The sequence below is a fragment of the Paraburkholderia sediminicola genome (assembly GCF_046026895.1).
GTDB lineage: Bacteria > Pseudomonadota > Gammaproteobacteria > Burkholderiales > Burkholderiaceae > Paraburkholderia > Paraburkholderia sediminicola_C.
In genome coordinates, this window is record NZ_JAQQEU010000019.1 from 1 (window position 1) to 112546 (window position 112546).

Annotated in this window: 105 protein-coding genes and 11 pseudogenes (1 of these 116 cut by a window edge); 55 read left to right on the top strand and 61 right to left on the bottom strand. The window is 62.6% G+C overall.

Annotated features, from left to right (window positions below; genetic code table 11):
• Window positions 1-881 (top strand): Mu transposase domain-containing protein (locus PQR02_RS15575; protein WP_408232218.1); only part of this gene is annotated, 881 nt, incomplete at its 5' end.
• Between the two features lie 9 nt (window positions 882-890).
• The gene (gene istB, locus PQR02_RS15580; RefSeq protein WP_408232221.1) at window positions 891-1622 is read left to right on the top strand and encodes an IS21-like element helper ATPase IstB; all 732 of its coding nucleotides are present in this window, start codon (window positions 891-893) and stop codon (window positions 1620-1622) included.
• A 129-nt stretch (window positions 1623-1751) separates the two neighbouring features.
• Here istB and PQR02_RS15585 read toward each other — a convergent pair.
• The 3 genes and pseudogenes from PQR02_RS15585 to PQR02_RS15595 form a co-directional block, all read right to left on the bottom strand.
• Window positions 1752-2243: pseudogene (locus PQR02_RS15585) on the bottom strand (pyruvate kinase); the annotation flags it as partial.
• Window positions 2244-2573: 330 nt separating this feature from the next.
• Window positions 2574-3983: a four-carbon acid sugar kinase family protein gene (locus PQR02_RS15590; RefSeq protein WP_408232227.1), complete on the bottom strand. Its 1410-nt coding sequence runs from the start codon at window positions 3981-3983 to the stop codon at window positions 2574-2576.
• Window positions 3984-3989: 6 nt separating this feature from the next.
• On the bottom strand, window positions 3990-5267 hold the full coding sequence (locus PQR02_RS15595) for a ribulose-bisphosphate carboxylase large subunit family protein (RefSeq protein WP_408232230.1): 1278 nt from the start codon (window positions 5265-5267) through the stop codon (window positions 3990-3992).
• A gap of 202 nt (window positions 5268-5469) precedes the next feature.
• Between PQR02_RS15595 and PQR02_RS15600 the strand changes: the two genes are divergently transcribed.
• Both PQR02_RS15600 and PQR02_RS15605 read left to right on the top strand, forming a co-directional pair.
• Entirely contained in the window at window positions 5470-6348 is an 879-nt protein-coding gene (locus tag PQR02_RS15600) for a LysR substrate-binding domain-containing protein (protein WP_408232233.1), read from the top strand.
• A gap of 207 nt (window positions 6349-6555) precedes the next feature.
• Entirely contained in the window at window positions 6556-7326 is a 771-nt protein-coding gene (locus PQR02_RS15605) for an SDR family NAD(P)-dependent oxidoreductase (protein ID WP_408232236.1), read from the top strand.
• Between the two features lie 444 nt (window positions 7327-7770).
• On the opposite strand, the gene PQR02_RS15610 is transcribed toward PQR02_RS15605, so the two are convergent.
• The 8 genes from PQR02_RS15610 to PQR02_RS15645 form a co-directional block, all read right to left on the bottom strand.
• Entirely contained in the window at window positions 7771-9072 is a 1302-nt protein-coding gene (locus tag PQR02_RS15610; protein ID WP_408232239.1) for a CynX/NimT family MFS transporter, read from the bottom strand.
• Window positions 9069-9554, bottom strand: a complete 486-nt coding sequence (locus PQR02_RS15615; RefSeq protein ID WP_408232242.1) for an NADPH-dependent FMN reductase — start codon at window positions 9552-9554, stop codon at window positions 9069-9071. The genes PQR02_RS15610 and PQR02_RS15615 overlap by 4 nt, the downstream gene beginning before the upstream one ends.
• Before the next feature lie 190 nt (window positions 9555-9744).
• Window positions 9745-10191: a nuclear transport factor 2 family protein gene (locus PQR02_RS15620; protein ID WP_408232245.1), complete on the bottom strand. Its 447-nt coding sequence runs from the start codon at window positions 10189-10191 to the stop codon at window positions 9745-9747.
• A gap of 30 nt (window positions 10192-10221) precedes the next feature.
• Window positions 10222-10872: a polysaccharide deacetylase family protein gene (locus PQR02_RS15625; RefSeq protein ID WP_408232248.1), complete on the bottom strand. Its 651-nt coding sequence runs from the start codon at window positions 10870-10872 to the stop codon at window positions 10222-10224.
• Between the two features lie 30 nt (window positions 10873-10902).
• A complete protein-coding gene (locus PQR02_RS15630; RefSeq protein ID WP_408232251.1) occupies window positions 10903-11742 on the bottom strand; it encodes a fumarylacetoacetate hydrolase family protein in 840 nt (279 codons plus the stop codon).
• Between the two features lie 28 nt (window positions 11743-11770).
• Complete coding sequence (locus tag PQR02_RS15635) at window positions 11771-12310, bottom strand: carboxymuconolactone decarboxylase family protein (RefSeq protein ID WP_408232253.1); 540 nt, start codon at window positions 12308-12310, stop codon at window positions 11771-11773.
• An 81-nt stretch (window positions 12311-12391) separates the two neighbouring features.
• Complete coding sequence (locus tag PQR02_RS15640) at window positions 12392-13393, bottom strand: VOC family protein (RefSeq protein ID WP_408232256.1); 1002 nt, start codon at window positions 13391-13393, stop codon at window positions 12392-12394.
• Window positions 13394-13538: 145 nt separating this feature from the next.
• Window positions 13539-14852 carry an Nramp family divalent metal transporter gene (locus PQR02_RS15645; protein WP_408232259.1) on the bottom strand — a complete coding sequence of 438 codons (1314 nt, stop codon included), beginning with the start codon at window positions 14850-14852 and terminating at the stop codon, window positions 13539-13541.
• A gap of 456 nt (window positions 14853-15308) precedes the next feature.
• Here PQR02_RS15645 and PQR02_RS15650 point away from each other — a divergent pair.
• Both PQR02_RS15650 and PQR02_RS15655 read left to right on the top strand, forming a co-directional pair.
• Window positions 15309-16127: pseudogene (locus PQR02_RS15650) on the top strand (IS630 family transposase); the annotation flags it as partial.
• Between the two features lie 55 nt (window positions 16128-16182).
• Window positions 16183-16911, top strand: a complete 729-nt coding sequence (locus PQR02_RS15655; protein WP_408232262.1) for a TetR/AcrR family transcriptional regulator — start codon at window positions 16183-16185, stop codon at window positions 16909-16911.
• A 388-nt stretch (window positions 16912-17299) separates the two neighbouring features.
• On the opposite strand, the gene PQR02_RS15660 is transcribed toward PQR02_RS15655, so the two are convergent.
• Window positions 17300-17635 carry a hypothetical protein gene (locus PQR02_RS15660; RefSeq protein ID WP_408232265.1) on the bottom strand — a complete coding sequence of 112 codons (336 nt, stop codon included), beginning with the start codon at window positions 17633-17635 and terminating at the stop codon, window positions 17300-17302.
• A 1331-nt stretch (window positions 17636-18966) separates the two neighbouring features.
• Here PQR02_RS15660 and PQR02_RS15665 point away from each other — a divergent pair.
• The 3 genes from PQR02_RS15665 (at window position 18967) to PQR02_RS15675 (ending at window position 22456) form a co-directional block, all read left to right on the top strand.
• A complete protein-coding gene (locus PQR02_RS15665) occupies window positions 18967-20169 on the top strand; it encodes a cytochrome P450 (RefSeq protein ID WP_408232268.1) in 1203 nt (400 codons plus the stop codon).
• Window positions 20170-20846: 677 nt separating this feature from the next.
• Window positions 20847-21647 carry an NAD(P)/FAD-dependent oxidoreductase gene (locus tag PQR02_RS15670; RefSeq protein ID WP_408232271.1) on the top strand — a complete coding sequence of 267 codons (801 nt, stop codon included), beginning with the start codon at window positions 20847-20849 and terminating at the stop codon, window positions 21645-21647.
• Window positions 21648-22159: 512 nt separating this feature from the next.
• The gene (locus tag PQR02_RS15675; RefSeq protein WP_408232274.1) at window positions 22160-22456 is read left to right on the top strand and encodes a hypothetical protein; all 297 of its coding nucleotides are present in this window, start codon (window positions 22160-22162) and stop codon (window positions 22454-22456) included.
• A 318-nt stretch (window positions 22457-22774) separates the two neighbouring features.
• On the opposite strand, the gene PQR02_RS15680 is transcribed toward PQR02_RS15675, so the two are convergent.
• The gene (locus PQR02_RS15680; RefSeq protein WP_408232276.1) at window positions 22775-23146 is read right to left on the bottom strand and encodes a hypothetical protein; all 372 of its coding nucleotides are present in this window, start codon (window positions 23144-23146) and stop codon (window positions 22775-22777) included.
• A gap of 255 nt (window positions 23147-23401) precedes the next feature.
• Entirely contained in the window at window positions 23402-23785 is a 384-nt protein-coding gene (locus tag PQR02_RS15685) for a hypothetical protein (protein WP_408232279.1), read from the bottom strand.
• 1 nt (window position 23786) lies between these two features.
• Here PQR02_RS15685 and PQR02_RS15690 point away from each other — a divergent pair, with 1 nt between their 5' ends.
• The 4 genes from PQR02_RS15690 to PQR02_RS15705 all read left to right on the top strand — a co-directional run bounded on the left by PQR02_RS15690 (window position 23787) and on the right by PQR02_RS15705 (window position 25875).
• Window positions 23787-23990, top strand: a complete 204-nt coding sequence (locus PQR02_RS15690; RefSeq protein WP_408232282.1) for a hypothetical protein — start codon at window positions 23787-23789, stop codon at window positions 23988-23990.
• A 37-nt stretch (window positions 23991-24027) separates the two neighbouring features.
• Window positions 24028-24480: an Hsp20/alpha crystallin family protein gene (locus PQR02_RS15695; RefSeq protein ID WP_408232285.1), complete on the top strand. Its 453-nt coding sequence runs from the start codon at window positions 24028-24030 to the stop codon at window positions 24478-24480.
• A gap of 24 nt (window positions 24481-24504) precedes the next feature.
• A complete protein-coding gene (locus tag PQR02_RS15700) occupies window positions 24505-24912 on the top strand; it encodes an Hsp20/alpha crystallin family protein (RefSeq protein WP_408232288.1) in 408 nt (135 codons plus the stop codon).
• Window positions 24913-25311: 399 nt separating this feature from the next.
• Window positions 25312-25875, top strand: a complete 564-nt coding sequence (locus PQR02_RS15705) for an Hsp20/alpha crystallin family protein (RefSeq protein ID WP_408232291.1) — start codon at window positions 25312-25314, stop codon at window positions 25873-25875.
• A gap of 533 nt (window positions 25876-26408) precedes the next feature.
• On the opposite strand, the gene PQR02_RS15710 is transcribed toward PQR02_RS15705, so the two are convergent.
• Together PQR02_RS15710 and recD2 are read right to left on the bottom strand one after the other, a co-directional pair.
• Window positions 26409-26597 carry a hypothetical protein gene (locus PQR02_RS15710; RefSeq protein WP_408232542.1) on the bottom strand — a complete coding sequence of 63 codons (189 nt, stop codon included), beginning with the start codon at window positions 26595-26597 and terminating at the stop codon, window positions 26409-26411.
• Window positions 26598-26898: 301 nt separating this feature from the next.
• Window positions 26899-29088 carry an SF1B family DNA helicase RecD2 gene (gene recD2 / locus PQR02_RS15715; protein ID WP_408232294.1) on the bottom strand — a complete coding sequence of 730 codons (2190 nt, stop codon included), beginning with the start codon at window positions 29086-29088 and terminating at the stop codon, window positions 26899-26901.
• Window positions 29089-29223: 135 nt separating this feature from the next.
• Between recD2 and PQR02_RS15720 the strand changes: the two genes are divergently transcribed.
• The 4 genes and pseudogenes from PQR02_RS15720 (at window position 29224) to PQR02_RS15735 (ending at window position 32149) form a co-directional block, all read left to right on the top strand.
• Complete coding sequence (locus PQR02_RS15720) at window positions 29224-30999, top strand: hypothetical protein (protein WP_408232297.1); 1776 nt, start codon at window positions 29224-29226, stop codon at window positions 30997-30999.
• Window positions 31000-31282: 283 nt separating this feature from the next.
• Window positions 31283-31637, top strand: a pseudogene (locus PQR02_RS15725) (tyrosine-type recombinase/integrase); the annotation flags it as partial.
• A 54-nt stretch (window positions 31638-31691) separates the two neighbouring features.
• Window positions 31692-31775, top strand: coding sequence for an SEC-C metal-binding domain-containing protein (locus PQR02_RS15730; RefSeq protein ID WP_408232545.1), 84 nt, complete (start codon window positions 31692-31694; stop codon window positions 31773-31775).
• A gap of 32 nt (window positions 31776-31807) precedes the next feature.
• Window positions 31808-32149 (top strand): DUF3024 domain-containing protein, encoded by a 342-nt coding sequence (locus PQR02_RS15735; protein WP_408232300.1) that lies wholly within the window; start codon window positions 31808-31810, stop codon window positions 32147-32149.
• A 504-nt stretch (window positions 32150-32653) separates the two neighbouring features.
• Here PQR02_RS15735 and PQR02_RS15740 read toward each other — a convergent pair.
• Complete coding sequence (locus PQR02_RS15740) at window positions 32654-33424, bottom strand: DNA/RNA non-specific endonuclease (RefSeq protein WP_408232303.1); 771 nt, start codon at window positions 33422-33424, stop codon at window positions 32654-32656.
• Window positions 33425-33799: 375 nt separating this feature from the next.
• Window positions 33800-34159, bottom strand: a complete 360-nt coding sequence (locus tag PQR02_RS15745) for a DUF3564 domain-containing protein (RefSeq protein ID WP_408232306.1) — start codon at window positions 34157-34159, stop codon at window positions 33800-33802.
• A 163-nt stretch (window positions 34160-34322) separates the two neighbouring features.
• Here PQR02_RS15745 and PQR02_RS15750 point away from each other — a divergent pair, with 163 nt between their 5' ends.
• Complete coding sequence (locus PQR02_RS15750; protein WP_408232309.1) at window positions 34323-34997, top strand: DUF4410 domain-containing protein; 675 nt, start codon at window positions 34323-34325, stop codon at window positions 34995-34997.
• 98 nt (window positions 34998-35095) lie between these two features.
• Here the strand turns inward: PQR02_RS15750 and PQR02_RS15755 are convergent, their stop codons facing one another.
• Both PQR02_RS15755 and PQR02_RS15760 read right to left on the bottom strand, forming a co-directional pair.
• Window positions 35096-36784 (bottom strand): acid phosphatase, encoded by a 1689-nt coding sequence (locus PQR02_RS15755; protein WP_408232312.1) that lies wholly within the window; start codon window positions 36782-36784, stop codon window positions 35096-35098.
• An 88-nt stretch (window positions 36785-36872) separates the two neighbouring features.
• The gene (locus tag PQR02_RS15760) at window positions 36873-37160 is read right to left on the bottom strand and encodes a hypothetical protein (protein WP_408232315.1); all 288 of its coding nucleotides are present in this window, start codon (window positions 37158-37160) and stop codon (window positions 36873-36875) included.
• Between the two features lie 310 nt (window positions 37161-37470).
• Between PQR02_RS15760 and PQR02_RS15765 the strand changes: the two are divergent.
• Window positions 37471-38432 (top strand): annotated as a pseudogene (locus tag PQR02_RS15765) (IclR family transcriptional regulator); the annotation flags it as partial.
• Window positions 38429-39313 (top strand): annotated as a pseudogene (locus PQR02_RS15770) (MFS transporter); the annotation flags it as partial. The pseudogenes PQR02_RS15765 and PQR02_RS15770, both read left to right, overlap by 4 nt.
• A 111-nt stretch (window positions 39314-39424) precedes the next feature.
• On the opposite strand, the gene PQR02_RS15775 reads toward PQR02_RS15770, so the two are convergent.
• The 3 genes from PQR02_RS15775 to PQR02_RS15785 form a co-directional block, all read right to left on the bottom strand.
• Window positions 39425-39886, bottom strand: a complete 462-nt coding sequence (locus PQR02_RS15775) for a GNAT family N-acetyltransferase (RefSeq protein ID WP_408232318.1) — start codon at window positions 39884-39886, stop codon at window positions 39425-39427.
• Window positions 39887-40269: 383 nt separating this feature from the next.
• A complete protein-coding gene (locus tag PQR02_RS15780; RefSeq protein ID WP_408232321.1) occupies window positions 40270-40473 on the bottom strand; it encodes a DUF3562 domain-containing protein in 204 nt (67 codons plus the stop codon).
• A 173-nt stretch (window positions 40474-40646) separates the two neighbouring features.
• Window positions 40647-41711 carry a DMT family transporter gene (locus tag PQR02_RS15785; RefSeq protein ID WP_408232324.1) on the bottom strand — a complete coding sequence of 355 codons (1065 nt, stop codon included), beginning with the start codon at window positions 41709-41711 and terminating at the stop codon, window positions 40647-40649.
• Window positions 41712-41794: 83 nt separating this feature from the next.
• Here PQR02_RS15785 and PQR02_RS15790 point away from each other — a divergent pair.
• The 6 genes and pseudogenes from PQR02_RS15790 to PQR02_RS15815 all read left to right on the top strand — a co-directional run.
• Window positions 41795-42320, top strand: a pseudogene (locus tag PQR02_RS15790) (class I SAM-dependent methyltransferase); the annotation flags it as partial.
• Between the two features lie 249 nt (window positions 42321-42569).
• Window positions 42570-43376: a class I SAM-dependent methyltransferase gene (locus tag PQR02_RS15795; RefSeq protein WP_408232331.1), complete on the top strand. Its 807-nt coding sequence runs from the start codon at window positions 42570-42572 to the stop codon at window positions 43374-43376.
• Window positions 43377-43582: 206 nt separating this feature from the next.
• Window positions 43583-44182: a cytochrome b gene (locus tag PQR02_RS15800; protein WP_408232334.1), complete on the top strand. Its 600-nt coding sequence runs from the start codon at window positions 43583-43585 to the stop codon at window positions 44180-44182.
• Between the two features lie 58 nt (window positions 44183-44240).
• The gene (locus PQR02_RS15805) at window positions 44241-45692 is read left to right on the top strand and encodes a glycosyltransferase family 2 protein (RefSeq protein ID WP_408232336.1); all 1452 of its coding nucleotides are present in this window, start codon (window positions 44241-44243) and stop codon (window positions 45690-45692) included.
• 193 nt (window positions 45693-45885) lie between these two features.
• On the top strand, window positions 45886-47136 hold the full coding sequence (locus PQR02_RS15810) for a Rieske 2Fe-2S domain-containing protein (RefSeq protein ID WP_408232340.1): 1251 nt from the start codon (window positions 45886-45888) through the stop codon (window positions 47134-47136).
• A gap of 474 nt (window positions 47137-47610) precedes the next feature.
• A complete protein-coding gene (locus PQR02_RS15815) occupies window positions 47611-48021 on the top strand; it encodes a rubredoxin (protein WP_408232548.1) in 411 nt (136 codons plus the stop codon).
• A 65-nt stretch (window positions 48022-48086) separates the two neighbouring features.
• Here the strand turns inward: PQR02_RS15815 and PQR02_RS15820 are convergent, their stop codons facing one another.
• A complete protein-coding gene (locus tag PQR02_RS15820) occupies window positions 48087-48941 on the bottom strand; it encodes an oxidoreductase (RefSeq protein ID WP_408232343.1) in 855 nt (284 codons plus the stop codon).
• A 408-nt stretch (window positions 48942-49349) separates the two neighbouring features.
• Here PQR02_RS15820 and PQR02_RS15825 point away from each other — a divergent pair, with 408 nt between their 5' ends.
• The 3 genes and pseudogenes from PQR02_RS15825 to PQR02_RS15835 all read left to right on the top strand — a co-directional run bounded on the left by PQR02_RS15825 (window position 49350) and on the right by PQR02_RS15835 (window position 51236).
• Complete coding sequence (locus PQR02_RS15825) at window positions 49350-49805, top strand: putative periplasmic lipoprotein (protein WP_408232346.1); 456 nt, start codon at window positions 49350-49352, stop codon at window positions 49803-49805.
• Between the two features lie 84 nt (window positions 49806-49889).
• Window positions 49890-50081 (top strand): annotated as a pseudogene (locus tag PQR02_RS15830) (transporter substrate-binding domain-containing protein); the annotation flags it as partial.
• 39 nt (window positions 50082-50120) lie between these two features.
• Window positions 50121-51236: a succinylglutamate desuccinylase/aspartoacylase family protein gene (locus PQR02_RS15835; RefSeq protein WP_408232349.1), complete on the top strand. Its 1116-nt coding sequence runs from the start codon at window positions 50121-50123 to the stop codon at window positions 51234-51236.
• Window positions 51237-51261: 25 nt separating this feature from the next.
• Here the strand turns inward: PQR02_RS15835 and PQR02_RS15840 are convergent, their stop codons facing one another.
• The 3 genes and pseudogenes from PQR02_RS15840 to PQR02_RS15850 all read right to left on the bottom strand — a co-directional run bounded on the left by PQR02_RS15840 (window position 51262) and on the right by PQR02_RS15850 (window position 54354).
• Entirely contained in the window at window positions 51262-51528 is a 267-nt protein-coding gene (locus PQR02_RS15840) for a cupin domain-containing protein (RefSeq protein WP_149671361.1), read from the bottom strand.
• Window positions 51529-51704: 176 nt separating this feature from the next.
• Window positions 51705-53844 (bottom strand): annotated as a pseudogene (locus PQR02_RS15845) (phosphocholine-specific phospholipase C).
• A gap of 60 nt (window positions 53845-53904) precedes the next feature.
• The gene (locus PQR02_RS15850; RefSeq protein ID WP_408232352.1) at window positions 53905-54354 is read right to left on the bottom strand and encodes a hypothetical protein; all 450 of its coding nucleotides are present in this window, start codon (window positions 54352-54354) and stop codon (window positions 53905-53907) included.
• Between the two features lie 79 nt (window positions 54355-54433).
• Here PQR02_RS15850 and PQR02_RS15855 point away from each other — a divergent pair, with 79 nt between their 5' ends.
• From PQR02_RS15855 to PQR02_RS15875, 5 genes are all read left to right on the top strand, one after another.
• A complete protein-coding gene (locus PQR02_RS15855; RefSeq protein ID WP_408232355.1) occupies window positions 54434-56440 on the top strand; it encodes an amylo-alpha-1,6-glucosidase in 2007 nt (668 codons plus the stop codon).
• 51 nt (window positions 56441-56491) lie between these two features.
• Window positions 56492-59293 (top strand): MGH1-like glycoside hydrolase domain-containing protein, encoded by a 2802-nt coding sequence (locus PQR02_RS15860; protein ID WP_408232358.1) that lies wholly within the window; start codon window positions 56492-56494, stop codon window positions 59291-59293.
• Between the two features lie 153 nt (window positions 59294-59446).
• Complete coding sequence (gene zwf, locus PQR02_RS15865; protein ID WP_408232361.1) at window positions 59447-61060, top strand: glucose-6-phosphate dehydrogenase; 1614 nt, start codon at window positions 59447-59449, stop codon at window positions 61058-61060.
• A gap of 44 nt (window positions 61061-61104) precedes the next feature.
• Window positions 61105-61905 carry an ROK family protein gene (locus PQR02_RS15870; protein WP_408232364.1) on the top strand — a complete coding sequence of 267 codons (801 nt, stop codon included), beginning with the start codon at window positions 61105-61107 and terminating at the stop codon, window positions 61903-61905.
• Between the two features lie 37 nt (window positions 61906-61942).
• Entirely contained in the window at window positions 61943-62509 is a 567-nt protein-coding gene (locus tag PQR02_RS15875) for a YbhB/YbcL family Raf kinase inhibitor-like protein (RefSeq protein WP_408232367.1), read from the top strand.
• 10 nt (window positions 62510-62519) lie between these two features.
• Here the strand turns inward: PQR02_RS15875 and PQR02_RS15880 are convergent, their stop codons facing one another.
• Window positions 62520-63515: an aldo/keto reductase gene (locus PQR02_RS15880; protein WP_408232369.1), complete on the bottom strand. Its 996-nt coding sequence runs from the start codon at window positions 63513-63515 to the stop codon at window positions 62520-62522.
• 453 nt (window positions 63516-63968) lie between these two features.
• On the opposite strand from PQR02_RS15880, the gene PQR02_RS15885 reads away from it, so the two are divergent.
• The 5 genes from PQR02_RS15885 to PQR02_RS15905 all read left to right on the top strand — a co-directional run bounded on the left by PQR02_RS15885 (window position 63969) and on the right by PQR02_RS15905 (window position 68851).
• On the top strand, window positions 63969-66197 hold the full coding sequence (locus PQR02_RS15885; RefSeq protein ID WP_408232372.1) for a TonB-dependent receptor: 2229 nt from the start codon (window positions 63969-63971) through the stop codon (window positions 66195-66197).
• A 67-nt stretch (window positions 66198-66264) separates the two neighbouring features.
• Entirely contained in the window at window positions 66265-66948 is a 684-nt protein-coding gene (locus PQR02_RS15890) for a Fe2+-dependent dioxygenase (RefSeq protein WP_408232375.1), read from the top strand.
• Window positions 66945-67667 (top strand): PepSY-associated TM helix domain-containing protein, encoded by a 723-nt coding sequence (locus tag PQR02_RS15895; protein WP_408232378.1) that lies wholly within the window; start codon window positions 66945-66947, stop codon window positions 67665-67667. Before PQR02_RS15890 ends, PQR02_RS15895 begins: the two co-directional genes overlap by 4 nt.
• Before the next feature lie 146 nt (window positions 67668-67813).
• Window positions 67814-68503, top strand: a complete 690-nt coding sequence (locus tag PQR02_RS15900; protein ID WP_408232381.1) for a nitroreductase — start codon at window positions 67814-67816, stop codon at window positions 68501-68503.
• A 36-nt stretch (window positions 68504-68539) separates the two neighbouring features.
• Complete coding sequence (locus PQR02_RS15905; RefSeq protein WP_408232384.1) at window positions 68540-68851, top strand: high-potential iron-sulfur protein; 312 nt, start codon at window positions 68540-68542, stop codon at window positions 68849-68851.
• Between the two features lie 65 nt (window positions 68852-68916).
• On the opposite strand, the gene PQR02_RS15910 is transcribed toward PQR02_RS15905, so the two are convergent.
• Both PQR02_RS15910 and PQR02_RS15915 read right to left on the bottom strand, forming a co-directional pair.
• Window positions 68917-69267, bottom strand: coding sequence for a DOPA 4,5-dioxygenase family protein (locus tag PQR02_RS15910; RefSeq protein WP_408232387.1), 351 nt, complete (start codon window positions 69265-69267; stop codon window positions 68917-68919).
• Window positions 69268-69323: 56 nt separating this feature from the next.
• Window positions 69324-69797 (bottom strand): GNAT family N-acetyltransferase, encoded by a 474-nt coding sequence (locus tag PQR02_RS15915; RefSeq protein ID WP_408232390.1) that lies wholly within the window; start codon window positions 69795-69797, stop codon window positions 69324-69326.
• 922 nt (window positions 69798-70719) lie between these two features.
• Between PQR02_RS15915 and PQR02_RS15920 the strand changes: the two genes are divergently transcribed.
• Window positions 70720-70992: a DUF1488 family protein gene (locus PQR02_RS15920; RefSeq protein ID WP_408232393.1), complete on the top strand. Its 273-nt coding sequence runs from the start codon at window positions 70720-70722 to the stop codon at window positions 70990-70992.
• A 996-nt stretch (window positions 70993-71988) separates the two neighbouring features.
• A complete protein-coding gene (locus tag PQR02_RS15925; RefSeq protein WP_408232396.1) occupies window positions 71989-72462 on the top strand; it encodes a hypothetical protein in 474 nt (157 codons plus the stop codon).
• Window positions 72463-72577: 115 nt separating this feature from the next.
• On the opposite strand, the gene PQR02_RS15930 is transcribed toward PQR02_RS15925, so the two are convergent.
• Entirely contained in the window at window positions 72578-72826 is a 249-nt protein-coding gene (locus tag PQR02_RS15930) for a hypothetical protein (RefSeq protein ID WP_408232398.1), read from the bottom strand.
• Between the two features lie 409 nt (window positions 72827-73235).
• Here PQR02_RS15930 and PQR02_RS15935 point away from each other — a divergent pair, with 409 nt between their 5' ends.
• The 4 genes from PQR02_RS15935 (at window position 73236) to PQR02_RS15950 (ending at window position 75923) form a co-directional block, all read left to right on the top strand.
• A complete protein-coding gene (locus PQR02_RS15935; RefSeq protein WP_408232400.1) occupies window positions 73236-73589 on the top strand; it encodes a YciI family protein in 354 nt (117 codons plus the stop codon).
• A gap of 143 nt (window positions 73590-73732) precedes the next feature.
• Window positions 73733-74146, top strand: coding sequence for a YciI family protein (locus tag PQR02_RS15940; RefSeq protein ID WP_408232403.1), 414 nt, complete (start codon window positions 73733-73735; stop codon window positions 74144-74146).
• Between the two features lie 81 nt (window positions 74147-74227).
• Complete coding sequence (locus PQR02_RS15945; protein WP_408232406.1) at window positions 74228-74635, top strand: VOC family protein; 408 nt, start codon at window positions 74228-74230, stop codon at window positions 74633-74635.
• 4 nt (window positions 74636-74639) lie between these two features.
• Window positions 74640-75923, top strand: a complete 1284-nt coding sequence (locus tag PQR02_RS15950) for an RNA polymerase sigma factor (protein ID WP_408232409.1) — start codon at window positions 74640-74642, stop codon at window positions 75921-75923.
• A gap of 12 nt (window positions 75924-75935) precedes the next feature.
• Here PQR02_RS15950 and PQR02_RS15955 read toward each other — a convergent pair whose 3' ends face one another.
• From PQR02_RS15955 to PQR02_RS15980, 6 genes are all read right to left on the bottom strand, one after another.
• Window positions 75936-76454 (bottom strand): LysE family translocator, encoded by a 519-nt coding sequence (locus tag PQR02_RS15955; protein WP_408232412.1) that lies wholly within the window; start codon window positions 76452-76454, stop codon window positions 75936-75938.
• An 87-nt stretch (window positions 76455-76541) separates the two neighbouring features.
• Window positions 76542-77120, bottom strand: coding sequence for a DUF4337 domain-containing protein (locus PQR02_RS15960; RefSeq protein ID WP_408232415.1), 579 nt, complete (start codon window positions 77118-77120; stop codon window positions 76542-76544).
• 118 nt (window positions 77121-77238) lie between these two features.
• Window positions 77239-77415: a DUF1427 family protein gene (locus PQR02_RS15965; RefSeq protein WP_408232418.1), complete on the bottom strand. Its 177-nt coding sequence runs from the start codon at window positions 77413-77415 to the stop codon at window positions 77239-77241.
• 55 nt (window positions 77416-77470) lie between these two features.
• Window positions 77471-78436, bottom strand: a complete 966-nt coding sequence (locus PQR02_RS15970; RefSeq protein ID WP_408232421.1) for a quinone oxidoreductase family protein — start codon at window positions 78434-78436, stop codon at window positions 77471-77473.
• Between the two features lie 142 nt (window positions 78437-78578).
• Entirely contained in the window at window positions 78579-79409 is an 831-nt protein-coding gene (locus PQR02_RS15975; RefSeq protein ID WP_408232424.1) for an AraC family transcriptional regulator, read from the bottom strand.
• A 216-nt stretch (window positions 79410-79625) separates the two neighbouring features.
• Window positions 79626-80570 (bottom strand): AEC family transporter, encoded by a 945-nt coding sequence (locus PQR02_RS15980; RefSeq protein WP_408232427.1) that lies wholly within the window; start codon window positions 80568-80570, stop codon window positions 79626-79628.
• Between the two features lie 125 nt (window positions 80571-80695).
• Between PQR02_RS15980 and PQR02_RS15985 the strand changes: the two genes are divergently transcribed.
• Window positions 80696-81562, top strand: coding sequence for a LysR family transcriptional regulator (locus PQR02_RS15985; protein WP_408232430.1), 867 nt, complete (start codon window positions 80696-80698; stop codon window positions 81560-81562).
• Between the two features lie 9 nt (window positions 81563-81571).
• On the opposite strand, the pseudogene PQR02_RS15990 reads toward PQR02_RS15985, so the two are convergent.
• Window positions 81572-82233: pseudogene (locus tag PQR02_RS15990) on the bottom strand (VC0807 family protein).
• 205 nt (window positions 82234-82438) lie between these two features.
• A complete protein-coding gene (locus PQR02_RS15995; protein ID WP_408232433.1) occupies window positions 82439-83164 on the bottom strand; it encodes a GNAT family N-acetyltransferase in 726 nt (241 codons plus the stop codon).
• Between the two features lie 116 nt (window positions 83165-83280).
• On the opposite strand from PQR02_RS15995, the gene pdxR reads away from it, so the two are divergent.
• Window positions 83281-84819 carry a MocR-like pyridoxine biosynthesis transcription factor PdxR gene (gene pdxR / locus PQR02_RS16000; RefSeq protein WP_408232436.1) on the top strand — a complete coding sequence of 513 codons (1539 nt, stop codon included), beginning with the start codon at window positions 83281-83283 and terminating at the stop codon, window positions 84817-84819.
• Between the two features lie 214 nt (window positions 84820-85033).
• Window positions 85034-85366, top strand: a complete 333-nt coding sequence (locus PQR02_RS16005; protein WP_408232439.1) for a hypothetical protein — start codon at window positions 85034-85036, stop codon at window positions 85364-85366.
• Window positions 85367-85399: 33 nt separating this feature from the next.
• On the opposite strand, the gene PQR02_RS16010 is transcribed toward PQR02_RS16005, so the two are convergent.
• Entirely contained in the window at window positions 85400-85573 is a 174-nt protein-coding gene (locus tag PQR02_RS16010) for a hypothetical protein (RefSeq protein WP_408232554.1), read from the bottom strand.
• On the opposite strand from PQR02_RS16010, the gene PQR02_RS16015 reads away from it, so the two are divergent.
• Entirely contained in the window at window positions 85532-86101 is a 570-nt protein-coding gene (locus PQR02_RS16015; RefSeq protein ID WP_408232551.1) for a flavin reductase family protein, read from the top strand. The two genes, PQR02_RS16010 and PQR02_RS16015, sit on opposite strands and share 42 nt — an antisense overlap.
• Before the next feature lie 44 nt (window positions 86102-86145).
• On the opposite strand, the gene PQR02_RS16020 is transcribed toward PQR02_RS16015, so the two are convergent.
• A complete protein-coding gene (locus tag PQR02_RS16020; RefSeq protein ID WP_408232442.1) occupies window positions 86146-86631 on the bottom strand; it encodes a GNAT family N-acetyltransferase in 486 nt (161 codons plus the stop codon).
• A gap of 82 nt (window positions 86632-86713) precedes the next feature.
• Window positions 86714-86863, bottom strand: coding sequence for a hypothetical protein (locus tag PQR02_RS16025; protein WP_408232445.1), 150 nt, complete (start codon window positions 86861-86863; stop codon window positions 86714-86716).
• A gap of 182 nt (window positions 86864-87045) precedes the next feature.
• Here PQR02_RS16025 and PQR02_RS16030 point away from each other — a divergent pair, with 182 nt between their 5' ends.
• Both PQR02_RS16030 and PQR02_RS16035 read left to right on the top strand, forming a co-directional pair.
• The gene (locus tag PQR02_RS16030; protein WP_408232448.1) at window positions 87046-87444 is read left to right on the top strand and encodes a hypothetical protein; all 399 of its coding nucleotides are present in this window, start codon (window positions 87046-87048) and stop codon (window positions 87442-87444) included.
• Window positions 87345-87968: an aminoacyl--tRNA ligase-related protein gene (locus PQR02_RS16035; RefSeq protein ID WP_408232451.1), complete on the top strand. Its 624-nt coding sequence runs from the start codon at window positions 87345-87347 to the stop codon at window positions 87966-87968. Before PQR02_RS16030 ends, PQR02_RS16035 begins: the two co-directional genes overlap by 100 nt.
• 49 nt (window positions 87969-88017) lie before the next feature.
• Here the strand turns inward: PQR02_RS16035 and PQR02_RS16040 are convergent, their stop codons facing one another.
• The 13 genes and pseudogenes from PQR02_RS16040 to PQR02_RS16100 all read right to left on the bottom strand — a co-directional run bounded on the left by PQR02_RS16040 (window position 88018) and on the right by PQR02_RS16100 (window position 101812).
• A complete protein-coding gene (locus PQR02_RS16040; RefSeq protein WP_408232454.1) occupies window positions 88018-88851 on the bottom strand; it encodes an AraC family transcriptional regulator in 834 nt (277 codons plus the stop codon).
• Between the two features lie 102 nt (window positions 88852-88953).
• Window positions 88954-90449: pseudogene (locus PQR02_RS16045) on the bottom strand (DHA2 family efflux MFS transporter permease subunit).
• 178 nt (window positions 90450-90627) lie between these two features.
• Window positions 90628-90762 (bottom strand): annotated as a pseudogene (locus PQR02_RS16050) (glutathione S-transferase); the annotation flags it as partial.
• Window positions 90763-90863: 101 nt separating this feature from the next.
• Entirely contained in the window at window positions 90864-92087 is a 1224-nt protein-coding gene (locus PQR02_RS16055) for a dienelactone hydrolase family protein (RefSeq protein ID WP_408232457.1), read from the bottom strand.
• Between the two features lie 27 nt (window positions 92088-92114).
• Entirely contained in the window at window positions 92115-93755 is a 1641-nt protein-coding gene (locus PQR02_RS16060) for an AMP-binding protein (protein ID WP_408232460.1), read from the bottom strand.
• Between the two features lie 80 nt (window positions 93756-93835).
• Window positions 93836-94231 (bottom strand): RidA family protein, encoded by a 396-nt coding sequence (locus PQR02_RS16065; protein WP_408232463.1) that lies wholly within the window; start codon window positions 94229-94231, stop codon window positions 93836-93838.
• On the bottom strand, window positions 94228-94671 hold the full coding sequence (locus tag PQR02_RS16070) for an acyl-CoA thioesterase (RefSeq protein ID WP_149671319.1): 444 nt from the start codon (window positions 94669-94671) through the stop codon (window positions 94228-94230). The genes PQR02_RS16065 and PQR02_RS16070 overlap by 4 nt, the downstream gene beginning before the upstream one ends.
• The gene (locus PQR02_RS16075) at window positions 94671-95873 is read right to left on the bottom strand and encodes an acyl-CoA dehydrogenase family protein (RefSeq protein WP_408232467.1); all 1203 of its coding nucleotides are present in this window, start codon (window positions 95871-95873) and stop codon (window positions 94671-94673) included. Before PQR02_RS16075 ends, PQR02_RS16070 begins: the two co-directional genes overlap by 1 nt.
• Before the next feature lies 1 nt (window position 95874).
• The gene (locus tag PQR02_RS16080; RefSeq protein ID WP_408232470.1) at window positions 95875-96726 is read right to left on the bottom strand and encodes an enoyl-CoA hydratase family protein; all 852 of its coding nucleotides are present in this window, start codon (window positions 96724-96726) and stop codon (window positions 95875-95877) included.
• Window positions 96727-96765: 39 nt separating this feature from the next.
• Window positions 96766-97326, bottom strand: coding sequence for a MarR family winged helix-turn-helix transcriptional regulator (locus PQR02_RS16085; protein ID WP_408232473.1), 561 nt, complete (start codon window positions 97324-97326; stop codon window positions 96766-96768).
• Window positions 97323-98105 (bottom strand): SDR family NAD(P)-dependent oxidoreductase, encoded by a 783-nt coding sequence (locus PQR02_RS16090; RefSeq protein WP_408232476.1) that lies wholly within the window; start codon window positions 98103-98105, stop codon window positions 97323-97325. The genes PQR02_RS16085 and PQR02_RS16090 overlap by 4 nt, the downstream gene beginning before the upstream one ends.
• Complete coding sequence (locus tag PQR02_RS16095) at window positions 98102-100474, bottom strand: bifunctional salicylyl-CoA 5-hydroxylase/oxidoreductase (protein ID WP_408232479.1); 2373 nt, start codon at window positions 100472-100474, stop codon at window positions 98102-98104. Before PQR02_RS16095 ends, PQR02_RS16090 begins: the two co-directional genes overlap by 4 nt.
• A 342-nt stretch (window positions 100475-100816) precedes the next feature.
• The gene (locus tag PQR02_RS16100) at window positions 100817-101812 is read right to left on the bottom strand and encodes a ferritin-like domain-containing protein (protein WP_408232482.1); all 996 of its coding nucleotides are present in this window, start codon (window positions 101810-101812) and stop codon (window positions 100817-100819) included.
• 281 nt (window positions 101813-102093) lie between these two features.
• Here PQR02_RS16100 and PQR02_RS16105 point away from each other — a divergent pair, with 281 nt between their 5' ends.
• Window positions 102094-102738, top strand: a complete 645-nt coding sequence (locus PQR02_RS16105; protein ID WP_408232485.1) for a hypothetical protein — start codon at window positions 102094-102096, stop codon at window positions 102736-102738.
• 312 nt (window positions 102739-103050) lie between these two features.
• Here the strand turns inward: PQR02_RS16105 and PQR02_RS16110 are convergent, their stop codons facing one another.
• The 5 genes from PQR02_RS16110 to PQR02_RS16130 all read right to left on the bottom strand — a co-directional run bounded on the left by PQR02_RS16110 (window position 103051) and on the right by PQR02_RS16130 (window position 108173).
• A complete protein-coding gene (locus PQR02_RS16110) occupies window positions 103051-104052 on the bottom strand; it encodes a transketolase family protein (protein ID WP_408232488.1) in 1002 nt (333 codons plus the stop codon).
• On the bottom strand, window positions 104049-104891 hold the full coding sequence (locus PQR02_RS16115) for a transketolase (RefSeq protein WP_408232491.1): 843 nt from the start codon (window positions 104889-104891) through the stop codon (window positions 104049-104051). The genes PQR02_RS16110 and PQR02_RS16115 overlap by 4 nt, the downstream gene beginning before the upstream one ends.
• A gap of 44 nt (window positions 104892-104935) precedes the next feature.
• Window positions 104936-106264, bottom strand: a complete 1329-nt coding sequence (locus PQR02_RS16120; RefSeq protein WP_408232494.1) for an MFS transporter — start codon at window positions 106262-106264, stop codon at window positions 104936-104938.
• 78 nt (window positions 106265-106342) lie between these two features.
• Window positions 106343-107092: an SDR family NAD(P)-dependent oxidoreductase gene (locus PQR02_RS16125; protein WP_408232497.1), complete on the bottom strand. Its 750-nt coding sequence runs from the start codon at window positions 107090-107092 to the stop codon at window positions 106343-106345.
• 190 nt (window positions 107093-107282) lie between these two features.
• Window positions 107283-108173, bottom strand: coding sequence for a LysR substrate-binding domain-containing protein (locus PQR02_RS16130; protein ID WP_408232500.1), 891 nt, complete (start codon window positions 108171-108173; stop codon window positions 107283-107285).
• Between the two features lie 551 nt (window positions 108174-108724).
• Here PQR02_RS16130 and PQR02_RS16135 point away from each other — a divergent pair.
• The 3 genes from PQR02_RS16135 to PQR02_RS16145 all read left to right on the top strand — a co-directional run bounded on the left by PQR02_RS16135 (window position 108725) and on the right by PQR02_RS16145 (window position 112214).
• Window positions 108725-109639: a 3-hydroxyacyl-CoA dehydrogenase gene (locus tag PQR02_RS16135; protein ID WP_408232503.1), complete on the top strand. Its 915-nt coding sequence runs from the start codon at window positions 108725-108727 to the stop codon at window positions 109637-109639.
• Window positions 109626-110609 carry a 3-hydroxyacyl-CoA dehydrogenase NAD-binding domain-containing protein gene (locus PQR02_RS16140; RefSeq protein WP_408232506.1) on the top strand — a complete coding sequence of 328 codons (984 nt, stop codon included), beginning with the start codon at window positions 109626-109628 and terminating at the stop codon, window positions 110607-110609. The genes PQR02_RS16135 and PQR02_RS16140 overlap by 14 nt, the downstream gene beginning before the upstream one ends.
• 90 nt (window positions 110610-110699) lie before the next feature.
• Window positions 110700-112214, top strand: a complete 1515-nt coding sequence (locus PQR02_RS16145; RefSeq protein ID WP_408232509.1) for a CoA transferase — start codon at window positions 110700-110702, stop codon at window positions 112212-112214.
• A gap of 172 nt (window positions 112215-112386) precedes the next feature.
• Here PQR02_RS16145 and PQR02_RS16150 read toward each other — a convergent pair whose 3' ends face one another.
• A protein-coding gene (locus PQR02_RS16150) for a universal stress protein (RefSeq protein ID WP_408232512.1) crosses the window boundary here: on the bottom strand, window positions 112387-112546 show its final stretch. Its footprint extends 248 nt past the window's final position; the window shows 160 of its 408 coding nt (coding positions 249-408); its start codon lies beyond the right edge, outside the window; it ends in the stop codon at window positions 112387-112389.

Below are 112546 nucleotides of genomic sequence, written 5' to 3' on the forward strand. Positions count from 1 at the left end.
GGCCGAGCTTTTACGATCCCATTATCAATCGAACATACGGAGAAATGGCCTCGCATTATTCTCTGGCTGTCATCCCGGCCCGAAGTAAAAAGCCCCGTGATAAAGCCAAGGTCGAGCAAGGCGTGCTCCTTGTCCAACGCTACATTCTCGCCCGACTTCGCAAGCACCGTTTCTTTAGCCTGGCCGAGGCAAACTCTGCGATCGCGTCACTCCTGGTCGACTTGAACAACAAATCCTTCAAGAAGCTGCCGGGATCGCGCCGCAGCACCTTCGATGAATTCGAACGCTCATCGCTGAAGGCGCTTCCATTGCTGCGCTATCAATATGCTGACTGGAAGGTGGCGCGCGTGGGACCCGACTACCACGTCGACATTGACGTTCACTATTACTCTGTACCGCATCGCTTCGCGCGTCAACAGGTCGACGTTCGATATACGAACGGGACAGTCGAGATCTTCCACCGAGGCACGCGTATCGCCGCCCACGCGCGAAGCACTCGACGTGGTCACCACACTACGGTTAATGCGCACATGCCGCCTCACCATCAAGAGGTCAGCGGATGGGGAGCACAGCGCCTGTACGACTGGGCCATGCGTATCGGCCCGCATACCGCCGCCGTGATCCAGCACTTGCTCGGCGGTCGACAGCATCCTCAACAAGCCTATCGCGCCTGCCTTGGCGTGCTTCGCCTCGGCAAAGACCATGGCAATGCGCGGCTGGAAGCCGCGTGCTGCCGCGCCATCGATCTGAAGGCGCCAAGCTACCGTTTCATTAGCTCGACGCTTAAGAACGGTCTGGACCAGTCGCCTCAGACAGAAACGGATCAGGCCAGCTTACCGCTCACACATCCCAATGTGCGCGGCCCCGACTACTACCATTGAAGAGGACGCATGCTCAACCATCCAACGATCGACAAGCTTCACGCGCTGAGGCTGAACGGCATGGCAGCCGCCTTGGCGCAACAGCAGAATAACCCCGATATCGAAGCGCTGGGTTTCGAAGAGCGCTTGGGCTTGCTTGTGGAGCGCGAAGCAAGCGAACGCGAATCCAGGCAAACCTCATCGCGCCTTCGGCGTGCCAAGCTGAAGTTCTCCGATGCCGTGGCCGAAGACATCGACTACCGCACCCCGCGCGGGCTCGATCGCGCACTCATGGGCCGCTTGCTGACCGGCGAATGGATTCGGGAGAAGCACAACACGCTGATTATCGGCGCGACCGGCCTCGGTAAGACCTGGCTCGGATGCGCGCTTGCCAATCAGGCATGCCGCTTAGGCTACACGGTGGCCTATCTCAAGATGCCGCGACTCACAGAGGAACTCGCTATTGCGCACGGCAGCGGCCGATACGCGCGAGCGCTCGCGCAGTGGGCCAAAACGGACGTACTGTTGATGGATGACTTCGCGATGGCACCAATGCCTGACAGCGCCCGGCGCGACCTGCTCGAAATACTTGATGACCGCCACGGTCGCCGTTCAACCATCGCGACGAGTCAAATTCCTGTCGAAAACTGGCATGGCGCGCTTGGTGATCCGACACTTGCCGACGCCATTCTCGACCGGCTTGTTCACAACACGTATCGGATCACCATGAAGGGCGAATCGATGCGAAAAACAAAAAATTAGTTTGACCGAAAACCTGCAGGCAGAGTAAAAACAGAAAACCCCTGCGTCGCTGCGCTCCGACTGTCCAGCTTCGCGCGAAACACCTGTCCGCCTTCACGCGAAACGCGTGTCCAGCTTCCCCGAAATACGCACGCTCGGGACGTTGACGCCTTTTCGGTCCGAAAGGATGCCGCCGATGACAACTTCCGTGGTCATACGGGTAAGCGACGTATCGACAATCTTGAACCTCAGCAGGCCGTCGTTGGCAAGCAAAGTATCGCCGATCGCCGCGACTGCGAAGATTTCGGGGTGAGGGAGACAGACCCTCGACTCGTCACCGGACGCGCTATCAAGGTCAAAGCTGAAGGCCTGTCCTGGCCGCAGATCGACTTTCCCATCTTTGAACCGCGCCACACGCAGCTTCGGCCCTTGCAGATCAAGCAACACGCCGATCGGACGACCATGTCGGGCCTCGATACGGCGAATTGCTTGCAGTCGCTGAGCCTGTTCCGCATGGCTGCCATGGCTCATGTTCAACCTGAAAACATCGGCGCCGGACACATACAGGCTCTCAATCAGGCTTTCGGCGGAGCTTGAAGGTCCGAGCGTCGCAAGGATTTTCGTGGAACGGTTTCTATTCATCGATGAAGATTCTCAGGTTGCGAAAGACTTCGTGCGGAAGGGACGAGGAATCGAAGCGGGCCGGAGATGACGCCGCTCGGGTAAGCGAGCAACTACCGTCCTCCGAAGTGACGACATTGCAGTCGGTCTCGATCGGTACAGCGAACCTATGCGATCGAGGCTTCCTGCGCGTGACTCCGTGCCAAGGTCCTCCTGTTCGCAATCGCCGAAGCGTCGGACCGTTGTCCGACGTTCTTGATTGACCAGCGGGAACGCGCTTTAGGTCGCGGTCCCCGTTAGCATCTACTTTGCGGCGTGAAGAACGTGTGGCCGCGCCGCGGGGCGCGGCGATTATCTTGCGGTGCCATCCCGGGCGATGACGAAGAAGTTGTCGTCGCCCATCTGGCCGCCCTTGAGTGCAAGCTGAAGGTTTCGCAAATGAGACTTATCGGAAAGCACACGGCACAATGGCGCGCCTGCGGCGAGGCGCCCGTCAATCTCAAGTGCATCGGGCCCAAGAACCTGTATGACTTGACTCGACGTATCGCCGCCTGATAGAACCAGGCGGCGCAAATGAGTGGCCTCAAGGACAGCACTCGCGACCGCGCCAAGACGTTGGCCCAGCAATCGCCCCCCTTGATGCCGAGCGTCGTCCGGGGTCAGTCCGTCGGCAGTAAAGCACTCGAGCATTTCCGCGATGCGTGTATCGCGCGGGCCACGGGCAGTATGCATGATGACACTGCGCCCGTCGCTGAGCAGCGCAATCGTGCGGCCGACGATATCTTGAGCTGTTTGCTGCCACGAGTCTTCCCGGACGAGCGCTTTTGCGTCGATGGCAATCTCGGCGAAGCCTGCCGCGATCGCCGTGTCAATCTGTGCGGAAGACAGTGGTGACGCACTGCCGGAGATGGCAAGAATTTGACTCGTGGGCGCAATATGGTCGTAAGATCGCTGCGTATTGGGAAGCTTCCCGAGTTCACGCCACCATTGGGTCAGCGCATACTCGACCCCGGACGAGCCAATGGTAAATATGGGACCGACCGTTGAAGCGTAGCCGTCAAGGATGCGACCGACTTCGGTCAGATGACGTTCCGTGACTGAATCGAGCAAGATTCCCGCGTCGCCGGTTGAAGTTGCTTCCGACCACGCCCGGTCTATTTCTTCTCGAGCGCCTTCCAGACTGGGCAGGAAGATTCCGGAGAGAGGCAGGTCTGTCTGCAGCGCCAGATGGCGCAGAAGATCTCCTTCCATCATCGGTGTGACCGGGTGGACGCTCATGATCGGATGGCGATCGATTCGATAAGTCTTGTTGTCGGTACCGGACCGGGCAAACAGGTTGCCAAACGCGCAGTAGCGCTTCAATGCTGGAGTCCCGGCAACAATCGGAACTGGATACCGCGTGATTCCAGCGCGGGCTATCTCCAAAGCTTTTCCGATGCTTCCTATCGCCGGGCCACTATCGAAAGTTGAACAGACTTTGTAGTGAAGGATCGGAGCATTCAGGGCGCGCAGAGCCTCGAATACCGATGGAAGGGATGCTTCCATTTCGGACGGGCTCATGCCTCGACTGTCACCTGCCACACCGATAGCGTCAAATCCGCCTAGTTGCGATAACCTCTCGGAAGAAGGCGCTTTCAAGAAAAGGGCGCACCGCAGCCCCGCGAAGGCTAAGACTTCCAGAGCGTCAGTCGATCCGGTAAAGTCGTCGCCGTAGAAAGCCAGACGCAATGCCGCGTCCGATTGTTCGGATTTTGTGCTCATCTCGGATCACGCCGATTGGAAGTGAGACAGGGCAGCACGCAGTGCAGGCCGGGACTCCGCGAAGGTTTTCAGATCTACTCCTTCGACTGCCGCTTCCCACCCTTCTCGCATACTGGCAACACCCGCGGCGATTCCGTGCGGATGTCCGATGATTCCGCCACCGGCCAGATGCATCAGGTCCACGGAGCCCAGTTGAGCGTAAAGGTCAGGAGCTTGAGACGCCCACTGGCCCGACGAAAAAACCGGCATTAGCGGCTGCACACCCGCGAACGGTGCCAGGCAGGCACGGGCCGAATCGATGACGGATGTATCTGGCTCCCAGAATTTGCTTCGAATGCCGTTGACGTGCAGATGATCTACTCCGGCAAGTCGCCACAACTTCTGAAACGCCTGAAAGGAGAACCCGAGTTCCGGACAGCGTGTGAACGCCCCCCAGCCGTTGCGATGGCCGTGGATAGGTACTTGGGCATGCTTGCGAAGATGCTCGACGCCAGCAAAACCGACCCAATTAATGGAAACCATCACGCACGTACCGCCGGCCCGCAGAACCGCATCGTGTCGGTGGAGCATCTCGTCGATTGTGCCGGAGATGTTGATCGCGTACATCGGCATGCGACCCATGCGGTCGGCGTGTCGATGCAAGACCGGCATGACGGCTGCGAGCCGCTCATCAAAGCTCGCGTATGCGGGATCGGCGAGCAGCTCGTCATCCTTGATGAAGTCAATGTCGGCGGCGCAAAGGCTATCGACGATTTCCGCCGTTTGCTCCGGAAGCAAGCCGATGCTCGGCTTGATGATCGTTCCGATCATTGGTCTGTCGTAGACCATAGCGAAGTCACGGGTTCCACCGATACCGAATTGAGGGCCGGGGAATCGTGCCGCATACGTTGCTGGTAGATCGATGTCAAGCAGGCGCAGCCCTGTCACTTCCCCTAACTCAAACAGGTTGCCTGCAACAGTCGATAAAAGGGTGGGCAGATTCGCGCCAATGTTGTCCACCGGGAAGGCGATCTCGATCTCGCCTCGGTAATAGACGCTCGGCGGACCCTTGCGTTCGACGTGAGCGCTGCGCAGCGACGGCTCGAGAACGGGGGGGTGCGAATCGACCTTCACCACACGAGCCCGGGCACGATTTTTTAGCGCATCAGTTTCTCCCGGGAGCGCGAGAAACGTTCCGCTCGACTGTTCGCCGGCAATGACTTCGGCGGCTTTTGCAATCGGTACTGAGCTTTCAACAAAATAGCGCGCAGTGAATTCCGCTCTTTGACTGGAGGTTTCGACCATGTTCGACTCTGCGTCCTGGGATTTTAGACCTGAAACCGGGCGCATGGACGTATCGTGGGACGCATGCGCTTAAACCGGGAGATGTCCAGAATATAGGTTTGACGACTCGCGACATCAAACGATATGATTTCTCGACGCGGAGCGAAAAACTCACAATAGGCCACTTCCATCAGCACTGGGCCTCGGGCCCACAGGAGCCCACGTGCCTCGTCTCTCGTTGAATGCGCTGCGCGCCTTTGAAGCCACAGCTCGCCTTCGGAGCTTCGGTGCCGCTGCCGACGAGCTCAGCGTCACTCATGGTGCGGTCAGCAGACATATCCGCGCGCTTGAAGACCAGCTGGGCCTGCTACTGCTGTCACGCAATGCGCACGCGACTGAGCCGACGCCTGAAGGGGCGCAGTTGGCCGAAGGCCTGAGCGTGGCGTTCAACCTTATACAAAGGACCGTCGATCAGCTGAAGCCCGGGCCGTTGACGCTCTCATGCTCGGCCTCGATCATGATGTACTGGCTGCTGCCGCGCCTCTCAAAGCTGAAAAATGCGATCCCATCGCTTGAGCTGAGTTTCAACACAAGTCATGGCGAAATCGACTTTACCCGAGACAAGATAACGGTGGCGATACGGCTTTCGTCCATCCCGGTACCTAAAGGTGTCACCCCGATACCGTTGATTGAGGAATGGATCGGCGCAGTGTGCGCCCCAGAGTACATGCGAACAAACCGGATCGAAAAACCGAGCGACCTTGAGCGGGCGCGGCTTCTAGCAACCAATACGCGACCGTCCGCGTGGGTCGACTGGTTTAAGGCGACCTCGACGGTGCTTGAAAACCCACCCGAGATCGCTGAATCGTTCGATCATTTTTATCTTCAGATCCAAGCCGCTAAATGCGGATTGGGAGTCGCTGCAGTGCCGAGAATGCTTGTCCGAGACGAATTGGACTCAGCTGGTCTTGTCGCGCCGTTTGGCTTCGTCCCAGGACCTGTAAGTATTGTGCTGTGGGTTGCTCCTCACGCGGAGAGTCAGTCGAAAACCGTCGCCTTGGTGGAATGGCTAAGGAACGAGCTACAGCAAATGGAAGGATGAAGCCTCATCGGCCTGTTTTCTCGCCGCGATCTGCGTAACTTAGTGTGACTTTTTTTCACGATGTGCGGCCTTATTATCCTTTGACCGTGTCCGCTTAGGCTCCAATAATCTCCACACGGGATGGCGCGCAGCGCCGTCGTTCTACGCTTACGGGCATCCTGTCGATGCCGCTAGCGGACTGACATCAAAAGGGACAAGGTGGAGCAGATGGAGCAAAAAGACGCAAGCCGCGTTGCAGTAGTCACGGGCGGCGCAATGGGCATCGGTGTAGATTCAGCAGAACAGCTTGCAAAACGGGGTTATCACGTCGTTCTTGCCGATATCAACAAGAACGCCGCAGAGGAAGCGGCGTCAAACTTGCGGCGCGCGGGCCTGTCAGTTTCGGCTACGGAGATGGATGTCTCAAGCGCGGAATCGATTGCCGCTGCGTTCGATGCGATCGACAAGACGCACGGGCGTTGTGACGTGTTGGTGAACGGCGCCGGCATTGCCAAGCTGGTGCCATTCATAGACTATCCCCTCGACACGTTTCTCAAAACCATGCAGGTCAATGTAACTGGCGCGTTTCTATGCTCCCAACATGCCGCGCGTCTGATGGTTAGGAACCGCTGGGGCCGCATCATCAATATAGCGTCGGTGGCCGGCATACGAGCCGTCGGTAAGGGACGCACGGCCTACGGCACGTCGAAAGGCGCTGTCATCGCTTTAACGCGCCAGATGGCGGTGGAGCTCTGTGACTACGGCATCACCGCTAACGCAATCGCCCCGGGTCCAGTTGATACGCCGATGACTAAGGCGCTCCACAGCGAAGAGTTCCGTGCCGAATACTCAAATGCGATTCCGATGAAGCGATACGGCACGACGTCGGAAATCGCCACAGCCGTCTGCTACCTGGCGTCCGAGGAAGCTGGATATACGAACGGGATCGTGCTTCCGGTGGACGGAGGATTCCTCGCATGGGGGGCAGGCGCGGTTTGAACGGCATTCGAGGGCTCGGGACACCAACCGCTGGGAGCAAAGGACCGTGGCAGCCGATTGGCTTCTAAATCCGTGCGCGGTCAATGAGCGCCGGCTTGACCGACAGCAGCCTTTCAGCGCGTCCTGAGCATTAGTAGGTAGGGCGGCGTCCTTGAGAGCCCGTTTTACCGCTCGGGAGCGGCCATTCAGGTCACGGAAAGGCTGAACGGCAAGTCAGGGTCGGGAGTACGCACTGCCGACTGGCCGCTTTCCAGCGATGAGTTTGAAGAGCGGACGGGCGCAGCATGACCCGTACCGGTCCTTCAACGTGTCAGATCGACTATGGCGGGTTTAGATGTGGAACGGACGTCCGCGCATTCAGCGCTATCAGTCAGTTTTCCAGCGGACCGTATATGACCACCCATCGATCCATCAGAGGCGTGCGAGCGCATCGTTGTACCCGGGTCACGCTTCAGTGACTATCCGCTCGATCATGCGGATTTCGTACAACACACCCTTCACGTGACGTGCGCGCCCAGCAAGGAAGCCAAAAACGATAGCAGCCACACCAACCGCGGCGAACATCCATCCCACGCTAACGAAATTTCCCGTCCATCCATGCAGCACACCAACCAACAGCGGGCCCGCCGCTCCGACGCCATAGCCAATTCCCTGCACCATCCCGGAAAGTTCGGCGGCAATGTGCGCGTTCTTCGAGCGCAGCACAATCAGCGTCAACGCTACCGAGGTGAGCGCGCCCTGACCGATCCCTTGTACAACTGCCCAAAGCCACAGCGTTGAAAGTGGAGCAAACAAACAACCAAGGAAGCCACTGACAGCCAGCAAAACCACGACGGCATTGAGTACACGCTGGCTTGGAAGCTTCGCTGCCATACCAGGCGCTACCAGGCACGCCAATGTTTGCAGGATCACCGAGACCGACACCACCAGACCAGCGTGGCCGGCCGGGACACCGCGATCACGCAGGATTGGAGCCAGCCATCCAAATACCGTGAACGACAGCATCGACTGTAGCACCATGAAGATCGTAACCTGCCATGCAAGCGGGCACTGCCACAGGCCGCGCGACACGATCCGTCCTCGATGACCGACCACCTGCGGCGACTGCAAATGAGGACGCCAGCAGAGCGCTGCGACGAGAGCCGGTAATGCCCAGAAAGCCAGCGCGGGCGCCCATGCACCGTGGAACCGCCGCTCGAGTGGCACGGTCAATCCGGCCGCCATGGCGGCACCCGCGCACAACGCCATTGTATACAGTCCCGCCATCAGACCAGTACGCTCAGCAAAGTCCCGTTTGATCAGGCCGGGCAGGAGCACGTTAATGACCGCGATCGAGGCGCCAGCGAGGATCGTGCCCGCGAACAGCGCGACGACCGGACCGGCCACCCTCAACACGGTACCAGCCGCAAGCAGCAGCATCAGCCAGAAAATGATCCGTTCGGCGCCAAACCGGCGTGCGAGCGCAGGACTGGCCGGCGCAAAGATGCCAAGGCACAGGACGGGCAAGGTCGTGAGCGCGCTCGCCATCGTGGGCGCAAGGCCATTTGCACGGACTACTTCAGGCAGCAACGAGCCGAGGCTCGAAAACAGCGGACGGAGATTGAGCGCGACCAGGACAAGGCTGGCTCCAAGCAATACCTTCCCGCGAACTCTGGTGAGTGCTTCAACCTTGGGCGGCGGCACGGAATCAACCTGTGCATCGATCAGCTGCTCGTCTGCAAGAGAATCGGAAATTTCCGGGCTCATGAGCGGGACACCTCTGGCAGCGCGACAAGGTCCGGCTTGAACGAGATATAGGCCTCGCCACCCAGCACGGCTGAACCCAGGATCCCCAGGATCTGTCGCAGGTGCTGCTGGCCAACAGCCGTACCGATGGCTCCCGGCGACGTGCCGGACATTGCGACGGGCCTATCGCGCCAGACGCACTTGTCCATAGGCTTCGAGCCCCAGTCGATCGCATTCTTGAGAACCGCGGGTAACGAACGGTTGAATTCCGGCATGACCATTAGGAAAGCGTCGGCGCGCTCGCACTCCTCAACAAATTGCTTCACCGACTCCGGCCGGTCGACCTCCAGATCACCGTTATACATGGGAAGCGCGCCTAGGCCGACCGTGTGGAAGCGCAGTGAGGGGGGCGCGAGCCGTGTCATTGCCGTGGCAAGCTTGCGGTTGATCGAATCGGTTCTAAGACTGCCGACGAGGACAGCAACAGCAACCTGGTATTGCATCATACATTCCCTTTTCCAAATAAACTCTCCGCGCGGGACTCTTGCGGTCCAGCCCGGGCCTTACAGACTGCCTGGCAACCGTGTAGTCGTGTCACGTCGGCAACATGCCCGATCTCGGCCAGCTGTGCGGTGTCTCGCCGCGACCGAGATCCAGCGCTGGTTCACGGTTGTTGAAAAGTGAGCGTCACCTTCATGCATGATCCTCCGGTTCTCTTATATCCAGCAGCAGACGGGACTCCCGCCGCAACAGCCTCCACTGCCCGTCTCCGCTGCGGCGCAGGGTGTCGTCGTAAGCAACCATCAGTACGGACGGACGTACCCGTAGTGGCGCATCGGCAGGCGGCTTCGCCTTCAAAACGACGGTAACCGAACGAGCCCGTGCATTTTCGGAATCATTCAGGTCCACCACGATGTTCGACACGAGGTGGCGCGAGAAGCCCCCTGGGGGCCTCGCAGCGTAGACCGCTCTAATCTCCCCATGGCCCCGGTACGTCTTGCCGTCGGGACGCTGCCAGATAGCGTCCGGCTCGAACAGGTCCGCAAACGCCTCGACATCGTCTCCGTCCGCGGCGACAGCGTACTTCCGGATGGTTTTGGCGCAGCTCCATTCCGCCAGCATTGCCTGCATCTCGTCCATTGTCCCTCTCCCGATCGTCATGCCGTGTGCTCAACTGCGGCCAGCCACATGGCTGGGCTTTAACGACACCGGCTCCCCGTCCCGGATCAGCACGACCTCTTCGGGAAAGGACTGGACGATTTCGATGCCCTGCTTTGCAAGACCATCAAGCAGTTCGGGAAGCCTTTCGAGCGAGGCGTCCTCGATATCGTGCAAAACGACGACCGTCCAGTCCTGCTTTGCAACGTCTGACAGGCAGCGTTCTACCCAATGTGCCTGATCATCCCAGTCGTGCGGCACACTGTTCCACGCAATGCATGTGAAACGGTGCTCCATCAGATGGGCGAGCGCTTCTTCGCTGAGCAAATGCGGTCCGAGAAGACCAAAATTGCCAAAAGGGCGGAACAGGCGCTCCGATATGCCACGCTCGGCAATCAGCGCCTGCGTGTCGCCGACCTCGCGTAGCGCATAGCCTGGCTCAGTGCTATCTCCGAATGCGACGGAATGGGTGAATGAGTGATTGCCCACCCAATGGCCGTGCTCGACTATCTTGTCGAGCAAAGCCGCACCCACGGGATCGCCTATGCGATTCCCCACGACGAAGAAGGTTGTCTTGATACCGCGCTCGGCCAGGATGGCCAGAATCGACTCGGTGACCCCGGGCGTCGGGCCATTATCGAATGTGAGCGTAATTTTCTTCATGGTTCATGTTCCGCGCAAAGCAGTGGCAAATTAAGCGGCACGCACCAGGTGACGTTGTGTACCGAGGCCGGTGATCGACATATCGACGACATCGCCGTGCGCCAGATACGTTCGCGGCGTCATACCGAAGCCCACGCCCGCCGGTGTTCCCGTGATGATGAGATGACCGGGGCGTAGTGTCATGAACTGGCTGCAATAGCTGACGATCGTATCGACATCGAAAATCAGATCGGCCGTACTACCGCGCTGGCGCGCAGCGCCGTTCACATCGAGCTTCAGTTCGAGCGACCCGGACTCCAACTCGCTCGCCCTCACGAGCCATGGGCCGACCGGCGTGAATGTGTCGAAGCACTTGCCTTTGCTCCACTGACCGCCCCGTTCGACTTGCCAGTGCCGCTCTGACACGTCGTTGACCATGACATAACCGGCAATGCACTTGCGTGCCTCGCTCTTGTCGATGCGCGAGGCGGTGCTGCCAATGACAATCCCGAGCTCGATCTCCCAGTCCGTACTCGTCGAGCCGGGCGGCAAGAGTATGTCGTCGCCGGGTCCGCAAAGGGATGAAGTCGACTTAAAGAAGACGACCGGCTCGGAAGGGATGGGCAAGTTGGATTCCATCGCATGTTGGCGGTAGTTCAGCCCCACCGCGATGATTTCCTTGACGTCGCCAAGTGGCGAGCCGATGCGCCCAGGGGCGTCCACCCTTGGTAGCTTCAGTGGATCGAGCGCCTCGAGAAAGCGCATGCCCTCAGGCGAGAGCACGGACTCGTCAATATCTTTGATAATCGGGCTCAAGGCACGCACGGAGCCATCAGCGGCGAGAATGGCCGGAAGTTCCTGGCCCTGGGGCCCATAGCGGAGTAGTTTCATCGGATTCTTTCTGAGTCAAGCGGAAAAACTATTGGCGCACGAACCACGATTCTCTTTCGATCTGCAATGGCAGAAGAATACGAACGACGCAGTTGTACCAGGCGATTGTCACAAGTAGCTCGAGACGTTGTTGCTGACCGAGGAAGGCGGTAGCGTCCCATGTACTGTCGCTGACGCGCCCTTCTAGGGTTGCTTCTTTCGCTAGGCGAACCACGGCGCGCTCTTCGGCGGTGAAGTGTTCCGATTCCTCAAAGTCCTGCAGGTTCTCGAGCTGTTCGCGTCGTACGCCCGCGCCCAGAGCCGCATTCCAATGGTGGTCCACCTCGTAGGTCGCATTTGCAAGGACCCCTACCATTACCACTGCAAGTTCGCGGAAGACTCTGGGAAACGAGGTCTGCTTGCGCAGTGCGCCTGCCATTCCGAGAACCGCCTCCGTGAGTGCCGGGGCGTTCGCAAGCGCCAGGAAAATATGCTCGGGATTTGGACCGCGTTCTGCGATCAGCCGGTCGTAGAGATCTGTTCTGCCGTCCGGGATGGTCTCTCTGCTCACATAGGGGATACGTGCCATATCTAAAAACCTTAACCGTGATCAAATGAGATGGATCGTTGCTCTCGTGAGCAACGATCAGATATTCACCTACGCGTGGCCTCAGCTCATTCCCAGATAGGCTTCCAGGGACGGCTCGGGTCCTCCGGGCGGCGGATTTCTCCGTTCCACGCCATGGAAGCAAGAAGCATTCTTCAGCCAGGTCAACCGCGGCGGGAGTCCCCACGACTCGGTTACCCGGGAGATGTTGGTCAAGTCATGAACAATCGGCTCGTCTTGCGCATCGCCGGTGTAGATCGGGGGCGGCAGCAATTCGACGCGGTGGCCGTCCGGATCAACCAGGTAGACATAGTACGAATGTCCCAGACTGTGCCTACCGGGCCCGAACTCGACGTTGTCGCCAAACCCCAGGCTACCGGCGACATCGCAAGCCCTCATGATTTCAGTGATACCGTGGACGACGTATGCGAAATGATGCAACGCGGGTCCTGGGCGCTTGATAAGAACGACATCGTACTGAGAGTCCTTGGCGTGCAAAAAGACGCCGACCGGCTGATCTCCCACGATCATGTAGTCCAGAATTCGAAACCCAAAATCGGCGTAGAAGCTTGCTGCCAGCTGGACGTCGGGGGCGGTGACCTGGTAATGATCGAAGCGAAGTGCACCCCCGCCTCGAATACTTTCGAACTTCTGATCGACCCGTCCAAGGCGCGGCATGGTGGAGCAAAACTCTAGCGGGGTTCCGCTGATGTCCGATGCATGCAGGGTGCGTGATTGGAACGGTGCATCGACGAATTCGGCTTTGATTCCGCGCTTATCGAAGAAGAACTTGGCTTTTTCCAGGTCTTCGTCATCATAGGTCCGCAGCCCGGTCCTGATACACGAGGGCGCGCCATCCGTGCGCTTCAGGATCAAGCTATGGTGTGAGCGTTCTTCTACGCCTCGTAGATAGATCGTGTCACGGTCCTCGTCACTCACGGTCAAGCCCACGACTTCCGTATAGAAATCGCGGCTACGCGCCAGGTCACGGACGGTAAAGGTCAGGTGGCTTGCCCGAGTCACGCGGAAGGGTGCCGGCTGGGCTGTCTTAGGAATCTGGGTCATCGCATCTCCTTGTCCTGGTGAATATTTTTGGGTAAAGCCTTACTAGTTTGAAAAACCATTCTCACGAGAACGGGCATGAAATCGACTCACTGAATGCGACTGAGGTGGTGAATTCCGCGCACTGGGCGTCAAGATTGCTCATCCATCATCCGGTACTCGGCAACCTCGGAATGCTCACGCCAAAGGTCTGAAGCAAGAGAATGGCGTTGAGAACCAGAATCGCCCCGGTCCCCAGAGTCGCTGCGACGGACACAAGCCAACTGTTCACGAAGGGTCCCATGATGTCTCGCCGGCAAGTGAAGATAAGCAATGCAATCATGGGAACCGGTAAGGCGAAGCTCAAAACCACCTGGCTATAGACCAGCGCATCGGTTGCGTTGGCACCGAGCGCGACGACGACGAACGCCGGCACCATCGTTACAGTCCGGCGAAGCCAGACGGGGATACGAAACCCTGCGAAACCTTGCATGATCATTTGACCCGCCATCGTTCCGACGACCGAACTCGAAATCCCGGAAGCAAGGAGCCCAACAAGAAAGACACCGGCCGCGCCAGCGCCGAGCAAGGGCGTCAAGGTGTGGTACGCGATTTCGATCTCACCCACCTCGGGATGACCCGTATGAAACGCACCGGCGGCCATGATGACCATGGCCATGTTGACCAGCCCCGCGAGTACCAGCGCGACGATCACCTCGAGATTGGAGAAGCGCACCAGTCTTTTGCGAGCGGCGTCAGTGCGCGCTGGTACACGGTCCTGCACCAGTCCCGAGTGCAAATAGATGGCATGGGGCATCACCGTGGCACCGAACATGCCGACCGCGACTGTGAGGGCATCACGGGTAGGTAGCTGTGGCACGAACATGCCGTGTACGGCGGCGCTCCACGCTACATGAACAATGGACAGTTCGACCAGATAAGACAGCGCAATGGCAGCGACGAGACCGCCGATGATGAGCTCGACCGGACGAAATCCCCGCCTTTCGGCCATCAGGATCGAATACGTGACGAGTCCTGTAATCACCATGCCGACGATCAGCGGCAGTTGGAAAAGCAGAGACAAGCCTATCGCGCCGCCCAGAAATTCCGCGAGATCCGTCGCCATCGCTGCGATCTCGCTGATGCCCCACATCGCGTAGACCAAGGGCAATGGAAACTGCTCGCGGCACATTTCGGCGAGATTGCGGTTCGTAACGATACCCAGTTTGGCCGATAGCGCCTGAAACAGCATCGCGACGATGTTTGCGCCGAGCACCACCCAAAGCAGTGCGTAGCCGTATCGGGCACCCGCCTGAAGGTTCGTGGCGAAATTGCCGGGGTCCATGTAGGCAATGGAAGCGATGACCGCTGGCCCAACAAACAGAAGGCTCGCGCGACCAGAGGTCCTGTGTCCTGCAAGGACCTCGCCGATGGCCAGCGCGGTCCGTACGGTCAGCCCCTGTTCTAAGTTGGCATTATCCACTACGTCGAATCTCCGAAAGTGCACTCGCTGTAAACCGCTTGGTACCAAAGCGATGCGTCATGTCCGTGCTGATGGAGCGGACCTCCGCAACCCGGGGTACAGATCGATGAAGCCAATGTAGTACTGGGCAGTACTATTTTTCAAGCATGGTAGATGTCGACGCGAGGAGGAGGATATTGGGGTAAACACCATTTTGTGACCACCTTTCTTGATCGAATGGGCGGACGGGAGTCTGTAAGCTTGAGTACCAATCGGTACGATTGCGAGTGTGCCGGCGGGAGCAAGCGGCAAGGGCTAGGGAAGTGTTCTTCTCTTGATGGAACTTATCTGGATTGAGCAGTTTCACTGCGTGATCGCCTCGAGAGGTCGTGCAATTTGCCCCCCGAGTTGTGCGAGTTGCCCCAGAGATCGTGTTGACCGATGAGGAGCGAGACGAGCTGACGAGGCTGGTTCGCTCGAAGCTCTGTCTCACGTTGGAGTGAGCGGTATGTGCAATCGCGGCTGGCCGGTGTCGAGCGCGACCTGCCCCGCGGTGCGCCGCCGGTCAAGGTCGAACTGGCACGTCTGGTGGAGCTGACCACGGCATTGGCGCGCGCACGGTTTCAAACCGCACCTCATCGGCGGCTTCAAGGTTTCGCGCGACCCGCAGTTCGTCGAGAAGCTCGAAGATATCGCGGGTCTTTACATGTCGCCGCCCGAGCATGGGCTGGTGCTTTGGTGCAACGAGAAGAGCCAAGTGCAGGCGCTGGACCGCACGCAGCCCGGGTTGCCGCTAAAGAAGGGGCGTGCGGCCACCATGACGCACGACTACAAGCGCTATGGCACGACCACGCTGTTTGCGACGCTCAACGTGCTGGACGGGCAAGTCATCGGTTAGCGCCAGCAGCGCCACACCTACATCGAGTGGCTGAAGTTCCTGCGCCAGATCGATCGCGAAACGCCGGGGGACTGACGCTGCACCTGATCGCTGACCACTACGCCACGCACAAGCATCTGGCTGTGCAGGCCTGGCTGGCGAAGCCTCCGCGCTTGAACATGCACTTTACGCCCCCTCCGCGTCGTGGCTGAACATGATTGAGCGCTCTTTCCGCGATATCATTACTGAGCGGCGCCGCCGCGGCGTGCCCGAACTGGTCGCGCCATCGATGAGTTTGTCGCCCATCACAACACCAACCCCAACCGTTCATCTGGACCAGGAGCCCACGCGACATCCTACAGAAGGTCATTCGCCCGAATAGCCGCCGAAGTTCCAAACAGAATGGAACGCTACACTAGGGTAGGCTGGGTCGAGAGCGATCGGAAGTTCGGTTGAAAACGCAAAGAGGTTTACATGCCCACTAGCAAGACGCCTGCCTCAAAAAAACTGCCATCGCGTCTACCGGTGAGCAAATCGACGCAAAGACGCCGCGAACTGCTGAGCACTGCGGCGGACATGTTCTTGGCGCGCGGCTACGATGGCGTGACCCTGGATGAAATCATCGCTGAGGTAGGCGGCTCCAAGTCCAATGTGTATAAGCATTTCAAGGGCAAAGAGAGTCTCTTCATTGCCGCGGTCGAATATCTCAGCGACGAGATTTCCAGCGTATTTGCAGACTCCGATGCATTCTCGCTGCCGCTGCGGCTGGCGTTGACCAGCATTGGGCAAACGTTCTACAAGGCCGTGCTGCATCCTCGAGCCATCGCGCTGCAGCGCTTGGCCATTGCCGAATCGAGTCGCTTTCCACAAGTGGGACAGACGTGGTTCGATCGGGGACCGCGTATCTTTTACGAGGCAATGACAAAGTTCTGCGAGGAGCGCCAGGCACGCGGGGAACTGCGTACTTGCGACGCGCAGGAGGCTGCCATCCTCTTTCACGACATGATGGCGTTCAATTTATCGCACCAGCTCCTGCTCGGAATCATACGTCCACCCAAGGCGTCGATCGTGGAGGCAAAGGTTCGTTTCGTCGTCGATGCTTTTTTGAACGGGTTCGCTCACGAGCAGGAACAAAAGCTTTCAAGCGGCGGCCAGCACACGGCAGCGGTCGCCGCAGTTCCGGATCGTTTGAAGTTAACGTAGGCGCGCGCGCGGCGATGACGCACGTGGCTTACGTAAAGGACGCAGCCCCGGGTCGATCATGATGTAGTACAACATGAACCTAACGTTCCCAATCGCCGACGAAGTAGGCATGGCGAAGGTCCGGTGTCTGGGTGGAACTGCCGTTCGAATGTCCGCCCAGGCGTGAGAGCGAACGCCCGTAGATGGCCGAACCCGGTCCGATGACGGCGGACGCTCGCTGGACAACATGGCGAGCGCGTAGTAACGCGGCACGGTCGCAAGTAGCTCGGTCTCACTCACGATCTGAGCAACGGCCAGAAAGCCAGGCACGCGCAAGGCGATGATCCGCGTAATGCCACAGACGTCGCTGCGTAATCCGGGGGCCTTTGAAATGCAAAGAGCTTCCGCATCATCTGTTCAGGTATATGTTGTGAACAAACAGCGTCGATTCAGGCTTACGATCATGATCGATGTCGATCATGTCCACGCCGCCGCCCGACAGGTTATCCAGGAATTGCAGATTTGCGAGGGCGATGTCATTGTGCATCGCAGCCTGCAGGGCCTTGCGTGCGCCCTTGCCGCTCACAGACGATCCCTTCGGCATTTGCAGAGGCGGTGCGTTCAGCGCCGGCGGGTTAGCAATCTGCGGTTGCAGCATCAACACGTTCTGGGCGTAACACACGATAGGAGCGCCGCACAACAATGTCAGCAGGGTTGGCAGTAAAAGACGCTTCACGATGGCCATCCTTTCTGATTGGAACCATCCGATTATGGCTGCCGCGCCTGATTCGACAGTGACGCGTCCATTAAGAATTTGTTATCCGAAGGGCAGACTCGTACTCGTGGCTGAGAAAAGCGACTTTGGTTTGACGAGGACGCAGTGGTTCGCGCTGTCCGGTTCGCAAGCGGGAGAACGTGCTAGTGGGAGGGGGCGTGAGGCCACTTGTCGCATCGAAAGGTGGACAGTTAATTCGTCGAGAATTTATTTGCTCAGCAGTGCGTGGACGTCGACCTGCTCGCGTGGCCGCATGAGACGCGGGCGCGTAGAACGCGGTTCTCGAGCATTGGCACCGCAGGTAAGCTGCGTGCGGCTCAGCGCGTGGCCACCGCCAGATTTCGCACGATTCGGACAATTACCCCAGCGCGCGTTCGCGCCAACGGATGAGCGCTTCCAAGCGACGCGATAGGCGCTTGATGACCCGTTGCAGCCAATCGAAGAAAAACAGCGAACGTCAACATCTGTGCGACAACGGACGGTCGTTGCGAAGATTCATGGTCAGCTTGGAATGTGTTGGCGGCCCCGATTGGCGCCCTTTACGACGGGCTCTCCAGGCAGGCAACATGCAACAAAAGACGACGCCGTGGCGCGCTCGCGTTCACTCCGAAACCGGCCGCCGTGTGCTTCAATATCGAACGGCAGAACGACAGCCCCATCCCCATAAAATGGGGCGAAGACAAGCTCCACACTGTCCACGGTTAGGCCGGGCCCGGAATCGCACCGAACGAGGACGCAGTCGGACTCCGCTGTCCCGGTGCCGAGCCACAGTTCTCGCACCCCTACTGCAGACCTCGTACGAAAGAGGCAACTGTTAGATTCTACGCATTGGTTGGCAAACGGCCCCGCTGCTCGCCCCGGCAGAACAATTGGAAACGCCCGAATCACTTGAATCACTGACCGAGATTAATAATTGACCATGCACGATCCTCTTGGAGGCGACGATCAGCTCATCACCGGTGAGCATGAGATTCATCAAGACCTGCCGCAGCTGTACGCGATGTGCTGTCGTTCTCGGAAGCCCCGCGTCGAGGTCGGTTCGGATCGTGCCTCTGTGATATCGGGTGCATCACGACGTAGCCATTGCATGCACGCACTCGCGTTCGTGACGGCGGCGGCGAGCGGCTGCGAACGTAAGCAGCAATCGCTTGCGATGGGAAACTTAATTTCGAGTGGTGTGTCCGATTGATTGTCAAGCGCCATTCGGCGCCCGGTAGCTACGCTGCAGCACCTCGGACCTATCGAAGCGCACACGCCCGTTGCGGCATCGAATGAACCCGTCATCCGTCCAGCCTTATCGCATGAAATTCACTGATCTGTCATCCGCCGAATTCTATCAAGACCCGTATCCCCTGTATCAGCGCATCAGGGACGATGGCCGCCTCGTTCCGATTGCGGCAAATACGTTCATCACGGGGCACCACGACATCATCGAAGCATTGCTGCTCGACCGCAAAATGGGCAGGAGGTATTTGGACAGCATCCGCGTCCGGTATGGGGAAGAAGGCATCCATGAGCCGGTATTTCAGACGATGTCGCGGATGTTCCTGATGATGAATCCCCCCGAGCATACGCGGTTGCGTGCCCTGCTGATGAAGGCGTTCAATGCGAGGCAGATCGACTTGCTGCGCGAGGTTACGCAGGCCGTCGCCGACGAACTGATCGACGCCTTGCCGGCGGACCGGCCGTTCGATCTCGTGTCGAGCTTCACGGTGCCGATGCCGGTCAGGATCATCTGCCGGCTGATGGATGTGCGCATCGATGATGCGTCGATGCTCGGTGCCGACGTCGGTGAACTGATGCAGTCGCTCGAGGCCGCGCCGCTAAGTGCGGACCGGCTCGCCAGCGCTAACGCGGCGGCCCGCAAGCTCGAAGCCTATTTCAAGGACGTCGTCGCGGCGCGTCGGAGAAAGCCCGGAACCGATCTCATTTCGACGTTGCTGTCGGTGAACGACGACGGCGATACCTTTAGTGAGGACGAAATCATTTCGAACGTGATCCTGCTGTTCTTTGCCGGTCACGAGACGACGTCGAACATGATCGGCAATGCGCTGATCAGCCTGCATCGGCACCCCGACCAGCTCGACAAGCTCAGAGCACATCCGGAACTACTGCCGCGCGCCGTCAGCGAATGCATGCGCCATGACAGCTCAGTGCAATTCGTGGCGCGGACGGCGCTCGAAGAGACGGAAGTCGACGGCGTCACGTTGCCGAAGGGCACGACCGTCTTTATGCTGCTCGGCGCCGCGAATCGCGACCCGGCGCGCTTTGAGAATCCAGACAAGCTGGACATCGAGCGGTCGGAAAGCACGAACCGGTCGATCATGTTCGGCGGTGGCATTCACTATTGCCTCGGCGCGCGTCTTGCAACGCTCGAGCTGGAAACCGCATTGGGAACGCTGCTGACGCGGCTTCCGAACCTGCGCCTGACGAACATCGATGATCTGCAATGGCATCCTCGCAATACGCTGCGGGGCGTGACGTCGCTGATCGCGACGCGTTGACCTAGACGGGCAGCGCTGCGTACACTTGATATGCGGTCCAGCCTTCAACACGCTGGCGCCAGCGGCGGGGTGTATCTCGAAACCCGGAAATCTGGCAGTGACGGATACATTGCTCGGGCTCGACAACGGGTAGGGAGTGCAAGCAACTGACGCACTGTTCTGCGACAGCTGGCCATCGAAGCACAAGGTGCGTCTTAAACGCGCACATACTCGCAAAACGCGCCTTCAAATGGCTGTCGGGGCCCGGTATTGAGCATCGGCCACTGCCCGCCACCCGATCGTCGCATCGATTCGCACGTCACCCGTGTATGCGAGGCCTTGTTCAGCGCGTCCTTAGTGCGCCGAAGGGCGGCTCGCCCCTCGTCAGCGGACGTTTCCGAACCGATTGTGAAGGACCGCTCCTAGCCGCTCTGCGTCATTCGGAGGACGCAGAGCGGCCTGCGCAACGGCGTTGATATCTGGACACGCTATGGCTGGACCGGAGACGTCGCCCCGCTCGACGAGAACGGCGAGCCAGTCTTCGGGTACAACATTCAGCGCCGAACGCTTGATCCGATCCTGCGCCGACTGACGACGAACACCCCGGGCGTCACCTCCCTGTTCGGGTGCGGCGTGCGTGCGCTGGTGAAACAGGACGGAGTCGTCAGTGGTGTCGATCTCGGCGGTGGGCGCACGGCGTGGTCTCGGCCCCGCTGATCGTTGGTGCGGACGGTCGAAGCTCTCCGCTGGCGACGCTCGCCGGGATCAAGGCCGCCTCGTCGGAGAACTGTCGTTTCGGCGCGATTCGCGCTTACCGCGGCGTGGCACCGCGGCGGGGAACTTGCTCGCAAATGTGGTTGCGCGGCCCGGAGGTCGGCTACGTATTTCCAAACGACAACGGCGTTACCGTGATTGCCTACATGGCGACCAAGGACAAGCTCGATGGCTTTCGCGCCAATCCGGGTGAAGCACTCGAGCGAAGCATGGCTGGGTTTCCAGATGTCCCCGATCTGGCCTCCGCCGAGCCGCTCGGTAGCGCGCTGCTCGTCAAGGACTATCCGAATTTGTGGCGGCAGCCAGCTGTCGGCAACATCGCGTTCGTGGGCGATGCGCTGATGAGTATCGACCCCCCGTGGGGCGTTGGTTGCGGGTTCGCGTTCCAGACGGCGGAGTGGCTCGTTGACTCGCTTACCCCAACTCTACGACAGGGTCGCCCGATTGCGCCGGCCCTGCACAGCTACGCGAAGCGTGTTTCTCGGGAACTCAATGGACATCGCTTTCTTATAGTCGACTTTGCACGCCGACGCCGGACTCAACGCGACTCGAACGGCTTAACTTCTCGGCGGCGGCGAAAGACGGAAAGACGCGGCAGCAGCGAGACATCTGCACGCCTTGGCGCGCGTCTGATCGGGCCGGCAAGGTTCTTGTCGCCCGGCGCTCTGCTGAGGGCCGCTTGGGTCGATCTACGTCGGGCCGCCGCGCCGCTCCGCGCAACCTGACGCGGCGGTCTGAATGACGCGTCCGCCGTCGCTCCCCTGGACAGCCATGAAAGAGACTCCGTCCGCGTCGATGGAATCCGCTCCCCCTGTTGGAGGCGGGACCGCCCGCCGCCGTCGAGGCAGTCGTTTTCGTGCGGTCGCGCGGATCTCGCGTGCGCCGCTCCCGCATCAATCGCCCCATGCTCCATGTCAATGAGAATGCAGTCGAGCCCGCATCGCGCCATGATCTGAACGGTCTGAACTGAAGGAGCGGCCGCCATGGCGCCAAATGTGGCGCGCCCGGAGTTTCAGCTTATCCACGACGAGGTTTTCAATAAGCGCATTGATGTTTAACAGTTGGTTTACATCGACATCATGGTTACTACACTTGATGACTGCGGCGACGACGCGTTTGGTGCGCTCCCGATTTCTTCTGGGCAGTTATGGGAAGGCAAGCACAGTTATTAGTCGTCGCGCGCTTTGTTCATACAGCATTCTCATCTCGCGGTATCACCGGATTGGAGGACACAATCATGCAAACCGTTCTAAGAAGATATTCCGGAAAAGGCGCCAAAGAGCTGTTCGATTTGCTCGAGACGCGTCGGGCAGACGTCGAAGAACTGCTGGGTGGTGTCAAAGGCTTGATAGCGTACACGCTCGTGCACAGCGGCGACGGCGGATTCTCAGTGACCATTTGTCAAGACAAGGCGGGGGTCGACGAGAGCGTGCAGAAAGCGAAGGACTGGATCGCGAAAAATGCAGGAAACATTGGTGCGGCCGCGCCGGAGGTAACGGAGGGATCGGTCATTGCTCACGTGAACAAGTCATAGTTCTGGGGGTTGCGGCGCACGCGACGAGATGGCGCGGTGTAGGCGTGCGTCGCTCAAGACGAAGTTGAGGGATCCGCCTGCGCGGCAGACAACGGTCGTCTCCAGCCGTTAGCTTGCGCACATGAGCGGACAAGGCCAGCCTCCATGATCCGACCCGCGGAAATCACTGAAGCCGCTGGCCCAGCCATTCGGAATCAAGAGGGGCTCGCCCGGACAGCAAGACCGCCGGCATTACGTCAGGTCGCCGCCGGCTGAACGGAGGAAAACGAGTGTCGCGTCCCGGACCTTGTGATGGTCCGGGAGGTCCCGCGACTGCCGTCAGTAGATCGGAAACACGAAGTCCGGCGTCGGCGTAAACCGGATACCGGAATCCGGACAGATGACGCGTCCCCTGACCGCGACCCGCTGTCCCAGATAGGGCAGCAGAAGCAAAGGATCCGGTACGCCGGCCTTCCCGAGCACGATATCGGTCACGACCTTGTCGTTGCAGGGCGAGGTTGACGGACGGTCCAGCCGGAGCGACGTATAGTCGCCCGGCGCGTACTGTCCGCTGCCCCGCTGGATCGTGCCAGTGATCCAGATGTCCTGTTGCGACGGGAGTGTTTTCAGGGGCGGCTCGGCGGCCACCGCAGCAGCTGAGCCGGCGGCCAGGACGGCCGACGCCAGCAGTGCCTGTGAGCGTTCTTTCATGATGCTGCTCCCATCCGGCTTGCGAACCGCCTGGTTTACCGGAGGTTGGCTGGTTTGGGTCAGAGGCGGTTCACAGCACACCCGTCAGCCAGCCTTCCCGCTCTTATGCATCGCTCTACGGGCTTTGGCGTGATAAGCGCTACGCTCGTCATGAACAGGATCTTCATTTTGGTCTCCTGTGCTGATGATCCAGAGTGTAGTCTCTGCCCTGTTTCGGGGAGGCTGCCCCTGTGGCTCCGCGCAGTCGCCCAACGATCACTGGATCGGCGGCACCACGCCCAGTTTCTCGGCCAGCATGCGCTCATACACGCCGAAGTGCAGGTCGACTTCCTCCTGACTTACTGTCGTCACGGCGATGTTCACCTGATCCGGCAGCAGGCCGAGCACCACCGCAAGCGCCGCTTCCAGTTGCGGCGCACAAACGCGGTCTTCGCTAAGTGTCGTGCCGACAGCGATATCGTAGGTCTGTTCGTGCTGGAAGACGATCTCGACCAGCCGCGCGCGGGCGCTCATGTTGTTGTCGATCGCGAGTTGCACGACCTCCGCCACGCTACGCATCAACTCCGTCGGAAAGCCTTTGGTCGAGCGCAGCCGGACGCGGTGTCTGCCAAGCGTGAGCCAGTCCGAATCGAATTCCATGGTGTCCTCCGGTTCCGTTGCAATGCACCGCGATAATAGGATTTGGCAGGCGATTTTCAAGACCGGAATTTCACCACCGCCCCTTGAAATTTTCACCGTAGGTTCTATCTTTGATTTCGCTCAGGCAGATGCGCCGGTCACATCCGGTGCGCTGCGTGTTTCGATTTGTTTGCCAGCGGCCTGGCAGGCGAACTGGAGCGCGTAGGCCCGTTCGCCTCCTCGCTGCATCGAAGGAGGATACGATGAGTGATCTCTTTTCCGGAACCGACCTGTTCAGTGAGTTTGACCGTCTGCAGCGGCAGATGGACAGCCTGTTCTACGGATTTCCGTCCAGCATCCGCTCGGGCCGCTTCGGGGCCTTTCCGCAGGTGAACATCGGTACGACCGACGACTCGATCGAAATCGTCGCGTTCGCGCCCGGCCTGAAGCTGGCCGAGCTCGACGTGTCGATCGACAAGGGCCTGCTGAGCATCAGCGGCGAGCGCAAGCCCGCCCAGGCCGGGAACGATGACCAAACCGGCGACGACACCCGCACCTATGCACAGGAACGCTTCACCGGCAGTTTCCGGCGCGTGATCGAGCTGCCGCAGAATGCTGACCCCGACAGGGTGCAGGCGCGCTACACCAACGGCTGTCTGTCGATCACCGTCGGCAAGCGCGAAGCGTCGAAGCCACGGGCCATTACTGTCCAGTAGCGCCAGTTATTCGAGGAGCCAGCCATGAACGACAGGACACAGGTTGCTGAACGCGACCAGCAAGCAGTAGCGCGACGTGAGGGCGACCAGCCGGCACGGCGGATGACGCTCACACCGGCTGTCGACGTGTTCGAGGACAGCCAGGGCCTCACGCTGTGGGCGGACCTGCCAGGCGTCACAAAAGACAAACTCGACGTGAAGGTGCACGACGGCAATCTTTATATCGAGGCCGAAGCAGTTGTGCCGACGCCCGCCGGTCTGCGGCTGCAGCACGCCGAGATCCGGGAACCGCATTTCGCGCGCGCGTTCTCACTGAGCCCGGACTTCGACACATCGAAGATCGAAGCAAACCTGGAGGACGGCGTGCTGAAACTGACGATTCCGCGTCGCGACGAAGCACGCCCGCGCCGGATCGAAGTGCAGACGAACTAAGCCCGGCAGAGCCGCAACGACGACAGGAGAAAAAAAGACCGGTGGCGGCCGCGAGGTCGCCATCGCCCGTTCGTGGAGGTGTGGATCCAGAACGTCATGGAGGAAGGGTGATGCGGATAAACGATCAGCATATGGGCCGTGCCGGTGCGTCAGGTCGCAAGCGGCCCGGCCCTCGCTGATGACGGGTATATCGGCTTGGTCACGAGCGGGCGCGATGCCCGTCTGCTTGTCGACCGGCATCCGCCGCGTCACACCCGGGCGGTAGACGCAGCGCGACGTCCCGCCGCACGCCGTCGGTCTGACTGCAGACGGGGTGTCCAGGGACGTCGGCAGAAACGTGGCAGTGTGAACGCAATGATGCACATCCGGTTCTCTTGTCAGACCATCGAGGAGCATACGATGAACACCGACCTGAAAAAGTGGAACCCTTTCAACTTTCTCCGCGGTTCAGGACGCAAGCCCGAGGCGGACAGTGCGCAAAGCCCGCCCGACAGCGAACCGTCACGTGTTCCGTGGCCTGACATTTCGCGACTTTTTCCCCGTGATTCGTGGCGTGCGATGGAGGATTTCTTTCATGATCCGTTCGCGGCGCGCGGCGCGCTCGAACGATGGTTTGGCGACTTCAGTTCATCGCGTTTCCAGCCGCGCATCGACGTGGTTGACGAGGGAAAGATACTGCGCGTGACCGTCGAACTGCCAGGCATGGAGCGGGAGGACTTGACCGTTAGCGTCGAGGACGGAGCGTTGGTATTGCGTGGCGAAAAGAAGCAGGATGTGCACAGTGAGGAGGACGGCTGCTATCGGCTTGAGCGCGCATATGGAGCCTTCACGCGCACGATCCCGATGCCGGAAAATGCCGATCCCAACCACGCTCTCGCAAAGTTTGACAAGGGCGTCCTGACGTTGACGGTGCCGAAACAGGAGCAGCAGCGATCCACGAGCCGCACGATCGATATTGGCTAACGTTGGCAGGCGACTTGGCGATTGCGAGTTGAATCAGTGGGAGTAGCCCGGGTGATTAGCTCAGCTGGAAACTACGGTCTAAAAATGCGCGCCGGCCGCCGGTTCGCCAGGCGTGCCATCCGACCGGAAGATCGGCCAAGTCGCGAATCGTATCGTCCAACTCAACGATGTTCTGCAAACTTACCACGAGGGCATCGCCTTCTTGCCGGCTAGATTGAGAGCCGTGAAATTGCCACGCGCCATTGTCATCGTCAATCCAATCGCGTCCGCAAAGGACACCCTTGCTTGCGATAGCTGCAACGTTTGGCGGGCCACAGTTCGCTTCTCATGTGCTCGTCGCCGGAATGTTTCGCGCGGTGGATTGTCGACGATTTAGGCACGGATGTCGAACGTCCGAAACTGGCCGGCTGCTGCCCCACGCGGACGACATATGCCGATGCACGGGGACGGTCAGCCTTTCAAACAACGACGTCCCTGGGATAGATGCAGGCTGGGCGTCTTCAGAGAATCCGGAGATGCCGGATCTTCCCGATTTAAGCCGAGCGCTTCAGGATCAGCTCGGTGATGTATTCGGGCAGGAGTGCGCGCGGCACATTAGCCGGTACGTTTTCTACGAGCTGCGATGGGACGTGAACGATGAATTCGTCCGGTTGATTTTTCAGGCTGTGTTCGTAGCTGACGCGGTAATCCTTGGAGGGCGATCCTTCTGTGCGGGATTTTATCAGCGCGTGACGCAGGGAACCCGCGTCGCGGTCTGGTGTACTCGGAATGGTCGGAACAAGCAAAAAACGGGGTGTTCGTACTTCGCGGTTGATTTCGTCTTGTGCTGCGCGATGGATACCGTCAGACGTCGATGGCTGCGGGGGGCGTCGCAGAACATGAGAGGCCGTTCTCTAAATGGGTCTGCGAATGGCGTGACAGTGCAGGCGACGCGGGTCACCGGTCGCCTAGAGAAGGAAGCGGATGTGTGCCGCCAGAACTGGAAGACGGCCCGGAGGCAGCGTTTGCATTGACCCTCGAAGATCAGGGAGATAACCATTCTGCGAGCTTCGACCAGCGACGTTTCGTTCGCTTGCCCTTGACCGCAATCGCCAGTGCACGCTTTTGCCCGACCAGTACAACGAGGCGCTTGCCGCGCGTGATGCCGGTGTAGATCAGGTTCCGCTTGAGCATCATGTAGTGCTGCGTCGAGACGGGAATCACCACAACCGGATATTCCGATCCCTGGGATTTGTGGATGGTTGTCGCGTAACACAGCACCAGCTCATCCAGTTCGCCAAATGCAAAGGTTACGATGTGCTCATCAAAGGTCGCTGTGAGTTCCTGCTCTTCTGCGTCGATGTGGGTCACAAATCCGATGTCGCCGTTATAGACGTCCTTGTCGTAGTTGTTCTCAATCTGCATGACCTTGTCGGCGACACTGAAGCGATAGCCAAACTTCTCGATGCTGTGTTCGCCCGGCGGGTTCAGTGCCTCCTGCAACATCTGGTTGACGCCGCGAGCGCCGGTGAGACTGCGGTTCATCGGGCACAGCACCTGAATATCGCGCACGGGGTCCAGCTGGAATTTTCTGGGTAGCCGGGTCTTGACCAGGTCTACGACGGTCTGGGCAATCGCTTCGGGTTCGTCGGCCGGCACGAAATAGAAATCCGACTCTTCGCCTTTTTCCGGCAGGGATGGAAACAGCCCCTGATTGATCTGGTGGGCGCTCCGGACGATGCGCGAAGTGGCGGCCTGCCTGAAGACCTCGGTGAGGCGTACGACAGGCACCGCGCCCGACTCGATCAGATCCGCGAGAACCTGTCCCGGGCCAACGGACGGCAGCTGATCCACGTCCCCGACGAAGATCACCGCGGTGGCGCTCGCCACAGCCTTCAGCAACTGGTTCGCCAGCGGCACGTCGACCATCGAGCACTCGTCGGCCACCAGCAGATCACATTCGAGCGGCGACTCCTCGTTGCGCTTGAATTGCCCATTGGCTGGATTGACTTCAAGCAGCCGGTGGATCGTCTTCGCTTCGAGCCCGGTCGATTCGGACAGTCGCTTGGCCGCCCGTCCGGTTGGCGCGCACAACAACGCCTTCACCTGTTTTGCACGCAGGATCGTCAGTATCGAATTGTCCAGTGTCGTCTTCCCGACACCAGGCCCGCCGGTGACGACCAGCAGCTTTGATGAGAGAGCCAGACGGATCGCCTGCTTCTGGCTATCGGCAAGTTGGATCGCAAGTTTTTGCTCAACCCACGGAATTGCCTTGTCGGTGTCAAATGCGGTCCATGGCGGCGATCCGGACTTCAGGCGCTGCACCTGGGAGACGATGGAACGCTCGGCGTTGTACAGCTGCGCGAGGAAAACGCTCGAAACGCCGTCAACGGTATCGGCGATCACCACTTCCTCTGCCAGTTCCTGGTCGATCGCATCCTCGATGATGGGTTGCGAGATTTCGAGCAGCTTCACGGCAAGCGACACGAGCTGGCTCCGCGGCAAGCCGCAGTGACCTTCTCCGGCCGCTTCGGACAACGCGTAGGCGACGCCGGCCCGCGCACGCAGCGGGGAGTCATGTGCGATACCGATCTTCTGCGCGATGGTGTCGGCCGACAGGAACCCGATGCCGCGAATGTCCCGGGCCAACCGATATGGATTTTCCGTGACAATAGCGATGGCGTCCTGACCATAGGTCTTGAAAATCCGCACGGCGCGGGACGTCGAAACGCCATTGCCATGCAGGAAGACCATGATCTCGCGAATGATCTTCTGATCGGCCCAGCCCGAGGTGATCTTTCTGGCGCGAACTTCCCCGATCCCATCGACCTCTCGCAGCCGCGCGGGCGTTTGCTCAATGACATCGAACACGGCGGCACCGAAGGCCTTGACCAGTCGACCGGCGTATACAGGACCAATACCCTTGACCATCCCGGAGCCGAGGTAGCGCTCGATGCCGGTCAGCGTGTTCGGCGGCGAAATCCTGACGAAGACCGCCTTGAACTGTCTGCCGTGCTCGCGATCCGTGACCCATGTACCCGATGCCGAGGCGTACTCTCCTGGCGCTACGGTCGGAGTGTGCCCGAGCAGGGTGATGAGTTCACGCTCGCCCTTGACCTTCAGCCGCAGGACGCAGAAGCCGCTATCGGCGTTGTGGAACGTGACGCGCTCGACGAGTCCAGCGAGGCGATCCGGTTCCGGCCTGGGTGCGGTGTTAGGTGGACTTGCTGACATGAATGAGGCGTGGCTTGTCGTATCGCTACTGAAATGCTGACAGGATTGGCATCCTACCGTGTAACAAGGCGAGCGAGCCGTAGATGTCGAAGATAATGCGGGTCATCTTCCCTGACAGACACACCCATTTTTCCCATGAACACTTTGAACGAAGTGCTCCCCCGCCTCACCGTTGACCAGCTGAAATCACTGCTGCACTGGCTTCCTGATGCCTCCCCCACCGGCAGGAAAGACCTGCTGGTCGCGGCGATCCTGCGAAGTCTCGCCGGGGACGGGCTGCGCGCACTCTGGGATCGTCTGGACGACATCCAGCGTATGGCGGTGGCGGAGACCGCGTACGCCCTGGACGGTCTCTTTGATGGAAACCGGTTCCGGGCGAAATACGGACAGTTGCCCGATTTCACCATCAAAGAGAACGGTCGCGGCTATTCGTATTATGGACCGCCGACGGCGTTGGGCCTTTTTTTGTACCACCAGGATGGGTGTTACAGCCTGCCCGATGATCTGCGCGAGCGACTAATAGGCTTCGTGCCCGAACCCGAGCCCGTCAGGCTAAGCACAATCGAAACGCTTCCGGAGGAGATCGCCGAAGACCGGCTGACGGTGCGACACACCGAGCGCGATGCCATGGTGGATCTGTCGGTTCTGCTGCGTCTGACGGATCAGGGCAAGATCCAGGTCAGCGACAAGACATCGCTGCCCGGCTCAGCCACGCTGCGCCTGTTGAACGAGAACCTCGCCGGCGGCGATTTCTATGCCCTTAAACCTAAGCAGAGTCAATGGGATCAGGAAATCGGCCCGATCAAGGCGTTCTCGTGGCCGCTCATGCTTCAGGCTGCCGGACTGGCGCAACGGAACGGCAGCAAACTGGCGTTGAGCGCAGCGGGGCGGAAGGCTTCAGCTTCCTGCCAAGCCAGCGTATTGCGCGCGATCTGGAACAAATGGCTTAAATCCAGCCTCTTTGACGAGTTCAGCCGTGTTGACGTCGTCAAGGGGCAGAAATCGAAAGGTCGCGTCATGACTGCCCTGGCGCCGCGTCGCGCCGCTATCAATGAAATACTGCGGCTCTGTCCGGCTGGAGCGTGGATCGACGTCGATGACTTTTCCCGGTTCATGCAGGCGACTGGTCACACGTTTGACGTATCGCACAACCCGTGGAAGCTTTACATCAGCGACCCGCAATATGGCAGCCTGGGTCACGATGGCTACCATAGCTGGGAGATTCTGCAGTTACGCTATCTGCTCTGCTTCCTGTTCGAATACGCCGCCGCCCTTGGCATCATTGACGTCGCCTACATCGAACCGACTGAAGCGCGTAACGACTTTGGCGACCTGTGGGGGACGGACGATCTGGAATTCCTTAGCCGCTACGATGGCCTGAGCTACTTCCGCGTGACGCCGCTGGGTGCCTGGTGCCTCGGGTCGGTTGAGGATTACACACCCGCTACGATCCAGCCGAGCGTCAAGCTTGCTGTCTTGCCCAGCCTGCAGGTAAATGTCGTCGGCGGAAACCTGTCGACGGAAGAATCGCTGACGCTGGATACCTGGACCGTAGAGTCAACGGATAAAAGTTGGCGGCTGGACCGTCAAAAGGCCGTTGGAGCGATTGAAAAAGGGCGCGACATTGCCGAACTTCGGGCGTTTCTTCAGGCACGCGAAGACCAGCCCCTGCCAGAAACAGTGGAGTCCTTCATCCAGACCACCGGGAAGCAGGGCAAGGCGCTGAAAGTCTCGGGCACCGCATTGCTGATCGATTGTGAGAATGCGGAAATCGCCGCCATGATCGCCACGCATAAGGAAACAGCCAGTTTGTGTCTACGCGCCGGCGATCGACAACTGGTGGTCCGGCTTGAAAACGAAGAGAAATTCCGGAACCTGATTCGCATTCTGGGCTTCGGCATGACTGCCTGAGGCGCTGGCTCGCGGAGCATCTGGCAACTGATGTTTGCTCATGCCGGGAAGCCATGAACTTCTACTGGTTGCGGGTTTTGTGATTGGGAACGTAGGAACGCGACTGACGGGAGTTGCAAAGCCGGGCGGATGGGGAACGACGACACGAGCGATGAGATGATTTGCGTCATCGCCGGTGTGTTTCGGCATGGTGTGGACGAGCGAGGTCGCGGCGCGCTGCGCCGGACGTGAAACACGAACATCGACGACGCAATCAGCTGCGGCAGTAGTGCCGCAGATTGATCATCACACGCTCGAGGCGTACCTGCATGCATACCTCGAGGGCACCGGTATCGGTGACGAACCGAAGGGGCCGCTGTTCCGCACGGTCCGGCGCGGCACCAGGCAGCTCAGCGCCACGCCGCTGCCGCAGGCGAACGCGTATGCGATGGTGCGACGTCGGGCACTGGCGGCCGGGATCGGCACGGCCATCGGCAACCATACGTTCCGTGCGACGGGCATCACCACGTATCTGAAGAACGGTGGCACGCTCAAGAACGCCGCTGCGATGGAACCACGCATCGACCCGTACCACCCAGCTGTACGACCGGCGACACGACGAGATCAGCCTGGACGAGGTGGAGCGGATCCGTCTGTAAGACGCCCATTGCAAAATAGCGGTTATCGAACTGCTCACGCTCAACGCTGTATGGATGGGTCGCAATGACGCTTGCCCCTTTGGCAGCGGGAAGAAATACAAGAAGTGCTGTGGCGCGAGCGTGTTACCGCACGCGTGACTGGTCAAGATCGGCAGGCAGGAATCAGGGATATGGCTCGACAGAAACAGTGGCTACCGACAAGTCGCGCGCCCCGGCCGGCGCCGGCGGATGAGGTGGAGAAGCGGGCGATTATCGCGGCTTGCGAGAGCTTCATTCGCGACGTCCTGAAGCCGCGCTTCCTGCCGGAGATCAGACCGACCGAATGGAATTACGTGGTCGACATCCATGGCATCTGGGCGGCGGGGCGATACCGTTTCATGCAGCGATGCAGGTCGGGCATGGAGCACAATCGCGGCGAGGAGTTCGATGTGCCCTTCGCCCGTATCGACCGGATGGGAAATCCCGAATTAGCCGAGCTATATGCTCCGAAAGTCAGTAGGTGGTTGTCATAAAGTGGCAAAAAGGTCCCGTGCTCAATAGGAGAATGGAAACCTTCATCTCGTCGGAACGCGTCGTCAATCGGCCCATTGTCCACGCATAATAAATTTGCACCGATGCCAGATGTGTCATAGTAAGACCGATAACGTTGACGGGGGCAGGACGGTGCGGGCGTGCGATGATCGTTGCCCTTCTCGGAAGCTGCCGTTCACTTCGCGCTATGTGCAAACAGCAGCACAGAATCGCGGGTACGCATTCGCTTGCCTCGAGAACCGAAATGTGCCATTCCGACGTGCGAATGTCGGGAATGCAACCTGTAGCTGCCTCAAGAACGGCAAGATCCCGATGGCTGCCAAGGCCGAAACGCAGGCTTCGCTAGTATTCGGGGCCACGGTCAGCTTGCTTCCAATCGCTCTACACCTAGTGATTCAGGCAGGCATCATTTGCTCGTTTTGGGCTATGTGCTTCCCGGCAGGTGTCCATTTCATTTTGAAGATAATGGACTTGGCGGAAAAAAGTTATGTCTTTGATTTTATGATGTAAAAATCGTGTCCATTCCATCCTACTTGTGGGTAGTTTTTTTCCGGAATGCCCGGAAAACGGATGCCCGATGCTGCTTCGAGTTCGTGAATCGTCCTGATGTCGTAGCGATTGGTCGAGACATTGTCCACCACCACCGCAAACGCCAACTGCCGCGACGGCACATAGACGGCCTTGAACAACTGCGTCGGCACGAACACCCGCGTCGGCCCGATGGTCTGCAACTGCTGGCCGTTGAAGATCGGCCCGGTGACCACGTAGGTATCATCGTAGGACAGCGCGATCTTGCGCACCGACGTTTCGATGCGCGACCACAGCCGTTGATTGTTCTCGCGATTCTGCGGCACGATGTTGGCTAGCGAGAAGGATTGTGCCATCGCCTGCTGATTCCAGCGGTTGCCCGCCGGGCTCATATGGCCGCGATCGAAGCCGCTGCGCTTGTAGTCCGCGAGCGTTGCGCCTTCGCCTTCGGGCAGGCGCGCGTCTTCGAAAAACTTGTTGGTGCGCACCATGTCTTTCGCGGCTTCGATATGGTCGCGAGTCAGGTGTTCGGCGGACCATAGCGGACCGTGCGTAATGCCCGAATGCAGAACCGCGAAATCGCTATAGCAAAGCATGCGCGTTTTCGGCGCCATCTTCTGATTGCTCAGAACGGGCCATTGCGCATCGGGGGTGAACTGGGTGCACGAGGCCGCCGCGCTCGCATGAGCGGCAACGGCGAATAGCAGGCAGGCAAGCCACTTCTTCATGTGTCGGTCGTTCGAAGGATGGGGGCGCAAGTATAGCGTCGCGAGCCTGTATCGAGCGACCTGAAAACGCAGGGCGGATAGGAAGAAGAAAGCCAAGCAGGCGAATGACGCGTCGCAATGAAAATGACACGGGCGTGCGGCGAAGGGGAGCACGCAAAAACGCGCAGGCAAAAAAACGGGCCGCTTTGCAGCGACCCTTAATGCGTGGACTTTTGACTTTACTCACGCATGCTTAAGATTGGCTTAAATCCGTGCAATGCAAAATCAAAATATGCGGCGTAGCGTACACACGAATTTGCTCGCACGAGCAAACACGTTCCCGAGTATGGAATTATCGACCGATTAAAAGTCGGTTTGCGGAAATAAAGCAGAAACCTAATTACCGAATACGCTGTTTTCGGCGCGTACAGTTTGACGGTCGACGGCTTGGAGGCGCCAGAAGCCGCTCGTCGGCGCGCGTGTCGGCAGGGCGGTCCACGCGGCGGCGCCTTGTGCCGCGCTCACGCGTTGTTTGCGGTCCACGTGCAAGCCGCGCAGCGTGCACAGCGGCGCATCCGCACTGGGGGCGCAGAGCGTGGTCACGCCGCCCTCGTCATGCAACTCGCCCCACGGGGGCAGATCGATCCCTTGATGTGCCTCTCTCGACCACCGGTGTTGCTCGGTGTCGAGCCACAGCACAGCGTAATCGTGGCTAACGGTGGGATCGGAGCCGTTGATCAGGATGGTCAGTCGCATAGCAGTCCCGTACAAATTGCGAAGTCGATGCTTTATCAGTCTATGCCGCGGCGCGCGTTATGCAAGACAAAAGCTGACGGCTATCGTGCGTGAAAAAGACGCACTTGCGAAGCGCACGCCTGTACGATAGCCGTCGTCACTTCGACGTTCGCGGAGGCGTGCGATGCTGCGTCGGTTTCTGCCCTTCACGGTATTGGTAACGTGGCTTGGTGCGATGGTGTCGCCAGGTATCGCGGCGGATAGCGCGCCGTTCGCCGCAGCCGCGCCGGTCGTCTATATAGCCGATTTCGATCTGGACGTGGCGAACGTGACGCCGGACAGCGGCCCTGGCCAACGCGTGCGTCGGCTGCGCGGTTTGCTGCCGAGCGGACCCGGACCGATGGGGCAGAACAAGAATCCGCAGGAGCATGCGCAGCACATCGTGAATGAGATGGCGGACGCGCTGACGGACGACTTGAGGAAAGGCGGCGTCGATGCGCGCCGCGTCACGCCGGGGCAGCCATTGCCGAGCGTCGGTTGGCAAGTGCGCGGCGTGTTTCTGAGCGTCGATGACGGCAATCGCCTGCGGCGCGCGATGGTCGGCCTGGGCGCCGGTCAGAACGACATTCAGGTGGCGGTGTCGTGCGACAGGCTGAGCGCCGCCGATTTGCCGCCGCTCTACCAGACGATCGAAGAAGCCGGCGGCAAGAACCTGCCGGGCGCCGCGATCAAGCTAAATCCTTATGTGATCGCGGCGAAGTTCGTGATGGCGGGGGGCGACGAAAAGAAGACGATCAGCAAGACCGCACAGGACATCTCGGATGCGGTGATCGCCAAGCTGCATGCCGCGGCGCAGTAGGCCGCGGTGCTGCGAACGGCGCTTGCGGAGGTGTCGCGGCCGGCGGGCCGATCCGCCGATACACCGACCGCCAGCGCACAACAACCCAGCCGATCAGATCAGGCGAGATCCAGCGGCGCTGTCAAATCCCCTAGCGGCGCCAGGCCATTGCTCGCAAACGCGCGATCCCGCGCGAGCGCGCCGTCGAGCGGCGCCAATCCATGCACGCGGCTGATGAAGCGAAGAATCGAGTTGGTGTCGTACACCGTGTGATCGACATACCCTTTCTTCGCGAGCGGCGAAATCACCAACGCCGGAATCCGCGACCCCGGACCCCAGCGGTCGCCCTGCGGCGGCGCGACCGGATCCCACCAGCCGCCGTTTTCATCGACCGTGACGATCACGACCGTATTCGCCCATTGCGGCCCGTGCTGGATATGCTCGACCAGCGTGGCAATGTGTCGGTCGCCCGATTCGACGTCCGCGTAGCCCGCGTGCATGTTCAGATCGCCTTGCGGCTTGTAGAACGTGACGGCGGGAAGACGTCCCGCGTCGATATCCGCGATCAGACGGTTCGATGACGCGTCGTTGCCGAGCCCCGCATCCCGCAGATGCCTGCGCCGCGCGGCCGTGCCCGGCGCGTAGCTCGCGAAGTAGTTGAACGGCTGGTGGTGATACTGGAAGTCGGGCACCGCGCCGGTGTCCTGATGCTCCAGCGCGTATTGCCACGCCCCGCTGTACCACGCCCAGTCGACGCCCTTGTCCGTCAGCCGGTCGCCGATCGTCGCGTAATGCTGCGGCGTCAGCACGCGCGGATTCGACAGGTCGGCGAAGGCCGGATCACCACCTTCGGCCGGGCGTACGTTGCTCGGCTGATAGGGCGGCGCCATCGTGTTGACCGCATAGCCGTCGGCGGTGAACAGGCCGTCGCTGACGAATTTCGGCGGTCCGTCGAGCGCGGACGCCGGTGAGTCCGCCGCCTGCTTCAGGCGCACGCCGGTCGGATCGTCGCCTTCCACCACCGACACCAGCTTCTTCGCCGGACTGTTGTGGACGTCCGGATAGAAGGGCGCCTGCGCGGAGATCAAAAAGATGTGGTTCAGCCACGAGCCGCCGAAAGCCGCCATGAAGAAGTTGTCGCACAGCGTGTACTGCTGCGCGAGATTCCACAGACGCAGCGAGTCGGCGGAATTGCGGTAGTGGCCCATCACGAGGCCGCCGGAATCGCCCCACGCGGCGAACTGGTTGTTGCGCCCGGCGTTGATCTGCATCTGGTTCTGATAGAAGCGATGCACCAGGTCGCGCGTGATCACGCCGGTCGGCAGCGGCGCGCCGTGCGCGTCGGCGATCCGGAAAGGACGGTTGTGCAGATGGTCGAGATCGTTCTGGCCGATCATGTAGTGCCGGCCGTCGACTTCCTGCGCTTGCGGCACGAGCCCGCCCCAGATGGCCGGCAAGCGCGGCAGCGGCGTCTTGCCGTCGCGGTCGAGTTGCAGGTAGCGCTCGGCGCTCACCGCGTCGAGCGGATGCTGGACGCCCGGGAAGTTGCCGTACAGATTCGCAAAGCTGCGATTCTCCGCATAGATCACCACGATGTGTTTGACCTGGTCGTGCAGCGCGGCGTCGAGCCGCAAGTCAGCGGCGCTGCGTGGCGGCGCGTTGCTCGCCGCGCTCTGTTCGGTCTTGCAGCCGGTCAACGCGAGGCCGAGGCCGACCGCCGCGAGACCGGTCAGGACACGGCGGCGTTCGGGATCGTCGGGGGCGTTGTGGTCGTCGTTGGGTGGGAGGCTGGCATCGTGGTCGGTCATCGGCTCGTTCCGAAGTTGACGTAGCGGGCGCGTGAGTGCCGCGCCCGTTACCGGTTGCGGATTCGAAGAGGCCGGCGGGCCTCGCGGGCTAAGGCAGTCGACGCTTCACGCGCCAACTGTTGTGCGTTGCGTCGACGGCGAGTAGCAGCCAGTGCCGCGAGTCCACGGGGTGACGCTTTTGCGTCGCGTAACCGTCGACGGTCAATTCGAGTTCGTCATGCGCGCGCAGATTGCAGGTGGCACGCGCGCCGGAGCCGTCCGCGAATTCGACGACCGCGGCGGCACCGCGGGCTGGCTCGGGCAGATGCGCGATGCGTACCGCACAGCCCGGATAAAGATGCGAGTCGGCAACCTTGATCTGAATGGAATCGGACATGGCGTGGCCTCCCTACGCTTGGACCGAGCGAGAACGCGGCCGTGTCGGGCGGGCCGCGCAAATGGACCGGATCAAAGCATAGCACCGCGCGTCCTGGTGGCAGCGCAGCAAAAGTGAGGTTGGCCGCGCTACGACTCGTCTTTCGATTGTGGCGCGCCGATTTGCCGTGTCTCATGGCGGCACATGAGACTCGTCTTTTTCTTAGACCGGAGTCTCCTGTGCGTACCGGGCGGCGCGATGACTGAGCGCCGCACGCTTCGCGCTGTCATGATGATCTAACTATGACGAACAGCAGAAAACGGCAGCCAAGATGGCAAAAGAAGAGCAGACAGGAGCGGGACGCAAGCACACGAGGCCGCGCGGGGCGGCCGTTTCAGCTTCACGCGACGAAACGGCGGCGCCCGCGGGGCGGACGGCGCCCAAACCCCCGCCTCCACCGATTCCACCGACGAAGAGAGCGCTGGCGGATCGACATATCTGGTGCCGGGGCTCGAACGCGGCCTGCGCATCCTCGCTGAATTCAGCGCGCGCGAGCCGGTGCTCGGCGCGCCCGAATTGTCGAAGCGGATCGGCATTCCGCGCACCACCACCTTTCGCTTGTTGCAGACGCTCGAAGCGCTCGGCTTTCTCGAACGCGCGAACGGCGACCGCTATTTCCGCCTGAGCGTCGCGGTGCTGCGACTCGGCTTCGAATACCTGAGTTCGCTCGAACTGACCGATGTCGGCACGCCGATTCTCGAACGCTTGCGCGATGTCACCGGCCTGAGCACGCATCTGCTGATCCGCGATCAGCGGGACGTGGTGTTCGTCGCCGAGGCGCACATGCGCGAGCCGATGTTCAGTTCCGTAAAGGTGCACGTCGGCACGCGTTTGCCCGCCCACGCAACGGTGCATGGCCAGGTGCTGATGGGCGATTTGAGCTTCGAGGAATTGCGCCAGTTGTATCCCGAGCCGCAACTCGAACGGTTCACCGAACGCACGCCAACCACCGTAGAAGAACTGTATGGAAGAGTGCGCGAAAGCGCGGCGCTCGGCTATGCGCTGAGCGAAGCGTCGTTCGAGCGGGGTATTTCGGTGGTGAGCGCGCCCGTGCGCGATCAAAGCGGCAAGATCGCAGCCGCGTTGACGGTCACGATTCCACGTTCGGATATCGGCGAAGCCGAGGAGCGCGAGCCGCTCATCATCGCCGTTTGCCAGGCGGCGCTCGAATTGTCCGAGCGACTCAGCTATCGGCCGCGGCCGGATGATCCGACCGCCGCCCAGGCGCGCCGCACGGTCTGCTCGCGTCGATTGCACTGGGGGCGTGGATCGTGCCGCGCTTCGGCTGGCAAGCAATGTACTTCATCGGCGGGATGCCGTTGATCCTGTTCTTCGTGCTGCGCCGTCTGGTGCCGGAATCGCCGCGCTGGCTCGCCGAGCGCGAACGGATGGCCGATGCCGACGCCGCCGTGCACCGGTTCGAGCGTGCCGCGAAAGGTCCGCTGCCGCCGGTGGTCAATTCGGCCGAATTCGACGCGATGGCGAATCGTCATCCGAAACGCCGGATGGCGGACCTGTTCGGGCCGGCGTATCTGAAGCGCACGCTGGCCGTGGCGATGCTGTGGATTACCTGCGGCTTCATCCAGTACGGTCTGTCGACGTGGTTGCCGACGATCTATCGCACGATTTATCACGCGCCGCTGCAGCTCGCGCTGAATCTGGCGGTGGCGGCTTCGGTGCTCGGCGTGCTCGGGTCGTTGACCTGTCCGTTGCTGGTCGACAAGGTGGGACGCAAGCCGATCATCAACGTGTCGTTCGTGGCGTGCGCACTTTCGCTGGTGATGGCGGGGGTGTTGCACGGGTCGTCGGTGTATGTGGTGGCGGCGTGCTGTGCGCTGGCGCTCGGCTTCCTCGCTTGTCGTTTCATTACCGCTTACGTGTACACGCCGGAGCTGTATCCGACCAGCATCCGCGCGATGGGCTGCGGCGTCGGCGGCGCGTGGCTCAAGGTGGCGGCGATCTTCGCACCCGCCATCGTGTCGAAGACGATGATCGGCGGCAATCTGGAAGTGGCGTTTTATATTCTCGCGGCCGTGCCGTTTCTGGCGGCGATTGCGGTGCATTTTCTCGGCATCGAGACCAAGGGGAAAGTGCTGGAGCAGTTGGAAGCTTGAGCGTGTGATGGGTTTGGTGGGCGGTGGATGTTGAGTGCCGGGTTAGTGGAGGGACGAAAGGCGCACTGGGTGGTGCGCCTTTTGTTTTTGGGGCTGGGAATCGTTTGCCGCTCACAACGCCTTGCGATAAACCACAAACCCCGACTTATCCGCCACTTGATCATAAAGCTGCATCGCCGTCTGGTTCGTCTCGTGCGTCTGCCAATAGACGCGTTGCGCGCCGTCGTCTTTCGCGCGCGCATAAACTGCTTCGATCAGCGCCCGCCCCACGCCCTTGCCGCGCTCGGTTTCGAGTGTATAGAGATCCTGCAAATAGCAGATCGGCCCGGCCATCGTCGTATGGCGGTGATACAGGAAATGCACGATACCCACCAACTGCCCGTTGCGTTCGGCGACCATCGCGTGCATGGGTTCGTAGCCGTCGAAAAAACGTCCCCATGTGATCTCCGTGATCTCGCGCGGCAATGCCGTTTCGCCAGAGCGGCCGTAGAACGCGTTGTAGGCGTCCCAAAGCGGGAGCCATGCGTCGAAGTCTTCACGGGAAACAGCGCGAATCTGCATCGAGTCGGACATGAGCGAGGTTCCTTGCTGAACGAGGGCAACGATCGGATGAGTGAGGCTGACGTGCCACACTTTAACCGATCGGCCCGCGCCATTTGCACCGGACGCTCGTTATGAACCTGTGCACAAAACTCGCCGGGTCACGCCTTGGCGAGGTTTCACGAATGTCCTGCTGCGCATCTCATTGGCGCTAGCTCTTTGCAATGAGCACGCAGCATCAGCAAGGGATGAGGGGAAGCACGCTGCGAAGGCATCTTCGGACTCGATAGCTGAAAGTCGAAGTCTCGCAGCGTGAACCAAGATCGATACGTGCTCGCAAGAATCGCCAAGCCAGCCGGTCAGCTAGCCAAAGCGCAGCATCATCACAAACGCGGTGGTCTCCGCGCGCCACCGTATCAATGTTTGCGGTTCGAACTGTGGCGAAGTTGATCGCGCACCTTCTTCGCGGCGAACAGGGGCACATAATCGAACACGCGCGCGTCCTGCCGATAATCGGCCAAGGTGTCCGCATACATTCGCGAAACCGTTTCGGTCGGCGTATCCGTTTCTTCGGCGATGCTTCTCACCACTTCGTTTATATCGGGCTCGGGCTGCGACATGGATCTCTCCGGATAGGCGCCAGGTTGGACGGACGGAATATGCATAACAGGTGTCCATTACAGGATGCGAACCCCGAGCATGCCAATTGAATCGGCCTATCGCGCGATTGGTTCCACAGAGATTTTTTTCTTGCACTGCGCCGAACGCCCATGCGGTGCGACAGTGCACCAAGTCAATGCGTATGCCTGTGGTGAATATCTGGGAAATGCGCATGGGCATGCGTGATTGGTGCATGGCGATGCGCATGCGTGTGCGGCTCATTACCATCCCACGCGAAATCATGCTCGTGCTGATGATGCGCGTCGTGCCGATGACGATGCGTGTGCTCCAGCGGCTCGTGCGTGTGCGCATGCTCGTGACGTTCGCGAATGTGCAGCCACACGCCGAACGCCATCAACGCGGCGGCGACCCAGAACAGCAGTGGCGGCCATTGCGGCCACAGCAGCCACGACAGCGTCACGCCGAACAGCGGCGCGACTGAGAAATAAGCGCCGGTGCGCGCGGTGCCGAGATTGCGCAGCGCAACGACGAACAGCACCAGGCTGATGCCATAGCCTGCGAAACCCGTCAGCATCGCGAGTGCGACGCTCGACAGGTGCGGCCATCGCGCGCCCAGAGCGAGTGCGAGCGCCACGTTCACCGAACGGGCGACCAGTCCTTTGATACACGCGATGAACATCGCGTCGTGCGCCGACACCTTGCGGGTGAGATTGTTGTCGACGGCCCAGCATGCGCACGCGCCGGCCAGCAGCAGCGTGCCGGCCGGCAGTCCGGCCGCGCCCGGCTGCCACGACAAGGCCGCGCCGCCCGCGACGATCGCAGCCATGCCGAGGAACACCTGGACGTCGACGTTCTCGCGAAACACGATCCACGCGATCAGCGCAGTGAATACGCCTTCGAGATTCAGCAGCAGAGAGCCGGTGGCGGCCGGCGTCGTCTGTAGACCCAGCATCAACAACGCGGGTCCGGCGACGCCGCCCGCCGCGATCGCGCCTACCAGCCCCGGCGCCTCGCGCAACGGAAAGCGGTGGTGACCGGTTTGCGCTTCGGCGGCGCGTCGTTTGACCCGCCGCGCCAGAATCAGGACCGCGAGGCCGCTGCCGCTGCCGAGATAGAACAGTCCGGCGAGCAGGAAGGGCGACAGCGATCCGAGCAGCGCTTTGGCGAGTGGCGTGGTGGCGCCGAACAGCGCGGCGGCGACCAAAGCGGTGAACGCTGCGCTATGGCGGGAAGGCATGAGCGGACCCTTCATGAGAACAGAGGCGATGCGCACACGATAGCGCTATCGGAAAAGCCGCGCCGAGCCGGATGCCGAAGCTCGGAGTCGGCTTCGACCGGGGGGTGTCGATCGAGATGTTCGAGCACGTGAAGCACTACGGCCTGCTGCTCGCGAAAATCTCGCGCTGGATGCGCGACGACGCAAAGCTGTTCGTGCATATCTTCGCGCATCGCACCCTCGCGTATCACTTCGAGACGCACGACGGGAGCGACTGGATGTCGAAGTATTTTTTCACCGGCGGCACGATGCCGTCCGAAGCGCTGCTGATGATGCTGATGAACCTCCAGGACGATCTGCGCGTGGAGCGGCGGTGGTGGGGGGGCGGCACGCATTACGAGCGCACCGCGAATCACTGGCTCGCCGCGCTCGACGCCGCGCGCGAGGACGTGATGCCGGTGCTCGTCGACACTTACGGCGCGCGTCATGCAGCCGTGTGGTTGCAGCGGTGGTGCATGTTCTACATGGCGGTGGCGGAGTTGTTCGGCTTATGCGAAGGGAAATGAGTGGGGCGTCGCGCATTATCGGTTCGTGAAGCGTTGCAGGGCGGGCGTGGCATCGATGGCATGAGGTCGTGTGATTCCGTTTGGCGCGCAGCGATGAAAGAAAACGCGTCGACCGTCTTTCATTCGGGTTTCGATGCCGCTTTCATTCCCGACTCCTCGGGCGAAGCACTGGAGCGCCGGAAACTGCACCGTCCTACGCGTATCAAACGATTGCAATCCGGCATACGACGCCAGCATCAAAGCGTCGCGGCCCAGCAGCGATAATCGCATTCTGTCCGATCCAACCCGCCCACCCACTCGCCCGGAACCGCCTATGACCGCTCCCATCCCCTTCGTCCCCGACCGCTTCAAGAACAACGCCGCGCATTACCTCGCGGGCCGTCCCGCATATTCGCCGCAGCTGATCCGGTGCGTCGCGCGGTCCTGCGAACTGCGCGGCACGCATCGGCTGCTCGATCTCGGCTGCGGGCCGGGGCAGTTGTCGCTGGCCTTTTCGTCATGGGTCGGCTCGGGTCTCGCGCTCGACCCGGAGTCCGAAATGCTGCGCGTCGCGGCTGGCCTCAGCGCGGGGATCGCGCCGAACATCGAGTATCGACAAGGGAGCTCGTATGATTTGTCGCCGGCGCTCGGAAGCTTCCGGCTGGCCGTCATCGGCCGCGCGTTTCACTGGATGGACCGGCCCGATACGCTGGCGCGGCTCGATGCGCTGATCGAACCGGAGGGCGCGGTGGCCCTGTTCTCGACCGTGCAGGTCACCGATGCGCCGATTGCATGGCTTGCGCCCTATCACGCGCTGCTGGAGGAATATGCGCAGAGCGACCCGGCACGCATGCAGCGTAAGTCGGACGACTGGGAAAGCCACGACGCGGTCCTCGCGAAGTCGCCGTTCGCGGCGCTCGAACGCGTGTCGATCGTCGAAACGCGCCGTGTGTCGGTGGATTCGTTGAGCGCGCGGCCGCTGTCGATGTCGAGTCTGTCACGCGAGCGGCTCGGCGACGGGCTCGAAGAGCTGCTCACGCGCATCAGGCAACTGCTGGATGCCCATGCAACCAATGGTTGGGTCGACGAGCGGATCGAATCGACCGCGTTGATTGCGCGGCGTCCGGCGGCGCGCAGCTGAAGAGCGGTTGCGTTGGCGCGGCGCGTGCGGGTTGGATCGGCAAGCAGCGTCGCCCGAAATAGTCTGAAATACACCGTTAAGCGCCTAATGGAATAAAACGACACACTACGGCGTTAGCTCGATACCGGCGGCGCATCCAAACCCGTTTCAACGGGGGACGGGTTTTCAAACAGCTTTCGCGGCCCCGCACTGGTGGACCAACAACCATGAACACTCACGCCGATTCCCTGACCGATTCGACCGGCGCACCGCTGCCGGTGCGCTACACCCGCACGGCGATAACGCTGCACTGGCTGATCGCGCTGCTGATGATCGGCAACGTCGCGCTCGGTCTGAGCGCGGACTCGTTGCCCGACGACTGGGTGCGTCCGATGATCGACACGCACAAGTCGATCGGCATCACGGTGCTCGGTCTCGCGCTGCTGCGCATCTTGTGGCGCGTGTCGCACAAGCCGCCGCCGTTGCCGCGCGAGTTTCCGGCGTGGGAAAAAATTGCCGCGCACGCCGCGCACTTCCTGCTGTATTTGCTGATGATTGCGTTGCCGCTGTCCGGCTGGCTGCATGACTCCGCGTGGAAAGACGCCGCGACTCACCCGATGCGTCTGTTCAACCTGGTGCCGTGGCCGCGCATCGGCTACGTGATGAACCTCGATCCCGCGCTCAAGGAAAGCTTGCACGACCGCTTCGGCGCATTCCATACGTGGCTCGGCTACGCGCTCTATGCGTTGCTCGCGATGCATATCGGCGGCGCGCTCAAGCACGAGTGGATCGATCGCAAATCGGTGCTGAAACGCATGGTGCCGTGATCCTGTCCATGCGGCTCTCCTTTCCTCAACCACACTATCGACGAACCCGGCAACTACTTTGAAGAAAACCCTGGAACAGGCGCTCGCCCTCGCATCACCGCGCATCGTGCCGCGTCCCGCGACGCTGTCCGGCACGCTGGTTCACTTCAGCGTCGTCGCGCTGTGGCTGCTGCTGTTCGCGCGCGCGTTCTTTCTGCATGGCGCGCTGGCGTGGTCCACCGGTATTGCGTATGTCGTCTACGACACGCTGCTGCTCGCGTTCGTCACGTGGAAGTCGCTGCCGCTGATGCGCCGCACGCCGCCACTCGAAGCCGACTACGAACAGCGCCGCTTGCCGAGCATGGGCGTGATCGTCGCGTCGCATAACGAAGCGGCGGTGCTGCCGGTGACGCTCGCCGCGCTGCTGCGTCAGACGCACGGCCCGGCGCAGATCGTGATTGCCGACGACGGCTCCACCGACGCCACCGGCGCGCTGCTCACCGAACGCTTCGGTCTCACGGCCGCCCCGGATGGCGTGCTGAGCGCGCCGAGCGTCTCGCATCCGAACCTGTTCTGGCTGCGCGTGCCGCACGGCGGCAAGGCGCGCGCGCTGAACGCCGCGATCAGCGTGATGACCACCGACACCGTGATGACCGTCGACGCCGACACGCTGCTCGACGACGACGCCACCTACGCGATGCGCGCCGCGTTCGCGAGCGAGCCGAAGCTGGTCGCGGCGGCCGGCATTCTGGTGCCGGTGTGCGGCAAGTCGGCGGCGGGCCGCGTGTTCCAGTGGTTCCAGACCTACGAGTACATGCGCAACTTCATCGCCCGTTTTGCGTGGATGCGCGCGGACAGTCTGCTGCTGATCTCGGGCGCGTTCGCTTCGTTCAGACGCGACGCGCTGCTCGACGTGGGCGGCTTCGATCCGCAATGTCTGGTGGAAGACTACGAGCTGATCCACCGGCTGCGCCGCTATTCGGTCGATCACGGCCTCGGCTGGGACGTGCGGGTGGTCGGCGAAGCGCATGCGCACACCGACGCGCCGGACAATCTCGGCAGTTTCCTGCGGCAGCGGCGCCGCTGGTTCGCGGGCTTCCTCCAAACGCAGTACTGGAACCGCGACATGACCGGCAATCCGCGCTACGGCACGCTGGGCATGCTGATGCTGCCGGTCAAGGCAATCGACACGATGCAACCGATCTACGGCTTGACCGCGTTTGCGTTGCTGCTCGGCTTTCTGTTCGGCGGGCATGGTGCGATTGTCGTGTCGATCTTCAGCGTGATCGGCCTGAAAACAGCGCTCGACCTCGCGTTCTATTTGTGGAGCATCCATCTGTATCGCCGCTGGACTGGCGAGCGCAGCGGCAACAGCCTGGGGATGGCGATGCTCGCGGCGATTGCCGAGCCTTTCACGTTTCAGCTCGTCCGGCATCTGGGCGCGGCGCTCGGCTGGCTCCACTTTTTGCGCGGCGGACGCTCGTGGGGCGTGCAGCGCCGCTCGGGGCTGGTGGCGCACGACGAGAACTGAGCGCACGGCGCTGGTCACGCGGCATTCCGGTTCGTGGGCCGCGCAGTCACGCTAATGCAACGCATCGAGGACAGACTGCCGTATGCCGCCGTCGGACCCATGCGACGGCTGCTTCGAGTAGACTGGCTACGATGCCGGCCTCGACATTGCAGGGCGGCGACTTTCTATCCGCTCGTGCACGGAGGCTTCACCTATGCATGCTGTCCCACCGCTCGAACAAGACACCGACGGTGCAACCGTCGCTGCGTCGCCAGCTCACGCGGCGACGCAGAATGCGGCTCATGCCACCTCTGCCACGGCCGCGCATGCGCGCGCGCCGGGCCACGCCGCCAACGACGCGCCGGTACGCGATCTGCGCCGCGTCGGCATTCATCCTGACCACTGGTATCCGCTCGCGTGGTCGCATGAAGTGAAGCGTGGCAAGACGCATGGCGTGACTTTCGCCGGCGACCCGATCGTGCTCGCGCGCACGGAGTCCGGCAAGGTGTTCGCGCTGGAGGACCGCTGCGCGCATCGGCAGGTGCCGTTGCATCAAGGAGTCGTCGACGGTGAATCGATTCGTTGCGGCTACCACGGCTGGACCTACGACTGCTCCGGCCAGTGCGTCGACGTGCCGTATCTGGGCCGCGACCGCTTGCCCAACGGCGTGCGTTCCTATCCGTGTCAGGAAGCCGAAGGACTGATTTTCGTGTTTCCGGGCAGCGCCGAGTTGGCCGGGCAACGGCCGCTGCCCAAGCTCGGCTCCGTCGCGGACGGGAAGTACAAGACGCGCCGTTTCGGCCGTCCGGTGAATTGCCACTATTCGTTCATGCACGAAAACCTGATGGACATGAACCATCAGTTTCTGCATCGCAAGCAGATGGGGCAGATGCGTGCGCGTTCGTTGGGGCGGCGGCGCGGCGAAGGCTGGGTCGAAGTCGACTACACGTTTGCGCGTATGGCCGGCCAGCAGCCGATCGGCGAAGCGATCGTGTTCGGCCAGAACCGCAAGACCGGCGGCAAAAACGACAAGGACGTAATGACGATCCGCACGGAGTATCCGTATCAGACGCTGCAGATCCGCACGTCCGAACAGACGCTGGTGATGGACCTGTGGATCGTCTATGTGCCGCTCGATCGCGAGCAACGCACCAATCGCACGTTCGGCTTGCTGTCGATTCGCAAGCCCGGCATTCCCGGCGTGCTGAATCTCGCGTGGCCGCTGCTCGTGTGGTTCACCGAGCGCATCTTCAAGGAAGATCGCGAAATCGTCGAAGCCGAACAGCGCGCGCACGACTTGCAGGGCGCCGATTGGAATCACGAGGTGTTTCCGGTCATCAACGAATTGCGCGCGTTGCTGCGCGAGGGCGGCGCGCCCGATCAGGTGGTCGGTGCCGGCACCGGCGACACGGCGCTGATCCGTTTCTGGGACTCGCGTCACGGCAACCCGCTGGCGAATACCTGAGATTCGGGTTTTCACGACGCTGCGGGACCTTACAATCATCGGCGACGATTGGTGCTGGCCGCGGTCGTCGCGGCGGTTGCCGAGCATGCCGGCGAGTCGGTGTACTCGTAGGCGAAGTTTCCCGCTGCCGGGGAATTAATCCATCTCCACACGGTAGGCAATGCGGCGCGCGCGAGAGGCGATAATGTCGGCCGATGCACGCAGGTTTGCGCCAATCGGCATGTGCCGCGCTCACACCCGTGTACTATTTCGCTTTTTCCGATCTTCAAGAAACGCTCGTGTCTACCCAACAAGTCTCCTCAGCATCGCGTAAATCGCTCACTTTGCTGCAAATGCTCGGCCTCATCGGCGCCGCAGGCCTCATCGCCGCCATCCTGCTGAATCACCTGGTCTAGTCGCCCCGCGACGCCGCCGCACCGCGCGTGCAGCGCTATGCCGGCACCGGATGCCGGCCTCATCGATATTCCGATTGCCATGTACAAGAAGGGCGTAGCCGTAGAACTCCAGTTTTCCCCCGAGCGACTCAACGACGGCGCGGGCGATCCGTACTGGATCGACCTGACGCAGGACGAAGCGCAACGCTTGCTGGAAAGCCTGCAGGCGCGCCTTGGCGCGGGCGGCACGGCCGCGCCGCTGGTCGTGAGCCTCGACGAGACGCCCGCGCCGCAAGCCGCCAGCCCCGCCGGTCCGGCGCCCGGCACGACCGCGTCGGCGGACGACTTCAAGCAGTGGGTCTGCGTGATCTGCGGCTGGGTCTACGACGAGGCGGCCGGTCTGCCAGATGAAGGCATCGCGCCGGGCACCCGCTGGGCGGACGTGCCGGCCGACTGGCGTTGCCCGCTGTGCGACGTGGGCAAGGAAGATTTCGCGCTGGTCGAGTTTTAACCTGCCCGAACGACGCGCTCCAACGACCGCCCGGCCCCAAGCCGGGCAATCGCAATCCGCCTTTCTCAGGCGGTCCCTTCCGGATAATCCGCGCCTTCCGTCGTGGCTTTCCACGTATCGAAGTCGCCGCGCATGAAGTCGAGCTTCTTGTACGCGAGGTCGAGCGCGATCTTGCCGAGCACCAGACGCAAGGGCGGCTGGTCCGCCAGCGCGGCGTCGATGATCGCCTGCGCGGCGCGCACCGGATCGCCCGCCTGTTTGCCGCTGCGTGCCTCGGTCTGCTTGCGGCGCTCGCCGGCCGTGCCCGCGTAGTCGTCGATGACGGTGGCCGACTGCTTGATCGACGGCCCTGCCCAGTTGGTGCGGAACGGTCCCGGTTCGACGATCAGCACGCCGATGCCGAGCGGCTTCACCTCCAGCGCCAGCGATTCCGACAAGCCTTCCACCGCGTATTTGGTCGCGTGGTAATAGCCGGTCGCCGCGAAACTCGCAATGCCGCCAATCGACGACACGTTGACGATCAGTCCGTTGCGCTGCGCGCGCATGATCGGCAGCACCGCCTTCGTGATGTCGATCAGACCGAACACGTTGGTCTCGAACATCGCGCGGACTTCGTCGTCCTCGCCTTCCTCGATCGCGGCCAGATAGCCGTAACCCGCGTTATTGACGAGCGCGTCGATGCGGCCGAAACGCTGCTTCGCCTGCGCGACCACCGCTTCGACCTGCGCGGCGTTGGTCACGTCGAGCGGCAGAACCAGTGCGCGGTCGCCGTGAGGTTCGGCGATATCCTTCACTTTCGATGCGTCGCGTGCGGTGACGACCGCACGCCAGCCGCGCTCCAGCACCTGCTTCGCCAGTTCGCGGCCGAAGCCGGTGGAACAGCCCGTGATCAGCCAGACGGGATTGTCTCGATTCATCATTTGGGAAACTCCTGTTGATGGTCTACGACATGTGAAGACCGCAATACGGCGCGAACCCGCAGTGTGCGCGTTCGCGTCAGCAATCGGTCTGCTCGTGGTGTTCAGCGTTAAGCGTGCCCGGCCTTTTTCGCGGATCGTATCCGCGACGGTGCGAGTGATCGCGTGTGATTCGGGCGGCGGGTTTGTGGCGATCCTTGCCGTAAGTACGGCTAATGCCGCAATTACCGGTATTTCCGCTGTTTCCGCCTCGGACCGGAGTGGCTTTGCAATTGTAGCCGCAGCGTGGCGGCTTCGCTTTGCAGCGCCTTGACGAAGGCACCTACTCGCCCCGGTCACCACGCGCGCGAATCCGAGCCCGCTTGCGCCACGCAGCTATAATCGCGCTCGATCGTGGCCAGGAAGGAACTCATGAAAAAGATCGCTGCAATGGCGCTCGTCGCGCTTGGACTCACTGCTTGCTCATCGCCCGAAAAGCAGGCGCTGCGAGCCCAGGGGTTCGTCCACAACGAAGCCAGTCTTGCCGCCGCCCAACGCAACGCGACGGTCGATTGCCAACCGGAGAATTGCGACGCTGCCTGGGCGCTGACGAAACGCTATATCGAGCAGCATTCCGAGACGTCCGTGACGCGCGCGGACGCGGTCGCAATCGAAACCGACGTACCCTACAGTTCGGGCAATGCGGCCTTCTCGGCGACGCGCGCCGCGAAAGGCGCGGGCGGAACGCTCACCCTCTTTGCGCAGTGCCGGGGCATGTACGGGCCGGACAACGAGAAGGGCTCGAACTATGACGAGTGCGCCGAGAAGATCCTCAAGACGCAGAACGGATATGTGGCGTTTCTGAGGGCGCATGCGTCCACTCAGTAAGCGCTTTGAGTGAGCGCGCCGCTGCGATTACGCGGCGGATCGCGCTCGAAACCATGGACTGATCTCACGCCAGTCTCACCGCGCCCGGCGGGCAAGGGCTTTGCGTTTGTCGGCGAGCCGTTGTCGATGCACGATCGCGGCGTGGGCATCGGCCTGCGCAAGGACGAGACCGCGGTGCAGGCGTCGATCAACGAAGCGATCGCCTCGATGCTCAAGGACGGCACCTATGCGCGGATCGCGAAGAAGTACTTCGACTTCGATCCGTACGGCAATTGATTTTCTACTTGGTATTCTTCTCCCCTAGGCTTTGCGCTCATGAACAGGCAATCGATTCCGCTTCTATCGCCGGCTATTGGCACCCACCGCGAACTGGTGTCGTTTCACTTCGGCACGCGGGATAGCGGGCAGAAGATCTATATCCAGTCGTCGCTGCACGCAGACGAAACGCCCGCGATGCTGACGACCGTGCTGCTCAAGCGCCGCCTGCTCGAACTGGAGAAGCAGGGCGCGCTGAATGCGGAAATCGTGCTGGTGCCCGTGGCGAATCCAGTTGGGCTCGGACAATATGTGCTCGGTCAGTTCCTCGGGCGCTTCGACCTCGGCAGCGGCAAGAACTTCAATCGCCACTTCCTGCAATTCTCGAAGCTGGTCGCGCGCGCGAAAGAAGCGTTGGGTTCCGATGCGAAGGAGAACCGGCGCATCGTGCGCGAACTGATCGCGGCTGAACTGGCCGAACAGAAACCGTTGACCGAATTCGAGTCGCTGCAACTGGCCATGCTGAAGCTCTCGTTCGATGCGGATGTCGTGATCGACCTGCACTGTTCGCTCGAAGCGGCAATGCATCTGTACACCAGCGAGGCAGCGTGGCCGGAGTTCGAGCCGTTGTCCCGTTATCTCGGCGCGCAGGCCTCATTGCTGGCGACCAACTCGGGCGGCGAGTCGTTCGATGAAACTCACAGCCTGTTGTGGTGGACCTTGCAGCAGCAGATGCCGGCCGACAAGCCGGTTCCCACCGGCACGATTGCGGTGACGGTGGAATGCCGCGGCCAGCGCGATGTTTCTTACGAAGTCGCGCAACGCGACGCCGACGCGATCGTCGATTATCTGGTGTGGCGCAACGCGATTCAACGGGACGTCAAGCCTTTGCCGGCGTTGCTGTCGCCTGCCACGCCGCTCGCGGGAAGCGAGCAGTTTTACGCACCTGTCAGCGGGATTCTGATTCATCGCGCGAAGATCGGCGAGACGATTGGTGTCGGACAGGCCCTGTTCGATATCGTCAATCCGCTGACGGACGAAACGACCACGATCTCCAGCAACACCGAAGGCGTGCTTTATATGCGCCGCGCCATCCGCTTCGTGACTGCGGGCGCGCCGCTAGGGCGTGTGACTGGAACGCGGCCGTTCAGGACCGGGGTCTTGCTGGGGGCGTGAGTTTGTCGCCCGGCGGCGTGTCCTGCTATTTTCTGCCGGCAAGGTACGTCACGCCGTTCGGACCATAGCGCTCCGAATGCGCCTGATGCGCGGGCAAGTGGAAAACGTCGCCGGGCCGGTACAGTCGCTCTTCAGCGCCGATGCGTATGTGCAGTTCGCCATCGAGAATCAGCGCCTTCGCTTCGAACGGGTGCTCGTGCACATCCATCGCTGCGTTGGCTTCTCGCGTCACGATGACAGGCTCGGGGAAACCGTCTTTCGTCAGGCTTTCGGTGAAGGCGTTGCGATCCATGGTGCCACCATCGTCAGGGAATAGCGAAGACTGACTGTACCGCTATCCGGCGCTATGTGCAGAGCGCCTTCAGCGCAACGACAACCCCGACAGCAGCGAACAAAGCCCCAAGCTTCGACCGACCACCGCTGAACCACGCGGCGAATCGACCGAAGCCCGGCGCGGCATGATAAGGCTTAGTTCGCCACCAACACCGGCGCCACCGCTGCCGGGTCGCTGATACTCGGACGGCCATTCTCGACGTGACCTGCGAAACGGCGCGAGAAGCTTGCGTCGTCATTGCTCGTCACGGTCAGGTCGTACCAATGATGGCTCGCCGCGAGCACCCACATCTCCTCGATATGCGCGCCGGCCGGCACCAGCACCGCACGCGTGCGTGCGCCATACGCGTTGTCGCTCACCGTGAGGCGCGCGATGCCGCCGCCGCTGTTGGTGAACTTCAGGAACACGTTGCCATTCGCGACGTCGTATTGCGCCTTCACTTCGGGCTGTGCCGGCTTATGGTTGGCATGCCCGCCCGCGGCTTGCGCGCTCTGCGTGCTCGCCTGCTGCGCATTGCCCGCGAACTTGCGTACGAAGCCGTTCGGCCCGAACACGTCGAACGAGTAGACGCCGTTCGTCGCCGTCAGATCGAACGTCTCGCTGAGCGACTTGCCCGCTTACCGTGTAGCGCCACGGACCATCAGTGCGATTCGTCGAGTACACATAGAAGTGCGCGCCCTGGTCGCCGGTGTTGGCGATCGAGACCTCGAACATGTTGCGGCTTGCGTCCGCGTCGCCGTTCACGTGCAGTTCATAGGGCAGCGCGCGCGCAAAGCGAATCCCGCTTTCCTGCGGGTCGGGGGCGCTCGGCGTCGCCGGCACGGTCGGCTTGGGCTGCGTCGCGCACTGGTTGTCGGCGATGCTCTTGTAATTGCTGGTGTCCGGCAGCGGCGGCACTTTCGAGTCCGGCGTGCGGAAGTCGAACGCGGTGGTCAGGTCGCCGCACACCGCGCGGCGCCACGGCGTGATGTTCGGTTCATGCACGCCGAAGCGCGCTTCGATGAAGCGGATCACCGACGTGTGATCGAACACCTGCGAGCACACGAAGCCGCCCTTGCTCCACGGCGACACGATCGTCATCGGCACGCGCGGGCCGAGGCCGTAGGGCAGGCCGTCGGCGGTGTAGCTGCCGCCGCGCGCGGGATTGACCACGTTGTGAATTTCGCCGTCGGTGCTGACCGTCGACTTGCCTTGCGCGGGCGTGGTCGCCGGTTGCGGCGGCACGAGGTGATCGAAGAAGCCGTCGTTCTCGTCGTACATGATGAACAGCACGGTCTTGCTCCACACTTCGGGATTCGACGTCAACGCATCGAGAATCTGCGACGTGTATTCGGCGCCGTATGCGGGCGTATATTGCGGATGCTCGGAGTACGCGGCCGGTGGGCACAGCCACGACACCTGCGGGAGCTTGTTCGCGAGCACGTCGGCCTTCAGGTCGTCGATGGTGCGCACGGTTTGCGCGCGCTCATACAACGGCGAACCCGGTTGCGCGTTTATGAAGTTCGCGAAGTTCTGCGGGATGTTGGTGCCGTAGTTGCCGTTCAATGGATCGGCGCCCGTCAGGCCCTGCTGATAGACCTGCCACGAGATGCCCGCGGCTTGCAGGCGTTCCGGGTACGTGGTCCACGAGAGCAACTGGTAATTCGGCGGACCGTCGCCGTCGACGAAATCGTTGTTGTCGAGCAGCGGTCCTCCGAGCGTGCCGGTCGGGTCGACCGTGCCGCTCATCAGATAGGAACGGTTCGGGTGCGTCGGTCCGGGCAGCGAGCAGAAGTACGCGTCGCAGACGGTGAACGCATCGGCCAGCGCGTAGTGAAACGGAATGTCGCTGCGCAGGTGATAGCCCATCGTCATGTCGGTCTTGTTGGCCGGCCATTGATCGTAGCGGCCGCCGTCGATCGCGGCATGGGTCTTGTACCACGAGTGATCCAGATCGCCGACGCATTGCGCGCTGGTGGTCGACGTGTCCAGATGGAACGGCAGCACCGGTTTGGTCGCGTCCGCTTTCGACGGCTGATACCACACCGGCTTGCCGTTCGGCAGCGGAATCGGGAAGCGGTCGTTGTAGCCGCGCACGCCGCGCAAGTGGCCGAAGTAGTGGTCGAACGAGCGGTTCTCCTGCATGAACACGACGATGTGCTCGACATCGCGGATCGTGCCCGTGCGCGAGAACGCGGGCACGGCCAGCGCATTGCGAATCGACTCGGGCAGCGCGGTCAGCGCGGCGGCAGAGGCCACGGTCTGCAGGAAACGGCGACGGCTAGTTGATGTCATCGAATATCACCTTCTGCGGATGGAAAGAATAGCGCGCGTCGGCGCGCTGGGCAAAGCAGGTCAGTTGTTGTTGGCGCTGTCGCCAGGGGCGTAGTGCATGACGGGTGTGACTTGCTGGCTGTCGGCAGCGAGACTGGCTTGCATGTTCTGCGTGATCGGGTCGGACGCGGCGGCGGGGTTCGCCGCGAGCGCCGTGGATGCGTCGGGTAACGCGGCCGCTGACAATGCCGCCGGATGCTGCTGCGCGCCGTTATCGGCAACGGGCGGTGATGAAGTCGTTGCGGTGACGCTCGAGTCGTCAGCGCCGCAAGCGCTCAACGCTAAAACGGCGAGTGCGATTGACGCGATGCTGGCGAGGCGGTTGCTTGTTCTCATTTCTGCATACGGTTTCGTGAAAACCGGTGCGGTCTCCATCCTTTCAAGAAATAATTGTGAAACGTTTGCGCGCCGCATATCTTTCGACAATTCGTCGGTATTTCGAAAGGAAATGGAAAGTGACAGGAAGGACAATGGTCACCGTTACGCCATCTGGCCGACGCTTCACGTACACCTAATGATTGATTGACGGCTTTGCATAACCGGTTGATCCATGACACGCATCGAACGACCTTTCGACATCACGCGTCTTGAAGACGAATGGCTGGAAGCGGACGGCTTGGGTGGTTTCGCGTCGGGCACCGTGGGCACGTTGCGCACGCGCCGCTATCACGCGTTGCTGCTGAGCGCGACGCGCGCGCCGGGTGGGCGCATGGTGCTTGTCAACGGTGTCGAGGCCTGGCTCGAAGCGGCAGGGCGGCGTTATCCGCTGACCATGCAGCGGTATGCGCCCAATGTGATCTATCCGGATCTGGGCGCGAGTCTGGTTGCGTTCGACACCATGCCGTGGCCCACGTGGCGCGTTCAACTCGATGCGCAGATGACGCTCACCGCCGAGGTCCTTGTCAGCAAGGCTACATGTGAAACGGTATTGCGTTGGCGGCTGGAGGGCGCGGCAACGTCCGCTGACATGAGTGCGCCGGTGCTGAAGGTCCGGCCTTTGCTGTCGGGCCGCGATTACCACGCGCTGCATCATGAGAACCCCGCGTTCAACTTCAGCGCGTGGACCAGCGACGATCAGGCATGCGCGAGCTGGCAACCGTATGGCGATGTGCCGGTGATCCATGCCGCGACCAACGGCGCGTACACGCACGCGCCCGATTGGTATCGCAACTTCTGCTACGCGCGCGAAGAGGAGCGCGGCCTCGACTTCAGCGAAGATCTGGCGACGCCCGGCGTGTTCAGCTTCGCTCTCGCCGACGGTGCAGCGGTGATGGTGCTGAGCGCGTCCAGTGCAAGCAGCGCGGGAATGTCCGCCTTCGCTCCTGCAACGCCATGTGAAAACGCGCAAGCCGCCGCCGTCCGCGCATCCGAACTCGCGCGTATCGAGCAGCGCCGCCGCACCACGCTGGGCTCACGCCTGCAGCGCTCCGCCGATGCCTACGTGGTCTCGCGCAACGAAGGCGGCACGATCCTCGCGGGCTTCCCGTGGTTCACCGACTGGGGCCGCGACACTTTCATCGCGATGCGCGGCCTGCTGATCGCGTCGAACCGTCTCGACGAAGCCGAAGCGATCCTGCTCGAATGGTCGGGCATGCTGTCCGAAGGCATGCTGCCGAACCGCTTTCCCGACTACGGCGACATGCCGGAATACAACTCGGTCGATGCGTCGTTGTGGTTCATCGTGGCCGTGCACGACTACCTGGCCAAGCGTCACGCCAGCGCCGCGACCCGCACGCGCCTGCAACAAGCCGCTGAAACCATTCTGACCGGCTATACGAAAGGCACGCGCTTCAACATCCAGGCCTGCGCCGACGACGGCCTGCTGCGCGCCGGCGTCGCCGGCGTGCAGCTCACGTGGATGGATGCGAAAGTCGGCGACTGGGTGGTCACTCCGCGCATCGGCAAACCGGTCGAAGTGCAGGCGCTCTGGATCAACGCGTTGCGCATTGCAGCAAGCTGGAACCCGCAGTGGCAGCCATCCGCCGGACGAGCGTTGCAATCGTTTCACGAACGCTTCGTCGACCCGGCCACCCAAACGCTGGCCGACAACGTCGACGTCGATCACGTGAAAGGCGCGGTAGACCGCTCGATCCGGCCGAACCAGATTTTCGCGGTGGGCGGCCTGCCGTTCCCGTTGCTCGAAGGCGCGGCGGCGCGCGCGGTGCTCGATCAGGTCGAGACGCAGTTGCTTACGCCCCTCGGCCTGCGAACGCTCGCGCCGTCCGACCCGGCGTATCGCGGCCGCTATAGCGGGCCGCTGCTCGCGCGCGATGGCGCCTATCATCAAGGAACCGTCTGGCCGTGGCTGCTGGGCCCGTTCGTCGAAGCATGGCTGCGGGTTCACGGCGCAGCGGCGGACACCCGCGCGCAAGCCAGAGCGCGGTTTCTCGACCCGCTCTACGCGCAGCTGGACCACTTCGGTCTGGACCATCTGCCCGAAATCGCCGACGGCGACGCGCCGCATGCGCCCGCCGGCACGCCGTTTCAGGCGTGGTCGCTGGGCGAATTGCTGCGCGTCGAAAGCCTGCTTGCCGGGTTGGAGCCCATCGCCGCGTAAACCGCGCTACGATGTGTGTCCCATCGCCAAGCCTGAAGCAAGGACGAAGTCATGCCACCGCTGCGCGCTGCCAATCTGCTCGACACCATCGAAGGCTCACGCCTGCATTCGGCCGCTTGCGCCCATTGGCAGCGCTGGGGGCCGTATCTGAGCGAGCGCCAATGGGGCACGGTGCGCGAGGATTACAGCGCCGACGGCACCGCCTGGGACTCCTTTCCGCACGACCATGCGCGTAGCCGCGCGTATCGCTGGGGGGAAGACGGCATTGCCGGTTTCGGCGACGACAAGCTGAGCTGGTGCGTGTCGCTTGCGCTCTGGAATCGCAAGGACCCGATCCTCAAGGAGCGTCTGTTCGGCCTCACCAACGCCGAGGGCAATCATGGCGAGGACGTGAAGGAACTGTACTTCTACCTCGACGGCACGCCGACGCATTCGTACATGCGGATGCTCTACAAGTATCCGCACGCCGCCTTTCCATACGAAGACCTGGTGCAGGAAAACGCTCGACGTGGCGGCGACATGCCCGAGTACGAGATTCTCGACACCGGGGTGTTCGACGATCTGCTCTATTTCGACGTGCAGGTCGAATACGCGAAGCACGCGCCCGACGACATCGTGATGCGCGTGACGATCGAGAATCGCGCGGACGAGGCCGCGTCGCTCGACGTGCTGCCGCAAATCTGGGCGCGCAACTCGTGGTCGTGGAAGGAGAACAAGGACAAGCCGTCGCTGGTCGCCGGCACGGACCACAACGGCGACACGCACCTGATCGGGCGCCAGCAGGGTCATGAGCCGATTGTCGTGACGGCGTGGTCGGAGGACGCGCCGCAACTCGCGTGGCTCTTCTGCGAAAACGACACCAACGTGAAGCGCCTGTTCAACATGGACGGCGCCGGCCCGTTCAAGGACGGCTTCAACGACTATCTCGTACACGGCGATCAGCAGGCGGTACGTCGCGACGCCGGTACCAAGGCCGCCGCGCATGCGGCGCTCGAATTCGCTCCGCACGGCCGCGCCGTGGTGTATCTGCGCTGGCGTCCGGAGTCGGCCCCGGACGCTGTGCCGTTCGATGCCGATGCGGTGTTCGCGCGCCGCATCGCCGAGGCCGACGAGTTCTATGGCGCGCTACAACACGAGATCGCCGATCCCGACGCGCGCCTCGTGCAGCGTCAGGCGCTCGCCGGCATGCTGTGGTCCAAGCAGTACTACCAGTACGACGTGCAACGCTGGCTCGAGGGCGATCCGCTGCAACCCAAACCGCCCGCGAGCCGCAAACACGGCCGCAATGCGGACTGGCGCCACCTGTGCAATGCGGACATCGTCTCGATGCCCGACAAATGGGAGTACCCGTGGTACGCGTCATGGGATCTTGCGTTCCATGCGGCCGCCTTCGCGCTGATCGACCCGGCCTTTGCGAAGCGTCAATTGCTGCTGCTGGTGAAGGACCGCTATCAGCATCCTAACGGCCAGCTGCCCGCCTACGAATGGGCGCTCGGCGACGGCAACCCGCCCGTGCATGCATGGGCCGCGTGGCGCGTGTACGAGATCGACCGCGCGCTCACCGGCAAGGCGGATCGCGATTTTCTCGAACTCATGTTCCATAAGCTGCTGCTCAATTTCTCGTGGTGGGTGAACCGCAAGGACGCCGACGGCCACAATATTTTCCAGGGCGGCTTTCTCGGACTGGACAACGTCGGTATCTTCGACCGCTCGTCGCCGCTGCCGACCGGCGGCCACATCGACCAGGCCGACGGCACCGCGTGGATGGCCGCGTACGCGCTCGACCTGATGCGCATCGCGCTCGAACTCGCGTATGCGAACCATGTGTTCGTGGATATCGGCGTGAAGTTCTTCGAGCACTTCCTGTATATCGCCGAGGCCGTGAGCTGCGACGACGGCTGCGAGACGGGCCTGTGGGACAGCCAGGACGAGTTCTTCTACGACAAGCTGCACCTGCCTGACGGCAGCAGCATGCCGATGCGGGTGCGCTCGGTCGTCGGGCTGATTCCGCTGTTCGCGGTGCACGTGCTGGAAGAGCGTCTGCATGGCGGCTTGCCGTGTCTGCGCGAGCGGCTCGTGTGGTTCCTCGAACATCGGCCGGATCTCGCGAAGCTGGTCTCGCGCTGGAACGAGCCCGGCAAGGGCAACGCGCTGCTGCTATCGGTGCTGCGCGGTCACCGGATGAAAGCATTGCTGCGGCGTGCGCTCGACGAAAGCGAATTCCTTTCCGATCACGGCGTGCGGGCGTTGTCGCGCTTTCATCGCGATCAGCCGTTCGTGTTCAATCACAACGGCAAGAGCTTTTGCGTCAAGTATCTGCCGGCGGAATCCGACACGCGCGTGTTCGGCGGCAATTCGAACTGGCGCGGTCCGGTGTGGATGCCGGTCAACTATCTGCTGATCGAATCGCTGTACGAATTTCACCGCTATTACGGCGACGAGTTTCGCGTCGAATATCCGACGGGCTCGGGGCAGAAATTCTCGCTTAGTGAAATCGCCGATGAACTGGCGCGCCGCACGACCACGCTGTTCCTCAAGAACAAGGACGGCGAGCGTCCCGTGATGCGCGCATATCCGCTGTTGCAGGCCGATCCGCGCTCGTGCGACCTCGTGCTGTTCCATGAGTACTTTCACGGCGACAACGGGCGCGGTGTCGGCGCATCGCATCAGACCGGCTGGAGCGGGCTCATAGCGCTACTGCTGCAACCGAGGGCGATGTCGGCATCGGGCAACGTGCCGTTGGCGGGCGAGCCGGAACGCGCGCCGATTCCTGTTGCGGCGGCGGCGCCGGCCCGCGCGCCTGAACCTGCCTCAGAACCCGCGTCCGCGCTCGCGGCCACCACGGCGAAGTAAGCATCACGGCGACCACGCACGCGGCGAGGTTACATCGACCCTACAAGGGCGCATGCCGTGCTGGCCGCGAGATCGTTTTTGAACTGTGTCGGTTCAGGCGTGGTCTTTCATGAATCGCCACGTCCGTTCCATTGGCTTCCTCAAGTGAATCCCATGTCGACTACACCGAATCCCCAGGCTTCCGATCAACCCGCCGCCACTCAGGCACCGAGTTGCAAGCTCAGTGCGAGTCCGCACGATGCGCCGCCGTCGCCGGCCGGCAAGCGGCCCGCGCCACCTTGCACGCTGGTGATCTTCGGCGCCGGCGGCGACCTCACCAAGCGGCTCCTGATGCCCGCGCTGTACAACCTCGCGGTGGACGGCCTGCTCGACGGCGCGATGAACATCATCGGCGTCAATCATGGCGAGCGCGAGACGAGCGAGTGGCGCGAAGACCTGCACAAGTCGCTACAGCAATTCGCCGCCGACAAAGCGAGCACCTTCCACGCGGGCAAGCTCGACGACCACGCGTGGGACTGGGTCGCGCAACGCCTCGAATACATGGCCGGCGAGTTCGAAACCGACGACGTCTTCACAAAGCTCAAGCAGAAGCTCGAACAGTCGCCGGGCAGCAACGTGATCTTCTATCTCGCGGTCGGCTCGCGCTTTTTCAAACCGATCGTCGAGCATCTGGGCAAGGCGGGTTTGCTGGAGGAAGGCGAGGGCGCCAGCGGCGGCTTTCGCCGTCTCGTGATCGAGAAGCCGTTTGGCATCGACCTCGCGTCGGCGCGCGATCTGAACGCGCACATTCTGTCGTACGCGAAAGAATCGCAGGTCTATCGCATCGATCACTTTCTCGGCAAGGACACCGTGCAGAGCATCCTCGCGGTGCGCTTCGCGAACGCACTGTTCGAACCGTTATGGCGGCGCGAATATATCGACAGCGTGCAGATCACCGCGGCGGAAACGATCGGCGTGGAAGGGCGCGGCAAGTTCTACGAGCAGACGGGCGCGTTTCGCGACATGGTGCCGAATCACCTGTTCCAGTTGCTCGGCATGGTCGCGATGGAGCCGCCCAATTCGTTCGACGCCGAAGCGGTGCGCGACAAGAAGGCTGAAATCTTCGACGCGATCCAGCCGCTGACCCCGGACGATGTCGTGTTCGGTCAATACGAAAAAGGCCCGGCGGGCGTCGGCTATCGCGAAGAACCGAACGTCGCGCCCGACAGCACGACGGAGACCTACGCGGCCGCACGCGTGTTCGTCGAAAACTGGCGCTGGGCCGGCGTGCCGTTCTATCTGCGCACCGGCAAGCGGCTGGCGGCGCGTCGCACGGAAATTTCGGTGCAACTGAAGCCGGTGCCGTTCCTCCTGTTCCGCGATACGCCGGTCGGTGCGCTCACGCCGAACGTGCTGACCTTGCGCATCGATCCCTCGCACGGCACGAGTTTCGACTTCAACGTGAAAACACCGGGCCCGGTGATGCAGGTGGGCGCGGTGCAATCTTCGTTCGACTACGCCGACTTTTTCGCGGAACGCGCCAACGTCGGCTATGAGACGCTGCTATACGACTGCATGCTCGGCGACGCGACGCTGTTCCAGCGCGCCGACAGCATCGAAACGAGCTGGTGCGCGGTGGACGACGTGCTGCATCCGAAAAGCGGCGGCGCGATGCCCGTGCACGGTTATGCGGCCGGCAGCGAAGGCCCCGCGCAGGCCGACGCGCTGCTCGCGCGCGACGGCCATGCGTGGCGGCCGTTGCAACAGCATGCTGTCGAGAAGAAGTAACGCGCAACATGCGCGCATCAGCATCCACATGATCGAGGGACACCGTGGCGACACGTAAGACGAAAGTGACGAGCAGCACCGAGCGGATTCTTGCAATCGACGTCGGCGGCACCGGCTTGAAAGCCGCGATCATCGACTCCGACGGCAAGATGAAAACCCAACGCGTGCGGGTGGCAACACCGCATCCGTGTACGCCGGACCAGCTGGTCGATGCGTTGGCGAAGCTGGTCGCGCCGCTCGTGGAACAGGCACCACCCACGCTGATGTCGATCGGCTTTCCGGGCGTGGTGCGCAACAACCGCATTCTGACCGCGCCGCACTTCGGCGTCGAAGGCTGGCATGACATTCCGCTCGCCGACTCGTTGGCGCAGCGTCTCGGTGGCTTGCCGGTGCGCATGATCAACGATGCCGAAATGCAGGGCTTCGCCGCGATCGAAGGGCATGGCCTCGAATTCGTGCTGACGCTCGGCACGGGCGCGGGCACCGCGATGTTCCGCGACGGCGAGTTGATGCCGCATCTCGAACTTGCTCATCACCCGGTCAGCAAGAAAGGTGTCGCATACGACGAATACATCGGCGAGGCCGCGCGCGAGAAGGCGGGGAATAAACGCTGGAACCGGCGCGTTCATCAGGTGATCGGCATTCTGGAGTCGCTGGTGAACTACGACAAGTTGTGGATCGGCGGCGGCAACGCGGCGCGTCTGAAGTTTGCGTTGCCGCCAAACGTGGCGACCGTCTCGAACGATGCCGGTATCGAAGGCGGCGCGCGTTTGTGGCATCCGCTGTCCGTGTGCGAAACCCGGCAATTGCCCGAGGCGACTCAACGCACGGGGCGATTCAAATAGCGCCGGATTGGCGGGCCAATATCAAGGAGTGTTCAACGTGACTCGATTCGGCTTTGGTATTGCAAGGCCTTTGTTATCCGCGGGCGTGTTCGCGGTGCTCGCTTTGGCAACCGCGCAGGGGTACGCGGTGGAAGCGTTCGCAGTCGCGTCGCCGGGTTTGGCCGATGGCGGCACACTGGATTCGAGCCACGCGGCCAGCGCTAACAATTGTGGCGGCGGCGACGTGTCGCCGGCGCTGCAATGGCGTAACGCGCCCGCTGGCACGAAGAGTTTCGCGGTCACGATTTTCGACCCCGATGGCGCGAAGGGATTGGGCATCGCGCACTGGGTGCTGTACGGCATCGCGCCGTCGACCACGGCGCTCGTTGCAGGCGGTGCTGCGCCGCCCGGCAGCGTCGCCGGCACGAATCAGACTGGCGCCGCCGGTTATCACGGGCCGTGTCCGCCGGTTGGCGAGCTGCCGCATCACTACGTCGCGCAGGTCTATGCGCTCGATCTGCCACCCGATGCGCTGCCCGCCGGCTTGACCCGCGATGCGCTGCACGCGGCCATCAAGGGTCATGTGATTGCCGCGACGAGCACGGTGCTGCGATATGGACGATGAGGTGTCCGGCTTATCTCGCCGCGTCGCCCCAACGGTATTGCACGCTGGCTTCGTCGAGCTGAGTCTTGACCTGCGCATCGAGCACCAGTTCGGCAGCCGCGAGCGTATCGCTCAACTGCTCCGCGCGGCTCGCGCCGATAATCGCTGACGTGACGAGCGGATTGGCCAGCACCCATGCGAGAGAAACCCGGGTCAACGACTCGCCCGTTGGCTCGACGATCGCTTTCAATTGCTCGATCGTTTCGAACTCGCGCTTGTGCCAGTACCGCTCCTGGTACATCGCGCCAGCCTTGCCGACGGTCTCCGTGAAGCGCCCGGTCGCCGGCGCGGCATCCAACAGGTGCTTGCCCGTCAGCAAGCCGCCCGCAAGCGGGTTGTACGGCATCACGGCCAATTGTTCTTCGGTGGCCAACGGCAGCAACTCCCGCTCGATCTGACGGAACAGCAGGTTATAGCGAGGCTGCACCGACACAAAGCGCGCGACGCGCAACACATCGGCGCGTCCCAACGCGCGCGCGAGCCGATACGCGAGAAAGTTCGATACGCCGATATAGCGCGCTTTCCCCGAGCGCACGATCGTATCCAGTGCTTCGAGCGTTTCGTCGAGCGGCGTATTCGCGTCGTCGGAGTGGAGCTGATAGAGGTCCACGTAATCGGTGCCGAGGCGCCGCAGCGACGCGTCGATGGCATCCAGCAGATGCTTGCGCGATGCGCCCTGATCCCACGCCGCGGGCCCCATCTTGCCCACTGCCTTGGTCGCGAGAATGAAGCGCTCGCGCTTGCCCTTCAACCAGCGCCCGACGATTTCCTCGGTGCGCCCGGCAATATTTTCGTCGCCGCCAAGCGGATACACATCGGCCGTGTCGATGAAATTCACGCCGGCGTCCGCCGCTGTGTCGAGAATGCGCTGCGAGACATTTTCTTCGGTTTGCAGGCCGAAGGTCATCGTGCCGAGACACAGGCGCGAAACGGTCAGGCCGGTGCGGCCGAATTTGCGGTATTGCATGTCAACTCCGAAGATGAACGGATCAGTGGCGGTATGCAGTGTCGCAAAAAGGATAAACGGTGTCGCAATTCGGCGTCGTCAGTAGGCTTCCCGTAATGGTTATTGAATTGAAAGTTTTCTGTCGCGAAGCAATCTGATGATTGGTTTGCTGTTATTCGCTTCACGCGTATCTATCATTACAACCGCGTAATAAAACAAGATCGCTTTTCGATCACATATTACGATATGCCTACGTTCGTAAAACTTCGAAACAATTTTCTTGCACGATGTAACACAAGGCGCCATTGATGCGCTTCGGTGCGTGTGGAATGATAGCGATTCTCATTTAACAGCTAGCCAGCCATCCCGTCCTTTCTGCGCCAGTCAGACGACCGGAAGCCAGCCATTGCAGATTTGTCATTGATCGCATCTCAGGCATGCGAATTTGACAAGCGCACACCTGACGGGATTTCCATGTTCGACCACACGCCGCTTGCGACTGCGTTAGCGCTAGCTTTTGCCATTCCATTTGCGACACCGGCTGTTGCGCAAACCGCTCCTCAAACCGCGTCGCAACCGGCGGCCGAGAGCAAATCGACCAGCAGTTCGGCAAACGCACCGGCAAACGCAGCTGCAAACACCACGGCCGAAAGCGGCACGCTGCCGACCATCGGCGTCTCGGCGCAGGCTGAACAACAGGACTTCCAGGCTGAACGGTCGAATGTCGGCGCGAAAACGCCTACCGCGTTGCGCGATATTCCGCAGACCGTCACCGTCATCAACAAGGACGTGCTGGCTTCGCAAGGCGCCACGTCGTTCCAGGACGCGCTGCGCAATGCGCCGGGCGTAACGATCGGCGCGGCCGAAGGCGGCCAGATCGGCAACAACATCAACCTGCGCGGCTTCACCGCGCAGAACGACATCTACCTGGACGGCTTCCGCGATCGCAACCAGTACTATCGCGACACCTTCGACCTCGAAGAACTCGAAGTCCTGTATGGTCCGTCGTCGATGCTGTTCGGCCGCGGCTCGACGGGCGGCGTGATCAATCAGGTCAGCAAGAAAGCGATCCTGAAGGACTCGGCGGAAGTCTCGGCGATGATCGGTACCGACGACCGCTATCGCACCAGCGTCGATGTGAATCACAAGCTGACCGATACCTCGGCGATCCGCCTGAACGCGTTCGGTCAAAGCCTGGGTTCGACGCGCGACGTGATGAAGAACAAGGACTTCGGCGTCGCGCCGGAAGTGCGCTTCGGGATCGGCACGCCGACCGAAGTGACGCTGTCCGCGCTGATCCAGCACAACCACGACATGCCCGACTATGGCATCCAGGCGTTGAACGGCCACCCCGCGCCGGTGCCGAAAAACACCTTCTACGGCTTGACCGACGACCGCACGATCCAGGACGTGCAGATTTTCACCGCCGCGATCAAGCACAAGTTCTCCGACGCGCTCACGCTGACCAACCAGACGCAGCTCTCGCACTCGCTGACCGATGCGCGCGAGACCGCGCCGCAAGCGGTGCTGACCGGGCCGCTCGCGTCGAGCACCGCGTTGACCAACGGCAACTTCACGACGCTGTCGCCGTCGCAGCTGTTCATCAAGTTGCAGAGCCACGACCGTGTGATCGAGAACCGCTCGATCTACAACGACACGATGCTCGAATACAAATTCGACACCGGCCCGATCAAGCATGACCTGATCGCCGGCTTCGAACTCGGTCACGACAGCTATACGAACCAGGCCTACACGCGCAACAACTTGCCGGTCGTGCCGATGCTGAATCCGCCGATCATGAGCACGCCGTCCAATGTGACCACCACGGTCGGCAACCACACCGATTCCGGCGCAAACGAACTGTCGGCCTATCTCAACGACACCGTGTCGCTCGACCAGCACTGGAAGGTGATCGGCGGCTTGCGCTGGGACCGCTTTCAGGCGCAGATCCACAACACGATCACCGCGCCGCTTTACGCGACCCAGACCAACTTCTTCACCAGCGTGCGCGCGGGCGTGATCTACCAGCCCACCGATTGGCAGTCGTACTACGTGTCGTATGGCACGTCGTTCAACCCGTCGCTCGAAAACCTGACGGTGACGAACCTGACGCAAAACCTCGCGCCGGAATCGACCAAGTCGTATGAAGTCGGCGGCAAATGGGATCTGCTGGGCGGCAATCTCTCGGTGACCTCGGCGTTCTTCCGCGAGGAAATGGACAACGCCCGCACGCAAGTCTCGCCGACCGAATACGAACTCGCCGGCGACATCCGCGTGGACGGTTTCCAGGCGGGCGTGACCGGGCACATTACCGACAAGTGGCAGGTGTTCGGCGGCTACACGTACATGGATGCCGTCATCCTGAAGGCGCTCGACGGAACGCAAGGGCACACGCCGGCCAACACGCCGCGCAATACGCTGACGCTGTGGACCACCTACGCGATCACGCCGCATTGGGAAATCGGCGGCGGCCCGATCTATATGTCGCCCCGCTACGCGTCGAACACGAACTACGTGCGGGTGCCGGGCTACACGCGCTGGGACGCGACCGCCGCCTATCACGCGAAGAAATACGACGTGCGTCTGAACCTGCTGAACCTGACCAACAAGGAATACTTCGACGCGCTGATTCCGTCGGACGGCGGCCGGTCGGTGCCGGGCATCGGACGCACGCTGCTGGCAACCTTCGACTATCGCTTTTGATACACGCGGGGCGGATACGGTAGGCTTGCCGGTTTTGACAACGGCAAGCTGACGCAAAGGACACACTATGTTGCTGCAGATTCCGAAGGTACTGGACGCCGGGCAGTTGCGCTTCGTGCGCGAGCGGCTCGAACAGGCGGGCGACGTGTGGGTCGATGGCCGCGCGACCGCCGGTTATCAAGGCGCGCCGGTCAAGCGCAACCAGCAGATTGCCGAGCACTCGCCCGTGGCGCGCGAGCTTGGCGATGTGATTCTCGCGGCGATCGAGCGCAACCCGCTGTTCATCAGCGCGGTGCTGCCGAATCAGGTGTATCCGCCGCTTTTCAATCGCTACGAAGGCGGCATGCAGTTCGGCAGTCACGTCGACGGCGCGGTGCGCGTGCTGCCCAACGGCGTGAAGCTGCGCACCGACGTCTCGGTCACGCTGTTCATTTCCGAACCCGACGAATACGACGGCGGCGAACTCGTGATCGAGGACACCTATGGCGTGCAGCAGGTGAAGCTGCCGGCGGGCGACATGATCGTCTATCCGGCCACCAGTCTGCATCAGGTCACGCCGGTCACGCGCGGCGCGCGCATCGCCAGTTTCTTCTGGGTGCAAAGCCTCGTGCGCAGCGACACGCAGCGCGCGCTGCTGTTCGACATGGACACCGCGATCCAGCGCCTGAATGCCAGCCACGCCGACGAAACCGCGCGCCGCAGCCTGGTCGGCTGCTATCACAATCTACTGCGTACCTGGAGCGAAACTTGAGTGTCCCCGAGACTATCGACACTCAACCGCCGGCCGACATGGACCGCGCGACACACGAGCCGCGATGGCCCGACAGGGGCGAACAGAAGTCGCGGCAGCAGCGTTCGCAGCGCGCGACCGTTATCAAGTGGCTGCGCAAGGTGCATGGCTGGGTCGGCTTGTGGGGCGCCGCGCTGGGCTTGCTGTTCGGCACCACGGGGTTCTTTCTGAACCATCGCGGCGGGCCGCTGCGGGTCTCCACCGGCGAGCCGCAAGTGTCGATGCTGCAGGTGCCATTGCCGCAACCGGCGCCGGACACGCCGCGCGAGCTGGCCAGGTGGCTCAAGCATGAACTGAAGCTGGCCGGCAATCCGGGGCGCGTGCAGCAAGAGCCCGCGCATCCCGTGGCATGGGGCGAGCGCAGCCTCGTTCAGCCCGAGCACTGGCAACTGAATTTCGCGTCGCCGCGCGAAAACACGTCCGCCGAATATTGGGTCGGCAATGGCTATGTGACGGTCAAGCGCAGCGAGAACACATTTCTCGCGATGCTGACGAATCTGCATAAGGGCGTGGGCTTGAGTGTCGGCTGGGTGCTGCTGATCGATACGCTCGCGGGCAGCCTCATCCTGTTGTCGCTCACCGGCGTGCTGCTGTGGACGGAGTTGAACAGGCGCAAGACGGTCGGCGCGGTGCTGGTGTTGGGATCGATCGTCGCCGCCGTGTGCATGGGACTGATGTAAAAGCGGGCTCTCGCCCGATAGATGCGAGCCGGTGGGCGCGATGCTGGTCCGCCGGTCTCACGGCGCGTGCGCCACTGCGGTGAAGCCGCCGCTCGCGCTAGAATCTCCGCAGATCGCCAGTTTGCAGGCTCTGCCAAAATTCGACGATGACCCCCTCCGCCAATCCAGTCGACGCCGCGCTCCTCACGCGGCGCGCGATCCGCGCTTTTCTCCCCACGCCGGTGCCGCGCGCCGACATCGAAGCCATTCTCGAAGCCGCCAGCCGCGCGCCCTCGGGCACCAACACGCAGCCGTGGAAAGTCTATGTGGTGACGGGCGAGTCGCTCGCGCGTCTGTCGCGGGATCTGCTCGCCGCCTATGACGACCCGCAACGCGACGCGCTCTATCGTGAAGAGTATCCGTACTACCCGCAGCAGTGGGTGTCGCCGTACATCGACCGTCGCCGGAAAATCGGCTGGGATCTGTATGGCCTGCTCGGCATCGAAAAGGGCGACAAGGCGCGCATGCATGCGCAGCACGCGCAGAACTACCGCTTCTTCGGCGCGCCGGTTGGTCTGTTCTTCACGATCGACCGCGTGATGGAGCGTGGCAGCTGGCTCGACTATGGCATGTTCCTGCAAGCGATCATGACGGCCGCACGCGGGCGTGGCCTCGACACCTGTCCACAGGCCGCGTTCACGCCATTTCATCGGGTGGTGGCGGCACATCTCGGCTTGCCGGAGGGCGAGCAGCTGGTGTGCGGCATGTCGCTCGGTTTCGCCGACCAGAACGCGCTCGTCAACACGCTGCGCAGCGAGCGCGAACCGGTTGAACGGTTCACGCGATTCCTCGATTGAGCGCGGCTCGTGTCTCCCACTATCCATCGGAACATTATGAAAACATCGCGCCGCCATTTTTTGATGTTGAGCGTGGGCGTCGGCTCATCGTTCGTGCTGGCCCGTGCGGCCTCCGCCGACACCGCGAATCGGCTCAGCGAAGCCGACCCGAAGGCGCAAGCCGTCGGTTATGTGGAGGACGCGTCGAAGGTCGACAAAGCAAAGTTTTCCAGCTACGCGGCAGGGCAAACGTGCGCCAACTGTTCACTGTTCCAGGGTAAGGCTACGGACGCCTATGGCGGTTGCACGCTGTTCGGCGACAAGCAGGTCGCCGCGCGAGGCTGGTGTAGCGCGTATACGAATATGTGAGCGGGAGGGGGCGGCGCGCGTGTTTGCGCCGGGCAACGCCGCTCACATCACACCCGGCCCCACTCTCACATCAACCCCTTCAACACCAGTTCATGCGAGCGGCCGATCCACACGGCCGCGTCGCGGTGATCGCGCAGGGCGTCGCCGGTATTCGGGTGCACGAAGATGTCGAGCGCGCCGTGATTCAGCGTGAGCCAGCCGACCACGTCGGCAAATTGTGCGTGAGCGAAGCCGAGTTGATACGACCACATGGGATGCGGGCCGATCGGGCGCTCGTGAAAGCGGCCGATTTGCAGCTTGTCGTTCCAGTGCGCTTCGATCTGCTGGCGGAACGCCCATGCGGCGTCGCGGCTGCTCGAATCGAAATAGATGTGGGCGTGCCAGCTTTCGATGGCAGAGGTGTCGCGAAAGGTCATATAAGTGTCCATGGCATTCGGTTGGCCATCACGTTGCGTCAGTCTTTATCCGACATTCATTCTGCTTCGATTTCCGCCGCCGCGTGCGGTGCGCGCCTCATGTGAAACTGTGTAGCGTCTTCGCCGACGACTACGAAGCCGAGCCGGTCGTACAGGCGTTTCGCGGGATTGCCTTTGATCACCTTCAACGTGACGGGCAATGCATCGGCCTGGGCGGCCCGCAAGACGGTGCGCAGCGCGCGTTCGCCAATGCCGCGCCGTTGCAGCGACGGCGTGATCTGCAATTGCACGACCACCCACTGGCTCTCGGTGCGATGCGCTTTCAGCAAGCCGGCCGGCGCGCCGTCGACGCAGACCACTCGCGCCGTATCGTAACGATGCAGCAGGCGCGCGCGATGTTCGGCGTCGTCCGTCGGCTGGCCGGCCCGTTCGAGGTGTTCGGTCATCGCCGCCCTGCGTAGTTCGAACAGAAAGGGCTCGTCGTCGGCGAGCGCGGGACGCAGGGTCAAGCCAGATTTTCGAGCGGACATATCGGTGAAGTTTCCACGCGCGGGTGGCCAGTAAGATTTGTCGTGAATTGTCGCGCCAGCAGCGCTTTTTTACCACGCGGTTAGGTTTCGGCTTCTTCGCTTCCGGGTTCCACGCGTACGGCTAACGGTTGAGCCAGCCGTTGCCACTGTCGAGAGCGGCGCACGGCGAGGCGTGCTGTTTCAAATGCCGCCGGTGATTGCGGCTTGCCGAATGCGTCGTTCGTGACGCTTGCGCCGGACTTGTTGCGCGAAGCGCGATGTGGCCGACAGCCAGTGGCACGTGCTTTGCTTTTGCCTCGTGCGCAGATTGCCGGCGTGCACCGGTTCGACGCGTCGCGCTCGCGTCGCCGAACCGCCGACGAACGCCGCCTGCCTGGCACCATAACGAAAAATGCTGAATACGAAACCACACACTGTCACGCGCGAAGTCGATGGCGAAGCCGTCACGTTAGTCTTTTATCCTGACACCGGTCGTTTGCGTTTCGCGGATGCACGCGGCCTGTGTCATGAGCTGAGGCCACCGAATTCATGGCTCGCAATCGTTTGCGTGTCGCGCGGCGTGCGCAATCGAACGCAGGCGACGACAGAATGTTTGACTGCGGGCCTTACCGTGTTGTTGCATGAGTTCTGCGCGAAGCGGCCGCGTCCGTTCAGCGGTCCGGTGCATGTGTCGGCTGATCAGATGGCTGCTTATGCCCTCGCCACGTAGCCGGTCGCGGGGCTGGGGCTTCGCCGAATCGTGTCGGCGTATTTGCCGATTCACGCATCGCTTTGCGCGTCGTCCAATGTGAGCATGGCGGCGACGCAATAGCGCGCATTGCTCGGTCGAAACAAAGCGGCGGACGGTCTGCGTTTTCATTCAGTTTTTGCAGTGAGGTTCGTCCACATGACGAGCGGCTTAACGAACTTTCCGAGGTGGGCTATGGAGATTGTCGAGTTTGAACCCAGCGTCTCGGCAGACGGACGCGCGGTGATCTTCCAACTATCGGCGCGTGGACGGGATCTCGAATGCGCCGTCACGCGTGAAGCGTTGGAGCAGCACTTCTGGTTGCAGCGCGACGCTAGCGCGGCACGCGTGCTGAAGGCCTTCGCGGATGGACGCAAACGCATCACGGCAGTGGCGGAAAGAAAGATGCTCGCGCGTCCGGGCGAGAAAGTACTGCTGACGATCAGCGATTTCACCGCACGCGGTTGATGGCCCTGATGCGATTCTTCTCTGCGAGGTCTTGCTCCGCGATGTCTGCGAGATTCGCAATGCGCGAAGCTGAACGAGCGACGGCGAGTGTGCCGTCGCTCGCGCGGTTTTCGACGCATTCGTTGCGACGCGCCCATTCTGCTGAGTAGCCGTCGCATCGTTCACGCTCGCGTGTTTCAAGCGTGCGTTTCAACTCAGCCTCTTTCATTCCCCTGTCGAAAATCCGGTAACGGCCCTATCCGGTCGAAGTTACCGACGACCGCGCGACACGATTGCCGCTCGCATTTCACGACCGGCGCACCGCTCACGTCCGACGAAATCGCCTGTTACACCGATTCGCCAAATTAGCCTGCCAATGCCCCTCGCTTCGGCCAATTGCGTGCAGACGCGCTCGCGTACACTGTTTTCCATGGAGCGACAAATCACCGAGCCCATCGACGCGGTCTTCCCCCGCGTTGTTTTGAACCGTACCGTTGATGGCAGTTTGCCGTGGTGGTCGAAGTCGAACACGGCAGGGCAGTAACGCAGTAGGTAGTAGAAGCAATGCGCACAACGCCCGATCCATGCGATTGGTGCGAATCAGCAGGGGTTGCAGCCAGGAGTAGCTGAAGGCGAAGGACCGGCTGTAATGCAACAGTTCAGAGAGCAACAGCTTTTAGCAGTGGCAGTCGAAGTGGCAGCACCTTGAAGTAGCGGTTTCACGCAGCAGCTTTCGCCGTAGAAGTAGCAGTAAAAGCAGCAGTAGCAGTAGCAGTAGCAATTCAAGTAGCAACAGCTTTGTAAGTTAGATGGTTATAGGTCTGCAGGCATCCACGCGCATGTATGACTGTTCCATCCTGTCGACCCTGTTCCGTCATCGGAACAGGGTTTTTTTTCGCCGGCCCACCTTGCGTGACTTGTATTCGACGGATTTGAACCGATATCCACAGATTGCATCCCGTGTAGCGCACGAGAATTCGGCGCCACCCAGGGAATGAATGAAGGAGCCTGTACCCTATGTCCAGTAAATCGCGAGGCCGCAAGCACGGCCAGTCGGCCATGTCCCCGCTGTTGCGCGCGCTGACCGACAGCCGCACGGCGCACGAGCCGGTCACCGCGGCGATGCGGCTGCAGGGCTATGCCGCGCTCGATGCATTCCAGCGCGGCCACGGCTCCCGCACTCTGCACACGACATTGAGCCGGCATCTGCTGGTGTCGCAGGAGTTGGCGCGTATCGGACTGGGTGAAGACGTGCTCGGCGACATCGGAAACGCACATGCGGCGCTGGTTCGCCTCGACGCCCGCGAGCGGATGCAGGGCCGGTGGACCCTCGAAGACGATGAATACGCGCATCTTTGCACGGCGCTCGCGATTCTCGACGGGCAACTATCGGCGGCGTCGTTGAGCGAGATTGCGAGTGCGGAAGCGAGAATGATCGAAGGCCTGATGCGGTCCGCGCAAGTGCGGGCTTTGGCGGAAGCGGCGGTCTGAGTCGCGCGAGATTGCTTCCGGCAAATGTGTAAAAAAACGCCCCGCGGGGCGTTTTTTGTTTTCAGCGGCGCATGGGCGGCGCGCGAGCGCCGCGCCATGCACGCCGTCATGCCCTTCACGAAATCGTGTACGCGGCTTGCGTATTGGTGGTCGCGCTGGCCTGCGCGCCGGTCGAGTCGATCAGCGTGACAGTCGCGCCGGCCAGCGCGCTGCCGGCGGCCACCGTGCCGGTGATCGAGCTCGCGGTGACCGCCGTCGTACCCGATGACGCCGCGCCCGAATCGCCGCTGCCGCAACCGCCGAGTTGCAAAGCCGCGCAAGCCACGGCCACTGCGATTCCGGTGCGCACTGAGGACCGCGACATGTATTGCCCCGTTGTTCTGATCGTTCGAGTCATGTGTGATGCCGGCAAATCATGCCGATAAGTCTCTCCATCTATGCCGCGCCATGGTGTCCGACTGAAAGCCGATCATCTGGCCTTGCTCGTCGATCAACGTCGATTTCGCCGCGGGCTTCAGCGAGTTCGGAGAATGCTTCAAAGCGACGCTAACGTGTCGCGCTTCGATAGCCTGGCCACGCGACGTTCGGTGCTTACGAATCTCCGTAAGCAACGGGCCGCCGCAGCCGCGCGCGCCGGACCGGGTTTGCCGGAGTCATCCCTGCTTGCTAGACTGGCTCCCACCTATTCGCCGCAAGCGCACCGGGTCCTTCGGCCTCTACCGGAACGAACCCGCCGGACTGTCACATGGGCGGCGCAATCCATTGGAGACGTCATGTCTTACATGCTGCTCATCGTCGAACCTCCGAATCAACGCGTCGAACGCGGCGAGACCGCGGGGCGCGAAGTGTACGACCAGATGGTGCGCTTCGCCGCCGACCTGAAGGAGCGCGGCAAACTGGTCGCGGTCGAATCACTCACATCGCAGAAAGACGCGGTGCGCGTACAGGTTCGCGGCGGCCAGCCGAAAGTGCTGGACGGCCCGTTCGCCGAAGCGAAGGAAATGATCGGCGGCTTCTTCCTGCTCAACTGCGAAACCCGTGATGAAGCCGTGGCGATCGCGCAGGCCTGTCCGGCGGCGTCGTGGTGCACGGTCGAAGTCCGCAAGGTCGGGCCATGTTTCATCTAGGCCCGCGCGTCGGCTGCGTGGTGACTGGGTTTTCCCTGGGGCGCACGCCTGGATGTCGATCCGGCCGCGCATTGCTCGTCGTGTGAATATGAAGCCAGCCAACCCGGCGGCTCTCTTCCTCACCACGAACAGGAGCAACGTCGATGCGTTTCATGATCCTCGTCAAAGCGACGTCCGCCAGCGAAGCCGGCGAGATGCAGGAGCCGTCCGTGATGGCCGCGATGGCCGCGTATCACGAAGAGCTGGCCAAGGCCGGTGTGCTGCTCGACGCGACCGGCTTGCAGCCGAGTTCGAAAGGCTGGCGCATTCGCTACAGCGGCGGCAAGCGCACGGTCGTCGACGGTCCGTTTGCGCCGACGGCGGAACTGATTGCCGGCTATACGCTGATCGAGGTGCGGTCGCGTGAAGAAGCGATGGAGTGGGCGCGGCGCTTTCCCGCGCCGTTCGGCGAGCAGGCCGACGGTGAAATCGAAGTGCGGCAACTGTTCGAACTCGACGACTTCGAGCCCGGCGCGGAGCTGGAGCGGTTCCGCCATCTCGAAGCGTCGCGCCGCTGAGTCGAACCCTGGCGAGCCGACCGCGCGGCTCATGCGACCCGCGCGGCCTGCCGACCCGCAATCCGACGAATGGACTCCAACATGCACAAGCAGATTTACGTGAACCTCGCCGTCGACGATCTCGAACGGTCGAAAGCATTTTTCAGCACGCTCGGGTTCAGCTTCGAGCCGCGCTTCACCAATGAGCAGGCGGCCTGTCTGATTCTCGGCGACAACCTCTACGCGATGCGGCTGATCAAGACCCTGTTCAAGTCATTCACGCGCAAGTCGCTTTGCAATCCGAAGGAAAGCACCGAGGCGCTGCTGGGATTGTCGTGCGAAAGCCGCGGCGAGGTGGATGCGCTGGTCGCGCGGGCGCTCGCCGCCGGCGGCACCGTGCCGCGCGCGCCGCAGGACTACGGCTTCATGTACGGACACGGCTTCGAGGACATCGACGGACATATCTGGGAGTTGATCTACATGGACCCGAACGCGCAGGCAGCGGGTTGAGGCCGTGACGACACAGGCGACCCATCGTGCCATCGAGGCAGTCTGGCGGATCGAATCCGCCAAGGTCATTGCCCACGTCGCGCGGATCGTGCGCGATGTCGGGCTCGCCGAGGAACTGGCGCAGGACGCGCTGGTGGCCGCGCTCGAACATTGGCCCGAGGCCGGCGTGCCCGACAATCCGGGAGCGTGGCTGATGGCGACCGCGAAGAACCGTGCGCTCGACCGCTTGCGGCAGGAAGCGCTGCGCGCCCGCAAGCGCGCGGAGCTGGGCCACGATCTCGACGCGCTGGAGGCGCACGTCGTGCCGGATTTCGTCGATTCACTCGATGCCGCGCGCGCCGACGATATCGGCGATGACTTGCTGCGGCTGGTGTTCACCGCGTGCCATCCGGTGCTGTCGACGGATGCGCGCGTCTCGCTCACGCTGCGCCTGCTCGGCGGCCTCACCACCGACGAAATCGCGCGCGCCTTTCTCGTGCCGGAAGCAACCATCGCGCAGCGGATCGTGCGCGCCAAGCGCACGCTGTCGGCGGCCAAGGTGCCGTTCGAGGTGCCGCAAGCGGACGCGCGCGCGGCGCGGCTCGCATCGGTACTGCAGGTGATCTACCTGATTTTCAACGAAGGCTATTCGGCCACGGCCGGCGACGACTGGATGCGTCCGGCGCTGTGCGAGGAAGCGCTGCGGCTCGGCCGCGTATTGAGCGTTCTCGTGCCGGATGAAAGCGAGGTGCATGGCCTCGTCGCGTTGATGGAGATTCAGGCGTCGCGCACGCGCGCTCGCACCGATGCGCAGGGCCGGCCGGTGTTGTTGCTCGATCAGGATCGCAGCCGCTGGGACCCGCTGCTGATTCGCCGCGGGCTCGCCGCGCTCGGCACTGCGCATGCACTAGGCGGCGCGAATGGTCCATACGCGTTGCAGGCCGCGCTGGCCGCCTGTCATGCGCGCGCCCGCCGCGCCGAAGATACCGACTGGGCGCAGATCGTCGCGTTGTACGACGCGCTCGCGCAGGTGGCGCCGTCGCCGGTGGTGGAGTTGAACCGGGCGGTGGCGGTGGGCATGGCGTTCGGGCCGGCTGCGGGACTGGAGATTGCCGACGCGCTCGCCGCCGGTACGGCGCTCGCCCACTATCACTGGCTGCCCAGCGTGCGCGCCGATCTGCTGGTCAAACTCGGGCGCGTGGAAGAAGCGCGCGCCGAGTTCGAACGCGCCGCCCGGATGACGCGCAACGCGCGCGAACGCGAGTTGCTGCTCGAACGTGCGCACGGCCTCGCGCATCGAGGCGCTTGATATCCAGCCAGGCTAGCGGATCAACTGACGCACACCCAACGCTACCATCAGACCGCCGCACACGCGATCGGCCCACGCCTTGCCGCGCCGGTACGCCGCCGCAATCCGCGCATGCGACAGCGTGCGCGCGACGAAGCCGTACCAACCGCTCGCGACGACACACACCATGCCGAGCATCGCGGCGGACGTGCCGATGCTCACATGCGCGGGCGCGGCGGACGAGAACACGGCGGCGAAGAACGCCATCGACTTCGGATTCGCGATGTTGGTCGCGAAGCCTTGCACGAACGCTTGCCGCAGGCCGCCGGCCGGCGCGTTCACGATGGACGCCGGCTGAGCCGCTGAAGCATTGACGATCAGACGGCCGCCGAACCAGATCAGATAAGCGGCGCCGGCCACCTTGACCGCGAGCGCCTCGAAACGCGTGGCCGATGCCGCCTTGTGCGCGACCGCGACGAAGTTCGGGCCCGGGATCACCACGCCCGCGATGTACACGGCGAACACGCCTGGAACGGCCGAACCATCAACCATACGACACTCCTTGTTGCGGACCTGTGGCGCCGGGAGCTGAGTGAGCCCGCGCGCGGACAGATGTCCGAAGCAGATACAGGCGCGGATTCAAGCCCCGAAAAACGCCGCGCCAGCGGTCAGCACGCCCGCGCCCGCCACGACGAACGACAGATTGCGCAGCCAGTTCTTGCGGGTCAGCAAAGTGATCGCGCACAGCGCAATCGCAACCTGAATCAACAGCGTGGCCTGCGCCCAGCGATGATGGCCGTGCAACAGCGCTTCGCTTCGGTTGTCGTTTGCGACGACTTCCTTTTCGATCGCTTCGGCCTTCTCGCGGATCGGCGTTTTCTGCTGCTTGTATTTGTCGACGTCGGCGAGGAATTTCGCGTGAGCGTCACTATTGCTTGCCGACAGCGCCGCGCCGAGTTCAGCGAGATTCTCTTTCTCGCCCTTGGCCTGGTAGTAATTCCACTGGTTCGATGCTTCGGTCTTCTTGATCGCGGCTTCGTTCTTGTAGAAGAGCGCGAGATTTTCGCTGTTGCCGCTCTGGTACGCACATAGCGCGCCGATCGTCGCGAGGATCGCCGTCATCACGGCCATGCGGCTCGCAAACGGATCCGCGTCGTGGTGAGCGACGTGCTCGACGGCATGGTCGTGCAGACCATGCACTTCATATTCTTCAGACATCCGATTCTCCGAGGCAATGTTTCTTTCGCAACCGGGCGGCGCGCGGGCCCGGGGCCTCAATCTTAGCGTGTGGCGCGCGGTGAGGGAAAAGACGCTGCTGCGCGGCGGCGCGGTTCGTTCAATGCACGCCCGATGAGAGCCACGTGCGCACCAGCGGAATCACATGCTCGCCGCCGAGCATGCCGAGCAGGCCGGCCAGCGCGATGGTCGGCGGCGCGGGGGACTTCACGTCCATCACGCTGTAGAGCAGGCCGACCATCACGCCCGCGGCCAGCGAGACCAGATGCGCTTTCATATTCGATGTCCCCTGGTAAAGGCGGGTCCTCACGCCCGCCGGTTGCGACGACGAGTCACATGCGGATGACGACGCGGCCACGCGTGCCGCCGGCCACTGCCTCATAGGCTTCGCGGGCCCGTTCGAGCGGAAACTCCTGCGCGATGGCTGGCCCCGTCAGTTTGCCGCTCTCGAAGCCTTCGACCAGAGCGGTCATCAACGGCGCCGATTCCGCGACGCCCAGCTTCGCACTGTCCACGCCGAGCAATTGGGTCTCGTTGTGATAGAAGTCGATCAGATCGAAGTCGACGCGGCGCTTGCCCGTGGCGCTGATTTCCAGCACCCGGCCGCGTCGTTTGACGAGACTCAGCGCGGTCTCGAACGCGACGCCGCCGACTGTGTCGTACACCACCTCGGTGCCTGCGCCGCCGGTTAGCTCGCGCAGGCGCTCGCTGACGTGTTCGTCGAACGGCACATAGTCGTCGATCAGCCGCCCGGCTGGCGTCGTCGCGTCGAGCGGCTGACGATCGACTGCGATCACGCGCGCGCCGTGCGCTTTCGCGATCTGCACCACCGCCCCGCCAACGCCGCCGCCCGCGCCGATCACCGCGATGATTTCGCCCGCGCGCAATTGCGCGTACTCGATGGTGCCGAGCCATGCGACCACGAAGTTCACGCCGATCGCGGCGGCCTCGGCGTGACTCAGCGTGGCGGGCTTGCGGGACAGCGCGGCGAGCGGAATCTTGATGAACTCCGCATGCGTGCCGTCGCGCGTGAAGCCGATGTCGCCCCCCGTGCCCCACACTTCGGCGCCGAGCCACGCTTGGGGGCCGTCGGCCACCACGCCGCTGAAGTCGCGCCCCGGCGTGCGCGGCAAGACTGTGTGCTTGAAATGGCCGGACACGTTCTTGACGTCGCTTGGATTCACCGAGGCCGCGATGATCCGTACCACGGCGCTGTCGGCATCGGCTTGCGGCGTGGGCAGATCGACGTAGTCGAGCACCGCCGGGGCGCCGAAGGATTTGAACTGGATTGCTTTCATCAGATGGGGGCTCCGGATGGATGCTGGGCTGCGGCATGCAGCCCAATGACCGCAGTCTAGTTGACTCGCATCAAGACGTCAGGACGAGGGCTTTCGAATTTCGGACAACGCGCAATGAGCGGGGCGCAGCGGCGTCGAGGCGTCAGTGCTGACGGCCTCCTGCGTGTTCCGGCGATCCATCCACGACCGCCTCGCTCAATGTGTCACCCGGATCGAAGCCGGTGGGCGGCGCACCCAGTTCGCGGCGGAACATATCGCTGAAGCTGCTCGGCTGGAACCCGAGCGAGCGCGCGATGGTGCTGACCGGGCGTCCCTGCGCGAGTGCCGACAAGGCCACCGCCAGTTGCACCTGACGCCGCCATTCGGCGAAGCCGACGCCCAGTTCACGCGTGAAGAGCCGCGCGAGCGTGCGCACGCTCGCGCCGGCCGATGCCGCATGCTGCTCGAAGCTGATCGCGATCGATGGGTTGTCGATCACCGCGCGGCATAGCGCTTCGAGCCGCCGGTCCGACGCGTCGGGCAGCGCGATGCGCAGCGACGAGCGCCGCGCGTGCGCGAGTTCCAGGGTCGCGAGACGATAGGCGGCGTCGAGATAGGTTTGATCGCGTGCGCGGGTGCGCTCATGTTCGGCAATCGACGTGATCAGTTCGCGCAGCAGTCCGTTGACCTCGAACACGTCGCTGCGCCGGCTCAGATGGCCGACATTGCGCTCGTGCAGATAGAGATTGCGCATCTCCACTTCGCTCATCATGTGGATCGAGTGGAGCGTGCCGGCCGGCAGCCAGACCGCGCGCTGCGGCGGCACGACCAGCGCTTCGCGGCCGACTTCGACCCACATCACGCCCGACACCGCATACAGCACCTGGGCCCAGGTGTGCGAGTGCGGGTCGATGCGCAGGCCGCGCGGATAGTGACGCGCAAGCGAGCTGGCATCGGCTTCGTCGTGGAGTTCGGGTGGGCGGGCTTTGGGCACGGCGGGTCGGGTGGCGCTAACGGGATTCCGGACCAGGCTGGCCCGTGTGCGAAGCATAGCGCGAGGCACGGGTCACCGCGCAGTCGCGTGCCATGCGATGGCGGCAGCAGCAGCGCGTTGCGTTTGAAGCAAGAGTCAACTCCTTGCGCATGAGACGCTGCAACGCTGCCGGCTGGCAGCGAGCGGCCGCCCGCTTTGGGCGGACTACCCGGAGTCTCAGGTGCGATGCCCCATCACCACCAGCAACGCCGACAACGTCACCACCGATCCCACCGTCGACAACAAAATCGTCCGCGACGTGATATGCGCTTCGCGTTCGTAGAACTCGGCGAGCATGAACGGACCGGTGCCGGTAGGTAGCGCGGCCAGCACGACCGCCATCTCGACGAGCATCGGCGAAAGGGCGAAGACACGCGCCGCGAGCCACCATGCCAGCGCCGGCTGCACCAGCAACTTGACGCCGGTCAGCAGCAGCGAGATGCCGGCCGCGCCGGCTTCGGCCGGCCGTTTCTCCGCGAGAAACAGGCCGAGGCTCACCAGCGCGCACGGACTTGCCGCGCCGGCCAGCAGCTTCAGAAACGTTTCCGCGCTGGCAGGCAACGCGACGTGCAAGCTGGCAAACAGCACGCCCGCCAGCGGCGATACGATCAGCGGATTGCGCGCGAGCGAGCGCAGCACTTTCAAGCCCAGCTTGTGCGGCGTGCGCTCGGTCTGCAAGCCGATTTCGATCAGCACGATCGCAAACGCGAACAGCACGCACGCGACGAGGATCGTCGCGATCGTGGTCGGCGTCAGGCTTGCCTCGCCGAACGCGATCATGCCGAGCGGAAAGCCGATGTAGCCCGTGTTCGGATACGACGCGGCAATGGCATCGACGCTGGCGTCGGCGAGATGCCGGCCGCCGAGCAATCGCGTCGCGAGGATCAGCACGAACACGCTGACGCACGCAATCGAAAACGTCGCGACGAAGGCCGGCTGGTACAACTGCCGCCAGGTGGCGTGCGCCATCGTGTCGAACAGCAGCGCGGGCAGCGCGAGCCAGACCACGAAACGGTTCAGTTCCGACGCGGAATTCGGGCCGAGCACGCCGCGCCGGCGGCACGCAAAGCCCGCGAAAATCAGGCCGAAGACGGGAAGCAGAATCTCGAGGGTGGCTAACATCGGGGCAAGAAGTGCGAGCGGACAGGGCGACCCGTCAGCGTAGTAGCTTGCGTTGATACAATCCAATACTGTTTTATCGCTTCGACGATACCTTTTTTGCATCGTCGTCCGAGAGGGAGTGCATCGTGATCGACATCAAGCCGCTGCGTTACTTCGTCATGCTCGCCGAGACGCGTCATTTCGGCCGCGCGGCGGCGCGACTGAATCTGTCGCAGCCACCGTTGAGCCGGCAACTGGCGGCGCTGGAGGCGAGCCTCGGCGTCACGCTGATCGAGCGCACCCCGCGCAGCGTGACGTTGACCGCGGCCGGCCAACGCTTCTACGCCGATGCGAAAGCGATTCTCGCGGCGGTGGAGCAGGCGGTCAGCAACGCGCAAGCCGCCGCCCACGGCGACGCCGGCAAGCTCTCGATCGGTTTCACGATGTGCTCGGCGTACAGCGTCGTGCCCGGCTATGCGCGGGTGTTCGGCGCCGCGTATCCGGAGGTCGCGCTGAATTTGCGTGAAGTCGTGTCAAACGATCTCGCCGTGCAGGTGCTCGCCGGTCAGATCGACGCGGCCATCATGTTCCCAAACGTGCCCGACAAGGGGCTCGCCACCCGCACGATTCTCCGCGAGCCGCTGTGTGTCGCGCTCTCGCGCAGCCATCCGCGCGCCCGCGCGCGGCGTCTGAGGATCGGGCAACTGGCGGGCGAGCCGTTCGTGCTCGCGTCCGCGGAAGTCGCGCCGAGTCTGCGCGCGGCGATTCTCGACCATTGCCGCTCGGGCGGCTTCGAACCGGATATCCGCTTCGAAGTGCAATTGCAGCAGACCGTGCTGAATCTCGTCGATGAAGGCGTGGGCGTCGCGCTGGTGCCCTCGTCGATGCGCAAGGCGCAACTCGCGGGCGTGGTATTCAGGCCGCTGGTCGACGCACCGCAGGTCGAGCAGGAGCTGGCGTGGTCGCCGACGAATCGCAATCCGTGTCTCGCGCGGTTTCTCGAACTGGCGTGAAGGCTGAGGTCAGGGGCTGGCGAGAGGATTGACGGGGACCGGGTCGTCCTCTGGATAGCGCAGCGCGTCCTGCTTGATGCCGCGGCGCAGCCAGACAGTCCACAGCGTCAGGCCGGCGTAGACGCCGTAACGCAGCACGTTGGACGCGAGAGCCGAGCGCGGATCGTTCGGCCATTGCCAGACGACCGCACTACGCAGGATGTTCTCGCCAACCATGCCGACGCCCCACACGAGCGTCATCAGGCGGATATAAGCGGCGAGCGTGGGTCGTTCGCGCCAATGTCTTTCGAAGCTCTCGGCGCTGCGATGATCCTCGCGCGACATCGTCGAGCGGGCCAGATAGAACACGAGCGGTGGCCGCAGCGCGAGCGACGCGAGGAACGACGCGCCGATCATGCCCGACACCATCGGGTCTTCGATCGACTGCATGCGCGCATCGCCGCCGCCGAGCCTGGCAAGCACCGACAGCACGACGCCGGCCAGCACGATCGCGCTGAGCGCGTCGAAATGGCGGTAGCGCAGCAGATCCCAACTCATCCACGCGACCAGCGGCACAGCCAACGCGAGCAGCGCGCCGAGCCGGCCCCGTGCGGCAACGCGAGGCGGTACGCGAGCCAGGGTAGGGCGACGTTGACGAGCAGTGCGCTGAGGTAGCGCAGGCGGGGTTTCATCGGCTGGGCGGTGGCGAGCGTGGCAAGGAGCGCGAGCCGCGCATGCCGTGGCCGACGCGTTGACTGCGCCGACGTGGTCGCGCTGACTCGCGCAAACATATCCGGGCAGTGTAGGGCGAAGTCGCGGCGCATGCCACGGGTTGCGGTGCGCGGCGAGCGCAACGTGCGGACCGCGCGACGCCGGAAGCGCCACCGCGTGCTTACCTCAGGCCGCCGCCCTCTGCCGCGCAATCAAATCCGCCAGCCGCTCAACCTGCCGGCCTTGCGCATCGAAGTTGCCGGCGTCGAGCCAACGCATATAACTCGAACGCAGCGCAGGCCATTCACTGTCGATGATCGAAAACCACGCGGTATCGCGATTGCGTTCGCGATACACGATCGCCTGACGGAAGATCCCTTCGAACGTGAAGCCATAGCGCAATGCAGCCGCGCGCGACGGCTCGTTCAACGAATCGCACTTCCATTCGAAGCGCCGATAGCCCAGCTTGTCGAACACTTCGTTCATCAGCACGAACATCGCTTCAGTGGCGATGCGCGTGCGCTTCAGGCGCGGCGAATACGTGACGTGACCGACTTCGATCACGCCGTTCGCGCGGTCGATACGCATCAGCGCGAGCGTGCCGACCGCCTTGCCGCTCTCCAGGTCGATCACCGCATAGTGCAGCGGATCCGCGGAGGCGGCGGCGCGCGTCAGATGCTCGCGATAGGACGCGAGGCTGTCGAACGGACCGACCGCCAGATAGGTCCAGTCGCGGCCATCGGACGCCGAGCTGTACGCGTCGAACAGATGGCCGGCATCACGCTCGACGTCGACCGGTTCGATCCGGCAATAGCGGCCCGTCAGCGGTTCGCGGCCGGGCAGTAGGGCCCCGTTCCAGCCCGGCACGGGCGCGCCGATCGGCTGGTCGAACGCATTGCGTCTGGGTTCCATGGCTGCTCTCCTGTCGTTCGTGAAGTTCGTGAATGATCGTCGATGAGTGGAACGATACGGCAATCGTGGTATGTTCAAAAGATCCACCATTAGCCCATTCGATAGGTCCAGCCGCCATGATCGAGATCATCGGTCCGCTCGTCCATGCGCCCGCAGCGGCGCCCGTCGCCACTCGCGGCGCGAAGCCCGCGCCGCTGCAAAAGCAGTTGATCGAGCGTTTACAGCAGGCGATCCTCGCCGGGCGTCTGCCCGCCGGGTCGCTGTTGCCGTCGTCGCGTTCGCTGGCGGCGGAGATGGGCGTGTCGCGCAACACGGTAGTGATCGCTTACGAGCACCTGGCCGCTGTCGGCTACGTGGTCGCCGACAAAAAGGGCACGCGCGTAAGTCCGCTCTCCAGCCCGGCCGCGCGCGGTGAGCCGCCGGTTCACACCGCGCTGCCCGAGGTCGTCTACGCGGCGCGCGTCGCGCAGTTCGCCGCGACCCGCACGCATACCGACAACACCTTTTCGCTGACCCCCGGCACACCCGCGCTGGACCGCTTCCCGCTCGGCGCCTGGCGGCGCGCGCTCGAGCGTTCGATGGACGAGGCGTTGCCGCTCGCGCTCGGCTACGGCACGCCGGCGGGCGAGCCGGCGTTGCGCGACGCGATCGCCGCGCATCTGCGGATGGCGCGCGGCGTGCGCTGTGAAGGCTCGCAGGTGGTGATCACCGAGGGCGCGCAGGAGGCGCTGAATCTGTGCGTGCGCCTCTTCACGAATCCGGGCGATGTCGCCTGGGTCGAGGACCCGGGTTATCGCGGCGCGAAGGCCGCGTTCAACCTTGGCGATCTGAAGACGCTGCCGATCCCCGTCGACGCCGAAGGCATGGCCGCGCCGTCCGGCGCATGGCGCGCACATCCACCGAGGCTGATCTACACGTCGCCCGCGCATCAGTACCCTACGGGTGCGGTGCTGTCGGTGGCGCGCCGTCTGGAGTTGATCGCGCAGGCGCGGCGCTGCGGCGCGTGGCTGATCGAGGACGACTACGACGGCGAATTCCGCCACACCGGCGAGCCGATCGCCAGCATGCAAGGCCTCGTCGACGATGCGCCGGTGCTGTATGTCGGCTCGTTTAGCAAGACGATGTTTCCGGCGCTGCGCATCGGCTTCGTCGTGCTGCCGCGCGCGATCGGAGCGCACGCCGCCGTCGCGTTGCAGGAGATGCTGCGCGGCGGGCATCGGCTGGAGCAGCTGGCGCTTGCGCATTTCATCGAAAGCGGCGAGTTCGGGCGGCATCTCGGGCGTATGCGGCGGCTGTACCGGGATCGCCAGCAGGCGCTGCGCGATGCGCTCACCGCGCATTTCGCGTCGGCGCAGATTCTCGGCGGCGATTGCGGCATGCATCTGACGCTGCGTTTGCCGCCGCGCGTTGCCGATCGAACCCTCGCTGAACGCGCGCGTGCCGCAAGGCTCAATCCCCGCGCGCTGTCCGGCTTCGCGCTGCTGCCGCGCGCGGAAACCAACGGGCTGGTGATCGGCTATGGCAACACGCCCGCCGAGCGCCTCGCGCCCGCCATCGACACGTTGGCCGAGCTGGCGCGCGAACTGGAAGGCAAGCCGGCGCGCGGCTCAAAAGGGGCTGCGGCGGCCGTGTCGGGCGCCGCGCTGCGCGAGTAAGTTTTTAGGTTTGTCCGCGCGGCCCATGTCGCGCTATCGTGTCGTTTATGCGCGGCGAGATCGAGATGTTCGAAGTCGACGAATTGCCCGCAAGTCATACCCGGCGCACCGCGTTGCAACAACGCGTGGCGGGCGGTGTCAGCCGCTGTCAGGTCCGGGTATGAAGAATGCGTTGCTTGTGTTTTCTATCACGCTTTATCCGACCGGAGACGACATGAAGGAAATCGAACCGACCCCGTGGTTTGAGCTTGCCGCCCACGCGCCCGTCCGTGAAGGCTGGTACGAGGTGCAGTTGACGAGCGGGGACACGGCGTTTGCGAAATTTGGTGACGGCATCTGGACCGAGAAACCGTTGCTGGTGTTCACGCACTGGCGCGGCTTGTCTGCCGATCCATCGAAAGCCGCCGAGGGCGAGGCCGAATCCATCGGCGCCGAGGCCACCGCGGCCCAGGGCGTACGGGCCGCCTGGAACGCATTCTTCCCGGGACTCGGCGAAGAACAGCACAAACCGCTCGACGCGGTGCCCAACGGCAAAGCGCCACATTGACAGATGCGCGGGACGGCAGCTTGCGGGCTGCCGTCATGAAGCGTGTTTGCTCTCCCTCTTTCTGTTGTAGCGCTTCTGCGGCGTGGCCGCGCCGTTTGCATAGGCGCAGTCCACCGCGGCGGCGACCGTCGTGAGATAGGCCGCCGAATCGCCTGCTTTGAAAAGATCCGCCCGACGTTGTCGCGGGCCACCCAGGTGCTCAATCATGGACCGATCACGATCATCAGCAGCGTGCACGGTGGCCGCTCGAACGTGATCGCGGCGTCGTGGGCGATGCCGCTCGACTTCAACCCGCCGAAGCTGGTGGTCGTGGTGGTCAGCCGCACGCTCACGCGCCAACTGATCGAAGCGAGCGGCGTGTTCGGCCTGCAACTGCCGAGCCGTGGCTTCGCCGCGCAAACGCTGGCAGTGGGCAGCCACGCGGGCGCCGATCTCGACAAGTTCTCCGCGTTCGATCTCGACACGTTCGCCGCGCAAATCATCGACGTGCCGATGCTGACCGGCTGCATCACGTGGATGGAGTGCACGGTGATTGCGGACGAGAGCCAGCGTCACGATCTGATCATCGGCGAAGTGGTCGCCGCGTATGCGGACAGCCGCGTGTATTCGAACAACCGTTGGCATTTCGGCGACGACCCCGATCTGCGCACCTGCCATTACGTGGCCGGCGGGACGTTTTTCACCAACGGCGACGCGTTTGAGGTCGCGCCGGTGAGCGCGGGGTCAGCGGATTGACGAGCGGCAGGCGGCGCGACGAGTTCGCGCCACCGTGTGCTGCATCAGTTGACGCCCTCGGCAAACGTCTTCAGCGCATCGCCCGCCAACCGGTAACGCACCCATTCGCTTTGCGCGCTCGCGCCGATCGACTTGTAGAAGCCGATCGCCGGTTCGTTCCAGTCGAGCACGCTCCATTCGAAGCGGCCGCAACCGGTATCGCACGCGATTTGCGCGAGGTGGCGCAGCATCTGCTTGCCCGCGCCGCTGCCGCGCGATGCGGGCGACACGTATAGGTCTTCCAGGTAAAGCCCCTGTTTGCCGAGCCACGTGGAGTACGAAAAGAAGTAGACGCAGAAGCCGACCGGCTCGCCGTTCATTTCGCAAATGAGCGACGTGGCCGGAGCGCCGGCGCGAAACAGGCTGGCTTCGATGTCTTCGACGCTGGCGACGACTTCGTGCTCGGCTTTTTCGTACACCGCGAGTTCGGTGATGAAGCGAAGAATCAGCGCTGCGTCGGCGGCGGTGGCGGGGCGGATGTGAATAGTCAAGGCAACGGGCTCGATGGGTTGGATGGCGGATCGACGCCGGGCGAGAACGCGTCGGCTGCGGATCGGACGTACATCGTAGCGTTTATTGCATGGTTATGGCCAGCCATGCAGCTCGTGCGCAGCACTCGCCACCATAGCGGTTGACGCGCGCGGACAAAATCGCTTGCTGTCGATCCATGGACTTCCACTCGATTCCCTTCTCTGCCGTCACCACCACGGCGACCATCTTCACAGGCGGGTCGTCTGGAGGTTGCGCGCTAGCAGCAAGAGTCGCAGTGGCAAACCACCAAAGGCCCCGCCGGAAACGGACGGGGCCTTTGGCGTTTCTGGCTCTCCGTTTTCGGCATCCATCAACGATCCACCGGCGATTCATCGGCGAATCTGCAACGGTATTCGAGCAAACGGAGCATGACTGTGAACGACATCGACGATCGTGTACCAGGCAACAAACTCGACCTCTTCCATCAACAGGAGGAAGGCGCCGGCATGGTGTTCTGTCCGCGCGGCTGGGGGTTATATCGCGTGCTGGAAGATTGTGTGCGCGCTTGCATGCGTCGCGCGGACTCGCACGTGTTCTGCGCGCACGCGCATATCGAAGCCGAAGTGGGCCGCTTCTGCTCGCTGCTGCGGTCGGTCTATGCGGACCTCGGCTTTCCGGCGTTCGAGGTCGCGCTGGCGACGCGGCCGGCTTCGCGAGCGGGCAGCGATGCAACGTGGGATCGGGCGGAACACGCGTTGGCGGATGCCGCGCGCGCGGCCGGTCTCGCATTCGTCTTGCGCGAAGGCGAGGGTGCGTTTTACGGCCGAAACTAGAGTTCCATCTGACGGACAGCCGCGCGCGGTGCTGGCAATGCGGCACGATCCAGCTCGACTTCGTGCTGCCCGAACGGCTCGACGCGGAATTTGTCAACGAGCGCAATGAGCGCGAGCGGCCCGTGATGATTCACCACGCGGTGCTTGGGAGCATGGAGCGTTTCATCGCGATGCTGCTCGAACATCACGAAGGCTGGCTGCCGATGTGGCTCGCGCCCGAACAGGTCGTGGTGGTGACGATCAGCGACGCGATTGCGGCTTACGCGCACGAGCTGATGCAAGCGCTCGACGATGCGGGCATCAGGGCATACCTCGACAGCCGGCCCGAGTGGCTGGAGAAGCAGATCGTCGATGCGCGCGAGAAGCAGGTGCCGATCCTGGTCGCGTTGGGCTCGCGCGATGAGCGCGATCGGACGATCAGCATTCGCCTGCGCGATGGGCGGCAGTTGACGCTGACTTTTGCGGAGGGTGTCGAGCATTTGCGCCTGGCGGCGCCGCCGCCGCCGGTGGCCGCGCGAGCGTGATGCGTTGGGTGCTTCGAGACGGCGGCGGGCGCGGCGCCGGATCGACGCTTCACCCCTTCAGCGGCAACCAGATCTCCACCCCGCCCATTCCGCTCACCGGATCAAACTGCTCGCCATACCGCTCGAAATTCGGCGCATCCGCAGGCACATGACCCGACGCCGGCAGCCACTGATTCCAGATCGTATTCAACGTGCGGCGAATGGCCGAAATGTGCTCGCGATGACTAAACACCGCATACTTCTGCGCGGCGATCCGCACGCGGCTCAACTCCGCGGGCAACGCCGAAAAATCGCTGACTTCGACGCCGCACAGATAATCGAAATTGCCCGCGTCGTCCGCGTTGTAGCACACGCCATAAGCGACGCTGCCCACTTGGCCCGGCACCTTGCCGAAGTACGCGCCGAAGCGCTGCCATTGCGATGGAATGGCCTTGCTGGTGTCGCACGTATAGCGCTCGTTCATACCCGCGACGAGAAACGGCTTGCCGTCTTCGAAGCGGGGCGGCTCAAGATGCGTGAGAAGGGTTTCGTCCATTTTGATCGGCTCCACGATGGCGATGTCATCCAGTTGGCCCCGCGCGCGCAGCGCTTCGGGCGTGAGTCCGAATTGCTCGCGAAACGCGCGGGTGAATGCTTCATGAGAACCGTAACCGGCGTCGATGGCGACCGCCAGAATGTCGGGGGCGCCGTCGGCGAGACGTCGCGCGGCTTCGCTCAGACGGCGCGCGCGCACGTAGCGCATCACCGAAAGCCCGGTGGCCGCTTCGAAAGCCCGCGCCAGATGAAAGCGCGACACGCACCCGCATTGGGCGATGTCGTCGAGCGTCAGATCGCCTGCATAATGGCTTTCGATAAACCAGAGCGCTTTTCCGACCGGGTTCATATCGGCTCTCATATCAGCATGAAGCCAGCATAGCCAGTGGCGAGGCACCGCGTTTGATCGCGCTTGCGGTTTTGCTGTGACTCACGCGTGACGGCGCGCGGCTCAGAAGTTTTCGGTCGCCGCCTCGTTGCCGGTGGCGCGCGCCGGTTGCGACGATACCGGCACGCCGTGAGCACTCGCGCCGCCCGGCTGCCCAGGCTGCCCCGGCCGCAACAGCAAGCCGCCGAGAATGCCAGCCGCCGCAGCGAAAATCGCGCCCAACACAAACGCCACGTGATAGCCGCCATTAAGCGCTGCGGGCGCGCTCCCCGCTGCTTGCAGCGCATCGCTGCGCGCGGCCGCGAGACTCGCGAGCACCGCAAGCCCAAGCGCGCCGCCCATCATGAACGACGTATTGACGATCCCGGACGCGAGGCCCGAATCGGCCGGATCGACATCGCTCATCGCGGCGAGCAGCATCGGATTGAATGCGATGCCCGCGCCGACACCGAGCAGGATCATGCCGGGCAGCACGTCGGGCACGAAGCTGCCGCCGACCGGCGCGCGTGCGAACCACGCGAGCGCGCACGCCGCCATCAGCAGACCCGCCGCCAGCGGACGGCGCAGGCCGAAGCGCATCACCACGCGCGCCGACAGGCCGAGCGAGAAAAACGCCATGATCAGATTCGACGGCAGGAATGCGAGCCCGACCTGCCACGGCCGGTAGCCGAGCACGCGCTGCAGGTACAGCGCGGAGATGAAGAACCACGCGAACATCGCCGCCGCCCACAGCACGGCGACAACGTTCGCGATCGAGACATTGCGCAAGCGGAACAGGCCGAGCGGCATCAACGGATGCTGGACCCGCGCTTCGATCACCAGGAACGCGGCCAGCAGCACGAGCCCGGCGAACAGCAAGCCGAGCGTTTGAGCCGAGGTCCAGCCCGCTTCATTGGCGTTGACCACCGCGTAGACGGCCAGCATCAGCGACGCGGTGACCGTTACCGCGCCGGCCACGTCGAGCCGCTCGCCGTGAGCTTGTCCGCGAGCGGCCGGCAGCAGCGCGGCACACGCTGCGTACACTGCGACGCCGATCGGCAGATTGACGAGAAAGATCCAGTGCCAGCTCAGCAGGTTGGTGAGCAGGCCGCCCAGCAGCACGCCGATACTGCCGCCGCCCGCGCAGACGAAGCCTACACGCCCATTGCCTTCGCACGCTCGCCGGACTCGGTGAACAGATTCATGATCAACGACAGCGATACCGCCGAGACGACCGCGCCGCCGAGTCCCTGCAGGGCGCGTGCGCCGATCAGCAGGATTTGCGAGTTCGCCATCCCGCAAGCGAGCGACGCCAGCGTGAACAGCGTGATGCCGCCGAGAAACAGCTTGCGGTGTCCGTACAGATCGCCGAGCCGTCCGCCGAGCAGCAGAAAGCCGCCGAAGGTCAGCATGTACGCGTTGACTACCCAGACCAGCGAGGTTTCGGTGAAACCGAGGTCCGCCGCGATGGACGGCAGCGCGACGTTGACGATGGTGGTGTCGAGCACGATCATCAAGTCGCCCAGGCACAGGACGATCAGCGCCAGCCAGCGTTGCCTGCCGTGAATGGAATGGGTCATGCGGGCGCTCCTGTGCCGCGCTCGCGCGGATTCAAGGGACTCGACCCGCGGCGGAACGCGGGCCATCTGTCGAGAGCAATGGGATTGTTGAGTCTAGCATCCGCGAGTTTCGCGTCACACTACGAAAGCCCGCTACGAAACCCCGCCGCGACTACGAAATCACGCGCGACGGGCGTCGTCAGTGGCCGCCGAGAATCTCGTACTTGCCACCGCGCTCGAGCGCACGCCGATACGCGGGCCGCGCGTGAATGCGCTTCAGGAAACCGGCTATCGCGGGCAACTGGCCTTCCATGCCGCCGCGCGCCGTCGCGGATGAGTCGAGGGACGTTGGCGAATGGAGCGTCACATCATAGGGACCTTGTGCCGAGGTGTGGCTCCAGTCGCGCTCTCGCGTCCGTCTCTGGCCCATGCGGCTCACGCGCGCGCCTTGCTGGCCATTAACTCATTCGACGGCAAGGTCTCGTCGAGCAGCTTGCGCGCGCTTTCGATCCCGGCCACCGGCAGCCCCTCGGGATTCAGCAAGCCCACTTGCACCAGCACCGAAGCCTGATCCCAATAGATGTGCTCGTTGTAAAGCTTGTCGCCACGAAAGCACACCACCGCCAGCATCGGCACTTCGAAATACTTGCCGGTCGGCGCGACACCCGGCAACAGCCAGTCGATTTCGCAGCTATGCGTGCAGCTGAAAATGAATTCGTCGACGATGCGGTCCGCGCCGATCGTGCGTGAAATCGGAATCAGCTTCGTATCGGGCGGATTCGAGTTGACGAAGTGATGCGTGTAGAAGCGCTTGAGCCGGTCATGGCCGACGCCGCCGGTCATCGTTGGCACGTGGTTGACATAGGGCTCGGCGACCATGGTCGGCATCACCGCGTCCACGTCGCGCGTGGCGAACTCGTGGTAGCAGTGCGCTTCCCACAGCGCGTTCAGATCGTAGACCGGACCGAGCACCTTGCGCAGCAGCGCGAGCGTGCGCGAATACGCCATCATCGCGGCGGGCTTGTCGTACTGCGGACGCGCCGGCGCGGCAAACGCGTGATCGCAACCGGGGTACACGTACTGCTCGATTTGCGGACGCGTGCGCAACGCGGCGCTGATGCGCTCGCGCGTGGCCGGCGGACAGTGCGCGTCGTTTTCGGGGAAGTGGAACACCATCGGGCAGCGCACGGCGGGCACTTCGTCCAGATGCGCTTCGAGCCCCACGCCGTAGTAGCTGACCGCGCAGTCGACGTCGGTGCGCGCGGCGCTCAGGAACGCGAGCTTGCCGCCGAGGCAGTAGCCCACCGTGCCGACCTTGCCGGCCTGTTCGGGCAGGGCGCGCAACGCGGCGAGAGTCGCGGCGATGTCGTCGATGGCGAGATCGACGTTGAACTGACCGAGATAGCCGAGCGCCTGCTGCATATCGGCGTCGCCGTAACCGAGTTCGATGCCCGGCTTGATGCGCCAGAACAGGTCCGGCACCAGCACCACATAGCCTTCCTCGGCGTAGCGGTCGGCGGTCGCCTTCATCGTGTCGTTGACGCCGAAGATTTCCTGCAACAGCACGAGGCCCGGTCCCGACCCCTGCGCCGGACGCGCGACGTAGGCGTTGAAACGGCCGCCATCCTGGGCGACGACTTCGATGAAAGAGGCTGCCATGCGGTGTGTCTCCAGGTCGCAAGTGGGTTAAGTCATCGTCCGCAACTCAAAGCGTTTGAGCTTGCCGGTTTCGGTGCGCGGCAATGCCTCGACGAACGTGATGACGCGTGGGTATTTATACGGCGCCACGCTATTTTTCACGAAATCCTGCAGTTGCGCGACCAGTTTGTCATCCGGCTCATAACCTGGGTTGAGCACCACGAACGCCTTGACGATCTGTCCGCGAGTCTCATCCACCACGCCGATCACCCCGCATTCGGACACCGCATCGTGTTGTAGCAACACGCTCTCCACTTCGGGACCGGAAATGTTGTACCCGGCTGAAACGATCATGTCGTCGGCGCGCGCCTGGTAGAACACGTAGCCGTCCTCGTCGAGATAGACCGAGTCGCCCGGCAGATTCCAGCCGTCGCGCACGAACCTCGCCTGCCGCTCGTCGGCGAGATAGCGGCAGCCGGTCGGCCCGCGCACCGCGAGTTTGCCGATCGTGCCGGGCGGCACCGGTTGCATCGCGTCGTCGACGGCCTGCACGACGTAGCCCGGCACCGCGCGGCCGATCGCATGCGGACGAATCTGCTCGCCCTGCGCCGAAATGAAAATATGGATCAACTCGGTGCCGCCGATGCCGTCGATCATGTCGATGCCGGTCGCGTCACGCCACAAACGCCGCGTGGAATCCGGCAGCGCTTCGCCGGCCGATACGGTCTTCTTCAGGCTCGACATGTCATGACGCGTGACGAGCGGCGCCATTTGCCGGTAAAAGGTCGGCGCGGTGAACATGATGGTCGCGTGAAAACGTTCAACGGTTTGCAGCAGCGTTTCGGGCGTGAGCTTCTCGATCAGCACCGTGGACGCGCCCACCCGCAGTGGAAAGCACAGCAGGCCGCCGAGCCCGAACGTAAACGCGAGCGGCGGCGTGCCGCAAAACACATCGCTCGACGATGGCTTGAGCACATGGCGAGGAAACAGATCGCACATCGCCAGCACGTCGCGATGAAAGTGCATGCAGCCTTTCGGCGCGCCGGTCGTGCCGCTCGTGAAGGCGATCAGGCAGACGTCGTCGGCGGCGGTGTCGCATGCGGTGAAGTGGTCGGGCTTGTTGACCGCGAGGGTGTCGAGCGAATCGGCGGCGTCGTCGTGGAACCGGCGCATCTGCTTCAGGCTCGCGCAGTAGAACTCGTCGCGAGGATCGGCGCAGCGCGCCAGTTCTTCGGTCAGACGGGCGTCGCACAACGCCGCGCTGATCTGCGCCTTGCCGATGATCTGCTTCAGTTCCTTCGCGCGCAGCAAGGGCATGGTCGGCACCACGACCAAACCCGCCTTCAGCGCCGCGAGCGCGGCGACGGCCATCTGCAATGTGTTCGGCCCGCGCAGCAGCACCCGGTTGCCAGGCTGCAAACCCATTTCGTCGACCAGCACGTGAGCGCTGCGATTGACGAGCGCGAGCAGTTCGCCATAAGTGGTGGCGCGCGGCGCGCCGTCCACCTCGGACCAGATCGCCGGATGGTCGCGATGGCCCGCTTCGATGGTCCGTTCGAGTAGCTCGGTCGCGCAGTTCAGGCGCGCCGGATAGGCCAAGTCCGGATTGTCGAGCAGAAAAACGGGCCACTGGTCCTGCGGCGGAAGATTGTCGCGCGCGAAAGTATCGACGTGTGCTGACGGTTCCATCTCGGGTCTCCCGGGCGTTGAGCGGGCTAAATCGCTTCGGTTGGCTTGGTGGTTTGCCTGCGCTTGTTTTCTTTCCATGCCTACTGCGGAATCACGGCGGTCGCTTCGATCTCGACCTTCGCTTCGTCTTCGATCAGCGCGACGACCTGCACGGCGCTCATCGCGATGTCATAGTCGCCGATCAACTCGCGAAACGCGCGGCCGATGTCTTTCAAAGCCGCGAGATACTCGCGTTTGTCGGTGACGTACCACGTCATGCGCACCAGATGCTCGGGCTTGCCGCCCGCTTCATGCAGCACGGCCACGACGTTTTCGAGCGCCTGGACGGCTTGCGCGGCGAAGTCGGCGGTCCGGAACTGCGCCTGTTCGTCCCAGCCGATCTGGCCGGCGATGAACACCTGCGTGCCGCTCGCCGCGACGCCGTTCGCGTAGCCGCGCGGTTTGATCCAGCCGGCGGGAAGGAGAGCTTGTTTCATGAGCGATGCGCCTCGATGGATTCGGGTTGAGGGGCAAACGTCGCGAGCGCGCTCGCGATGTCGGCGGGAATGTCGATGGATGTGCCGCTTTCGAGCGACGTGGTCACGAGCACCTGCTTCGCGCGAAAACGGGTTTCGCCGCCGCAATGGCCGACGATGTCGATGCTGATCGAACGCCGGCCGATCGCGCTCACGCCGAGCGTCAGCAAGATCGTCTCGCCCATCTGGCTCGGCCTCGAAAACTCGCAGTCGAGTTTGACGATCGGCAAGCCGACCCGGCGCTGCGCGATCATTTGCGCGTAATCGACGTGCAGGCCTTCGTTGAACCAGTCCTCGACCAGCGCGTTGGTCATCACCAGATATTGCGGAAAGAACACGATGCCCGCCGGATCGCAGTGCGAGAAGCGGATTCGCACGGGCCGTTCGAAGGTCGCGTTCATCAGCGATGTTCTCCGACGGCGGCGGCATGCGCTTTCAACAAATCGCGGCCGATGATCAACTGCTGCACTTCGGTCGCGCCTTCGTAAATGCGCAGTGCGCGGATTTCGCGATACAGCATTTCGACGGCGGTGCCGCTTTGCACACCCATGCCGCCAAAAAGCTGCACGGCGGCGTCGATCACCTGTTGCGCGCCTTCGCTTGCATGCCACTTGGCCATCGCCGCTTCGCGCGTGACGCTTTCGCCTTGATCGCGCAGCCACGCGGCGCGATAGACGAGCAGTGCGCTGCTGTCGATGGTCAACGCCATCTGCGCGAGCTTGGCCTGCGTGAGCTGGAAATCGCCGAGTGTCTGCCCGAACATCTTGCGCGACGATGCCCGCGCGAGACCCTCGGCCATCGCATGACGCGCGAAGCCCAGCGACGCAGCGGCCACCGACGTGCGGAAAATATCCAGCGTGCGCATCGCGAGCTTGAAGCCTTCGCCGGGCGCGCCGAGCATCTGGCTGCGCGGCACGCGAGCGCCCGCAAAATGCAGACGCGCGAGCGGATGCGGCGCGATAACGTCGATGCGTTCGGCGATCTCGAGCCCCGGCGTATCGGCATCGACAATGAATGCGCTGATGCCGCGCGCGCCCGGCGCTTCGCCGGTTCTCGCGAACACCACGTAGAAGTCGGCGATGCCGCCGTTGGAGATCCACGTCTTGTCGCCGTCGAGCACATAGGCGTCGCCGTCTTCACGGGCCGACAGCGCCATTGCCGCGACGTCCGAGCCCGCTTCCGGTTCCGACAGCGCGAACGCGGCGAGCGCCGTGCCGTTCGCGACGCGCGGCAGATAGCGTGTCTTTTGCTCATGCGTGCCGCCGAGCGAGATCGCGCCCGAGCCGAGACCCTGCATGGCGAGCGCGAAATCCGCGAGGCCCGAATGTTTGGCGAGCGTTTCGCGCAGCAGGCACACGGCGCGGGTATCGATCGTGTCGCCGTGACCGCCGTAGGCGACCCCGCCCACGCCGTATTTCAGCCAGCCTGCGGCGCCCAGTTCGCGCACGAGACGGCGGCAGGTCGCATCGGTGTCCGCGTGATCTTCGTGTGCGAGATTCGCGCGGCACCATGCTTCGATGCCGGCGGCCAGTCCGCGATGACGCGGCTCGAAGAACGGCCACGCGAGCGCACTGTGCAAATCGATCGGGTTGTCGGCGCTCAATTCAATCTCCCTCGAAAACCGGACGCGACTTCGCGGCAAATGCGCTATACGCGCGCTCGAAATCGCGCGTGCTCATGCAGATCGCCTGGGCCTGCGCTTCGGATTCGATCGCCTCGTCGATGCTCATGCTCCATTCCTGGTGCAGCATCTTCTTCGTGATGCCGTGCGCGAACGTCGGACCGGCGACGAGATCGGCCGCGAGCTTCTGCGCTTCGTCGACGAGCGCGGCCGGTTCGCACAGGCGGTTATAGAAGCCCCATGCATGGCCTTCGTCGCCGCTCGCCGAGCGGCCGGTGAAGAGCAGTTCGGCGGCGCGGCCCTGGCCGATGATGCGCGGCAGCATTGCGCAAGCGCCCATGTCGCAGCCCGCGAGGCCGACGCGCGAAAACAGGAACGCGAGCTTGCTGCGCGGGGTGCCCAGGCGCATGTCGGACGCCATCGCGAGAATCGCGCCCGCGCCGGCGCAGACGCCGTCGACGGCTGCGATGATGGGTTGCGGGCAATGGCGCATCGCCTTGACGAGATCGCCGGTCATGCGCGTGAAGAGCAGCAGTTCCGGCATCGGCAGATCGATCAGCGGCGCGATGATGTCGTGCACGTCGCCGCCGGAACAGAAGTTCTCGCCTGCGCCGTGAATCACCACCGCCTTCACGTCGGTCGCGTAGGCCAGTTGGCGGAACAGGTCGCGCAGCTCCGCATACGATTCGAAGGTCAGCGGATTCTTGCGCTCCGGACGGTTCAGCGTGATTGTCGCGATCTTGGCCGTCACCGACCAGCCGAAGTGTTGCGCCTCGTATCCGGCGAGCGTCAGACGGTTGCCGGCCAGCAGCGCGTCGGCGTTGGATCGTGTCATGTTGTCTCCCATGCAGATGGTTGCTGCGTTCCGTGTGCTTCAGTCCTTCAGACTGTCGAGCAGATGTTGTTTCAGTTTGCCAAGACGCTGATGCGTGCGCGACTTTTCATCGAGGCTCAGGCCGCCGAACAGTTCGACGACCCATTGCTCGTGCGCGACCGCCATCTTGTCGAAGGCCTTGCGCCCGGCGGGCGTCAGACACACGCTGATCGAACGGCGGTCGTTCGGATCGGTGTCGCGCGAGACCAGGCCCTCTTTTTCGAGCTGGTCCGTAATGCCGGTGATGTTGCCGCCCGTCACCATCAAACGCCGCGACAGCTCGGTCATCTTCAGACCTTCGGGGTGGCGTTCGAGCTGTGCCATCAGATCGAAGCGCGGCAACGTCGTGTCGAATTCGTTGCGCAGACGTCTGCGCAATTCGGCTTGCACGAGGTTGGTCGTGGTCAGCATGCGCAGCCACAAACGCAAACCCATGTGACTGTCCGCGCCCGTGCTCATTTCCAGGTCCACGACGTTCTCCGCAGGTTGGGCCACGCCTTTGCGCGGCGGTTTCGCTTCACCTGCCGCCAGCGGCTTCTTGATGTTGATTGACTTGGTCACATCACTTCTCCACCAGAGATGGAAATGGATTGCCCCGTGATGGCGTCCGAGCCGGGCTGGCACAGCCACAGCACGCTGTTGGCAACCTGCTCGGGACTCACGAAGCGATGTTGCGGATTCGAGCGCAGCAAGGTTTCGCGCGCCTGCTGTTCGGTGCGCGAGGTTTTGCTGGTGATCTGTTCGAGCGACGCCTGCAGCAGTTCGGTTTCCGTATAGCCGGGGCAGACGGCGTTGACCGTGATGCCTTTGGTCGCCACTTCCAGCGCGAGCGAGCGCGTGAGGCCGATCACGCCGTGCTTCGCGGCGCAATAGGCGGCGACATACGCGTAGCCGATTTGCCCCGCCGTGCTGGCGACATTGACGATCCGGCCACCGCCGCGTTCGAGCATGCCAGGCAGCACCGCGCGCGTGCCGAGAAAGACGCCGGTGAGGTTCACATCGAGCATGCGCTGCCACAGCGCGAGGTCGGTGTGCGTGAACGGTGCGGCCTGCGCCTGGCCCGCATTGTTGACGAGGATATCGGCGGCGCCCGCCTGGCTGAACGCGTTCGTGACCGACTCTTCCTGCGTCACGTCCACTCCGATGCACGTTACGTCGCCCAATGCACGGCATTTTTCCCGCTGCGTTTCGAGCCGCTGCACATTGCGGCCCATCAGGGTCACGCGTGCGCCGGCGCGCAGCAGCGCTTGCGCGACCGCCGCGCCGATGCCGCCGCCGCCGCCGGTCACGACGGCGTGTTGTCCCGCAAGCGCGGAGTGGGGCGTATGCGAGTGGCTCACGATGTTCCCTCGGCGCGTTGCGCGCGTTCTTGCGCGGACAGGCCCGCATTCGCGGCGACCTGCACGCGCTCGCGTTCCAGATTGCGTTCGAGTTGCGACTTCGCGGCGGTGTAAGGCTTCGGCCACGCGACATCGAAATAGCCGATCTTCGCCGCTTCGGTCAACGTCCACGCCGGATTGGCCAGATGCGGACGCGCAATCGCGCACAAGTCGGCACGCCCCGCGGCGATGATGCTGTTCACGTGATCCGCTTCCGAAATCGCGCCGACCGCGATCGTTGCGATGCCGGCTTCGTTGCGCACGCGGTCGGCGAACGGTGTCTGGAACATGCGGCCGTACACCGGCTTTTCTTCCTTGCTGACCTGACCCGACGACACGTCGATCATGTCGGCGCCGGCCGCCTTGAAAGCGCGTGCGATCTGCACGGCGTCGTCCGGCGTGGTGCCCCCTTCGACCCAATCGTTCGCGGAGATGCGTACGGAAATCGGTTTCTCTTGCGGCCACACGGCGCGGATTGCTTTGAACACCTGCAGCGGATAGCGCAAACGGTTCTCGAGCGAGCCGCCGTATTCGTCGGTGCGATGGTTGATGAGCGGCGACAGGAAGCTCGACAGGAAGTAGCCGTGCGCGCAATGCAATTCGAGCCAGTCGAACCCGGCGTCGACCGACATGCGCGCGGCGTTGACGAATTGCGCTTCGATTTCGCGCAACTCTTCATGGGTGGCTTCGCGCGAGTGCTGGCTGACGCCACGCAAATACTGCTGGGGTGAGGCCGACACGAGCGGCCAGTTACCTTCGGCGAGCGGCTGGTCGATGCCTTCCCACGAGACGCGCGTCGAACCCTTGGCACCGGAATGGCCGAGCTGGATGCCGATCTTCGCGTCCGACTGACGATGCACCAGATCGACGATCCGCTTCCACGCGGTGAGATGCTCGGGTGCGTACATGCCGGGGCACGCGGGTGTGATGCGCGCTTCGGGCGACACGCAGGTCATTTCCGTCATCACGAGGCCGGCGCCGCCCATCGCTCGCGCGCCGAGGTGCATCAGGTGATAGTCGCCGGCCACGCCGTCGACCGCCGAATATTGCGCCATCGGCGAGACCACCACGCGGTTTTTCAACGTGACGCCGCGCAACGTGAACGGCGTGAACATCGGCGGCACGGAATGCTGGTCCGGCGCGCGCTCCACGCCGGAGCGCCGGGCCAGCCAGTCTTCGAATCCCGACAGGTAGCGCGCGTCGCGCTCGCGCAGATTTTCGTGCGAAATACGCTGCGAGCGCGTGAGCAGCGAATACGCGAACTGTTCCGGCTCGAACGACGTGTAACGGTCGACGTGCTCGAACCACTCGGTCGAATTGCGCGCGGCGTTCTGGATGCGCAGCACGTCGATGCTGCGCACCTCGGTGTAATGCTTCAGCGCGGCCGGCAAGTCGCCGGGATGGGCGCCGATGCTGTTGGCGAGTTCGATCGAGTCTTCGAGCGCGAGCTTGGTGCCCGAGCCGATCGAGAAGTGCGCGGTATGCGCGGCGTCGCCCATCAGCACGACCGGCGTTTGCGAGCCGTCGGCGTTGCGGCGCCAATGGACCCACTCGCCGTTGACCACTCGCGGGAAACGAATCCATTGCGACGAGCCGCGCAAATGCGCCGCGTTGGACATCAGCGTGTTGCCGTCCAGGTACTTCGCGAACAGCTTCTCGCAGAACGCGATGCTGTCTTCCTTGCTCATTTCGTCGAGACCGGCGGCGCGCCACACGCGCTCAGGCGTCTCGACAATGAAGGTGGAAGTCTGATCGTCGAAACGATAGGCATGCGCCTGGAACCAGCCAAATTCGGTTTCTTCGAACGCGAACGTGAAGGCGTCGAACAGCTTTTTGGTGCCGAGCCATACGAAGCGGCAGTCGCGCGTGTCGATGTCCGGCCGATAAGTACCCGCGTACTTTTGCCGGATCGCGCTGTTCAGGCCGTCGCACGCGATGACGAGGTCGGCTTCGTAGACGCTGTCGTCCGTTACCCGGGTCTCGAACACCAGCTTGACGCCGAGTTCTTCGCAGCGCGCCTGCAGGATATTCAGCAGCCGCTTACGGCCGATGCCGCAAAAGCCGTGCCCCGACGAACGGATGTGCCGGCCGCGGAAATTGATCTCGATGTCGTCCCAGTGGTTGAACGCGTCGAGGATCGCGTCGGCGCTGGGGGCGTCGGCCGCGCGCAGGTTGCCGAGCGTCTGGTCGGAAAACACGACGCCCCAGCCGAATGTGTCATAGGGACGGTTGCGCTCGACGACCGTGACTTCGTAACCCGGATTGCGGCCTTTCATCAACAAGCCGAAGTACAACCCGGCCGGACCGCCGCCGATACAGACAATGCGCATGCTCGCTCCCCAAAGTGCTTCCTGCCTGAGTGTTAATTTAGGCTTAGATAGTTTAGGTGTCAAGTAAATTTCAGGGGTTGTGCTAAGGTGCACCGTTCGGTTGACGGTAAGAATTAAGAGTTTTAGTGGGAAATTGAAGGTGACTAGGGCATCCACGCGTGCCCATTTGCACAGTGCAGCCGCTACTCAACCGTGCTGGCCGGGTTGCTCGCATGGTCAACCAGGTTTCGGGAGCCGCCATGATTGTGATTGCCGTGCTTCTTTTACTCGAGCAGTGGTTGGCGTTCAAGCGATAGCTGAGCTTCCACGGTGACTGACCCGTCTTAAGCGCTTCACCCGCCGCTACTTTGTGTTGTTCGCCCGCATGAACCGCAGCGCGAATCGCACGAGCTTCGGCATCGTCTCGGGGCGCAGCAGGCGATGGTCGTAACCCGAGAAGCGTCGTTCGCTCTGCGTGAGACACAGTGTCATCAGTTCGCGCACGCTGACCTCGACCGAGGACACGGCTTGCGCGCCGTTCACCGTGAAGTTGTTATCGTGTTTGTGCTGGTTACCCTCGGCATCGAGCGTGCGCGCAAGGGTCATCCTCTCCCAGCCGAGAAACGCCCACACCCCGGCCACTTTCAGCTCGAAGCGGATGCGTTGCCACCACGACAACTGTGCGCGATGCCATGCTACCCAGTTTGCGAACAGCAGGATATGGCGGCATTCTTCCTGCATCACCGGCTCGAAGGTGTCGATCAGCTCAGGCGGGAACAGTCCCGAACGCCGGGCGACCTCGAACAGGCCGAAGGCGAAGAAGCTGTCGATGCACTCGCTGTACCCCGTCACGAGGTAGGCCCACTCGGTGTCCCTCGGATAGACGTAGGGCGCTTCGCTCGCGAGCGGAATGCCGTAGGCGGCCACCATCCGGGAGAGCACCTCCTTATGGCGGCTTTCTTCCCATGCGTTCAGCGCAAGCGCTTCGCGTAAGTCAGACTCGTTGACGGTAGCGGCGTACGCTGCCATGCGCAGCCGTGCCCTGCCTTCCGTCTGCACGGCAATGTCCCATATCGGCAGCGAAACAATCCGCTCAAGTGTGTCGGGCTCGAGATTGGGCCATTCGAGCACCGATGGACGATACGGATTGAAGGTCTCGCGAAACATTCGGCATATCTCGCGGCGATGCTCATCGGAGCCCGGCTTCAGCGGTCCAGCGATGTTGCTCGTCCACTGCCGGGCATTGCGGTCTGCCACGTCGATGGAGGCCTGGTCGGGTCTGTCTCGCGGCAGATCTGGCGCGGTGAAGCCTTGAATCAGGCGTTCGACAGCGAATGTGTCCGAGGTCGAATCATTCATTCCGGAAACTCCCAGGTGAATGCATCACCACGAATTCTGACACTACTTGAGGGGCTTTGTGTCAAAGTGGCGCCTCGATATCTGACCACCTGAACTGGTGGCATAAGCCCGGTGTTCCCAAAGTCGCTTTTGCCGCAAGACTTCAGCACTGTGCCGCTCCTTGGCGAAAAAGCGCAGAATAGGATCGTGAGCACCTTCGAACGCGCATGAGAGGAGGTGACGCCCGACTTCGGTCACGAGTGCCCGGGCGTGAGCGAGACAACTTTGCTGCAGAGAGACCCATGAAGAAAGGAAAGACAAAACTTACCCGGCATGATGCTGAGCGCCTTTTCGAGGGTCTGCCCGAGGGCAACGCGAGAGTATCGAGCCGGCCCGAGAACCCCTTCGAAGCAGGGGCATTCGACGTGGTCGAGCGCGTCGACGACGAAACCAAACTCTGGAAAGACAACCTCATTACTCTTCCGATGGCGGTCGAGTTGCCGGCCGGCTACGAGTCGGTGTCTCGCATGCGCGAGGCAATGGCTCGCGCATGGCGCGTGAAGTGGGTGAGGGAGGCTAAAAACGAGGTGGTCGCCGAGTTTCCTGAAGGATGGACCGCCGTTCGCCCGGAAAGCGGCCCCATAGAGCTGCGAGATCCGTCCGGCGTGGTCCGCGCCTTATACGGGTGGGCCAAGGATGCTGAACTCAGGGTTCTGCCACGGTATCTTGTTGAGTCACAGGCGAACAGCTCAAGCGGACTAGGCAGCTTGCTTGTCCGTGATCGCGAGAACGGTCACATTCTTGAGAGGTCGTCGACCTGGTCTGCTCAAACGGGTACCAACCATCCAGATTGGACCAGGCTGTCAGCGTGGCTCGACTTACGCTATCCACAACATCACGACCCGCTGAGGTACTGGGAAGATTGCGAGAAAAACGTCCAAAACTGAGCTACATCTGGGGGGCGCTGTTCCCGCGCAAACTGCTACACCCGGCTGGACACAGGCGAGAGGAGGGTTGTCCGCTTCATTGGGCTTCCGTGCCCGGCCAATTGTTGCTGCTCGCGCGTCACACGATTCGGTCACCCGAACGACCGCTCCACTTCGAAGTTCGCGCGGATGCGGATGCGCTATGAAAGCACCTCGGCGGTTACCGTCACGGTGCGTCGATGCAACTGACGCACCGTCCCCTTCAAACTGGCGGATGACTCGTTTCACACTCAGGCGCAGCGATGTCTGCAGCGTCTGACCGACACCGTGGGCTCATCCAAGCCACCCTTTGATGGTATCGGCCATGACGTTGGTCGAGATCCCATAGCGATCGTGCAAGGTCGGCAGCGCGCCCGCGGCGAGAAACTCATCGGGCAGTGCGATTTGACGGTAGGTCGGCGTAACGCCGGCCGTGAGCAGCGTGGTCGCGACCGCTTCTCCGAGCCCGCCGATCACCGTGTGATTCTCGGCGACCACGACCATCCTGCCCGTGCGCTTCGCTTCTCGCACGATCGTCGCGGTATCGAGCGGCTTGATGGTCGGCACGTGCAACACACCGACCCCGACGTTGTCCGCTTCCAGAAGCTTTGCGACTTCCAGCGAGCGCATGGTCATGATGCCCGACGAAATGATCAGCACCTCGGCGCCGTCGCGAAGCAGCTTCGCCTTGCCAAGTTCAAACTGATAGTCGTATTCATCGAGTACGGCCGGAACGTTGCCCCGCAGCAAGCGCGCATACACCGGGCCGTTATGCGCGGCGATCGCGGGCACCATCTGTTCGGTATCGAGCGCGTCGCACGGATCGATCACCGTCATGTTCGGCATCGCACGCATCAGGGCAAGATCCTCTGCCGCCTGGTGGCTCGGACCGTAGCCGGTCGTGAGGCCAGGCAGTGCGCAGATGATCTTCACGTCGAGGTTGTCCTCGGCGATGGCCTGGTGCATGAAGTCATACGCACGACGGGTTGCGAACACGGCGTACGTCGTCACGAACGGCTGGGCGCCTTCGTGCGCCATACCGGCGGCCGCGCCCATCAGCAACTGCTCGGCCATGCCCATCTGGTAGTAGCGTTCCGGAAATTCCTTGCCGAAGATGTGCAGGTCGGTGTACTTGCCGAGGTCGGCAGTCATACCCACTACGTTCGTCTTCTCCCGAGCCAGTTGGGCCAATGCATGGCCGAACGGAGCGGAACGCGTGACCTGTCCTTCGCCGGCGATTGATGCAATCATCGCCGAGGTCTTCAGACGCGGCTTTTTGGTGGTGGTGTCGCTCATGCTTGTCTCCCTGCTTCGAGTGCTGCGAGCGCCAGCTGCCACTCATGGGCATCGACGCGGATGAAATGGTTCTTTTCCCGTTCTTCAAGGAATGGCACGCCGCACCCCATGCGGGTATCGCAAACGATAATCCGGGGCTGCTCTTTCGGATGGCTGCGCGCTGCATCGAAAGCCGCCTTCACGGCATCGATGTCGTTGCCGTCGATGCGTTGCACGTACCAGCCGAACGCTTCGAGCTTCTCGACGAGCGGCTCGAACGCCATGATCTTCGACGACGGACCGTCGGCCTGCTGGTTGTTGACGTCGACCATGGCGATCAGGTTGTCGAGCTTCCAGTGAGCCGCCGACATGAGGCCTTCCCAGATCGCGCCTTCATCGAGTTCGCCGTCGGAGAAGAGCGTGTAGACGAAGGCCTTCGAGGCTTTGCGCTTCAGTCCCAGGCAGCGGCCAACCGCGATCGTCAGACCGTGGCCGAGCGAGCCGCCGGACATCTCCATGCCGGGCGTGTAGCTCGCCATGCCGGACATCGGCAACCGGCTGTCATCGCTGCCGTAGGTTTCGAGTTCTTCCGGTGGCAGGAAGCCGGCTTCGAAAAGCGCGGCGTAAAGCGCGATCGCATAGTGGCCGTTGGACAGCAGGAAGCGGTCGCGGCCTTCCCATTCGGGATCGTCGGCCCGGTAGCGCATCGCGCCGAAGTAGGCGACCGCGAGTACATCGGCAATGTCGAGTGCCTGGCCGATATAGCCTTGTCCCTGCACTTCGCCCATCAGCAAGGCGTTTCTGCGAATCCGGTAGGCGCGCTCGGCGAGCGTCACCGCATCTGATGACGGACTGTTCATGGTGTCTCCTTGATTTAAAAAGTGAGTCTTTGCAGCAGACGATGTCAGCGATTGACAGTTTTGGCTGGTACGAGGAAAACAAGCCCGGCACCGATGACGACAGCGACGGAGATAAAGATGAGCCCGGCCGTCGACTTGCCCGTCAGGTCGTTCAACCAGCCGACAATGGCCGGCGAGAAGAAGCCTGCGAGATTGGCGAAGCACTTCACCGCGGCGATACCCGCCGCTGCGGACATGCCGCCGAGGAGCGCGGTCGGCAGCGACCAGAACTGTGACGACGATGCGAGGATGCCGGCGGCGGCCACGCTGACACACACCAACGACGCGCCGACTCCGCCCAGCATCGGAAGCGTTGCAAAGCCCGCCGCCGATACGAGCATCGGGATCGCAAGATGCAGACGCCGTTCGCGATGGCGGTCAGCGCTTGCTCCCACCAGCGGCAGCGCAATGATGGCGCAGAGGTAAGGAATGGCCGTAAAGACGCCCACCCACAGCGGGTCCGCCACGCCGGACTTGCGGATGATCGTCGGCAGCCAGAACGTAAGCCCATACTGACCGAGCACGACGCAGAAGTAGATGGCAGCCATCAACCACAAACGACGATCGCCGATAAAAGACCTGATCGACACATGGGCGACCTTGTGGGCGTTGTCGTTCGCCACGTTGCGTGCGAGGAGCGCCTTCTCCGCATCAGTGAGCCACTTGGCCGCAGCGATACCGTTGTCGAGGTAGAGCAGGATGGCGACGCCAAGGAGCAACGACGGCAGTGCTTCGAGGATGAACAGCCACTTCCAGCCCGCGAGGCCATGTACCCCCTGGAACGCATGCAGGATGAAACCGGACAGCGGCCCGCCGACAATGCCGGCAAGCGGAATTGCCATGAAAAAGAGCGAAAGCGCCTTCGCTCGCCGTGCCGAAGGAAACCAGTAAGTCAGATACAGGATGACGCCGGGCGCGAACCCCGCCTCGGCCACGCCCAATAGAAAGCGGAGCACATAGAAGCTGGTGGGCGACCTCACGAAGACGAAGCAGGCGGAAATGACTGCCCACGTCAGCATGATGCGAGCGAGCCAGTTGCGTGCGCCGACCCTATGCAACAGGAGATTGCTCGGCACCTCGAAGAGGAAATAGCCGAGAAAGAAAACCCCGGCGCCGATGCCATATACGGTTTCGCTGAATCGCAGGTCGTTGAGCATCTGCAGTTTCGCAAAGCCCACGTTGACGCGATCGAGATAAGCGCCCAGATAGCACACCATCAGGAACGGTATCAAGCGCCGTCCAACCTTGGCATACGTTTTTGATTCGAAACTCGCCGAATCGGCGAGCGATGTGACATCGCCCGTCATTGACGGCGCGGTGGCCTTCGTTTTCATGCTTGTCTCCTGCCATATCGCCCCGGATTTTCCCCGGGTGCATTGACTCATCCGCCGCACTTGCGCCGGATGTCGTGCTTAGTGGATCAACATTCCGCCGTTGACGTCGAGCGTGATGCCGGTGAGATAGGCGGACAGGTCGCTCGAAAGGAACAGACAGGCGTTCGCGACGTCGTCGGCATCGCCGAGCCGGCCGAGCGGAATGCCCTTGATGATGTCGGCGCGCATCTCTGTCGTGAGCTTGTCGCCGGTGATGTCGGTCTGGATGAGGCCCGGCGTGATCGAGTTGACGCGGATGTTGTCCGCCCCGAGTTCACGCGCCATGGCACGAGCGAGGCCGAGTACGCCCGCTTTTGCGGCGCTGTAGTGAGGACCGCCGAAGATGCCGCCGCCGCGTTGCGCGGAGACCGACGACATGCAGACGATGCTGCCGCTTTTCTGCTTTCTCATCTGCGGAATAACCGCTTGCGACATATAGAGCGTGCCGCGCAGGTTCACGTCGACGACCGCATCGAAGTTGTGCGCTTCGATGTCCATCGTCTTCAACGGCTGAGTGATGCCCGCGTTGTTGATAAGGCCATCGACGCGGCCGTACTTCTCGATGACCGCCTTGGCGGCCGCAATGCATGCGGTCTTGTCGGTCACATCGCAGGCGAGGCCGAGGTGCTGTTCGCCGAGGTCGCGCGCGGCGCTCTCGGCGTCTTCCTTGCGAAGGTCCAGAATCACCACTCGCGCGCCCTGGGCGGCAAGCGCTTTTGCGGTCGCCTTGCCGATCCCGCGCGGCGAGGCCGCACCGGTTACGACTACGACTTTGCTGTCGAGCAACATGTTTGTCTCCATCGATCACGTTAGTTGGTAGACGCAGTTTCAGCGCTTCGACCATCGCGATCAATGCAGTTCGGCTCAACTATTGCTGAAGAATTTTCAGGTGTCGCCGCACCTTGGAGTCACGGGCGTGAGAAAGCAGCCCTTTCGCATGGGCAGGGCGCCGCCGTCCCGACCTGGCGCGGGCCCGGCGCTACACGGCGTCACGGTTGATCTCCTGCTCGACCCAGGCCAGGAATTTGGCCACGCGCGGCAAATCCGCGTTCTGGGAAGGGTAAACGAGGTGGTGGGCTCCGACCTCCACCGCATACGTACGATCGAAGACCGGCACGAGCGAACCGCGTTTCAGATGGACCGATGCGAGCATCGTGCTTTCGAGCGCGATGCCGTGTCCCAATGCGGCGGCCTCGAGCGACATGTACGAGCGGTCGAAAGCGAAATCGTATGACTTGCGCGACTCCGCGACGCCGAACTTGCCGAACCATTGCTTCCACTGCACGAGAGGCGTCTCCGAGAAGATCAGACGACGCTCGATCAGATCCTCGGGGGTGCGCACTGGAAACTTTCTCAGGTATTCCTCCGAGGCAAGAGGCGCGATGAATTCATGACGAAGCGTTTTGATCTCGCCGTCGGTCCAATGCGCGTAACCATGCCGTACATCGACGTCATAGTAGCCGGACGTGAATGACACATCCTCGTATGAACACGCCAGATTCAATTGAATGTCGCCGTTCGCTTCCTGGAAGGAAGCGAGGCGTGGCAGCAGCCACATCAGCCCGAAGCTGGGGCTCGAATGAATGCGAAGAATCTCCACGCCCGACTGGCTCGATGCGCGCTCCGTCGCGCGGCTCAGATCCGCGAGCGATCCGGTGACATCGGCCAGATATTGCTGACCCGTTGGCGTCAGCACCAGTCCCCGCCCCACTCTCGTGAACAAGGGTCTTTCGACCATGGATTCGAGATTGGCAATTTGATGGCTGACCGCCGATGGCGTCAGTCCTAATTCATCAGCTGCCCGATTCACGCTCTTCGTACGGGCGACACTCTCGAATGCGATGATGGCTTTCAGTGGTGGGATGCGCATTGTTCGGCCTCGCTACAGGCGGTTCCAGCAATGTCGCGCATCCGGGAGGTAAAGGCAAGCCGGGGTTCGGCCGAATCAGATTATCAAATTGCTCACCAGCTCGACAGGCTGCGTCGTTCGCCGCTTTCCGACGTCAACCTGCCGTAGTCGATCCCGGAGCAGCCATAGGCGCTGCTCCATAGCAGACGTTCAACACCAACATCTGAAGAGCATGTCGCGCGACAAGATAACGTCGTGCTCGGCCGAGGCGTTGCCTTCCTATGTACTCCGCGGCACGCCCAGGTGGCAGGCCTCGTTGCTCAACAAGCGTCGAGCGCCAATGGCCTCGTTTTGGCTCATACCAGATTCATGTAATAGCGCTCCTTCGCCCCCGCCACCTATGATTGAAAAGACTCGGGGTTTCGGTATCCCAGGTAGTTTCACGGCACCCAACGCCGGCTTTCCGAACCCTTCACGATGATCGACGAGACCGCTACCCGGCGGTACGCAGCCACGCCCGGCATTCAGTCTCTTTTCCCTCTTCCAATGGCAGTCACACGAAAGGACGCACTATGACCGTGCCCCCAGGCAGTGGAACACATGTTTCCGCGGATGCGACCCGCTCGGGCCGATTGTTTTTCCTCGAATTGAGCGGCGGCCGCATTCACTCGACAAAGCCCGATGGATCCGACCGCAAGACGATCGTCACGGATTGCCGCCTCCCCGACGGCATCGTCGTGGAGGCGGATGCTGGTCATATCTATTGGACCAACATGGGTACGGTCGGCCTCGATGATGGCTCGATCGAGCGCGCCGACCTCGACGGCAAGAACCGCGTGGTCATCGTCCCGCAAGGCGTCACGCACACACCCAAGCAGATTCATCTCGACAAGGCGGGCGGCAAGCTCTATTGGTGCGACCGCGAGGGCATGCGCGTGATGCGCGCCAACCTCGACGGCTCTCAGGTCGAAACGCTGGTCGCGACCGGACATGGCGACAAGGACCGGCTCGACCCGACCCGCTGGTGCGTTGGAATCACGATCGATCCGAAGCTAGGGAAACTTTACTGGACGCAGAAAGGCCCGGACAACGCCGGCCTGGGCCGCCTCTTCCGCGCCAGTATCGACATCCCGCGGGGCGAGGACCCGGCAAACCGCTCGGACATCGAGCTCCTGTTCGACCGGCTGCCAGAGCCCATCGACCTCGAGCTCGACCTGATAAACCGCGCCCTCTACTGGACTGACCGCGGCGATCCTCCGCGCGGCAATACCGTCAGTCGCGTGCTGGTCGACGGGGAGGCGTCGCCTGAAATCGTCGTTACGCACTTGATGGAGGCAATCGGTATCGCGCTCGACGTTCCCGGCAACCGGATGTTCGTCACGGACCTGGCCGGCTCCGTCTATTGCGTCGATCTCGATGGAAAGAACCAGCGCAATTTCCTCTTCGCCCAAGGCAATCTCACCGGCATCGCCTATGCCGAAGTCTGACCAACGGATTGGAGACAATGACATGACTGATACCCCGGCCATTCGTCGCATCGCCATCATCGGCACCGGCGTGATCGGCGCCAGCTGGACCGCGCTGTTTCTCGCCAAGGGACTGCAGGTCGTTGCGACGGACATCGCGCCAAATGCCGAAGCCCAACTCAAGGAGTTCGTGGAGTCGGCCTGGCCGGCGCTCAAGAGATTGGGCCTTGCGCCCGGAGCGTCGCAAGCGAACCTGACGTTCACCCCCGTGCTCGCACAAGCGCTCACGGATGTGGATCTCGTCCAGGAAAACGGCCCCGAGCGGCTCGAATTCAAGCAGGAGCTCTATCGGCAACTCGATGAGCTGCTGCCACCCAACGTGATCATCGCGTCGAGCACTTCGACCCTGCCCATGAGCAGCATCCAGGTGGGCGCCGTGCTGCATCCCGAGCGCTGCGTCGTCGGTCATCCGTTCAATCCGCCGCACCTGATTCCGCTGGTCGAGATAGTCGGCGGGACAAAGACCTCGGAAGAGACGATCCGGCGCGCCACGGAGTTCTATACCTCGATCGGGAAACGGGCGGTGCGCCTGCACAAGGAATTGCAGGGCCATGTCGCCAACCGTCTGCAGTTCGCGGTCGCGCGCGAGGTCTACTACCTGGTGGCGCAGGGTGTGCTGAGCGCCGCCGACGCCGATACCGCCCTTTCATGGGGGCCGGGCCTGCGCTGGGGCGTGATGGGCAACATGATGCTCAATCACCTCGGCGGCGGCCCGGGCGGCATCGAGCACTTCTTCCATCAGTTCACGGGCCCGATGACGGCTGGCTGGAAGGATCTGGGCTCGCCGGAGCTGACGCCGGAAGTGCAGAAGAAGCTTATCGACAGCGTCCACGCAGAGGTCGGATCGCGATCCATCGAAGAGCTGGAGGCGGAGCGTGACGAGATGCTGCTCGGCCTCATCGAACTGCGCAGCAAAGGAATTGCGCGTTAAAGGCACGGACGCGGCCACGCCACGCGAGGCTGCGGCTCGCGTGGGCGGCTCGCGGGCATTGACACTCCTTAACGAAATGGATTCTTGCAAATGAACGACTCGACCAATCTTCCAATCGAAAATGAAAACAAAACGGATCGGCTCACCGGCATCATTCAATCGAAGCTCGCGAATCCGGCGCGGAGTTCGGATATCGACCTGCACGGCGCGCTCAATGACGTACTGAAAGACGTCGGTTTATCGACGGCGGACAGCGGGGGCAAGATCACTTTCCACGGCCGGGATCCGATCATTCCCGCTCTCTTCCGGTTCGGCTCGTTGTCCGCGATCGCCCTGGCCGCCAAGGCCGTCGGCGTCGCTGCGCTATGGCGACTGCGCAGCGGCGAGGAACAGGACATCGAAGTGGACGTTCGTAAAGCGTTGCGGCGCTTCGCCGGGTTTTTCGATCTGAAATGGGAGACGATCAATGGACGTTCTCCGGCCCTCAAAGTCGATACGAATCTCTTTCGCGAAACTCGCGATGGACGGCACGTCGTGCCCCTGAACATCTATCCAAAGCTGGCTGCCCGCGAGCTCAGCCTGCTCCGGTGCGACGCCAGCCCGGAATCCGTACGCAACGCCATTCTGCAATGGCGCGCGGATGACCTGGAGAATGCGGCGGCAGACGCCGGAATCGTCATCGCCAAGGTGCGTACTTTCGAGGAATTCCGCAAGGAGCTTCAGTACACCGAGGTCCTCTCGAGAATGTCGCTGATCAACGTGGAAAAGATCGGCGAAAGCGAGCCGATCCCATTCAGGAAAGATGGCACCGCTCCGCTGGACGGCATTCGCGCACTTGGAATGGGTCACGTGATTGCCGGAGCGGCCATCGGGAGAGACCTCGCTTTGCACGGGGCCGATGTCCTCAACATCTGGCGGCCGTACGACGACAGCGAGATCGAAGCGTTCGCGTGGGATACTCAGGTCGGGATGCGCTCGACGATCCTGGATTACTCGAAGGAGGATCGCGCAAAATTCGATCTCCTGCTGAAGGATGCCGACGTCTTCTTCGCGAACAAGCGTCCGGGCTATCTGGAGCGCCGTGGTCTGGATGCCGACGAGCTCTGTGGCAGGAAGCCTGGGTTGATCCATGCCAGTGTCCTGCTTCACGGTGCCAAGGGCCCCTGGAAGTATCGTCCGGGATTCGATGAAATCGGCGCGGCCGTCTCGGGGCTGTTCGCCGTCGAAGGCACACTCGCGCGTCCGAAATCGCCGCCGATCATCCCCATTGTCGACAACGTGGTGGGCTGGCTCGGCACGGTCGGTGTACTGGCAGCGCTGCGCAGTCGTGCGATCGAGGGTGGCAGCTATCGGGTCACCGTTTCCCTGACCCGCACCGTGCTGTGGCTGTTCTCGCTCGGCATCTTCGACAGGGACTACGCCCGCGCGGCCGCCGGATCTTCCGGGGAGCACGCGTACGTCGCTCCCGATCTGTTCACGGCGGAGACCCCGCTGGGCACGTATCAGGGCATGACCGACCAGGTGGTCCTGTCGAAGACTCCCGGGTCCTTCAGGACAGTGCTCGTGCCAAGAGGATCGAGCAAGCCCGAATGGCTGACACGCTGAAGGCGCCCGACGTGCACTTCTGCGAAGTCGGCCGGGGGCACGACGGCGTAATCGTTGATGTCGGTTAGCTTCCTGACCAGGTGGCTGCATCATCACGCGCCGACGGAAATCCAGACACGGCTGCATCAGCAGGGCAAACACAAGGTGCTGCTGCCAGTCAATGTCGGATGATTCAGTGGACCAACGTCACCGGAGTGACGGTGCGCCTCGACAAGGACGCGAACATGATCTGTCTGCGGAAGAAGCCCATGTGGCTGACATCGATCACCATGACGTCGGGCCGGGTGATTGCCGCGTAGTCGGCGATCGCTTTTGTCCAACGGCCGGATATG

Bases quoted from the DNA above. Each gene is read 5' to 3' on its own strand.
- istB (WP_408232221.1), top strand. From the start codon at position 891: ATGCTCAACCATCCAACGATCGACAAGCTTCACGCGCTGAGGCTGAAC.
- PQR02_RS15590 (WP_408232227.1), bottom strand. From the start codon at position 3,983: ATGAGCACAAAATCCGAACAATCGGACGCGGCATTGCGTCTGGCTTTC.
- PQR02_RS15595 (WP_408232230.1), bottom strand. From the start codon at position 5,267: ATGGTCGAAACCTCCAGTCAAAGAGCGGAATTCACTGCGCGCTATTTT.
- PQR02_RS15605 (WP_408232236.1), top strand. From the start codon at position 6,556: ATGGAGCAAAAAGACGCAAGCCGCGTTGCAGTAGTCACGGGCGGCGCA.
- PQR02_RS15610 (WP_408232239.1), bottom strand. From the start codon at position 9,072: ATGAGCCCGGAAATTTCCGATTCTCTTGCAGACGAGCAGCTGATCGAT.
- PQR02_RS15615 (WP_408232242.1), bottom strand. From the start codon at position 9,554: ATGCAATACCAGGTTGCTGTTGCTGTCCTCGTCGGCAGTCTTAGAACC.
- PQR02_RS15620 (WP_408232245.1), bottom strand. From the start codon at position 10,191: ATGGACGAGATGCAGGCAATGCTGGCGGAATGGAGCTGCGCCAAAACC.
- PQR02_RS15625 (WP_408232248.1), bottom strand. From the start codon at position 10,872: ATGAAGAAAATTACGCTCACATTCGATAATGGCCCGACGCCCGGGGTC.
- PQR02_RS15630 (WP_408232251.1), bottom strand. From the start codon at position 11,742: ATGAAACTACTCCGCTATGGGCCCCAGGGCCAGGAACTTCCGGCCATT.
- PQR02_RS15635 (WP_408232253.1), bottom strand. From the start codon at position 12,310: ATGGCACGTATCCCCTATGTGAGCAGAGAGACCATCCCGGACGGCAGA.
- PQR02_RS15640 (WP_408232256.1), bottom strand. From the start codon at position 13,393: ATGACCCAGATTCCTAAGACAGCCCAGCCGGCACCCTTCCGCGTGACT.
- PQR02_RS15655 (WP_408232262.1), top strand. From the start codon at position 16,183: ATGCCCACTAGCAAGACGCCTGCCTCAAAAAAACTGCCATCGCGTCTA.
- PQR02_RS15660 (WP_408232265.1), bottom strand. From the start codon at position 17,635: ATGGCCATCGTGAAGCGTCTTTTACTGCCAACCCTGCTGACATTGTTG.
- PQR02_RS15665 (WP_408232268.1), top strand. From the start codon at position 18,967: ATGAAATTCACTGATCTGTCATCCGCCGAATTCTATCAAGACCCGTAT.
- PQR02_RS15675 (WP_408232274.1), top strand. From the start codon at position 22,160: ATGCAAACCGTTCTAAGAAGATATTCCGGAAAAGGCGCCAAAGAGCTG.
- PQR02_RS15680 (WP_408232276.1), bottom strand. From the start codon at position 23,146: ATGAAAGAACGCTCACAGGCACTGCTGGCGTCGGCCGTCCTGGCCGCC.
- PQR02_RS15685 (WP_408232279.1), bottom strand. From the start codon at position 23,785: ATGGAATTCGATTCGGACTGGCTCACGCTTGGCAGACACCGCGTCCGG.
- PQR02_RS15695 (WP_408232285.1), top strand. From the start codon at position 24,028: ATGAGTGATCTCTTTTCCGGAACCGACCTGTTCAGTGAGTTTGACCGT.
- PQR02_RS15700 (WP_408232288.1), top strand. From the start codon at position 24,505: ATGAACGACAGGACACAGGTTGCTGAACGCGACCAGCAAGCAGTAGCG.
- PQR02_RS15705 (WP_408232291.1), top strand. From the start codon at position 25,312: ATGAACACCGACCTGAAAAAGTGGAACCCTTTCAACTTTCTCCGCGGT.
- recD2 (WP_408232294.1), bottom strand. From the start codon at position 29,088: ATGTCAGCAAGTCCACCTAACACCGCACCCAGGCCGGAACCGGATCGC.
- PQR02_RS15720 (WP_408232297.1), top strand. From the start codon at position 29,224: ATGAACACTTTGAACGAAGTGCTCCCCCGCCTCACCGTTGACCAGCTG.
- PQR02_RS15730 (WP_408232545.1), top strand. From the start codon at position 31,692: ATGGGTCGCAATGACGCTTGCCCCTTTGGCAGCGGGAAGAAATACAAG.
- PQR02_RS15735 (WP_408232300.1), top strand. From the start codon at position 31,808: ATGGCTCGACAGAAACAGTGGCTACCGACAAGTCGCGCGCCCCGGCCG.
- PQR02_RS15740 (WP_408232303.1), bottom strand. From the start codon at position 33,424: ATGAAGAAGTGGCTTGCCTGCCTGCTATTCGCCGTTGCCGCTCATGCG.
- PQR02_RS15745 (WP_408232306.1), bottom strand. From the start codon at position 34,159: ATGCGACTGACCATCCTGATCAACGGCTCCGATCCCACCGTTAGCCAC.
- PQR02_RS15750 (WP_408232309.1), top strand. From the start codon at position 34,323: ATGCTGCGTCGGTTTCTGCCCTTCACGGTATTGGTAACGTGGCTTGGT.
- PQR02_RS15755 (WP_408232312.1), bottom strand. From the start codon at position 36,784: ATGACCGACCACGATGCCAGCCTCCCACCCAACGACGACCACAACGCC.
- PQR02_RS15760 (WP_408232315.1), bottom strand. From the start codon at position 37,160: ATGTCCGATTCCATTCAGATCAAGGTTGCCGACTCGCATCTTTATCCG.
- PQR02_RS15775 (WP_408232318.1), bottom strand. From the start codon at position 39,886: ATGTCCGACTCGATGCAGATTCGCGCTGTTTCCCGTGAAGACTTCGAC.
- PQR02_RS15780 (WP_408232321.1), bottom strand. From the start codon at position 40,473: ATGTCGCAGCCCGAGCCCGATATAAACGAAGTGGTGAGAAGCATCGCC.
- PQR02_RS15785 (WP_408232324.1), bottom strand. From the start codon at position 41,711: ATGCCTTCCCGCCATAGCGCAGCGTTCACCGCTTTGGTCGCCGCCGCG.
- PQR02_RS15795 (WP_408232331.1), top strand. From the start codon at position 42,570: ATGACCGCTCCCATCCCCTTCGTCCCCGACCGCTTCAAGAACAACGCC.
- PQR02_RS15800 (WP_408232334.1), top strand. From the start codon at position 43,583: ATGAACACTCACGCCGATTCCCTGACCGATTCGACCGGCGCACCGCTG.
- PQR02_RS15810 (WP_408232340.1), top strand. From the start codon at position 45,886: ATGCATGCTGTCCCACCGCTCGAACAAGACACCGACGGTGCAACCGTC.
- PQR02_RS15815 (WP_408232548.1), top strand. From the start codon at position 47,611: ATGTACAAGAAGGGCGTAGCCGTAGAACTCCAGTTTTCCCCCGAGCGA.
- PQR02_RS15820 (WP_408232343.1), bottom strand. From the start codon at position 48,941: ATGATGAATCGAGACAATCCCGTCTGGCTGATCACGGGCTGTTCCACC.
- PQR02_RS15825 (WP_408232346.1), top strand. From the start codon at position 49,350: ATGAAAAAGATCGCTGCAATGGCGCTCGTCGCGCTTGGACTCACTGCT.
- PQR02_RS15835 (WP_408232349.1), top strand. From the start codon at position 50,121: ATGAACAGGCAATCGATTCCGCTTCTATCGCCGGCTATTGGCACCCAC.
- PQR02_RS15840 (WP_149671361.1), bottom strand. From the start codon at position 51,528: ATGGATCGCAACGCCTTCACCGAAAGCCTGACGAAAGACGGTTTCCCC.
- PQR02_RS15855 (WP_408232355.1), top strand. From the start codon at position 54,434: ATGACACGCATCGAACGACCTTTCGACATCACGCGTCTTGAAGACGAA.
- PQR02_RS15860 (WP_408232358.1), top strand. From the start codon at position 56,492: ATGCCACCGCTGCGCGCTGCCAATCTGCTCGACACCATCGAAGGCTCA.
- zwf (WP_408232361.1), top strand. From the start codon at position 59,447: ATGTCGACTACACCGAATCCCCAGGCTTCCGATCAACCCGCCGCCACT.
- PQR02_RS15880 (WP_408232369.1), bottom strand. From the start codon at position 63,515: ATGCAATACCGCAAATTCGGCCGCACCGGCCTGACCGTTTCGCGCCTG.
- PQR02_RS15885 (WP_408232372.1), top strand. From the start codon at position 63,969: ATGTTCGACCACACGCCGCTTGCGACTGCGTTAGCGCTAGCTTTTGCC.
- PQR02_RS15890 (WP_408232375.1), top strand. From the start codon at position 66,265: ATGTTGCTGCAGATTCCGAAGGTACTGGACGCCGGGCAGTTGCGCTTC.
- PQR02_RS15900 (WP_408232381.1), top strand. From the start codon at position 67,814: ATGACCCCCTCCGCCAATCCAGTCGACGCCGCGCTCCTCACGCGGCGC.
- PQR02_RS15905 (WP_408232384.1), top strand. From the start codon at position 68,540: ATGAAAACATCGCGCCGCCATTTTTTGATGTTGAGCGTGGGCGTCGGC.
- PQR02_RS15910 (WP_408232387.1), bottom strand. From the start codon at position 69,267: ATGACCTTTCGCGACACCTCTGCCATCGAAAGCTGGCACGCCCACATC.
- PQR02_RS15915 (WP_408232390.1), bottom strand. From the start codon at position 69,797: ATGTCCGCTCGAAAATCTGGCTTGACCCTGCGTCCCGCGCTCGCCGAC.
- PQR02_RS15920 (WP_408232393.1), top strand. From the start codon at position 70,720: ATGGAGATTGTCGAGTTTGAACCCAGCGTCTCGGCAGACGGACGCGCG.
- PQR02_RS15925 (WP_408232396.1), top strand. From the start codon at position 71,989: ATGTCCAGTAAATCGCGAGGCCGCAAGCACGGCCAGTCGGCCATGTCC.
- PQR02_RS15930 (WP_408232398.1), bottom strand. From the start codon at position 72,826: ATGTCGCGGTCCTCAGTGCGCACCGGAATCGCAGTGGCCGTGGCTTGC.
- PQR02_RS15935 (WP_408232400.1), top strand. From the start codon at position 73,236: ATGTCTTACATGCTGCTCATCGTCGAACCTCCGAATCAACGCGTCGAA.
- PQR02_RS15940 (WP_408232403.1), top strand. From the start codon at position 73,733: ATGCGTTTCATGATCCTCGTCAAAGCGACGTCCGCCAGCGAAGCCGGC.
- PQR02_RS15945 (WP_408232406.1), top strand. From the start codon at position 74,228: ATGCACAAGCAGATTTACGTGAACCTCGCCGTCGACGATCTCGAACGG.
- PQR02_RS15955 (WP_408232412.1), bottom strand. From the start codon at position 76,454: ATGGTTGATGGTTCGGCCGTTCCAGGCGTGTTCGCCGTGTACATCGCG.
- PQR02_RS15960 (WP_408232415.1), bottom strand. From the start codon at position 77,120: ATGTCTGAAGAATATGAAGTGCATGGTCTGCACGACCATGCCGTCGAG.
- PQR02_RS15965 (WP_408232418.1), bottom strand. From the start codon at position 77,415: ATGAAAGCGCATCTGGTCTCGCTGGCCGCGGGCGTGATGGTCGGCCTG.
- PQR02_RS15970 (WP_408232421.1), bottom strand. From the start codon at position 78,436: ATGAAAGCAATCCAGTTCAAATCCTTCGGCGCCCCGGCGGTGCTCGAC.
- PQR02_RS15980 (WP_408232427.1), bottom strand. From the start codon at position 80,570: ATGTTAGCCACCCTCGAGATTCTGCTTCCCGTCTTCGGCCTGATTTTC.
- PQR02_RS15995 (WP_408232433.1), bottom strand. From the start codon at position 83,164: ATGGAACCCAGACGCAATGCGTTCGACCAGCCGATCGGCGCGCCCGTG.
- pdxR (WP_408232436.1), top strand. From the start codon at position 83,281: ATGATCGAGATCATCGGTCCGCTCGTCCATGCGCCCGCAGCGGCGCCC.
- PQR02_RS16005 (WP_408232439.1), top strand. From the start codon at position 85,034: ATGAAGGAAATCGAACCGACCCCGTGGTTTGAGCTTGCCGCCCACGCG.
- PQR02_RS16010 (WP_408232554.1), bottom strand. From the start codon at position 85,573: ATGATTGAGCACCTGGGTGGCCCGCGACAACGTCGGGCGGATCTTTTC.
- PQR02_RS16040 (WP_408232454.1), bottom strand. From the start codon at position 88,851: ATGAACCCGGTCGGAAAAGCGCTCTGGTTTATCGAAAGCCATTATGCA.
- PQR02_RS16055 (WP_408232457.1), bottom strand. From the start codon at position 92,087: ATGGCAGCCTCTTTCATCGAAGTCGTCGCCCAGGATGGCGGCCGTTTC.
- PQR02_RS16060 (WP_408232460.1), bottom strand. From the start codon at position 93,755: ATGGAACCGTCAGCACACGTCGATACTTTCGCGCGCGACAATCTTCCG.
- PQR02_RS16065 (WP_408232463.1), bottom strand. From the start codon at position 94,231: ATGAAACAAGCTCTCCTTCCCGCCGGCTGGATCAAACCGCGCGGCTAC.
- PQR02_RS16070 (WP_149671319.1), bottom strand. From the start codon at position 94,671: ATGAACGCGACCTTCGAACGGCCCGTGCGAATCCGCTTCTCGCACTGC.
- PQR02_RS16080 (WP_408232470.1), bottom strand. From the start codon at position 96,726: ATGACACGATCCAACGCCGACGCGCTGCTGGCCGGCAACCGTCTGACG.
- PQR02_RS16095 (WP_408232479.1), bottom strand. From the start codon at position 100,474: ATGCGCATTGTCTGTATCGGCGGCGGTCCGGCCGGGTTGTACTTCGGC.
- PQR02_RS16100 (WP_408232482.1), bottom strand. From the start codon at position 101,812: ATGAATGATTCGACCTCGGACACATTCGCTGTCGAACGCCTGATTCAA.
- PQR02_RS16105 (WP_408232485.1), top strand. From the start codon at position 102,094: ATGAAGAAAGGAAAGACAAAACTTACCCGGCATGATGCTGAGCGCCTT.
- PQR02_RS16110 (WP_408232488.1), bottom strand. From the start codon at position 104,052: ATGAGCGACACCACCACCAAAAAGCCGCGTCTGAAGACCTCGGCGATG.
- PQR02_RS16115 (WP_408232491.1), bottom strand. From the start codon at position 104,891: ATGAACAGTCCGTCATCAGATGCGGTGACGCTCGCCGAGCGCGCCTAC.
- PQR02_RS16120 (WP_408232494.1), bottom strand. From the start codon at position 106,264: ATGAAAACGAAGGCCACCGCGCCGTCAATGACGGGCGATGTCACATCG.
- PQR02_RS16125 (WP_408232497.1), bottom strand. From the start codon at position 107,092: ATGTTGCTCGACAGCAAAGTCGTAGTCGTAACCGGTGCGGCCTCGCCG.
- PQR02_RS16130 (WP_408232500.1), bottom strand. From the start codon at position 108,173: ATGCGCATCCCACCACTGAAAGCCATCATCGCATTCGAGAGTGTCGCC.
- PQR02_RS16135 (WP_408232503.1), top strand. From the start codon at position 108,725: ATGACCGTGCCCCCAGGCAGTGGAACACATGTTTCCGCGGATGCGACC.
- PQR02_RS16140 (WP_408232506.1), top strand. From the start codon at position 109,626: ATGCCGAAGTCTGACCAACGGATTGGAGACAATGACATGACTGATACC.
- PQR02_RS16145 (WP_408232509.1), top strand. From the start codon at position 110,700: ATGAACGACTCGACCAATCTTCCAATCGAAAATGAAAACAAAACGGAT.